This is a genomic window from Domibacillus robiginosus (assembly GCF_000966195.1).
GTDB classification, from domain to species: Bacteria; Bacillota; Bacilli; order Bacillales; family Domibacillaceae; genus Domibacillus; species Domibacillus robiginosus.
Genome location: NZ_LAHL01000009.1, coordinates 57,672 through 172,537, shown reverse-complemented (window position 1 = coordinate 172,537; position 114,866 = coordinate 57,672). Strand labels below are relative to the sequence as shown.

General features: G+C 46.9%; 124 protein-coding genes, 1 other RNA gene and 2 riboswitches (2 of these 127 cut by a window edge). Of the genes, 113 read left to right on the top strand and 12 right to left on the bottom strand.

The window, feature by feature from the left end; translation table 11 throughout:
• The 13 genes from fur to VP97_RS05910 all read left to right on the top strand — a co-directional run.
• A protein-coding gene (gene fur / locus VP97_RS05970) for a ferric iron uptake transcriptional regulator (RefSeq protein ID WP_050180776.1) crosses the window boundary here: on the top strand, positions 1-417 show its 3' portion. It extends 69 nt beyond the left edge of the window; only the last 417 of its 486 coding nucleotides appear in the window; the start codon falls outside the window, past its left edge; its stop codon occupies positions 415-417.
• 51 nt (positions 418-468) lie between these two features.
• Positions 469-1,359: a site-specific tyrosine recombinase XerD gene (gene xerD, locus VP97_RS05965; RefSeq protein WP_050180775.1), complete on the top strand. Its 891-nt coding sequence runs from the start codon at positions 469-471 to the stop codon at positions 1,357-1,359.
• Positions 1,360-1,509: 150 nt separating this feature from the next.
• Positions 1,510-2,691: a phosphopentomutase gene (gene deoB, locus VP97_RS05960; RefSeq protein WP_050180992.1), complete on the top strand. Its 1,182-nt coding sequence runs from the start codon at positions 1,510-1,512 to the stop codon at positions 2,689-2,691.
• Complete coding sequence (locus VP97_RS05955) at positions 2,688-3,503, top strand: purine-nucleoside phosphorylase (RefSeq protein WP_050180774.1); 816 nt, start codon at positions 2,688-2,690, stop codon at positions 3,501-3,503. The genes deoB and VP97_RS05955 overlap by 4 nt, the downstream gene beginning before the upstream one ends.
• A 15-nt stretch (positions 3,504-3,518) precedes the next feature.
• Positions 3,519-4,823, top strand: coding sequence for a pyrimidine-nucleoside phosphorylase (locus VP97_RS05950; protein ID WP_050180773.1), 1,305 nt, complete (start codon positions 3,519-3,521; stop codon positions 4,821-4,823).
• Positions 4,824-5,284: 461 nt separating this feature from the next.
• Positions 5,285-5,647 (top strand): anti-sigma F factor antagonist, encoded by a 363-nt coding sequence (spoIIAA, locus tag VP97_RS05945; RefSeq protein WP_050180772.1) that lies wholly within the window; start codon positions 5,285-5,287, stop codon positions 5,645-5,647.
• Positions 5,632-6,072, top strand: coding sequence for an anti-sigma F factor (gene spoIIAB / locus VP97_RS05940; RefSeq protein WP_050180771.1), 441 nt, complete (start codon positions 5,632-5,634; stop codon positions 6,070-6,072). The genes spoIIAA and spoIIAB overlap by 16 nt, the downstream gene beginning before the upstream one ends.
• An 18-nt stretch (positions 6,073-6,090) precedes the next feature.
• Positions 6,091-6,828 (top strand): RNA polymerase sporulation sigma factor SigF, encoded by a 738-nt coding sequence (gene sigF / locus VP97_RS05935; protein WP_050180770.1) that lies wholly within the window; start codon positions 6,091-6,093, stop codon positions 6,826-6,828.
• Positions 6,829-6,868: 40 nt separating this feature from the next.
• On the top strand, positions 6,869-7,465 hold the full coding sequence (locus tag VP97_RS24700) for a stage V sporulation protein AA (RefSeq protein WP_050180769.1): 597 nt from the start codon (positions 6,869-6,871) through the stop codon (positions 7,463-7,465).
• Entirely contained in the window at positions 7,428-7,883 is a 456-nt protein-coding gene (locus VP97_RS23735; protein WP_245629846.1) for a stage V sporulation protein AB, read from the top strand. The genes VP97_RS24700 and VP97_RS23735 overlap by 38 nt, the downstream gene beginning before the upstream one ends.
• A 15-nt stretch (positions 7,884-7,898) precedes the next feature.
• Positions 7,899-9,320 carry a spore germination protein gene (locus VP97_RS05920; protein ID WP_245629845.1) on the top strand — a complete coding sequence of 474 codons (1,422 nt, stop codon included), beginning with the start codon at positions 7,899-7,901 and terminating at the stop codon, positions 9,318-9,320.
• A gap of 106 nt (positions 9,321-9,426) precedes the next feature.
• Complete coding sequence (gene lysA, locus VP97_RS05915; RefSeq protein ID WP_050180767.1) at positions 9,427-10,746, top strand: diaminopimelate decarboxylase; 1,320 nt, start codon at positions 9,427-9,429, stop codon at positions 10,744-10,746.
• Positions 10,747-10,939: 193 nt separating this feature from the next.
• A complete protein-coding gene (locus VP97_RS05910; RefSeq protein WP_050180766.1) occupies positions 10,940-11,293 on the top strand; it encodes a GNAT family N-acetyltransferase in 354 nt (117 codons plus the stop codon).
• A 7-nt stretch (positions 11,294-11,300) separates the two neighbouring features.
• Here VP97_RS05910 and VP97_RS05905 read toward each other — a convergent pair whose 3' ends face one another.
• Positions 11,301-11,816 (bottom strand): DUF309 domain-containing protein, encoded by a 516-nt coding sequence (locus VP97_RS05905; protein ID WP_050180765.1) that lies wholly within the window; start codon positions 11,814-11,816, stop codon positions 11,301-11,303.
• A 145-nt stretch (positions 11,817-11,961) separates the two neighbouring features.
• On the opposite strand from VP97_RS05905, the gene VP97_RS05900 reads away from it, so the two are divergent.
• The 12 genes from VP97_RS05900 to VP97_RS05840 all read left to right on the top strand — a co-directional run bounded on the left by VP97_RS05900 (position 11,962) and on the right by VP97_RS05840 (position 23,865).
• Complete coding sequence (locus tag VP97_RS05900) at positions 11,962-12,690, top strand: segregation/condensation protein A (protein ID WP_050180764.1); 729 nt, start codon at positions 11,962-11,964, stop codon at positions 12,688-12,690.
• Positions 12,687-13,259, top strand: a complete 573-nt coding sequence (scpB, locus tag VP97_RS05895; RefSeq protein WP_050180763.1) for an SMC-Scp complex subunit ScpB — start codon at positions 12,687-12,689, stop codon at positions 13,257-13,259. The genes VP97_RS05900 and scpB overlap by 4 nt, the downstream gene beginning before the upstream one ends.
• 54 nt (positions 13,260-13,313) lie before the next feature.
• Positions 13,314-14,369 (top strand): D-alanyl-D-alanine carboxypeptidase family protein, encoded by a 1,056-nt coding sequence (locus VP97_RS05890; RefSeq protein ID WP_050180762.1) that lies wholly within the window; start codon positions 13,314-13,316, stop codon positions 14,367-14,369.
• Positions 14,363-14,944, top strand: coding sequence for a nucleoside recognition domain-containing protein (locus VP97_RS05885; RefSeq protein WP_050180761.1), 582 nt, complete (start codon positions 14,363-14,365; stop codon positions 14,942-14,944). The genes VP97_RS05890 and VP97_RS05885 overlap by 7 nt, the downstream gene beginning before the upstream one ends.
• Complete coding sequence (locus VP97_RS05880) at positions 14,944-15,453, top strand: spore maturation protein (RefSeq protein ID WP_050180760.1); 510 nt, start codon at positions 14,944-14,946, stop codon at positions 15,451-15,453. Before VP97_RS05885 ends, VP97_RS05880 begins: the two co-directional genes overlap by 1 nt.
• A 715-nt stretch (positions 15,454-16,168) precedes the next feature.
• Complete coding sequence (locus VP97_RS05870) at positions 16,169-16,900, top strand: pseudouridine synthase (RefSeq protein ID WP_050180758.1); 732 nt, start codon at positions 16,169-16,171, stop codon at positions 16,898-16,900.
• Positions 16,901-17,027: 127 nt separating this feature from the next.
• On the top strand, positions 17,028-17,564 hold the full coding sequence (resA, locus tag VP97_RS05865; RefSeq protein ID WP_050180757.1) for a thiol-disulfide oxidoreductase ResA: 537 nt from the start codon (positions 17,028-17,030) through the stop codon (positions 17,562-17,564).
• A gap of 13 nt (positions 17,565-17,577) precedes the next feature.
• Complete coding sequence (resB, locus tag VP97_RS05860) at positions 17,578-19,194, top strand: cytochrome c biogenesis protein ResB (protein ID WP_050180756.1); 1,617 nt, start codon at positions 17,578-17,580, stop codon at positions 19,192-19,194.
• A 15-nt stretch (positions 19,195-19,209) separates the two neighbouring features.
• Positions 19,210-20,397 carry a c-type cytochrome biogenesis protein CcsB gene (gene ccsB / locus VP97_RS05855; protein ID WP_050180755.1) on the top strand — a complete coding sequence of 396 codons (1,188 nt, stop codon included), beginning with the start codon at positions 19,210-19,212 and terminating at the stop codon, positions 20,395-20,397.
• A gap of 78 nt (positions 20,398-20,475) precedes the next feature.
• Positions 20,476-21,192, top strand: a complete 717-nt coding sequence (locus VP97_RS05850; RefSeq protein WP_050180754.1) for a response regulator transcription factor — start codon at positions 20,476-20,478, stop codon at positions 21,190-21,192.
• Positions 21,189-22,967, top strand: coding sequence for an ATP-binding protein (locus VP97_RS05845; protein WP_050180753.1), 1,779 nt, complete (start codon positions 21,189-21,191; stop codon positions 22,965-22,967). The genes VP97_RS05850 and VP97_RS05845 overlap by 4 nt, the downstream gene beginning before the upstream one ends.
• A 43-nt stretch (positions 22,968-23,010) precedes the next feature.
• Positions 23,011-23,142: riboswitch (FMN riboswitch) on the top strand.
• Positions 23,143-23,292: 150 nt separating this feature from the next.
• Positions 23,293-23,865 (top strand): ECF transporter S component, encoded by a 573-nt coding sequence (locus tag VP97_RS05840; RefSeq protein WP_050180752.1) that lies wholly within the window; start codon positions 23,293-23,295, stop codon positions 23,863-23,865.
• 38 nt (positions 23,866-23,903) lie between these two features.
• Here the strand turns inward: VP97_RS05840 and VP97_RS05835 are convergent, their stop codons facing one another.
• On the bottom strand, positions 23,904-24,152 hold the full coding sequence (locus tag VP97_RS05835) for a ferredoxin (RefSeq protein ID WP_050180751.1): 249 nt from the start codon (positions 24,150-24,152) through the stop codon (positions 23,904-23,906).
• A 204-nt stretch (positions 24,153-24,356) separates the two neighbouring features.
• Between VP97_RS05835 and VP97_RS05830 the strand changes: the two genes are divergently transcribed.
• The 6 genes from VP97_RS05830 to VP97_RS05805 all read left to right on the top strand — a co-directional run bounded on the left by VP97_RS05830 (position 24,357) and on the right by VP97_RS05805 (position 29,994).
• Positions 24,357-25,406: a YpbB family protein gene (locus tag VP97_RS05830; protein ID WP_156153427.1), complete on the top strand. Its 1,050-nt coding sequence runs from the start codon at positions 24,357-24,359 to the stop codon at positions 25,404-25,406.
• Positions 25,403-26,845: a RecQ family ATP-dependent DNA helicase gene (locus VP97_RS05825; RefSeq protein WP_050180749.1), complete on the top strand. Its 1,443-nt coding sequence runs from the start codon at positions 25,403-25,405 to the stop codon at positions 26,843-26,845. Before VP97_RS05830 ends, VP97_RS05825 begins: the two co-directional genes overlap by 4 nt.
• Positions 26,846-26,922: 77 nt before the next feature.
• Complete coding sequence (locus VP97_RS05820) at positions 26,923-27,201, top strand: hypothetical protein (RefSeq protein ID WP_050180748.1); 279 nt, start codon at positions 26,923-26,925, stop codon at positions 27,199-27,201.
• 23 nt (positions 27,202-27,224) lie between these two features.
• Positions 27,225-27,989 (top strand): metallophosphoesterase, encoded by a 765-nt coding sequence (locus tag VP97_RS05815; protein WP_245629844.1) that lies wholly within the window; start codon positions 27,225-27,227, stop codon positions 27,987-27,989.
• Between the two features lie 66 nt (positions 27,990-28,055).
• Positions 28,056-28,943, top strand: coding sequence for a MerR family transcriptional regulator (locus VP97_RS05810; RefSeq protein ID WP_050180747.1), 888 nt, complete (start codon positions 28,056-28,058; stop codon positions 28,941-28,943).
• 73 nt (positions 28,944-29,016) lie between these two features.
• Positions 29,017-29,994 carry a YpdA family putative bacillithiol disulfide reductase gene (locus VP97_RS05805; RefSeq protein WP_050180746.1) on the top strand — a complete coding sequence of 326 codons (978 nt, stop codon included), beginning with the start codon at positions 29,017-29,019 and terminating at the stop codon, positions 29,992-29,994.
• A 14-nt stretch (positions 29,995-30,008) separates the two neighbouring features.
• Here the strand turns inward: VP97_RS05805 and VP97_RS05800 are convergent, their stop codons facing one another.
• On the bottom strand, positions 30,009-30,959 hold the full coding sequence (locus tag VP97_RS05800; protein ID WP_050180745.1) for an asparaginase: 951 nt from the start codon (positions 30,957-30,959) through the stop codon (positions 30,009-30,011).
• 75 nt (positions 30,960-31,034) lie between these two features.
• Between VP97_RS05800 and prsW the strand changes: the two genes are divergently transcribed.
• The 36 genes from prsW to VP97_RS05620 all read left to right on the top strand — a co-directional run bounded on the left by prsW (position 31,035) and on the right by VP97_RS05620 (position 62,200).
• A complete protein-coding gene (gene prsW, locus VP97_RS05795; RefSeq protein WP_050180744.1) occupies positions 31,035-31,703 on the top strand; it encodes a glutamic-type intramembrane protease PrsW in 669 nt (222 codons plus the stop codon).
• A gap of 93 nt (positions 31,704-31,796) precedes the next feature.
• A complete protein-coding gene (gene sleB / locus VP97_RS05790) occupies positions 31,797-32,546 on the top strand; it encodes a spore cortex-lytic enzyme (protein WP_050180743.1) in 750 nt (249 codons plus the stop codon).
• Positions 32,547-32,558: 12 nt separating this feature from the next.
• Positions 32,559-33,896, top strand: coding sequence for a germination protein YpeB (ypeB, locus tag VP97_RS05785; protein WP_050180742.1), 1,338 nt, complete (start codon positions 32,559-32,561; stop codon positions 33,894-33,896).
• Positions 33,897-33,991: 95 nt separating this feature from the next.
• Positions 33,992-34,651, top strand: a complete 660-nt coding sequence (locus VP97_RS05780) for a flagellar brake protein (RefSeq protein ID WP_050180741.1) — start codon at positions 33,992-33,994, stop codon at positions 34,649-34,651.
• 85 nt (positions 34,652-34,736) lie between these two features.
• Positions 34,737-35,408 (top strand): (d)CMP kinase, encoded by a 672-nt coding sequence (cmk, locus tag VP97_RS05775; protein WP_050180740.1) that lies wholly within the window; start codon positions 34,737-34,739, stop codon positions 35,406-35,408.
• A gap of 1 nt (position 35,409) precedes the next feature.
• A complete protein-coding gene (locus VP97_RS05770) occupies positions 35,410-35,997 on the top strand; it encodes a lysophospholipid acyltransferase family protein (RefSeq protein ID WP_050180739.1) in 588 nt (195 codons plus the stop codon).
• Positions 35,998-36,086: 89 nt separating this feature from the next.
• A complete protein-coding gene (gene rpsA / locus VP97_RS05765) occupies positions 36,087-37,226 on the top strand; it encodes a 30S ribosomal protein S1 (RefSeq protein ID WP_050180738.1) in 1,140 nt (379 codons plus the stop codon).
• Between the two features lie 19 nt (positions 37,227-37,245).
• Positions 37,246-38,316 (top strand): type 2 isopentenyl-diphosphate Delta-isomerase, encoded by a 1,071-nt coding sequence (gene fni, locus VP97_RS05760; RefSeq protein ID WP_050180737.1) that lies wholly within the window; start codon positions 37,246-37,248, stop codon positions 38,314-38,316.
• A 120-nt stretch (positions 38,317-38,436) separates the two neighbouring features.
• The gene (gene der / locus VP97_RS05755) at positions 38,437-39,747 is read left to right on the top strand and encodes a ribosome biogenesis GTPase Der (protein WP_050180736.1); all 1,311 of its coding nucleotides are present in this window, start codon (positions 38,437-38,439) and stop codon (positions 39,745-39,747) included.
• 21 nt (positions 39,748-39,768) lie between these two features.
• Complete coding sequence (locus VP97_RS05750) at positions 39,769-40,809, top strand: NAD(P)H-dependent glycerol-3-phosphate dehydrogenase (RefSeq protein WP_050180989.1); 1,041 nt, start codon at positions 39,769-39,771, stop codon at positions 40,807-40,809.
• 18 nt (positions 40,810-40,827) lie between these two features.
• Positions 40,828-41,028: a DUF2768 domain-containing protein gene (locus VP97_RS05745; protein ID WP_050180735.1), complete on the top strand. Its 201-nt coding sequence runs from the start codon at positions 40,828-40,830 to the stop codon at positions 41,026-41,028.
• Positions 41,029-41,050: 22 nt separating this feature from the next.
• A complete protein-coding gene (locus tag VP97_RS05740; protein ID WP_050180734.1) occupies positions 41,051-41,776 on the top strand; it encodes a hypothetical protein in 726 nt (241 codons plus the stop codon).
• 708 nt (positions 41,777-42,484) lie between these two features.
• Positions 42,485-43,960 (top strand): stage IV sporulation protein A, encoded by a 1,476-nt coding sequence (gene spoIVA, locus VP97_RS05735; protein WP_050180733.1) that lies wholly within the window; start codon positions 42,485-42,487, stop codon positions 43,958-43,960.
• Between the two features lie 175 nt (positions 43,961-44,135).
• On the top strand, positions 44,136-44,408 hold the full coding sequence (locus VP97_RS05730) for an HU family DNA-binding protein (protein WP_046173727.1): 273 nt from the start codon (positions 44,136-44,138) through the stop codon (positions 44,406-44,408).
• Positions 44,409-44,564: 156 nt separating this feature from the next.
• Positions 44,565-45,134 carry a GTP cyclohydrolase I FolE gene (gene folE / locus VP97_RS05725; RefSeq protein ID WP_050180732.1) on the top strand — a complete coding sequence of 190 codons (570 nt, stop codon included), beginning with the start codon at positions 44,565-44,567 and terminating at the stop codon, positions 45,132-45,134.
• A gap of 83 nt (positions 45,135-45,217) precedes the next feature.
• Entirely contained in the window at positions 45,218-45,976 is a 759-nt protein-coding gene (locus VP97_RS05720; RefSeq protein WP_050180731.1) for a heptaprenyl diphosphate synthase component 1, read from the top strand.
• A gap of 3 nt (positions 45,977-45,979) precedes the next feature.
• Entirely contained in the window at positions 45,980-46,681 is a 702-nt protein-coding gene (locus VP97_RS05715; protein ID WP_050180730.1) for a demethylmenaquinone methyltransferase, read from the top strand.
• Between the two features lie 27 nt (positions 46,682-46,708).
• On the top strand, positions 46,709-47,671 hold the full coding sequence (hepT, locus tag VP97_RS05710; RefSeq protein WP_050180729.1) for a heptaprenyl diphosphate synthase component II: 963 nt from the start codon (positions 46,709-46,711) through the stop codon (positions 47,669-47,671).
• A gap of 95 nt (positions 47,672-47,766) precedes the next feature.
• Positions 47,767-48,213 (top strand): nucleoside-diphosphate kinase, encoded by a 447-nt coding sequence (gene ndk, locus VP97_RS05705; protein WP_050180728.1) that lies wholly within the window; start codon positions 47,767-47,769, stop codon positions 48,211-48,213.
• A 126-nt stretch (positions 48,214-48,339) separates the two neighbouring features.
• On the top strand, positions 48,340-49,125 hold the full coding sequence (locus VP97_RS05700) for a CheR family methyltransferase (RefSeq protein WP_050180727.1): 786 nt from the start codon (positions 48,340-48,342) through the stop codon (positions 49,123-49,125).
• Positions 49,126-49,140: 15 nt separating this feature from the next.
• Positions 49,141-49,335 (top strand): hypothetical protein, encoded by a 195-nt coding sequence (locus VP97_RS23730; RefSeq protein ID WP_156153426.1) that lies wholly within the window; start codon positions 49,141-49,143, stop codon positions 49,333-49,335.
• Positions 49,336-49,685: 350 nt separating this feature from the next.
• Entirely contained in the window at positions 49,686-50,861 is a 1,176-nt protein-coding gene (gene aroC, locus VP97_RS05690) for a chorismate synthase (protein WP_050180725.1), read from the top strand.
• Positions 50,861-51,958, top strand: coding sequence for a 3-dehydroquinate synthase (gene aroB, locus VP97_RS05685; protein WP_050180724.1), 1,098 nt, complete (start codon positions 50,861-50,863; stop codon positions 51,956-51,958). The genes aroC and aroB overlap by 1 nt, the downstream gene beginning before the upstream one ends.
• The gene (gene aroH / locus VP97_RS05680; protein ID WP_050180723.1) at positions 51,952-52,323 is read left to right on the top strand and encodes a chorismate mutase; all 372 of its coding nucleotides are present in this window, start codon (positions 51,952-51,954) and stop codon (positions 52,321-52,323) included. The genes aroB and aroH overlap by 7 nt, the downstream gene beginning before the upstream one ends.
• A gap of 15 nt (positions 52,324-52,338) precedes the next feature.
• On the top strand, positions 52,339-53,436 hold the full coding sequence (gene hisC, locus VP97_RS05675) for a histidinol-phosphate transaminase (protein WP_050180722.1): 1,098 nt from the start codon (positions 52,339-52,341) through the stop codon (positions 53,434-53,436).
• 14 nt (positions 53,437-53,450) lie between these two features.
• A complete protein-coding gene (locus VP97_RS05670; protein WP_050180721.1) occupies positions 53,451-54,554 on the top strand; it encodes a prephenate dehydrogenase in 1,104 nt (367 codons plus the stop codon).
• Positions 54,555-54,569: 15 nt separating this feature from the next.
• Positions 54,570-55,862, top strand: coding sequence for a 3-phosphoshikimate 1-carboxyvinyltransferase (gene aroA, locus VP97_RS05665; RefSeq protein ID WP_050180720.1), 1,293 nt, complete (start codon positions 54,570-54,572; stop codon positions 55,860-55,862).
• 144 nt (positions 55,863-56,006) lie between these two features.
• Complete coding sequence (locus tag VP97_RS05660; RefSeq protein ID WP_050180719.1) at positions 56,007-57,275, top strand: tetratricopeptide repeat protein; 1,269 nt, start codon at positions 56,007-56,009, stop codon at positions 57,273-57,275.
• Positions 57,276-57,297: 22 nt separating this feature from the next.
• On the top strand, positions 57,298-57,861 hold the full coding sequence (locus VP97_RS05655; RefSeq protein WP_050180718.1) for a ReoY family proteolytic degradation factor: 564 nt from the start codon (positions 57,298-57,300) through the stop codon (positions 57,859-57,861).
• Between the two features lie 72 nt (positions 57,862-57,933).
• Positions 57,934-58,386, top strand: a complete 453-nt coding sequence (locus VP97_RS05650) for a YpiF family protein (protein ID WP_050180717.1) — start codon at positions 57,934-57,936, stop codon at positions 58,384-58,386.
• Positions 58,387-58,538: 152 nt separating this feature from the next.
• Positions 58,539-59,042 (top strand): Rieske (2Fe-2S) protein, encoded by a 504-nt coding sequence (locus VP97_RS05645; protein WP_050180716.1) that lies wholly within the window; start codon positions 58,539-58,541, stop codon positions 59,040-59,042.
• Between the two features lie 14 nt (positions 59,043-59,056).
• Complete coding sequence (qcrB, locus tag VP97_RS05640; protein ID WP_050180715.1) at positions 59,057-59,731, top strand: menaquinol-cytochrome c reductase cytochrome b subunit; 675 nt, start codon at positions 59,057-59,059, stop codon at positions 59,729-59,731.
• Between the two features lie 42 nt (positions 59,732-59,773).
• Positions 59,774-60,541, top strand: a complete 768-nt coding sequence (locus VP97_RS05635; RefSeq protein WP_050180714.1) for a menaquinol-cytochrome c reductase cytochrome b/c subunit — start codon at positions 59,774-59,776, stop codon at positions 60,539-60,541.
• A 48-nt stretch (positions 60,542-60,589) separates the two neighbouring features.
• A complete protein-coding gene (lhaT, locus tag VP97_RS05630; RefSeq protein WP_050180988.1) occupies positions 60,590-61,174 on the top strand; it encodes a lipoprotein heptaprenylglyceryl N-acetyltransferase LhaT in 585 nt (194 codons plus the stop codon).
• A gap of 62 nt (positions 61,175-61,236) precedes the next feature.
• Complete coding sequence (locus VP97_RS05625; RefSeq protein ID WP_050180713.1) at positions 61,237-61,446, top strand: sporulation protein YpjB; 210 nt, start codon at positions 61,237-61,239, stop codon at positions 61,444-61,446.
• 73 nt (positions 61,447-61,519) lie between these two features.
• Positions 61,520-62,200 (top strand): zinc metallopeptidase, encoded by a 681-nt coding sequence (locus VP97_RS05620; protein ID WP_050180712.1) that lies wholly within the window; start codon positions 61,520-61,522, stop codon positions 62,198-62,200.
• 542 nt (positions 62,201-62,742) lie between these two features.
• On the opposite strand, the gene VP97_RS05610 is transcribed toward VP97_RS05620, so the two are convergent.
• Positions 62,743-63,615, bottom strand: coding sequence for a YitT family protein (locus VP97_RS05610; protein ID WP_050180710.1), 873 nt, complete (start codon positions 63,613-63,615; stop codon positions 62,743-62,745).
• A gap of 95 nt (positions 63,616-63,710) precedes the next feature.
• Here VP97_RS05610 and VP97_RS05605 point away from each other — a divergent pair, with 95 nt between their 5' ends.
• The 16 genes from VP97_RS05605 to VP97_RS05535 all read left to right on the top strand — a co-directional run bounded on the left by VP97_RS05605 (position 63,711) and on the right by VP97_RS05535 (position 77,692).
• Positions 63,711-64,043: a nucleotide pyrophosphohydrolase gene (locus tag VP97_RS05605; protein ID WP_050180709.1), complete on the top strand. Its 333-nt coding sequence runs from the start codon at positions 63,711-63,713 to the stop codon at positions 64,041-64,043.
• Positions 64,044-64,841 (top strand): 4-hydroxy-tetrahydrodipicolinate reductase, encoded by a 798-nt coding sequence (gene dapB, locus VP97_RS05600; protein WP_050180708.1) that lies wholly within the window; start codon positions 64,044-64,046, stop codon positions 64,839-64,841.
• Positions 64,842-64,853: 12 nt separating this feature from the next.
• Entirely contained in the window at positions 64,854-65,231 is a 378-nt protein-coding gene (gene mgsA, locus VP97_RS05595) for a methylglyoxal synthase (RefSeq protein ID WP_050180707.1), read from the top strand.
• Positions 65,232-65,248: 17 nt separating this feature from the next.
• A complete protein-coding gene (gene bshA, locus VP97_RS05590) occupies positions 65,249-66,391 on the top strand; it encodes an N-acetyl-alpha-D-glucosaminyl L-malate synthase BshA (RefSeq protein WP_050180706.1) in 1,143 nt (380 codons plus the stop codon).
• On the top strand, positions 66,384-67,580 hold the full coding sequence (locus VP97_RS05585; RefSeq protein WP_050180705.1) for a CCA tRNA nucleotidyltransferase: 1,197 nt from the start codon (positions 66,384-66,386) through the stop codon (positions 67,578-67,580). The genes bshA and VP97_RS05585 overlap by 8 nt, the downstream gene beginning before the upstream one ends.
• Complete coding sequence (locus tag VP97_RS05580; protein ID WP_050180704.1) at positions 67,565-68,539, top strand: biotin--[acetyl-CoA-carboxylase] ligase; 975 nt, start codon at positions 67,565-67,567, stop codon at positions 68,537-68,539. The genes VP97_RS05585 and VP97_RS05580 overlap by 16 nt, the downstream gene beginning before the upstream one ends.
• Before the next feature lie 235 nt (positions 68,540-68,774).
• Positions 68,775-69,614, top strand: a complete 840-nt coding sequence (panB, locus tag VP97_RS05575) for a 3-methyl-2-oxobutanoate hydroxymethyltransferase (RefSeq protein WP_050180703.1) — start codon at positions 68,775-68,777, stop codon at positions 69,612-69,614.
• On the top strand, positions 69,611-70,483 hold the full coding sequence (gene panC, locus VP97_RS05570; RefSeq protein WP_050180702.1) for a pantoate--beta-alanine ligase: 873 nt from the start codon (positions 69,611-69,613) through the stop codon (positions 70,481-70,483). The genes panB and panC overlap by 4 nt, the downstream gene beginning before the upstream one ends.
• Entirely contained in the window at positions 70,468-70,851 is a 384-nt protein-coding gene (gene panD / locus VP97_RS05565; RefSeq protein WP_050180701.1) for an aspartate 1-decarboxylase, read from the top strand. Before panC ends, panD begins: the two co-directional genes overlap by 16 nt.
• Before the next feature lie 182 nt (positions 70,852-71,033).
• Positions 71,034-73,838 carry an ATP-dependent DNA helicase DinG gene (dinG, locus tag VP97_RS05560; protein WP_050180700.1) on the top strand — a complete coding sequence of 935 codons (2,805 nt, stop codon included), beginning with the start codon at positions 71,034-71,036 and terminating at the stop codon, positions 73,836-73,838.
• Between the two features lie 51 nt (positions 73,839-73,889).
• A complete protein-coding gene (locus tag VP97_RS23210; protein ID WP_082091560.1) occupies positions 73,890-74,060 on the top strand; it encodes a YpmA family protein in 171 nt (56 codons plus the stop codon).
• A 16-nt stretch (positions 74,061-74,076) separates the two neighbouring features.
• Positions 74,077-74,565: a cell wall elongation regulator TseB-like domain-containing protein gene (locus VP97_RS05555; protein WP_050180699.1), complete on the top strand. Its 489-nt coding sequence runs from the start codon at positions 74,077-74,079 to the stop codon at positions 74,563-74,565.
• Positions 74,566-74,584: 19 nt separating this feature from the next.
• The gene (locus VP97_RS05550) at positions 74,585-75,778 is read left to right on the top strand and encodes a pyridoxal phosphate-dependent aminotransferase (protein WP_050180698.1); all 1,194 of its coding nucleotides are present in this window, start codon (positions 74,585-74,587) and stop codon (positions 75,776-75,778) included.
• 95 nt (positions 75,779-75,873) lie between these two features.
• Complete coding sequence (locus VP97_RS05545) at positions 75,874-76,560, top strand: DnaD domain-containing protein (protein WP_050180697.1); 687 nt, start codon at positions 75,874-75,876, stop codon at positions 76,558-76,560.
• A gap of 11 nt (positions 76,561-76,571) precedes the next feature.
• Complete coding sequence (nth, locus tag VP97_RS05540) at positions 76,572-77,231, top strand: endonuclease III (protein WP_050180696.1); 660 nt, start codon at positions 76,572-76,574, stop codon at positions 77,229-77,231.
• On the top strand, positions 77,228-77,692 hold the full coding sequence (locus VP97_RS05535) for a YpoC family protein (protein ID WP_050180695.1): 465 nt from the start codon (positions 77,228-77,230) through the stop codon (positions 77,690-77,692). Before nth ends, VP97_RS05535 begins: the two co-directional genes overlap by 4 nt.
• 28 nt (positions 77,693-77,720) lie before the next feature.
• Here the strand turns inward: VP97_RS05535 and VP97_RS05530 are convergent, their stop codons facing one another.
• Together VP97_RS05530 and recU are read right to left on the bottom strand one after the other, a co-directional pair.
• Entirely contained in the window at positions 77,721-80,504 is a 2,784-nt protein-coding gene (locus VP97_RS05530; RefSeq protein WP_082220267.1) for a transglycosylase domain-containing protein, read from the bottom strand.
• Positions 80,505-80,529: 25 nt separating this feature from the next.
• A complete protein-coding gene (recU, locus tag VP97_RS05525) occupies positions 80,530-81,135 on the bottom strand; it encodes a Holliday junction resolvase RecU (protein WP_050180693.1) in 606 nt (201 codons plus the stop codon).
• A 173-nt stretch (positions 81,136-81,308) separates the two neighbouring features.
• Here recU and VP97_RS05520 point away from each other — a divergent pair, with 173 nt between their 5' ends.
• From VP97_RS05520 to VP97_RS05485, 9 genes are all read left to right on the top strand, one after another.
• Entirely contained in the window at positions 81,309-81,788 is a 480-nt protein-coding gene (locus VP97_RS05520) for an STAS domain-containing protein (protein ID WP_050180692.1), read from the top strand.
• A gap of 112 nt (positions 81,789-81,900) precedes the next feature.
• Positions 81,901-82,128, top strand: a complete 228-nt coding sequence (locus tag VP97_RS05515) for a hypothetical protein (RefSeq protein WP_050180691.1) — start codon at positions 81,901-81,903, stop codon at positions 82,126-82,128.
• Positions 82,129-82,145: 17 nt separating this feature from the next.
• Positions 82,146-82,496 (top strand): DUF1798 family protein, encoded by a 351-nt coding sequence (locus VP97_RS05510; protein ID WP_050180690.1) that lies wholly within the window; start codon positions 82,146-82,148, stop codon positions 82,494-82,496.
• Between the two features lie 120 nt (positions 82,497-82,616).
• Entirely contained in the window at positions 82,617-84,854 is a 2,238-nt protein-coding gene (locus VP97_RS05505) for a DEAD/DEAH box helicase (protein ID WP_050180689.1), read from the top strand.
• 12 nt (positions 84,855-84,866) lie between these two features.
• Positions 84,867-86,084, top strand: coding sequence for a ribonuclease H-like domain-containing protein (locus tag VP97_RS05500; protein WP_050180688.1), 1,218 nt, complete (start codon positions 84,867-84,869; stop codon positions 86,082-86,084).
• 298 nt (positions 86,085-86,382) lie between these two features.
• Entirely contained in the window at positions 86,383-86,712 is a 330-nt protein-coding gene (gene gpsB / locus VP97_RS05495) for a cell division regulator GpsB (protein ID WP_050180987.1), read from the top strand.
• Between the two features lie 54 nt (positions 86,713-86,766).
• Positions 86,767-87,157: RNase P RNA component class B (rnpB, locus tag VP97_RS23205), an RNA gene on the top strand.
• A gap of 90 nt (positions 87,158-87,247) precedes the next feature.
• Entirely contained in the window at positions 87,248-88,921 is a 1,674-nt protein-coding gene (locus VP97_RS05490) for a putative bifunctional diguanylate cyclase/phosphodiesterase (RefSeq protein WP_050180687.1), read from the top strand.
• 27 nt (positions 88,922-88,948) lie between these two features.
• A complete protein-coding gene (locus tag VP97_RS05485; protein WP_050180686.1) occupies positions 88,949-90,097 on the top strand; it encodes a THUMP domain-containing class I SAM-dependent RNA methyltransferase in 1,149 nt (382 codons plus the stop codon).
• 280 nt (positions 90,098-90,377) lie between these two features.
• Here the strand turns inward: VP97_RS05485 and VP97_RS05480 are convergent, their stop codons facing one another.
• Both VP97_RS05480 and VP97_RS05475 read right to left on the bottom strand, forming a co-directional pair.
• Positions 90,378-90,593, bottom strand: a complete 216-nt coding sequence (locus tag VP97_RS05480) for a helix-turn-helix domain-containing protein (protein WP_050180685.1) — start codon at positions 90,591-90,593, stop codon at positions 90,378-90,380.
• 10 nt (positions 90,594-90,603) lie between these two features.
• Positions 90,604-91,086, bottom strand: a complete 483-nt coding sequence (locus VP97_RS05475; RefSeq protein WP_050180684.1) for a DUF2975 domain-containing protein — start codon at positions 91,084-91,086, stop codon at positions 90,604-90,606.
• Between the two features lie 424 nt (positions 91,087-91,510).
• Positions 91,511-91,610: riboswitch (purine riboswitch) on the top strand.
• 109 nt (positions 91,611-91,719) lie between these two features.
• On the opposite strand from VP97_RS05475, the gene VP97_RS05470 reads away from it, so the two are divergent.
• The 11 genes from VP97_RS05470 to VP97_RS05410 all read left to right on the top strand — a co-directional run bounded on the left by VP97_RS05470 (position 91,720) and on the right by VP97_RS05410 (position 98,587).
• Positions 91,720-92,304: a xanthine phosphoribosyltransferase gene (locus VP97_RS05470; protein ID WP_050180683.1), complete on the top strand. Its 585-nt coding sequence runs from the start codon at positions 91,720-91,722 to the stop codon at positions 92,302-92,304.
• Positions 92,301-93,605 carry a nucleobase:cation symporter-2 family protein gene (locus VP97_RS05465; RefSeq protein ID WP_050180682.1) on the top strand — a complete coding sequence of 435 codons (1,305 nt, stop codon included), beginning with the start codon at positions 92,301-92,303 and terminating at the stop codon, positions 93,603-93,605. The genes VP97_RS05470 and VP97_RS05465 overlap by 4 nt, the downstream gene beginning before the upstream one ends.
• A gap of 285 nt (positions 93,606-93,890) precedes the next feature.
• A complete protein-coding gene (locus VP97_RS05455) occupies positions 93,891-94,484 on the top strand; it encodes a hypothetical protein (protein ID WP_050180680.1) in 594 nt (197 codons plus the stop codon).
• A gap of 77 nt (positions 94,485-94,561) precedes the next feature.
• On the top strand, positions 94,562-94,786 hold the full coding sequence (locus tag VP97_RS05450; protein WP_050180679.1) for a hypothetical protein: 225 nt from the start codon (positions 94,562-94,564) through the stop codon (positions 94,784-94,786).
• Positions 94,787-94,981: 195 nt separating this feature from the next.
• Positions 94,982-95,164 carry an alpha/beta-type small acid-soluble spore protein gene (locus VP97_RS05445; RefSeq protein WP_050180678.1) on the top strand — a complete coding sequence of 61 codons (183 nt, stop codon included), beginning with the start codon at positions 94,982-94,984 and terminating at the stop codon, positions 95,162-95,164.
• A 230-nt stretch (positions 95,165-95,394) separates the two neighbouring features.
• Positions 95,395-95,805 (top strand): DUF2512 family protein, encoded by a 411-nt coding sequence (locus VP97_RS05440; RefSeq protein ID WP_050180677.1) that lies wholly within the window; start codon positions 95,395-95,397, stop codon positions 95,803-95,805.
• Between the two features lie 285 nt (positions 95,806-96,090).
• A complete protein-coding gene (locus tag VP97_RS05430; RefSeq protein WP_050180675.1) occupies positions 96,091-96,291 on the top strand; it encodes a holin in 201 nt (66 codons plus the stop codon).
• Positions 96,292-96,477: 186 nt separating this feature from the next.
• Positions 96,478-96,888, top strand: coding sequence for a YndM family protein (locus VP97_RS05425; protein WP_050180986.1), 411 nt, complete (start codon positions 96,478-96,480; stop codon positions 96,886-96,888).
• A gap of 393 nt (positions 96,889-97,281) precedes the next feature.
• Positions 97,282-97,878: a hypothetical protein gene (locus VP97_RS05420; RefSeq protein WP_050180674.1), complete on the top strand. Its 597-nt coding sequence runs from the start codon at positions 97,282-97,284 to the stop codon at positions 97,876-97,878.
• Positions 97,879-98,024: 146 nt separating this feature from the next.
• Positions 98,025-98,237 (top strand): KTSC domain-containing protein, encoded by a 213-nt coding sequence (locus VP97_RS05415; RefSeq protein ID WP_050180673.1) that lies wholly within the window; start codon positions 98,025-98,027, stop codon positions 98,235-98,237.
• A gap of 92 nt (positions 98,238-98,329) precedes the next feature.
• On the top strand, positions 98,330-98,587 hold the full coding sequence (locus tag VP97_RS05410) for a DUF2188 domain-containing protein (RefSeq protein ID WP_050180672.1): 258 nt from the start codon (positions 98,330-98,332) through the stop codon (positions 98,585-98,587).
• A 36-nt stretch (positions 98,588-98,623) separates the two neighbouring features.
• Here the strand turns inward: VP97_RS05410 and VP97_RS05405 are convergent, their stop codons facing one another.
• The 3 genes from VP97_RS05405 to VP97_RS05395 are packed head-to-tail and all read right to left on the bottom strand — an operon-like array spanning position 98,624 to position 104,104.
• Positions 98,624-100,957 carry a VWA domain-containing protein gene (locus tag VP97_RS05405; protein ID WP_050180671.1) on the bottom strand — a complete coding sequence of 778 codons (2,334 nt, stop codon included), beginning with the start codon at positions 100,955-100,957 and terminating at the stop codon, positions 98,624-98,626.
• 18 nt (positions 100,958-100,975) lie between these two features.
• Positions 100,976-102,397: an S-layer homology domain-containing protein gene (locus VP97_RS05400; protein ID WP_050180670.1), complete on the bottom strand. Its 1,422-nt coding sequence runs from the start codon at positions 102,395-102,397 to the stop codon at positions 100,976-100,978.
• A gap of 27 nt (positions 102,398-102,424) precedes the next feature.
• Positions 102,425-104,104, bottom strand: a complete 1,680-nt coding sequence (locus VP97_RS05395) for a hypothetical protein (RefSeq protein ID WP_050180669.1) — start codon at positions 104,102-104,104, stop codon at positions 102,425-102,427.
• A 217-nt stretch (positions 104,105-104,321) separates the two neighbouring features.
• Here VP97_RS05395 and VP97_RS05390 point away from each other — a divergent pair, with 217 nt between their 5' ends.
• The 5 genes from VP97_RS05390 to VP97_RS05370 all read left to right on the top strand — a co-directional run bounded on the left by VP97_RS05390 (position 104,322) and on the right by VP97_RS05370 (position 111,512).
• Positions 104,322-104,795: a chemotaxis protein CheX gene (locus VP97_RS05390; protein ID WP_245629843.1), complete on the top strand. Its 474-nt coding sequence runs from the start codon at positions 104,322-104,324 to the stop codon at positions 104,793-104,795.
• Between the two features lie 1,203 nt (positions 104,796-105,998).
• On the top strand, positions 105,999-109,619 hold the full coding sequence (locus VP97_RS05385; RefSeq protein WP_050180984.1) for a dynamin family protein: 3,621 nt from the start codon (positions 105,999-106,001) through the stop codon (positions 109,617-109,619).
• Complete coding sequence (locus VP97_RS05380) at positions 109,606-109,845, top strand: hypothetical protein (protein ID WP_050180668.1); 240 nt, start codon at positions 109,606-109,608, stop codon at positions 109,843-109,845. The genes VP97_RS05385 and VP97_RS05380 overlap by 14 nt, the downstream gene beginning before the upstream one ends.
• Complete coding sequence (locus VP97_RS05375; RefSeq protein ID WP_050180667.1) at positions 109,790-110,620, top strand: sulfurtransferase; 831 nt, start codon at positions 109,790-109,792, stop codon at positions 110,618-110,620. Before VP97_RS05380 ends, VP97_RS05375 begins: the two co-directional genes overlap by 56 nt.
• The gene (locus VP97_RS05370; protein ID WP_050180666.1) at positions 110,610-111,512 is read left to right on the top strand and encodes a 5'-3' exonuclease; all 903 of its coding nucleotides are present in this window, start codon (positions 110,610-110,612) and stop codon (positions 111,510-111,512) included. Before VP97_RS05375 ends, VP97_RS05370 begins: the two co-directional genes overlap by 11 nt.
• Before the next feature lie 64 nt (positions 111,513-111,576).
• On the opposite strand, the gene VP97_RS05365 is transcribed toward VP97_RS05370, so the two are convergent.
• A complete protein-coding gene (locus tag VP97_RS05365) occupies positions 111,577-111,963 on the bottom strand; it encodes a reverse transcriptase-like protein (RefSeq protein ID WP_050180665.1) in 387 nt (128 codons plus the stop codon).
• Between the two features lie 51 nt (positions 111,964-112,014).
• Between VP97_RS05365 and VP97_RS05360 the strand changes: the two genes are divergently transcribed.
• From VP97_RS05360 to VP97_RS05345, 5 genes are all read left to right on the top strand, one after another.
• Entirely contained in the window at positions 112,015-112,671 is a 657-nt protein-coding gene (locus tag VP97_RS05360; RefSeq protein WP_050180664.1) for a reverse transcriptase-like protein, read from the top strand.
• Between the two features lie 22 nt (positions 112,672-112,693).
• Positions 112,694-112,870, top strand: coding sequence for a zinc-finger domain-containing protein (locus VP97_RS23200; RefSeq protein WP_082220243.1), 177 nt, complete (start codon positions 112,694-112,696; stop codon positions 112,868-112,870).
• An 86-nt stretch (positions 112,871-112,956) separates the two neighbouring features.
• Positions 112,957-113,376, top strand: coding sequence for a transcriptional regulator MntR (gene mntR, locus VP97_RS05355; protein ID WP_050180663.1), 420 nt, complete (start codon positions 112,957-112,959; stop codon positions 113,374-113,376).
• A 51-nt stretch (positions 113,377-113,427) separates the two neighbouring features.
• Complete coding sequence (locus VP97_RS05350; protein ID WP_050180662.1) at positions 113,428-114,552, top strand: conserved virulence factor C family protein; 1,125 nt, start codon at positions 113,428-113,430, stop codon at positions 114,550-114,552.
• Positions 114,553-114,564: 12 nt separating this feature from the next.
• Positions 114,565-114,866, top strand: the 5' portion of a protein-coding gene (locus tag VP97_RS05345) for a BrxA/BrxB family bacilliredoxin (protein ID WP_050180661.1). 130 nt of this gene lie beyond the right edge of the window; only the first 302 of its 432 coding nucleotides appear in the window; the start codon lies at positions 114,565-114,567; its stop codon lies off the right edge, out of view.

Here is a 114,866-nt window from a genome sequence, read left to right as displayed (position 1 = left end):
GAAGCTACTGTGCGTGTTCTTCTTGAGCATGAAGAGGATCACTTAAGTGCTGAAGACGTGTACCTCCTCGTTAAAGAAAAAGCTCCTGAAATTGGGTTGGCCACAGTCTACAGAACGCTTGAATTATTAAATGAACTTAAAGTAGTTGATAAAATAAATTTTGGCGATGGTGTCTCCCGCTATGATCTTCGCCAGGAGGGTGCTGCGCATTTTCATCATCACCTTGTTTGCATTGAATGCGGCGCGGTGGATGAAATTCAAGAAGATTTGCTTGATGATGTGGAAGCGATTGTGGAAAGCAGATGGAATTTTAAAATTAAAGACCATCGGCTAACTTTTCATGGGATTTGCAGCAGATGCCACTCGAAACAACCAGAAGATGAACAGGAAGACTTGGAAAAGCAGCATGTAGAATAAAACCTTTCGATTCGGGTCGAAAGGTTTTTTTATCATGAAGGAGGCGGGCGGATGAACGAGCATGTAAATGATTTTCTCCATTTTTCCCTTGTAGAAAAGGGACTTTCTGACAATACGATTTCAGCATACCGGCGTGATCTTCGCCATTACACAGAATACATAGAAAAAGTAGAACAGGTGAACATATCAGATGTCAGCCGTCTGCATATTATGCACTTTTTGGAGCAGCTGCGTAATCAGGGAAAATCATCAAAGACGATTGCCCGGCATATTTCAACAATCCGCTCGTTCCATCATTTTTTAATTCAAGACCGGATTAGTACACATGACCCCACTCATCACATTGAAACACCAAAAGCCGGCCGTACGCTTCCGAAGGTATTAAATATGGATGAAACAGAAGCGCTCCTTGCTGCACCGGATACGAAAACGCCGCTTGGCATGCGGGACAAAGCAATGATTGAGCTGATGTATGCGTCAGGACTCCGGGTGAGTGAGTTAACGGCCCTTAATAAAGAGGACGTCCATTTAACCATGGGATTTGTCCGCTGTACCGGAAAAGGCGGCAAAGAAAGAATTATCCCGGCAGGCAGTCATGCGCTGAATGCCATCGAACGATACTTACAGGATGGACGTCCGAAGCTTGTTTCTGCAAAGCGGCGCGATGAAGCACTGTTTTTAAATCATTACGGGCAGCGGCTGACGCGGCAGGGATTTTGGAAGGTCATTAAAGCGCTGGCGAAAAAAGCGACAATAGAAAAAGAACTAACGCCGCATACGATTCGTCACTCGTTTGCGACGCATCTGCTTGAAAATGGAGCTGATCTTCGGGCCGTGCAGGAAATGCTGGGTCATGCAGACATATCAACCACTCAAATTTATACACATGTCACAAAAACAAGATTAAAAGATGTATACAGTCAATTTCATCCACGCGCCTAAAAAAGTGGGCGCGTTTTGTTTTTTAGGAAGGAATGGATTATACTAGAAATGAGAAGTCAGACTTCTGACAATTAAGAAAGAGGGCATGATTTGTCAGGCAATCTGGGTACAAATAAAACTGAAGGTTATGTAGAAGGGAGAATCGGCCAGATGGACCACCCATTTAAACGGATTCACTTAATTGTTCTCGACTCAGTAGGCATTGGAGAAGCGCCTGATGCTTCTGCTTTCGGAGACGAAGGTGCTGATACACTTGGGCATATTGCCGAAAAAATGAACGGGCTTAACATGCCAAATATGGCTGCGCTTGGCTTATCAAATATAAAAGATATTTTAGGGATTCCGAAAGCGGAAAAACCAGCTGCTTTTTGGACGAAAATGCAGGAAGCATCTAACGGGAAAGATACAATGACAGGTCACTGGGAGATTATGGGTCTTCGTATCGATACTCCTTTCCAGGTGTTTCCGGATGGTTTTCCTGCTTCACTGATTAATGAATTAGAAGAAAAATCAGGGCGCGAAATTATTGGAAACAAGCCGGCCAGCGGTACCGAAATTTTAGATGAGCTTGGAGAAGAGCATATGAAGACCGGAGCTCTGATCGTTTATACATCAGCAGATTCCGTTTTGCAAATTGCTGCTCATGAGGATATCGTACCGCTTGATGAGCTGTATCGTATCTGTGAAACAGCCCGTGAAATGACCAAAACCGGTGATTATATGGTCGGTCGTGTGATTGCCCGCCCATTTGTCGGGGAGCCAGGGCAGTTTAAGCGAACAGCTAACCGGCATGACTACGCGCTAAAACCGTTTGGGCGTACTGTCATGAATGAATTAAAGGATGCAGGATTTGACGTGATCGCGGTAGGGAAAATCTCAGACATTTATGACGGGGAAGGCGTGACCGAAGCGATTCGGACTGCATCGAATATGGATGGAATGGATAAGTTTATCCAAACAGCCGAAAAAGATTTTACCGGGTTATCTTTTTTAAACCTGGTTGACTTTGACGCTCTTTTCGGCCATCGCCGGGATCCGGAGGGCTACGGAAGAGCACTGGAAGAATTTGATGCACGGCTACCAGAGCTTATGGAAAAACTGACTGAACAGGATTTGCTGATCCTAACAGCGGATCACGGTAATGATCCTGCCCATCACGGCACAGACCATACGCGTGAATTCGTGCCGCTTCTCGTTTATTCAAAAGCGTTTGCTGAAGGCAAAGAACTGCCTCTTCGCCAAACGTTTGCAGATGTCGGGGCCTCGGTTGCAGACAACTTTAACGTGAAAGCGCCAGAGCATGGAAATAGTTTTATGGGGGAATTAAAATGAACATTCAACATATTAAAGAAGCGGCACAATTTTTAAAAGAAAAGCTGAACGAAACACCAGAAATCGGACTGATCCTGGGATCGGGCCTTGGTGTATTAGCGGATGAAGTAGAAAATGCTGTTTCAATTCCATACGAAACCATTCCGCACTTTCCCGTTTCTACAGTAGAGGGACATGCCGGGGAGCTTGTTATTGGAACCCTGTCCGGCAAAACAGTCGCCGCGATGAAAGGCCGCTTTCACTATTACGAAGGCTATACATTTCAGGAAGTCACCTTTCCAGTTCGAGTGATGAAAGCACTTGGCATCGAAACAATTATCGTAACAAACGCAGCGGGTGGCGTAAATGAATCGTTCCAGCCTGGTGATTTGATGCTCATTTCGGATCATTTAAACTTAATGGGCGGGAATCCGCTGATCGGTAAAAACGAACCGGATCTTGGCGTGCGTTTTCCTGATATGTCTATTGCTTACAGCCGTGAGCTGCGGGCACTGGCGAAAGAAGCTGCGGAGCGAATCGGCTTGAAAGTACAGGAGGGCGTTTACGCGGCTAATACAGGCCCCGTTTATGAAACGCCGGCAGAAGTGCGCATGGCACGTGTACTTGGCGCCGATGCAGTTGGTATGTCCACTGTGCCAGAGGTGATTGCAGCCCGTCACAGCAGCATGAATGTACTCGGTATTTCTTGTATTTCCAACATGGCAGCCGGTATTTTGGACCAGCCGCTTGCACATGACGAAGTCATTGAAACAACAGAAAAGGTACGGGCGGAATTTCTTGCTTACGTGAAAGAGATTGTTCAATCTTTGTAAAGGTGTGATAGATGAATGAGGATGGTAGACGTAATTCATAAAAAGCGTAACGGCGAGACACTGACAGACGAGGAAATTCAATTTTTTGTTCAAGGCTATACACGAGGTGATATTCCGGATTATCAGGCATCCGCTTTTATGATGGCAATTTATTTTCAAGGTATGACACCTCAGGAAACAGCTGTTTTAACAAAAGCGATGGTCGATTCTGGAGAGACAATCGATTTGTCCGGCATCAAAGGACATAAAGTTGACAAGCATTCAACAGGCGGAGTCGGCGATAAAGTGACGTTTATTGTCGGACCGCTTGTGGCCTCGGCCGGTGTTCCTGTTGCAAAAATGTCCGGCCGCGGTCTCGGTCATACGGGAGGGACGCTTGATAAGCTTGAAGCGATCAAGGGCCTTCAAATTGAAATGTCTAAAGAGCAGTTTATCGACAATGTAAATAAACATAAGCTTGCAGTTGCCGGTCAGACGGGGAATCTCGCTCCAGCTGATAAAAAGCTGTATGCACTGCGTGATGTAACCGCAACGGTTGAAGCGATCCCGCTTATTGCCGGTTCGATTATGAGTAAAAAGCTTGCCTCTGGTGCAGACAGTATTGTATTAGATGTGAAAACGGGCTCCGGCGCATTTATGAAAACGCTTGAAGATTCAGAAGCGCTGGCAAAAGAAATGGTTGCGATCGGCAACAATCTTGGCCGTAAAACGGTGGCGATTATCAGCGATATGAACCAGCCGCTCGGGTTTGAAGTCGGCAATGCTAATGAAATCAAAGAAGCGGCGGCGATTTTGCAGGGAGAAAACGTAGAGGATCTGCGGACTCTCTCGCTTGAGATTGCTGCTCATATGACCGTTCTTGCCGGCGCGTTCAGCCATTATGATGAAGCACGCGCCGCGCTTGAGGCGAACCTCGAAAACGGTAAAGCGTTTGAAGCGTTTCGCCAGTTTGTTATTGCCCAGGGCGGCGATGTGGGGATGATTGATGATCCTGCGACGCTTCCGCAGGCTGCTTTTCACATTGATGTAGAAGCGGATGAGGCAGGCTTCGTAGCTGAAATTGATGCGGAATCAATTGGGGTAGCCGCTATGTATTTAGGGGCAGGCCGTGCAACGAAAGAAGACAAAATCAATCATGCGGTCGGCATTACCTTAAAGAAAAAAATTGGAGATTCGGTTAAAAAAGGAGAAGTGCTTGTTACCCTTCACGCCGATACCGAGTCGCCAAAAGACTCGATAGAAAAAGTAAAGCAGGCATACCATTTCTCAAGTACGCAGGTAGAACGGCCAACGCTTATTCATAAAGTGATCAGGGACTGACAAATGTCAGCTCCCTTCTGTTGAAATATAATGTTGTTCAGCTAAATCATCTTCGAAATCGGACTGTTTATGGACATTTTCGCTCTAGCTTGATCCCTTATGTGTAACCGCTCTTAGCCGAAGCATAGAAAGGGCGGCATTCGCGAGGCTCCGCTTTCTAAGGGGGCAGGCGGTGAGATCGTCTCCGCCTCTGCTGTTAGCGGAGCCGCCAGTCTGCAGCCCACTGACGCTATTTTTCAAAAGGGAAGGCTTTTGGGCAAGCTAAAAAAGAAACAGACCACATAAACTTTTTGAAAACCAAATTTCTTCTTGACTTCTTTGTTTTTCAACACTAGGGACTGACAAATATCAGTCCTTTTTTTTGTCGAAAATCGGGAGCTTTTTTCTAGTTTTGGCAAAGGGGAGGAAAACGGCTCTTCAAGGAAGAATGTAACGTATCAGCATGTAAAGGAGGAATGACAATGGTGACCATGAAAGCAGAAGCGAAAGGAAAGGTTCTCATTATTCGGTTAACAGGAGAACTCGATCACTATTATTCCGAGCAGGTAAAGGAATTTACGGAGCAGCAGATAGACAAGAATCAAACGCAGCATCTGGTCTGGAATTTATCGGGTCTGCCTTTCATGGATAGTTCGGGCCTAGGGGTGATTCTAGGGCGCTATCGTCAGGTAAATGAAATGGGCGGGAGTGTAACGGTTTGTGGATTAAATACACAGGTGAAACGCCTGTTTCAGCTTTCAGGGCTGTTTAAAATTATGTATGTAGATCAAACAGAAGAAGAAGCACTGGAGAGATTGGAGGAATCTTCATGCAAAACACAATGACGATCTCATTTAACGCACTTGGAGAAAATGAAGCATTTTCGCGAGTAGCGGTTGCTTCGTTTGCAGCCAAGCTCAATCCTACCGTAGACGATTTAGCCGAATTAAAAACAGCTGTTTCAGAAGCAGTAACCAATGCCATCATTCACGGATATGACAGTAATCCAGCGGGAATTGTTTATATTAGCGCCACCATTGAGGATGGAGAAATTGACGTGATTATCCGCGACGAAGGGCGTGGGATCGGAAATATCGAAGAAGCGAAAGAGCCTCTTTTCACAACAAAACCGGAAATGGAAAGAGCCGGTATGGGATTTACAATTATGGAGCATTTTACTGACTTTTTGGAGGTTGAGTCCAGCACTTCTGCAGGCACGGTTGTTCGCTTTAAAAAACGGCTGGCGGGAAAGCGTGTTAACTGTGTATAAGGAAAGAGCGGATGTCCAATGAAGCAGGCCGTGCAGTTATCCGATGGCGAAGTTAAAGAGCTGATCCGACAAAGTCAGGCGGGCGATGTAGATGCACGCAATAAACTGGTGGAGTGGAATACACGGCTCGTCTGGTCAGTGGTGCATCGATTTTTAAATCGTGGTCATGAGTCAGAAGATTTATTTCAAATCGGCTGTATTGGTTTAATTAAATGTATTGATAAATTTGACCTTTCTTATAACGTCAAATTTTCCACGTACGCGGTGCCGATGATTATCGGTGAAATCCAGCGGTTTTTGCGTGATGATGGGGAAGTAAAGGTAAGCAGGCGCTTAAAGGAAACGGCAGGAAAAATGAGGCGCGAGCGGGAAACGTTTATTGCAGAAAGCGGCCGCCCTCCGACTGTACAGGAGCTGGCCGGAAAGCTTGGCATATCGATGGAGGAAGCTATGATGGCCCAGGAATCCTCACGGCGTCCGGCGTCTATTCACGAAACCGTTTATGAAAATGAAGGAGAGCCTATTACACTGCTTGATCAGCTTGCGGCACCAGAAGCCAAGTGGTTTGAGTCACTGGTCGTAAAAGAAGCGGTTGAAAAACTGCCAGAGCGCGAACAGCTGATTGTATTTCTCCGGTTTTTCAAAGATTGTACGCAGTCAGAAACGGCAAGCAGGCTTGGAATTTCGCAAGTTCAAGTCTCAAGGCTTGAAAAGCAGATTATTAAAAGCCTGCGGTCAGATATGAATAAAACATAGTCAGCACGGGGAAACTTCGTAAAAAGCGGAGGTGCTTGCTATGAGTCAAATCGTATACATCACCTTAAAGCGCCATGTTCGCCTCGACGAACGGCGCATTTCTTTTTTTGATGTGGCCGAAGCGGAAGTGGACGAGGACGCAAAACCCATCTTAGAGAAGCTCATCGTGAAAACAGCGAAGCCATCTTCAGGCAACGTGGTGATTGTAACGATTTTGGATGTGATTAAAGCGTTAAAAACCGTTTTTCCAGACGCACAAACAGTGATCACCGGTGAAACCGAAACGATTGTCAGTCTTCAGCCGGTCAGTGTACGGGCTCCACTGTGGAAAATAGCTTTTGTGTGGATTGTGCTGTTTACAGGGGCTGCCCTGACGATTATGAATTTTCACGAGGATGTATCCATGCAGAAAGTGCATGCGCTTTTATACGAAAAAATAACAGGTATTAAAAATGAAAACCCGCTTATCCTGCAAATCCCTTATTCGATAGGGCTTGGGCTTGGTATGATTTTATTTTTTAATCGGCTCTGGCAAAAAAGGCTCAATGAAGAGCCGGGACCGCTTGATTTAGAAATGTTCAAGTACGAGGAAGATATCAATGCGTATCTGGCAGCCAACGAAAAGGAAAAGCCTTAGCATGATGACGCTTTTTGTCGTGTTTTTAGGGCTATCAGGCGGATTGGCTACAGGTGCCGGATATGTGGCGTTTATTTCAGTCCTGGGCGTGATCCCTAGACTGATGTCAGCTACGAAAACACAGCCGTATATTCACCTGTATGAGCTTTCGCTAGTGCTTGGTGTACTGACTGGAACACTTCTGCATATTTTTAATACGCATTTTCACTGGCCATCTGTTACAACTGCTTTTATCGGTTTATTCAGCGGCTTGTTTATCGGCATGGGCGCGGCTGCCCTGACAGAAGTACTGAATGTGTTTCCAATACTGGCCAGACGAGTAGGTGTTTTCACAGAGATTAACATGCTGATGATGGCGGTTGCGCTCGGCAAAATAACCGGCTCACTCATTCAATGGATTTTTTTTTCACCGATGTAAAAGGGAGGCAGCAAGATGAACATCATGACGCCAGAAAAATTGGATGCGTATTTAACAAAAGAAGCGGGAATCGGCAAAAGCTTTGACACTGGTGTAAGACGGCTGACAGTTGCCGGAGAGCCGCTTCACATTTACTTTATTAATGGGCTTTGTGAAACCAGATTTATTATTGAAATCATGGAATCCTTTCTTCCGCTTGAAAAGACAGAAGGGAAAACACCTGCCACTCTTGTGAAGGAACACCTTGTTCATCAGGCAGTCGAGGAAGTGGCGGATCCTTCAAAACTGCCGGCCGCTGTGATGTCCGGGCTTATCGTTATTGCTGTACCGGGAACAGCTTTTATTGTCGACGTAAGAAGTTACCCGGGGCGGCAGCCGGCTGAGCCGGATACAGAAAAAGTGGTACGCGGATCCCGCGACGGCTTTGTTGAAAATATTATTGTCAATACAGCTTTAACGCGCAGAAGAATCCGTGACGGACGGCTTCGTTTTGAGATCATGAGAGCAGGCAGTGTTTCGCAAATGGACCTTGCTGTCGGCTATATGGACGGAGTAGCTTCTCAAGAGCTGGTCGAACGAATCAAAAAAGAAATCTCTTCTATTAAAACGGCCGGTCTTCCAATGGCAGATAAAACCGTAGAAGAATTTTTAATTAAACAGCACTACAATCCCTATCCGCTTGTTCGGTACACAGAGCGTGCGGATATTGCCGCTGCCCATTTAATCGAAGGGCATGTTCTTCTTTATACCGATACATCACCAGCAGTCATGATTATGCCGGCTACTTTCCTGCAGCATATGCAGCACGCAGAAGAATACAGACAGCTTCCGGCAGCCGGTACATTTATCCGCCTGCTTCGCTTTGTCGGTTTATGGATGTCCATCTTTTTGCTGCCGCTCTGGTATTTGTTTGCCGCTTATCCTGACATGCTTCCCCAATCACTCGCATTTATCGGTCCCCGTGAAGAAACAGAAATTCCGCTTGCTGTGCAAATTTTCATCGCCGATCTCGGCATCGAGTGGCTGCGCGTCGCGGCTATTCATACACCACAGCCGCTTTCGACCGCTATGGGACTTGTCGCTGCTGTATTAATCGGGCAAATGGCGATTGATACGGGGCTTTTTGTGCCGGAAGTGATTTTATATACTGCTCTTGCTGCGATCGGTACTTTTTCGACGCCAAGTTATGAATTAGGACTCGCCAATAAACTTACACGCCTGTTTATACTGGCGGGAACCGCGCTGTTTGGCCCGGTCGGATTTGTCATATCCATTATGCTTGTATTTTTATATCTCGTTCGTTTAAAGCCATTTGGCGCGCCCTATCTGTGGCCGCTTATTCCCTTTGATGCATCGTCGCTTTGGACCATCTTAATTAGAAGACAGGCGCCTGAGCAAACGGGTATCCCCCAAATCAACCGAACCAAGTCTTCCTGACCGGCAATATTTCGTATATTGAGCAGGGGGTAAATGTATGATATAGTACATTTATTCTCATGCCGGTTAAACGGCATAAAGACAATAGAACGGGGCGATAATACACATGCACACATATGGGACAGCAGCTGTGAACGACCGCGGACATTTAGAGATTGGCGGCGTGGACGTAGTAGAAGCAGCCGCTCAATTTGGCACGCCGCTTTATTTATATGACGTGGCACTTATCCGTGAGCGCGCGAGAGGATTTAAACAAACATTTGATCAATTAGGGGTTACGGCACAAGTAGCGTATGCAAGCAAAGCTTTTGCATCGGTAGCGATGATGCAGCTGGCTGAGCAGGAAGGACTTTCTCTGGATGTTGTATCAGGCGGAGAATTGTATACAGCTCAAAAAGCCGGCTTTCCTGTAGAGCGGATCCATTTTCATGGAAATAACAAAAGCCGTGAAGAAATTGAAATGGCTTTTGAAGCAAAAATTGGCTGTATCGTGGTTGACAACTTCCATGAATTGAAGCTTATCAGTGAGATCAGTGAAGCACGCGGTCAGGTAATGGATATTTTGCTTCGCATTACACCGGGTATTGAAGCTCATACACATGATTACATTTTAACGGGTCAGGAAGATTCGAAATTTGGATTTGATTTAAATAATGGGCAAGCAGAAAGAGCGCTGGAGCAAGCAAGAGAACAAACATTTGTCCGTGTGCTCGGCCTTCATTGTCATATTGGATCGCAGATTTTTGAAACAACCGGCTTTGTTTTAGCTGCTGAGAAAATTATCGGAAAATTGGCTGATTGGCACCATCGCCTAGGCTTTGAAGCAAAAGTGCTGAACCTGGGCGGGGGCTTTGGTATCCGCTATACAGCGGAAGATGATCCGCTTAAGCCTGCCGCTTATGTCGAAGAAATCATCAGCAAAGTACAAAGTGAAACGAAAAAATACGGCATGAGCATGCCTGAAATTTGGATTGAACCGGGACGTTCTCTTGTCGGAGACGCGGGTGTGACCATTTATGAAACAGGTTCCGTGAAGGATGTGCCAAATGTGCGTAAATATTTGGCTGTAGACGGCGGCATGAGTGACAACATCCGTCCTGCTTTGTATGAAGCAAAATACGAAGCGGTGCTCGCAAATCGGGTAAATGACCCAGTTGAAGAAACGGTTTCGATTGCCGGAAAATGCTGTGAATCAGGCGACATGCTCATCTGGGACCTGCCGCTTCCAAAAGCACAGGCAGGAGATTTGCTTGCGATGTTCTGCACAGGGGCATATGGCTATTCTATGGCGAATAACTACAACCGCATTCCGCGCCCGCCCGTTGTTTTTGCGGAAAATGGTGAAGCCAGACTAGTCATACGCCGTGAAACATTTGATGATTTAGTGAAGCTGGACTTGCCGCTCGGGCTGCCGCAGACAAACTGATTGGGCCATCAAAATGAAAAATAATGTTCTTCTGCTTATACTGCTTACTTTATTTGCACTGGTATGGGGACTGTACTACTGGTTTTTCATTGTACAATAACATCGCCTCTTGCGGACGAGCTCTAGATTTAGTAAGATAATGTACGTGGCGATATCAAGCAGGTAAATCCTGCTAATTGAAGAGGGATTTTAAATGCTGATTCGATATAAAAAATCGTTTAAAAAAATTGCAATGGGCTTACTTTCCTATATGCCTCGTGAAAAAGAGCTTCGGACGCTGACTGAAACGATGGAGAGTTATGAAGCAGACGACAACAAACAGTTGTTTCTTTGGAGAGAAGACGAGGACATTGTAGGGGTAATAGGGGTAGCCCTCAGCGATACAAGAGCTGAAATATTGCACATTGCAGTCAATCCATCTTTCCGCGATGAAGGAATTGGAACGGAAATGCTGATTGCTGTAACAAAATTATTTTCGGACCGGACTGTTGCGCCCACTGAAGCAACGAACCGATTTTTTGAAAAGTGTACGAAAGAAAGCCGGTAAAGGACGATTATCTCGTCACCTTACCGGCTTTTTTTAATGCGATGGCCGCCGTGCGGGCTTCTAGTACATCCGTGCGGTCGCGCAATTTGTGTTTGTTGATTAAAAATTGTTCATCGGATTCCGGCTGAAAAGCAGCAGCAAACTGCTCAAATTCATTTTGAAGCTGTGGATCGGCAATCGGGATCTCGATGGGCTCAAAAGGAACACCGGCTTCTACATCATCTGCCGCCTGCTCAATCAGGAGAAGAAAGCGCTCTGCATCAATGCCAAGCTCCCTGAGGGCTTCCTGGCGGCGGATAAAGCAGGTGATTGATTTTTGGGCCATACGGATGGCGCCGCCTTTGTTTCCGCGCCGATAATGATAAAGGAAAACAGCACTCTGGATAAGGCCAACCCAGACGGAATCACGCGCGCCATCTGTTTTTTTCCAGTATTCTTCTAGCAGCTCGTGGCATTCAAAATAATCACGGTCGATATGAAAATGTGCCAAAAAAGCAAGGTAAGGCACTGGATATGAATACATTTGGTTTCCCCCAGTTCAAGTGGTTGAATTGAAGGTAAGCGTATCATGATTTAATTTTTTTCTCAATAGCGGCCGTTTGGATGCCTTGATGACCGGCGACAGGGAACAGAATATGAAAAATGCAAGAAGTACAGGAGAGCAACCAATGGAATATAAAGTGAAAATTGATTCTTTTGAAGGGCCGCTTGATTTACTGCTTCACTTGATTGGGCAGCTTGAAATTGATATATACGACATTCCTGTATCGGAAATCACCAATCAATACCTGCTATACGTGAATACGATGCAGCAGCTCGAGCTTGATGTAGCGAGTGAATATTTGGTGATGGCCGCCACATTAATTGCGATGAAAAGCCGTTCGCTTCTTCCGGATCATTCGGAGGAAGAAGAAGATTTTGTGGAAGAGGAAGATCCAAGAGAGGAATTGGCCCGCCGGTTAATGGAATATAAAAAATATAAAGAAGCGGCCGGCCGGCTGCACGAGCTTGAAGAAGAACGAACCAAGCTTTTTTCAAGGCCTCCTGCTGATCAGCTTTTTGGGTCCAATGAAGAAGGGCCGCTCAATGTATCGCTTTTTGATATGCTCGGCGCTTTTCAAAAAATGACCCGTCGGAAAAAGCTGGCTGTTCCGCCAAGGGCTACCGTTCGGCGGGAAGAGCTTTCCGTAGAAAAAAGAATGAATCTGTTAAAAGAAAAGCTGCGGCTGTCCAAAGAGCCGATTCGGTTTGACGACTTGTTTGATTCTCACGAACGGGACGAGCTTGTGGTGAGTTTTTTAGCCATTTTAGAATTAATGAAGCAAAATGAAATTGTTGTTTCACAAAAAGGAAATTTTGCCGATCTGTATGTAGCGGCTGGAGGAAACCAAACATGAAACATGAAAGCATTATTGAAAGCTTGCTGTTCGCGGCTGGTGATGAAGGGCTCACTGCCGGGCAAATCGCTGAAGTAATGGAACTGACTGTGCAAGAGGTTCAACACATTCTTCAGTCGATGGAAAGAACATTTAAACAGGACGAAATGAGAGGAACGGTCGTTACCTCGTTCGGTGATGAGTACCGCATGATGACAAAAGGGGAAAATGCAGCTTTTATTCAAAGGCTCGCCGAAAAACCATCTCCAAAAACGCTTTCTCAGGCAGCGCTGGAAACACTGGCTATTATTGCTTACAATCAGCCGGTGACACGTATTGAAGTAGAAGAAATTCGAGGGGTTAAAACAGAGCGTCCGATTGCCACTTTGTGCGCACGGGGGCTGATTGAGGAAGCGGGCCGCGCGGATGCCCCCGGCCGGCCTATTTTGTATGCGACGACAAATGAATTTTTAGATGCCTTCCAGCTTAAAAGTATCACCGATTTACCACCGCTTGAAGAAAGCGATGGAGCGATGCAGCAGGAAGCCGACTTGTTTTTCGGCCGATTTGAAGAAGCCCTTGAGGATTAGTCATGCTCGTCTTTCTTTTTTCATATAGTAATGAAAAAAGAAAGGAGCGGACTGATGAAAAAAAAGAGGATGTTTGCTTTCATCCTGCTCCTCGTGCTTTCTATGACACCGAACGCTGTCAGGGCAGAACCGTCTCTTTCCGCTCAAACGGCAGTATTGATGGACATGGAAAGCGGACGAGTTTTGGCTGAAAAAGATGCACACGCCCGCCGGCCGATTGCGAGTATTACAAAAATCATGACTGCGCTGCTCGCTGTTGAATCGGGCCGGCTGAATGAAACAGTCACGATCAGCGACCGTGCCCGTCAAATAGAAGGGTCTAGTCTTTACCTGGAAAAGAAGGACAAGTTGACGCTGGAGGAGCTGGTATACGGCTTAATGCTTCGCTCCGGAAATGATGCGGCGATTGCGATTAGCGAGCATGTTGGCGGGACGCCTGAAAAGTTTGCGGCATTGATGAACAAACGAGCGAAAGAAATTGGCATGCGCAACACGTCTTTTATGAACCCGCATGGGCTTGATGATCCTGCCCACTATTCGACCGCTTACGATATGGCTCTCCTGACGGCTGAGGCGATGAAAAACAGCACGTACCGGAAAATTGTTTCAACTGACTTATTTAAAACGAAAAGCAAGCCTATTCGTGTCTGGGAAAACAAGCATCGGCTCGTTCGAAGCGGCGGCATGATTACAGGCGGAAAAACCGGTTTTACAAAAAAGTCCGGACGTACACTGGTTACGACAGCTGAGAAAGATGGGATGACGCTGGCGGTTGTGACATTAAATGCGCCGGACGACTGGCTCGATCACACGGCTTTGTTTAACTATGGGTTTGACTCTTACAAACCGGTTGTGATTGCCGGTAAAACACCTTTCGCTGTTCCGGGGGAAAAGCAGCTGTTTTATGCAAAGAAGCAAGTGGAGTATCCGATGACGTCGGAGGAGAAAAAATCAGCTTATATTCGGCTGGTGCTCGGTTCCGGGCAAAAAGGAACAGCGGAATTATGGATTGATAAAGAAAAAAAAGCATCCTTCGTCGTTTATAAAACAAAAGAACCACCAGCTGCCTCGCTGTGGGAAAAGCTGAAAAAGGAGCTGATGGCATGGTAAGCGTTGCTTTTGCTTTTTTAATCCTTGCCGGGTTTATTTTTGCGGCCGTGAATGGAACAATGGCCGAGGTAAATGAAGCGCTGTTTCAGTCAATGGGGCAGTCGATTGAGCTTGCCATTTCCCTTGCCGGCATTCTGCTGTTTTGGACGGGTGTGATGAAAACAGCGGAAGCTGCGGGTCTTGTAAAAGGCCTTGCGGATACAGTCCAGCCGCTGTTAGCTCGGCTTTTTCCAGAAGTGCCGGATGGACATGTTGTTTTTGGCTATATTGCCTCGAATATGGCGGCCAATTTTTTCGGGCTGGGCAATGCCGCGACCCCGATCGGATTAAAAGCTATGCGCGAGCTGAAAAAGCTCAACGGTGATCAGGATACGGCAAGCCGTTCCATGATTACGTTTCTGGCTCTTAACACAGCGGCGATCACCCTGATCCCGACAACGGTTATCGCCATCGGCATGAAAAATGGCGCAACGGATCCGACCGATATTATTATCCCGGCCCTGGTTGCGACTATTTTGTCTTTTTTCTTCGCGATTGTGCTTGACCGCTATTACGCTTTTAGAAGGAGACGATAATGGCTGTTTGGCTTGTGCCCGCCATTGTAGCAGCGGTAATCGGAATTGGCCTGTTTAAAAAAGTGAATATTTACGAAACGCTGACCGACGGTGCCAAAGAAGGTATGCAGACATGGATATCGATCGTTCCGCACCTGGTCATTATGATGGCAGCTGTGACGATTTTTCGTGCTTCAGGTGCAGCTGGTGAGCTAGCTTCCTGGCTGGCGCCGCTTCTCTCGCTGGTGGGTATTCCAGCCGATGTGGTGCCCCTTGCGCTCATGCGCCCGATTTCAGGGACCGCGACGCTTGCGATGCTTGACCAAATCATGCAGGAGCATGGAGCGGATTCGTACATTGCAAAGCTTGCGGCTATCATGCAGGGCAGTACAGACACAACTCTGTACGTTCTGGCGGTGTACTTTGGGGCCGTTGGAATCAAGAAAACAGGTGATGCCTTGAAAATTGGCCTCCTTGCAGATGCAGCTGCGTTTTTATTTTCGGTTCTTGCCGCAACCTGGCTCCTGTAGCCAGGTTTTTTAGTATTGAAAAAAAGAGGTCAAGCGGACATTCGTTTTTTCAAAAAGTGTATGTGGCGTGTTTCTTTTTTAGCTTGCCCAAAAGCCTTCCCTTTTTGAAAAACAGCGTCAGTGGGCTGCTGGCTGACGGCTGCGCTAACAGCAGGGGCGAACGCTGAACCAGCCATCGCTTCGCGCTGCCTGTTTCACCTTGTCCGCTCGTCCCACGGGAGTCTGCGCCGCCAGCCCTCCGCCCGTTGTGCTTCTGAAAAACAGGTAGGTTGAAAGAGTTTTTCTGTTCCTTCCAGCAAAGAAAGGGAAGCAGACCGGGTTTCACTGGTCTCTTTTGCTCCCCACTAAGGCGGCAGGCGCGGGGCGTAGACTCCTAAGAGACGAACTCACTGCCTGCCCCTGGAAAGCGGAGCCGCGCGAATGCTGCTTTTTCTATGCTTCGGCTAAGAGCGGTCACTACATATGTAGATTTTGAGGATGATGCAGCTTGACAACATCCTATTTCAACAGAATGCAGCCTGGCTCCTATAGCCAGGCTTTTTTATGTAGGTGGGCGCTCGAATAAAAGCGCCCGGATTGTGGCAGTGTTAAAGGAAGGCAGGTACAAGGGGAGGAAACGGAGACTTATTCTGCGCTTTTTTTGTTTTCTTTTCCTTTTTCAATATTTGTGCCATAATGCTTAATGGATGAAAGAACAATTATAGAGGTGAAATAGATGGAACGATTGCAAAAAGTGATTGCGCAGGCGGGAGTTGCGTCGCGCAGAAAAGCAGAACAGCTTATTCAAGAAGGAAAAGTAACCGTTAACGGAAAAAAAGTAACAGAGCTTGGCACAAAAGTTGGATTGAATGACGATGTCCGGGTAGAGGGCGTACCGCTTGAAAGAGAAAGAAAAGTGTATTATTTATTTTACAAGCCGCGCGGTGTCATTTCAGCGGTAACGGATGATAAAGGAAGAAAAACCGTCGTGGACTTTTTCCCGGAAGTAGAAGAGCGTATTTTTCCAGTCGGACGTCTTGATTATGATACATCCGGGCTTCTGCTTTTAACAAACGACGGTGAATTCGCCAACTTAATGACGCATCCAAGCTATGAAATGGACAAAACGTATATTGCCAAAACAGAAGGCATTGTACAGCGACATTTGTTAAAACGGCTGGCAAGCGGCATCAAGCTGGAAGACGGAATGACAGCGCCTGCCAAAATCAAAGAGCTGTCGATTGACCGCAAGAAAAACCGCTCACTGCTTGAAATTACGATTCATGAAGGACGAAATCGCCAGGTGCGCCGCATGTTTGAAGCGATCGGCCATCCGGTACAAAAGCTTCGCCGTGATCGATTTGCCCACCTGACGCTGCACGGACTGAATGCGGGCGAACACCGTGAGCTGACTGCCCACGAAATCAAACAGCTGCGTACGCTTGCTGAAACGGGCTCTCTCCGTTAAGATCCAGGACATAAAACTGTCACATTTAAACATTGAAGCCGTTTTCATTTACACTAAAAAATAATGATATAATAAATGTAGTTTTTACTCACACCTGAATAGTGTAATGGGGTCTGGAGGCTGTCAGATGGAGAAAAAGAAAAAACGACTGGTTATGCGAACCGCTATTTTAGCGGTTTTAGCCGGCCTTGTAATGTATACGCTTTATACAAATGTCACAAAGGAATCACGTGGCATTCTGGAAGAAGGAGACGAAGCGCCGGATTTTGTCCTGAAGGATGTAAATGGGCAGACACACCAGCTTTCCGACTACAAAGGAAGAGGCGTTTTCCTGAATTTCTGGGGAACGTGGTGCGAGCCGTGCAAAAAAGAAATGCCGCATATGGAAAAGCTGGCAAAAGAATATAAAGGCCAGGTAGAAATTGTAGCGGTGAATGTAGGCGAATCGGATTTTCAAGTTGAAAATTTTGCCAAACAGTACGGACTGACTTTCCCAATGGCCATCGATACGGGAAAAGAAGTGATGGATACGTACGGGGTTGACCCGCTTCCTACAACATTCATGATTAAGCCGGATGGCACGATCGATCAAATTGTCATCGGCGGCCTTGTTCAAGAGGAACAGGTGCGTGCGCTGTTTGAACGGGTAAAACCATCATCGTAAAGGGAGTTTTTGTATGGGGAAAGTGAAATGTGAATGCGGTCGTGTAAACCCGAATGGCACGATTTTATGTGAGTCATGCGGGCGGGCGCTGACGGAAAAAGCGAAGCAGGACAAGCTTGTGGACATGCGTTATGAGGGAAGCGCACGTCGTTCACAAACCTATAACAAAACACTGATTGATAAAGTCTGGAATTTTTTTTCGTCTGTAAAAGTAGGCATTTGGATTATTGTGCTGCTTCTCGTAGCAGCGTCATTTGGCACGATTTTGCCTCAGGAATTTTATATTCCCTCGAATGTTCCGCCTGAAACCTATTACGAGGATGTATATGGCACATTCGGTAAGCTTTATTATCTGATTGGCTTTCATGATTTATACAACTCCCTCTGGTTTAGTGCACTTGTTGCTGCACTCGGTGTATCGCTAGTAATTGCCAGTCTGGACCGGGTGGTGCCTTTGTATCGGGCGCTTAAAAATCAACGTGTTGACCGGCATGAAACATTCATGAAAAAGCAGCGCCTTTTTGCCGAGCGGGAAGGAACCCTGCAGCGGGCGGAATGGCAGCGGGTAAAAGAAGCTCTGGAAAAAAAGAAATATAAAGTCCGCATGGAAAACGGGGCTCTTTTAGCGGAAAAAAACCGCTTTACGAGATGGGGTCCTTATGTGAACCATGTCGGCTTAATCATTTTCCTGCTTGGTGCGCTGCTTCGTTCAGTTCCTGGCATGTACATAGATGAGCTGCTTTGGATTCGGGAAGGGGAGACACTGCAGGTTCCCGGCACAAACGGCGAGTATTACGTGAAAAACAACGGGTTTACGCTTGAAAATTACCAGGCAGGCGAAGATCCTGAAGTGTTTAACGAGGCGATTAACCGCGTCGGGACGGTGGCGAAAAATTATCAGACCGATGCGGTTTTATATAAAAACGAAAACAATGAGCTGCCGGGTGCATCGCCGAAGCTTGAAGAAGTGCAAAGGGACGCGATTCAAGTAAATCAGCCGATGAAGTTTGGTCAGTTTGCGGTGTATCAAACAAGCTTCCGCCAGGATGAAATGAAAGCAATGCATTTTGCTCTTACAAACAAAGAAACAGGTGAAGAATTCGGGGAGATAGTGGTCGACTTGTTTGATCAGCAGGCCTCCTATGATCTTGGCGGCGGGTACAAAGTGGAGCTGCTTGGCTATTATCCGGATTTTGACGGATTTACACAAGAAGGTGAACCGACCTCTAAATCACCGCTGCCAAACAATCCAGCATTTTTATTTAACATGATTACGCCGCAGACACCAGAGGGTGAAGTGAGCTTTGCGCAAATTCGCAATACGATGGAGCCGCTTGGAGAAACAACATTCAAAATGGCTTTTAAAAGTCTGGATACTCGTGATGTATCGGCCCTCACGATTCGAAAAGACTTGACACTCCCCGTTCTAGCAGCAGGCGGTCTTATTTTTATGATCGGCGTAATCCAGGGCTCATATTGGAATCACCGCCGCCTTTGGGTTCGTGAAAAAAATGGACAAGTCTATGCAGCGGGTCATACGAATAAAAACTGGCACGGACTCAAACGCGACATTGAAGCAGTGCTCGAGGGAACAACCATTCCAAGGCCGGAAGACAGACAAAAGGAGTAAGGGGGCACACGTTATATGGCAAATTTAGCGGGTGTAAGCAGTACGCTGCTTGAAGCAGCATTTTTTTTGTACCTGGCTGCGACATTTCTTTTTGGCGGTTCGATTCGCCAAAAAGGGCTTCGTGACGGGGAAGGGCTGAACCGGTGGGGCCGGCTTGGTATCCTGGTCACCATCATTGGATTTGCTGCCCAGCTCGGGTACTTTTTTACGAGGTGGGCGGCGGCGGGTCACGCGCCAGTAAGCAATTTATTTGAGTTCACCACGTTTTTTGGCATGATGATCGTCGGTGCTTTTATTCTGCTTTTCTTTATTTATAAAACAGCTGTGCTTGGTTTGTTTGCCCTGCCTGTTGCACTCATTATCATCGCCTATGCAAGCATGTTTCCGAGTGAAATCAGCCCGCTCATTCCAGCGCTGCAAAGCCACTGGCTGGCCATTCATGTGACGACTGCGGCTGCCGGGCAGGGAATACTGGCGATCAGCTTTATTGCCGGTATGATTTATCTCGTGAAAAATATCGACCAGACGAAGAGCACGAAAAAAACAAGGTGGCTTGAAGCCGTCATGTTTTTTATCGTTTCGGTTGTGGCTTTTATTTTACTGACAACAGGATTTACGCTTTCCGGCTACAAATCGGAATTCGAGTATGTAAACAAAGAGGATCAAGCAGCCAGTCAGGAATTTGGACTGCCGGCTCTTGTCGGACCAAACGAAGGAACACTTCTCACAGAAGGGAAGATGGAGCCTCTTGCCGAAATGCCGGCGTTTATCAATGCAAAAAAGCTGAATACAGTGATCTGGTCGCTTGTCGGCGGCATTGTTTTATATATGCTTATTCGCTTGATTACCCGAAGGAGAGTGGCCGCTCTTTTGCAGCCGCTTGTCCGAAATGTAAGCTCGGATTTACTTGATGAAATTGGCTACCGGTCTGTTTTAATTGGATTTCCGGTTTTTGCACTCGGGGCGCTGATTTTTGCTATGATCTGGGCTCAGATTGCCTGGACACGCTTTTGGGGCTGGGATCCAAAAGAAGTATGGGCATTGATTACGTTTTTGTTTTATGCTGCTTTTTTGCACCTGCGCTTATCAAAAGGCTGGCACGGGGAAAAGTCAGCATGGCTGGCCGTTGTAGGCTTTGGCATTATTATGTTTAACCTTGTAGCTGTAAACCTGGTGATTGCCGGGCTTCATTCCTATGCATAACAAATCGGTCCTCGTCTTTGGCGGGGACCTTTTTTTGTATTATAATAGTAGATAATGTGCGTATGGGAGGGAATGCTTGTGGAAAAAGAACTGAGTATTTTAATCGTAGATGACGAAGAGCGTATTCGCCGGCTGCTGCGAATGTATCTGGAACGGGAACATTATCTTATTGATGAAGCGGAAAATGGAGAGGAAGCGCTCGAAAAAGCACTTGAAAACGATTATGACTGTATTTTGCTTGATTTGATGATGCCAGGCAAAGACGGGATTGAAGTATGCCGCGAGCTGCGGGTTAAAAAAGCAACACCGGTTATCATGCTGACAGCAAAAGGAGAGGAAGCCAACCGCGTTCAAGGCTTTGAAGTAGGGACGGATGATTATATTGTAAAGCCGTTCAGCCCGCGTGAAGTGGTGCTGCGTGTAAAAGCGCTTTTACGCCGTTCGTCTCCAACGACTTATTTACATACGGACACAACGTCAAAAGACTTGATTGTTTATAATCATTTAACAATCGATAATGATGCACACCGGGTCACAGCAGACAATGCAGAAGTGAACTTAACACCGAAGGAATATGAACTTCTTTATTTTCTGGCAAAAGCGCCGGATAAAGTATTTGACCGGGAGCATTTGCTGAAGGAAGTATGGCATTACGAGTTTTTCGGTGATTTAAGAACGGTTGATACCCACGTAAAGCGTCTGCGTGAAAAGCTGAGTAAGGTATCGGAAGAAGCGGCTAAAATGATTGTAACGGTGTGGGGTGTCGGCTACAAATTTGAGGTTGGAAATGAATGAAGATATGGAGAAGTGTTGTCGGGAAGCTGTGGATTACCATCCTGCTTCTCGTTTCCTTTGTACTTGCGTTTTTAACTATCCTGCTGCTGGAATTCTTTGAGACCTACAACATTGCTCAGGTAGAGCAGCAGCTTGAAAATACGGCCGAAAAAATTGCGACAGTGATTCAAAACTACGGCGATGAAGAAACGAAGCTGGAGGTAGCCTGGGAGCTTGTGGATGAACCGGCTCATATTGTGATCGCTGAAAACGAACGAACTTTTCATTTTTCTCCGCTCGAGGACACGAACACACAAATCAGCCGCAATGTGATTACAGACAATCCTGAGCTCGCCGCTGTTTTTACTGACAAGGAAAAAGTAAAAGCGGAAATTAATACACCTGTTGGTACAGCAGGAGACCGCCGGAGTGAAAATTCATTTATTGTGGGTGTGCCGTTTAAGCTTGCAAACGGTCAAACGGGAGCGGTATTTATTTATCAATCTCTGGAAGTTATGAAAGAAACGACCGAGCAGACGACCAAGCTGATCTTGATCGCTGCCGGGATTGCGATTATTTTAACAACTGTATTTGCTTTTTTTCTTTCTACACGTGTGACAGCACCGCTTCGCACGATGCGTACAGCCGCAACAGAGCTGTCACAGGGAAATTTTGATACCAAGGTGCCGATTTTAACAAATGATGAAATTGGAGCACTCGCTACTTCTTTTAACCGGATGGCTTATCAGCTAAAAGGAAACATCCATGCGCTTAACCAGGAAAAAGAACAGCTCTCAAGTATTTTAAGTTCTATGGCAGACGGCGTCATTACGCTGGACCAGGACGGAGCGGTGTTAATTAAAAATCCGCCGGCCCGGCAGTTTTTGCATAACTGGAATTTTGAGAAAAAAGCGCTGGGAACCGAAACGGAGACGCCCACGCTTCTGCAGAATTTGTTTCAAGAAGCCGTTAAAACGGAAACAGAGCAAGAAGGCGAATTGACGATGCAGGGACGTTCTTACGTAATGATCGTCAGCCCGCTTTACAACGGAGATTCGGTACGCGGAGCGGTAACCGTTGTCCGTGATATGACCGAGGAACGGCGGCTAGATAAACTGCGTGAGGACTTTATCGCCAATGTATCCCACGAGCTTCGGACACCTATTTCTATGATGCAGGGCTACAGTGAAGCGATTGTAGATGATATTGCCGCAACCGAAGAGGAAAAACGGGAAATTGCCCAAATTATTCACGAAGAGTCACTGCGGATGGGCCGCCTCGTCAATGAACTGCTTGATCTTGCCAGAATGCAGGCAGGCCACATTACGCTGCACAGAGCCGACACTGTTTTAGAACCGTTTTTACAGCGGGTAACCAATAAATTTCAAGGGCTCGCTAAAGAAAAAAACATTACGCTTACTGCGCAAACTGAGGAAGCAGAAACGATCATATTCATTGATGAAGACCGAATTGAACAGGTGCTAACCAATTTAATTGATAACGCACTTCGTCACACACCGGAGGATGGGCGCGTCACGCTTGTTCATGAGGTAAAAGAAAAAGTCCACCTTATTCAAGTGCAGGATTCGGGTGGTGGTATTCCTGAAGAAGATCTTCCTTTTGTGTTTGAGCGCTTTTACAAAGCAGACAAAGCGAGAACGCGCGGAAGAAGCGGAACGGGGCTCGGGCTATCCATTGCTAAAAACATCGTCCATGCGCATGGCGGTACGATCAAAGTGCAAAGCCGGCTCGGGCACGGTACGGTTTTCTTTTTTACACTGCCGCGGCAGGCTTGACAGAATGATAGAGAATAGAGATAATAAAAGACAAATTTAATCATTTCATCTTCGGGGCGTGGTGAAATTCCCGACCGGCGGTAAAGTGGACATTGTCCCAAAGCCCGCGAGCCGAAAGGCAGGATCCGGTGTGATTCCGGAGCCGACAGTATAGTCTGGATGGGAGAAGATGGAAGTGTGCCGGCGTTCAAAAAGCAATACAAAGGACGTTTATTTGTGTACGACTTTTCTCCCCTTAAGCTGCCGCTTGAGGGGTTTTTGCTTTCAGGACCTTGGCCGCTTTCCTTCTAAAGAAAGATGGATGAAAAAGAAGGAGAACGAGAAAATGAAAAAAAACAATGTACGATTATTCACGGCTGTGGGGTTATTGTCTGCACTTGCTTATTTGTTAATGCTGCTTAATTTTCCTATTCCGCCGTTTCCAGGCTTTTTAATGCTTGATTTTAGTGATATACCTGCTCTGATTGCGGCTGTTGTGTTTGGACCGATTGCCGGCATTACAGTGGAATTTTTGAAAAATGTCATTAATTTTATTATGACAGGCAGTCCAACCGGTGTTCCTGTCGGTCACCTGGCAAACTTTGCGGCAGGTGTATCCTTTATTTTACCGGTTGCGTTTGTTTATCAGCGCTTTCAAACAAAAAAAGCGATGCCGGCTGCTATTTTAACGGGTGTGATCTCAATGGCGGTCCTCATGAGTGTTTTAAATTACTTTGTTATATTGCCTGCTTACACGCTGTTCCTCGGTTCGCCGGCCATGAGCGGTCCGGAAATGCGTCAAATGATTACTTCCGGTATTCTGCCGTTTAACTTTGTGAAAGGCTTGATTGTGGGCGCTGTATTTTATGCTGTCTTCATCCGTTTGCAGGCATGGACGAAAAAAACAGTCGCTGCATAAAAAAGCTGGTTTCCAATTTGGAAACCAGCTTTTTTATTTTATTCGAATTTTAACGCGTCGCCTTCAAACGGCTCGTCGGCAATTTTAATTGAATCAGTCGGGCAGCCTTCGAATGCATCCTGCATATCTTCTTCAAGAACGTCAGGGACAGCAGCCGTTCCTTCGTTATCATCTAAAATAACGAATGCGATGCCTTCATCATCATAATCATAAATATCAGGGGCTGCAGCTCCGCAAGCGCCGCAAGCGATACATGTGTCTTTATCGACAATCGTATACTTCGCCAAGATTTAAACCTCCCATAAAATCAGTCAGTAAGCGTATGTGGAAACACTTCTATTGTTCATTTTAAGTCTGATTAATTTACTTTTCAATAAAAAACTTCCTATCGGTTGAATGAAAGGGGTTTCAATGAAAAGGGAAACAAAAAGAAAGGACAGGAACGCATGTTTTGTGATACACTAGCGCTGTGAAGAAAGGTGGGAGGCAAATTGAGGTGTCTTGAAGCGGTAGTGCTATGCATGCTGAAGGAAGTAGAGGGCGAACGAACGGCTTCATCTGTTTTTCATTTGTTAAAAGGAAAAAAGTCGGCACAAACGATTCAGGATGCTCATTTGTTTAAACTCGATAAATGGTTTCAAACGACGCCATTTTTGACAATGGCCCTGTTTGACCAGCTGATCGAAGGGCTGCAGCAGTCTGGCTGCCTGGAAGGAGACCGGCAGCGCTCCTTTGTAACAGCAAAAGGAAGGGATGAAATAAAAGACGTCTTAGGGCAAATCGGCACATTCCCCCATTTATCAGGGTGGAAGCTGGGCGGTACCGCGCCTCTTTTTTTCAGCCGGCTGCAGCTGGCTGTTCAAGTTGTTTCCCATCTTGCTTATCAAGACCGGACCTATTATCCCATTACACGCGATGAAGGTGTACAGCAATGGGTAAAACAGTTTGTGAAAAAAAACGGATTTGAAAAGGGAAAGCTTGCCGCTTCGTTTCATCGGGAAATTCGTTTTGTGCTGGAGAAACAGCCGGAACACCCCGACTGTCTTCTGCTGCGTTTTTCCGGCCATTCACAAACAGGGAAGACAATTGAGCAGACAGCAGACCTTCTTTGTATGGAACCAACAGAATACTGGTTCCGTTTTTTGCACAGCCTGCATGCTGTCGTGCAGACCGTTATGAATGAAGGAGAAGAACTTCCGCTTTTGAAGCAGCTTTTGAGCGATATTACCGTATCGGTTCCCTTAACCGAATCTGCGCGGAAAACAGCTGCTTATTTACATAAAGGCATGAAAATTGAAGAGGTGGCAGCGGCCAGAAGACTGAAACGGGCAACGATTGAAGATCATATTGTAGAGTTAGCCCTGAATGATCCGTATTTTTCGATCCGGCCGTTTATTGATGAACAAAAAGAAGCCGCTGTTTTAAAAGCGGGCGGCTCTAGCGGGGTACGCCAGCTAAAACCGCTTAAAGATCGGCTGCCGGATCATTCGTATTTTGAGATTCGGCTCGTTTTGGCAAAGGAAAGCAGGGGAACAACATGACTATTGATGAACATTTGTATCAAACATTCGGCTTTTCATCCTTTCGGCCGGGACAGCGGGAAACAATCGAATCGCTGCTTGGCGGCCGCCATACACTCAGTATGCTGCCGACGGGAACAGGCAAGTCACTTTGCTATCAGCTTCCGGCTTATATGTTAAGCGGTTCTGTCGTAGTTGTGTCACCACTTCTTTCTCTTATGCAGGATCAGGTTGAGCAATTAAAAATGAAAGGTGAAAAACGGGTTATCGCCTTGAATTCTTTTTTGCAGTACAAAGAAAAAAATGCTGCCCTTCTTCGGCTTGACCGGTATAAATTTATTTTTTTATCTCCGGAAATGCTGCAGATGCCGAATGTGATGCAGGCGCTGCGTGGGCTTTCCATTGCCCTGTTTGTGGTTGACGAAGCCCATTGTATTTCACAATGGGGGTACGATTTTCGTCCGGATTATAGCTTGCTCGGCAAAGCAAGAACCCAGCTCGGAAGTCCGTTAACCCTTGCCCTAACAGCAACAGCCAATCAAAAAGTTCGCGCAGACATTCGTGAAAAACTCCGGCTTACTGATGTGGAAGAGTGGGTTTTTTCCGTAAACCGTCCGAACATTGCCGTTAATATTGAAATGGTAGAAGAACCGCTGCAAAAACGGGTTCGGCTTTTGGAATGGGTGCAGTTTTTACAGGCACCTGGCATTGTTTACTTTTCAGGAAGAAAATCAGCAGAAGAAGCGGCTGCTTATTTGAAACAGCACGGCATCAATCGATCTGCTTTTTATCACGGAGGTATGGATGCGGGCGATCGTTTGTTGATTCAGCATCAATTTTTAAATGGTGAAATAGATATAGTATGTGCGACCAGTGCATTCGGCATGGGAATTAATAAAGAAAATGTCCGTTTCGTGATTCATTATCATATGCCTGCACAAATCGAAGCGTATTTACAGGAGATTGGACGGGCAGGCCGGGACGGCAAGCCGGCTATTTCGGTTCTTTTGTATGTGCCGGGAGATGAAAAGCTGCATGAATTCATTGCGGAATCTGAATTTCCAGATGAAGGACAGATTCGCCAGGTAACAGAATACGGACTTCACCCGCGTGATGTACAGCCGCCGCTTTCAGAAACGCAGCTGCGTTTTTTGGTTCATTATGCCAAAACGGCTGATGAACAGGGACAGTCAAGAAGCGAATTGATTCGTGATGTTCGAAGGAAGCTTCTTGAAAAAAAAGCGGTGAAGCGGGTGGAAATGAAGCATTGGGTTGAGTCAAAAGACTGCCGCCGAGCCGCTTATATGCAGATGTTCCACGAAAAAGCGTCCGAGCAGCTTCAATGCTGCGATCGCTGCGGATTGGATCCTGTTCTGTACAAAATGAAGGACCGGATGGAAACGGCTGAAAAGGGGATGGATTGGCGGGAACGGCTGAACATTCTTTTACCAGAATTTTAACCTATTACCTTATTGGAGCAGGTCGGGTATAATAATAATAATTTCTTTTACGATGACCAATGGGAGGAACGAAGATCATGAAAGACCCTTATCGTGAAATAGCTGAGCAGCACAAACAGCCGCTTGAAAAAGTAAAAGAATCTGCGTTGATTGAAGGGGAAGCGCTGCAGCGCCCTGTAAAAGAAAAAGGAGAAAAAAGAAGCCGTTTTCCATTGATTACAGCACTGCTCGTCTTTTTTATTGCATCACCTTTTATAGCCGTATACGCTTTTAAAGAAGAAAAGCCAGCTGTGAATCAAATTGTTCATGAACAGCCGGATGATGCGCAGCCGGAAACAGCCCGGAAGGAACAGTAACCAATAGAAGAGGACTGAAAACGATGTGGAAACAAGTAATGGCAGCTGCTTTTCCAGTAGCAGCAGCTGGTTTATATATGTGGAAGGAAGCATTCCGAAATGAGGTAAAAGAAACAGTGATCACTGATGATCGATTTCCGGAAAAAGCGCCCCTTGCGCTTTTTTTTATTTCTGATATTCACCGTAGGCTCGTTCATCAATCCGTGATTGCCGAAGTGTCAGGGCGTGCGGATGCAGTGATTATTGGCGGTGATTTATGTGAAGGAGGCGTCAACAGGAAGCGTATTCGCGAAAACGTGAAGCGTCTGTCTTCTATTGCACCGGTTTATTTTGTGCCTGGCAATAATGACTATGAAGTGAGTCTAGAACAGCTCGCGCTTATTTTTGAAGAGTGGCAGGTAACCGTACTGAAAAATGGCTCGGTTCCCTTGAGTGACGATGTATACCTGCTTGGAACGGATGACCTGAGCAAAGGAAAAAGCGACAAAGCGGCGCTTTTTCATAATGTTCCGCCAGACGCCTTTAAAATCATTGCAAGCCATAATCCGGCTTTTATCCGTACCATTGGGCCGAGAGACAGGGTGGCTGTCGTTTTGAGCGGCCATACCCATGGCGGACAAATTCGTTTAGGACGGTGGGGAATGTATGAAAAAGGCCGGTGGAAAAAGGTGGGTAACACGCATGTGCTCGTTTCAAATGGTTATGGCACAACGGGTGTGCCGCTGCGGCTGGGTGCCAGAGCGGAAACACATTTCATTACCATTTGCCGTCCAGAGCAGACTATTTAAATTTTACGGACTCCAGGCCGGTTCGTATAATGGATGTACTACGTATCCGTGAAAGGGAAGAGCTTTATGAATGAAGGGAAATATAACATCAAAGCGGTATCCACATTAACAGGCATTCAGTCCGGAACTCTCCGCGCATGGGAGCGGCGGTATTCAATTCTGGAGCCAGTTCGCAATGAAGCGGGGCATCGGCTTTACACAGATGAGCACATTCGGAAGCTCAAGTGGCTTTCGGAAAAGGTTCAACAGGGTTTTACGATCAGCCAGGCTGCCTCTCTTCTCGACCAGCATGAAGAAGAAATTCAAGCGCGTCTTTCGCTTGGAGAAACAAGCCAGCAGGATGCGCTGACTGAAGAGCTGCTCCAGGCGCTGCTCCGCTTTGATGAAATGAAATCACAGGAATTAATCAACAAAGCGTTTTCGCTTTATACAATAGATAACGTAACGATTCATATTTTAGCGGTCCTGCTCGTGCGAATCGGAACGCTCTGGGAGAAAGGCGAGATCACAACCGCGCATGAACACTTCGCCACCTCTATTTTGCGTGGACGGATCGGTATGGTGATGCACTCTTTTCCGCATAACGGCGTACTGCCGAAAGTGGTGGCCGTCTGCGGACCGGATGAGTGGCATGAGCTGGGGCTGCTTATTTTCACCCTGTTTGTCCGGCGTCTCGGCTACGAAGTGGTGTACCTTGGAGCAAGTCTTAAAGAAGGCGATATCTTTACCGTTCTTGAAACTGTAAAGCCGAAATTTTTATTTCTTTCCTGCACACTTCAGCAAAATCTTGAGCCAACTTTGCAGCTTGCAGATGAGGTAAAAGAATCATATCCTGATATGCATATTGGGGTAGGAGGATCCGCAACCACTGGTTCGGTTCCTGATCGTGTCCGGCCATACATTGTTGGCTCTACGCAAAGCGAATGGAGCGAGTGGATGAACAGCCGTTTGTAAGCGGCTGGATTGAAATAAGCCGGCTTTTTTTCTACAATAGGAAAGGCAGAGAAAAAGAACGGGAGCGGATGAAATGAAAACCGAAGAATGTATTATAGTAGGCGGAGGGCCATGCGGTCTTGCGGCTGCGATAGCGCTGAAAAAAATAGGCAAAAATCCGCTTGTGATTGAAAAAGGAAATGTTGTGAATGCGATATATGGCTATCCGACGCATCAAACGTTTTTCAGTTCAAGTGAAAAGCTGGCAATTGGGGATGTGCCTTTTATTATTGAAGAGCGCAAGCCTCATCGAAATCAAGCGCTAGTTTATTACCGGGAAGTCGTAAAGATGAAAGGGCTGCGGATTAACCGCTTTGAAAACGTAGAACGGGTTGATAAACAGGAAAGCGGCCTTTTTCATGTATATACGTCTAAAGGATCGTATGAAACACCTTATGTTGTCATCGCGACCGGCTATTATGATCATCCAAACTATATGGATATTCCGGGTGAGGAGCTCGACCACGTTTTTCATTATTTTAAAGAGGCACATCCTTTTTTTGATACAGATGTGGTCGTTATCGGCGGTAAAAATTCATCAGTAGACGCGGCGCTTGAACTTCATAAAGCAAAAGCAAGAGTAACGGTTCTTTACCGTGGAAGCGGCTATTCACCAAGTGTAAAGCCGTGGATTTTACCGGAGTTTGAAGCGCTTGTCCGGCATGGCGAAATTGGGATGATCTTTGATGCAGAAGTAAAAAAAATTGACCAGGAATCACTCACGTATGAAGTGCGTGGAGATGAGCATACCATTAAAAGTGATTTTGTTTTTGCCATGACCGGCTATCATCCGGATCATGCTTTTTTAAAAAAAATGGGTGTGAAAATTGATGAAGAGACCGGCCGTCCCCTTTATCATGAAGAAACAAAAGAAACGAATGTAGAAAACATTTTTATTGCAGGTGTGATTGCAGCCGGCAATAATGCAAATGAAATTTTCATTGAAAACGGCCGTTTTCACGGCGGTGACATTGCAGCGGCTATTCAAAAAAAAGAAGAAGGCGGAGCATAATGCTCCGTCTTCTTTTACAGAAAAAAGCGGTTTAGCTCCCCTTTGTAACCTGCGGACAAGGCGGCGATCAGTTTTAAGCGGGCTTTGGGTCCACTTAAGCCGCGGGCAAAAAGAGCACCGGCTTCTTTTAAAGCAGCGCCTCCTCCTTCATACGCATAAACAGGTTCTACAATGCCGTTTTCACATCTTGATGTGATCACAACGGGAAAACCGGATTGGATCAGTGGCACAAGTGCTTTGGCTGCTTCCGGGGGTATGTTTCCCTGTCCCATCGCTTCGATGACTGCACCGTCACAAGAAGCCAGCTGTGAGATTAAAAAATCATCCATGCCGGCATATGCTTTTAAAACGGGTACACGGTAGTTCAGCTTTGTGATGGCAAATGCCTGTGATTCTGACGGTGTTGAAAAAAAGCGGGGTCCTGTTTTTAAAACAGTGCCAATCGGCCCGCTGTTGCGGCTTTGAAAAGAATCAAGACTGCCGGAATTTGTTTTGGCGACGAACTCGGCGCTGTGAATACTGTTGTTCATGACAACGAGCACCCCTTTGCCCCGGGCATCAGGACTTGCGGCCGTTTTAACAGCGGCGGTCAGGTTGGGAACACCGTCTGCACCCGCTTCATTGCTTGAGCGCATAGCGCCTGTTAAAACAACCGGGCGCGGTGTGTTTAATGTGATATGTAAAAAGAACGCTGTTTCTTCCATCGTATCTGTACCATGTGTAATGACGACACCATCTGCATCGGAGGCTTCAATTTCCTCCCTGAGCACAAGCATTTTCTCCAGCGTCATATGAGGAGAAGGGAGCTGAAACGGTTCCTTTACGGTATAGCGCGCTTCAACACCGGGAATATGAATCACTTCGGCAATCGGGTTAGCGCCATCGGGTGCTACACTGCCAGCCGCGTTTTCTTTCATAGAAATCGTACCGCCGGTGTGCAGCAGTAAAATGTGTTTTTTTGACATGATTCATGCTCCTTATTTTCAATCTTCATGTCTCATGATACGATGGAAAAAACAGAAAGAAAAGAGGGAACATGGATGATCCCGATTCTTTCAGCAGGGATTGCGCCTGGTCTGGCGCTTTTAGTATTTTTTTATTTGCGTGACCGCTATGAAGCAGAACCGGTTTTAACTGTTGCCAAGGCCTTTTTATACGGCATCGTCGTAACGTTTCCGGTTATGTTTTTTCAATATGTACTGGTAGAAGAACAAATTGTTGGTCCGGGATTTGTGCAGGCGTTTTTTTCGACGGCTATACCAGAAGAATTTATGAAGTGGTTTATTTTATACTTTCTTATTTACTCGCATACACATTTTGACGAGCCGTATGACGGAATCGTTTATGCAACGAGCGTATCACTTGGCTTTGCCACAGCAGAAAATGTGCTTTATTTAGTTGCACACGGCGTGGAGTATGCTTTTGTGAGGGCGCTTTTGCCTGTATCGAGCCACGCGTTGTTTGGAGCGATTATGGGGTATTATTTTAGCCGGGCAAAATTCGGAGATCAATATGCAGAAAAAAAAATGCTGGCTTTCGCGTTTTTTGTGCCGTTTTTTCTTCACGGGTTATTCGATTACATTTTAGTGATTGAAAGCACCTGGATCTATTACATGATCCCATTTATGCTGTTTTTATGGTGGTTTGCGATGCAAAAAGTAAAAAAAGCGCACATTTTGACAGAGGCGTATCATAAGCTGAAATTGTAAGAGAGGCTGCTCAAACGGGCGCCTCTTTTTTTCGTATAAAAAAAGAGGAGGATGACAAACTAGTCCTATATTTCGATAGGATGGTGAACGAAATTGACAAAGTGGAAAAAGCAGATTGCCGTTTTTCTGACGCTTGTCCTTCTGCTTGCATCCGGGCATGCAGGGGCATTTTCAGGGCAAGTCATTCAGCGCGGAGCTGAAGGGGAGGATGTTATTGAACTGCAATCAAGGCTTCAATATACCGGCTATTACCGTAATCAAATCGACGGAGTATTCGGGTGGTCAACCTACTGGGCATTAAGAAACTTTCAGGAATCATTTGGACTTCCAGTAGACGGGTTAGCAGGTGAATCCACAAAGCGGAAGCTTGAACAAGTCTCCCAATACGATGAGCAGCATGTGAAAAACCAGATGCACAAAGGAAAAGCATTTACGTACTACGGTGGAACCAAAACGTCGGCCCAATCTGTAAACACGCCGGCCGGGTTTTCTCAAAATGATATTCAGCTGATGGCCAATGCTGTTTATGGAGAAGCGCGAGGAGAGCCTTATGAAGGCCAGGTAGCAGTTGCTGCCGTTATATTAAACCGAATCGCGAGTGAATCGTTTCCGAACACAGCTTCTGGCGTTATTTTTGAGCCGGGCGCGTTTACGGCTGTAGCAGACGGGCAAATCTGGCTTACGCCAAACCCGCAGGCGAAAGAAGCCGTATTAGACGCCATTAATGGATGGGATCCAACGGGAGAAGCGCTTTATTACTTTAATCCAGACACCGCTACAAGCGGCTGGATCTGGTCACGGCCGCAAATCAAGCAAATTGGCCAGCATATTTTTTGCGAATAGGAGACGATCAACATGCGGACATTTATCACAGTAGCACTCGCTGTGCTCTTGGCTGTAACAGCAGTTTGGGGATTTAGGCAGCACCAGGCAAAGCAGCAGCTGATGGTGGAAGCAGAGAATGGGTACCAGCAGGCGTTTCATGAACTTGTTTACCAGGTGGATGTGATTCACGACCGGACAGGAGAAGCGCTGGCCATGAATTCAAAAGCCAATTTAACACCGGCGCTGACGGATGTATGGCGTCTTACATCCGAAGCACACAATGCGATCAGCCGCCTGCCGCTCGGATTTATGCCTTTTTCAAAAACCGAGGAGTTTTTAGGAAAAAGCGGTGACTTCACATACAACACGGCAGTGCGTGATCTTGATACGGAGCCATTAACAGAAAAAGAGTACGAGCAGCTTGAGTCGCTTTACAAGCAGTCGGCTGATATTCAAAATGACCTTCGTGCTGTGCAGATGAATGTACTGGATAAAAACCTGCGCTGGACGGACGTGGCACATGCGGCGGCCAATGGCGATGAGCCAAAAGACAATACAGTGATTGACGGCTTTAATACCATTGAGAAAAAAGCATCTGAATTCTCTGAAGCCGATGTATTCAAAGCAACTCAAGTCGAAAAATCGGTGTCAGACGACGCCCTTAAAAAGCTTAAAGGACCGATGATTAGCAAAAAAGAAGCAGCTCAAACGGCCAAGGACTATTTTCAGTTTGACGCAGAAGTGACGTCAGTAAACAGCAGCTTAAAAGGAGCGTCGGTGCCATTTTACCATGTGTCGGTTACAGGGCAGGACGGTGAAGAGGCGAGTATGGATATCACGAAAAAAGGCGGCTATCCTTTAACCTTTACTGTTAACAGAACGCCAGGCAAAAGCCGAATGAGCTTACATGACGCCTCTCAAAAAGCGGATGCTTTCTTGAAAAAACATGGTTTTGAAGGAATGGTCATGACAAATAGTGCGCAGTACGACCATACAGGCGTTTTTACATTTACTAAAAAAATCAAAGATACGCTTGTTTACCCGGAGTCTGTAACGATCAAAACAGCGCTCGACACAGGTGCCGTTACGGGCCTTGAAGCGCAGAATTACTGGAAAAATAAAAAAGAGTGGAAAATCTCTGAGCCTGCTTTAAGCGAAGAGGAAGCAAAAAAAGAGCTGCATCCAAAATTAACCGTCATGGAAACAAAAAAAGCAATCGTAACAAATGAGGAAATGAAGGATATGATGTGCTACGAATTTTTAGCGGAAAACGGAACAGCGTCTTATCGCATTTTTATCAATGCAGACAATGGAACGGAAGAACGGATTGAAAAACTTCAAGAAGCGGAAGCGGGCTACGCACAGTAAGAGCCTATTGCAATTAGGTCTTACATCCTTTATAATTTTTTTCAATGAGCGTTTTGACCTATAAAACGCAGTCTGGGAAAAAGAGAGTGATGTAAATGCTTCAGCCCGGTGTTGTGATTACATTAGAACCGTTTGAAGAAACGGATAAAAAAGAAGAATACAGATGCAAAGTAGTTGATGTAGAAGACGGAAAGCTGTTTATCGATTATCCGATTAGTGTTCAAACAAATCGAGCTGTTTTTTTAATGGAGGGCATGCGGCTGACTGTCAGCTTTCTTGATCCGGCCGCTTCTTCCGCTGTATACTTGTTTCGCACCGAAGTGATTGGACGTGTGAAAAAGAAAATCCCTATGCTTGTTTTACAGGACCCCGGTGCCAATCAATACGTCCGTATACAGCGGCGGAAATTTGTCCGGATTCAAAAAGCAGTGGATACAGCGATTGAATTCAAAGGAATGCCGCCCTTTTCTTCGCTGACGGAAGATATTAGTGCCGGTGGTGCGGCGGTTGTTCTTCCGGACTCGGTTGAAGTGGGAAAAGGATCGGAAGCAACGGTATACGGCGTACTGCCATCTCAGCAGGCCGAACCCCTTTATTTTGAAGCAAGGGCAGATTTGGTGCGGATTCAGCAGGATGATAAGGGCCGCCGCATTGGGTCTTTTGAGTTCAAAGACCTTCCTCACACAGAACAGCAGATGCTTATGCGCTTTTGCTTTGAACAACAGCTGCGGCTTCGCAGGAAAGGACTGGAATAATCAAGAGCCCAACGTTTGGGTTCTTTTTTTGTGTCCAAACCAATCTATGATAAAATGAATAAGAATTTTTTGATGAGGTGAAAAGATGGAAAAACAACTGCAAATCGCGATTGACGGCCCTGCCGCTGCAGGAAAAAGCACCGCTGCTAAAATTGTGGCGGCACGGCTTTCTTATATTTATATTGATACCGGGGCGATGTATAGAGCGATTACGTATAAAGCGCTCCAGCGCGACATAAATGTAGAAGACGGCAGAGCCCTTGGTCAGCTGCTGGCTGATACGACCATTTCCCTCCGGCAGGGAGAAAAGGGCCAGATGGTTCTGTTGGACGGGGAAGATGTCACTGAAGTGATTCGAACAGATGACGTAACCAATAATGTTTCGGCGGTCGCACGTCATAGCGAGGTTCGCCGAGATATGACACAGCGCCAGCAGGAATTAGCGGCAAGAGGCGGTGTGGTAATGGACGGGCGTGACATTGGGACGAGTGTGCTGCCGGATGCAGATGTGAAAATTTTTCTGCTGGCCGGTGTAGATGAGCGGGCAAAGCGACGTCATGCTGAAAACTTGAAAAAAGGGTTTTCATCAGATTTGGAGAATTTAAAAAAAGAGATTGCCGCACGCGACAAAATGGATACAGAGAGGGAAGAGTCGCCGCTGAAAAAAGCGGAAGGTGCAATTGAAATTGATACGACACATATGTCGATCGATGAGGTAGCTGACGCGATTATGGCGGCAGCAGGAGCGGGGGAGTAAAATGGTCACTTTTTATACATTCGCTAAAACAGTCGTAAAATCTATTTTAACTCCCGCCTACCGAATTCATATTAAGGGCCTTGAACATTTCCCAAAAGAAGGCGGCGTGCTTCTGTGTGCAAACCATATTGATAATCTCGATCCGCCTATTGTCGGCATTACGTCAAAACGGCCTGTCCGCTTTATGGGAAAAGAAGAATTGTTTAAAAAGAAGTGGATGGGGAAGTTAATGAAAGAGCTGAATGTTTTTCCGGTCAAGCGCGGCATGAGTGACCGGGAAGCCATTCGAACTGGTTTGAAAATTTTAAAAGAAGGACAAGTTCTGGGGCTTTTCCCGGAAGGCACACGTTCGAAAACCGGCGAGCTAGGCAAGGGGCTTGCTGGTGCAGGTTTTTTTGCGCTTCGAACCGATGCAGCCGTTGTACCCTGTGCTATCATCGGCCCTTATAAATTAGGGAAGCCGTTGCAGGTTGTGTATGGGCCGCCCGTCGACATGGCTGCACTTCGTGAGCGAAAAGCCTCAGCTGAAGAAGCAACCGAGGCTATTATGGAGGCAATCGGGACTTTAATAAAAGAGCATAACCGATGAGCTTCCGGCTTGACAAATTGGGCGGTTTGTAAGAAGTTAGAAGTAAGAATTTTTAAAATTGACGCAGTTTGTATTGAGGAGGATTACATATGACAGAGGATATGAACCAAGCAGAAGTGAATAACTACTCCGTTGGCGATAAAGTGCGTGCCACGGTCGTGAAAGTCGAAGAAAAGCAAGTCCAGGTGGAAATTCCGGACAGCAAGAAAGACGGTATTATTCCCATCAGTGAACTGTCAAGCCTTCACGTAGAAAAAGCATCAGATGTCGTCCAGGAAGGCGACGAGCTTGAACTGCTTGTCACAAAAGAAGAAGATGATCTATATGTCCTATCGAAGCGCAAAGCCGATGCGGAAACAGCGTGGGATGACATGCAACAACGATTTGAAGAAGGCGCTATTTTTGAAGCGGAGATTAAAGAAGTCGTTAAAGGCGGCCTCGTTGTAGATCTTGGCATTCGTGGTTTTATTCCGGCTTCACTCGTTGAAGATCACTTCGTTGAAGATTTTGAAGATTACAAAGGCCGCGTTATGAAACTTAAAATCGTGGAGCTTGAACAAGATAAAAACCGGTTGATTCTTTCACATCGGGCAGTATTAGACATTGAAAAAGCTGAAAACAAACAGAAAGTACTTGAAGACATCCAGGCGGGAGATGTAATTGACGGAAAAGTACAGCGCCTGACAGATTTTGGCGCATTTGTTGATATCGGCGGTGTGGATGGACTCGTTCACATTTCTCAGCTTTCTCATGAGCATGTAGAAAAACCGTCTGATGTGTTAACAGAAGGCCAGGAAGTAAAAGTGAAAGTACTGTCTATTGACCGTGACAGTGAGCGAATTTCTTTATCTATTAAAGAAACACTGCCTGGGCCGTGGGAAAACATTGCAGATCGTGCGCCGATTGGCTCCGAGCACGAAGGAACGGTTAAGCGCCTTGTTTCATACGGTGCGTTTGTAGAAGTGTTCCCAGGAGTAGAAGGTCTTGTTCATATTTCTCAAATCTCAAACCGCCACATTGGCACTCCTCATGAAGTACTTGAAGAAGGACAGTCTGTTAGAGTAAAAGTGCTGGATGCCAATGAACAGGAACATCGTTTATCCCTCAGCATGAAATCCTTTGAAGAGCATGAAGCAGAAGAAACAGTTGATTCATATGAACTGCCAGAAGAAAGCTCAGGCTTCCAAATTGGTGATATTCTAGGCGATCAGCTAAAAGATTTAAAATAAACAAGACGGTGATGACATTTTGAGCAGAGCGGAACGCAAGATTGATCATATTCATTATGCGCTGTCAACAGGGCAAAGCCGGCGAACAGGATTGGAGCATATTCAATTTGTTCATCAGAGCCTCCCTGGTTCCTCTGTCACAAATATATCGCTATCGACCGAAATCGGCGGACTTCAGTGGAGTTCGCCGATTTTTGTGAATGCGATGACAGGCGGAGGCGGAGAAGCAACAGCACGCATAAACACGCAACTGGCAGAAGTAGCGGCGGCATGCGAGATTCCTATGGCAGTGGGCTCTCAAATGTCAGCGCTTCGCCACCCGGAAGAGCGGGCCACGTTCGAAGCAGCCCGTAAAGCCAACCCGGATGGAATCATGATGGCTAACATCGGATCAGAAGCGACCGTGAAGGAAGCACAGGCAGTGTGCGAGATGATTGATGCAGACTTTTTGCAGATTCATCTGAATGTTGTACAGGAACTGGCGATGCCTGAAGGAGACCGTGATTTCCGCGGTGCTGTCGACCGGATTGCGGCTATTTGTGAGAAAGTTGATATTCCCGTTGTAGTGAAGGAAACCGGTTTCGGCATCAGCAGTGAAACGGCGCAGCTATTGAGCAGCCTTCCACTGGCCGCTATTGATACAGCGGGCTTTGGCGGAACAAATTTCGCAGCGGTTGAAAACGAGCGGGCAACGCGCCCTCTTGCTTTTTTCAACAACTGGGGCATACCTACTGCTGTATCCATCGTTGAAACGGCTTCCGGAGCTCCAGAACATACAGTTATTGCTTCGGGTGGCCTGCAGTATGCGGATGATGTGGTTAAATCACTGGCTCTTGGCGCGTCAGCAGCGGGACTATCCGGATTTTTATTGAATGTGCTGCTGACTGATGGACAGGAAGCGCTCGTAGAGCATATTGAACAGATGAAGGCGGACATGAAAATGATGATGTGCGCATTGGGTGCCCGGTCTATTTCCCACCTTCACAGCGTTCCGCTTATTGTCTCAGGAGAAACGGGCCAATGGCTGCAGGCGCGGGGCTTAAAGCCGGAGCGTTTTGCCCGCCGGACGCCGGTGCCATTTGATTCATAACCAAAATATGATAAAATAAATTGTTGATTGGACCCCTTCTCATGGTAGAAGGGTTTTCTTTTGAACAAAATAAAAAAGTAATGAGAATAAATTGGGTGAACCATTGAAGGGAAAGATGTAATGATGAAACGAACTGTTGCGATCGTTGGAAGGCCGAATGTAGGTAAATCAACGATTTTTAACCGAATTGCCGGTGAACGTATTTCCATTGTCGAAGATGTGCCGGGTGTAACTCGCGACCGTATCTACAGTTCAGGCGAATGGCTGACGCATGAATTTAACCTGATTGATACAGGCGGTATTGACTTAAGTGATGAGCCTTTTCTAGATCAAATTCGCCAGCAGGCTGAAATTGCGATTGATGAGGCGGATGTGATCATTTTTATCGTGAACGGGCGTGAAGGTGTCACATCGGCAGACGAAGAAGTAGCCAAAATTTTATACCGGTCTAAAAAGCCGATTGTACTTGGTGTAAATAAAATTGATAACCCGGATATGCGGGCAGATATTTATGATTTTTATTCACTTGGTTTCGGTGAGATTTTTCCGATTTCCGGTTCACATGGTATCGGCCTTGGAGATTTGCTTGACGAAGTTGTGTCACATTTTCCGACGGGCGAAGACAAGCCGTACGAAGATGATGTCATTAAATTTTCCCTAATTGGCCGTCCGAATGTAGGAAAGTCGTCTCTTACAAATGCGCTGCTCGGCGAAGATCGTGTTATTGTTAGCGATATTGCAGGCACGACGCGTGATGCGGTTGACTCTCCCTACACGTATAATGGCCAGAAGTATGTAATCATTGACACAGCCGGGATGAGAAAACGCGGAAAAGTATATGAGACAACTGAAAAATACAGCGTACTGCGTGCGATGAGAGCGATTGAACGCTCCGACGTTGTGCTGGTCGTTTTAAACGCGGAAGAAGGCATTCGTGAGCAGGATAAGCACATTGCCGGCTACGCGCACGAAGCAGGACGGGCTGTTGTGATTGTGGTAAACAAATGGGATGCTGTTGAAAAGGATGAAAAAACAATGGGTGAATTTGAAGAAAACATCCGCAGTCATTTTCAATTTTTAGACTATGCGCCTATTGTGTTTTTGTCTGCCAAGACGAAAAAGCGGATTCATACACTCATGCCGTATATTGACCGGGCGAGCGAAAGCCACTCGATGCGTGTTCAATCAAGTGTGTTGAATGATGTGATTACCGATGCAGTTGCAATGAACCCGGCGCCGGCAGACAAAGGAAAACGGCTGCGCGTTTATTATGCCACGCAGGTTTCGGTCAAGCCGCCAACGTTTGTTGTATTTGTTAACGAGCCGGAACTCATGCATTTCTCTTATCTCCGCTTTCTTGAAAATCGCATTCGTGATGCGTTCGCATTTGAAGGAACGCCGATTCACATTATTGCGCGCGCAAGAAAATAAGAAGGAAAGGCTGTGCTTCAGATGACAGAAAAAATTGCAGTGCTGGGGGCAGGGAGCTGGGGAACCGCTCTTGCCCTTGTGCTTGCCGACAATGATCTTGATGTGGCCATGTGGGCAAAAAACGAAGATCGGATGGCTGAACTGAATACCCATCACACAAACAGCCGGTATTTGCCGAATATTTTACTGCCAGAGACGATCCGCGGGACTACATCACTTGACGAAGCGCTTGAAGGCGCCGAGACCGTCGTGCTTGCTGTACCAACAAAAGCGATTCGGGAAGTGGCCCAGCAAATTGTGGAAACCGCTAAAGCTCCAGTCACCATTGTACACGTATCAAAAGGAATTGAACCGGATTCACTCCTGCGCATTTCTGAGATGATTGAACAGGAAATGCCGGCAAGCGTACTGAAGAATGTCGTCGTACTGTCAGGCCCCTCTCATGCAGAAGAGGTAAGCCTGCGTCATCCTACGACAGTCGCCGTTTCATCCCGTTCTTTAGAAGCCTCGCAAAAAATTCAGGACTTATTTATGAATCAGCACTTTCGGGTTTACACCAATCCGGACTTGATTGGCGTGGAAATTGGCGGTGCTCTAAAAAATATCATTGCACTGGCCGCCGGCATTTCGGATGGACTTGGCTATGGCGATAACGCGAAGGCCGCCCTTATCACTCGCGGACTGGCAGAAATTGCTCGTCTCGGTACGAAAATGGGCGCTAATCCGCTTACTTTTTCCGGCCTTGCGGGTATTGGAGATTTAATTGTCACTTGTACAAGCGTGCATTCGAGAAACTGGCGAGCTGGACATATGCTCGGTCAGGGGAAAAAGCTCGATGAAGTGCTCGAAAGCATGGGAATGGTAGTAGAAGGAGTTCGTACGACAAAAGCTGGTTATCAGCTTTCTGAAAAATACGACGTTCAAATGCCGATCACCCATGCACTTTATCATATTTTATTCCAGGCCCAGGAACCGAAAAAGGCCGTAGACGATTTGATGGCCCGCGTCAAAAAACATGAGTTAGAAGATTTGATTGATATTTTAGATACAAAGCAGGATTAAGGGAAAGGACGAATGCCCATGTCGCCATCCATGCTGAAAATGTGGATTTCATTTGCCGGAATGGGGCTGATGATTGTATCGATTTTGTCAATTTATTTGAGCCGTTACAAATTTCATAACCGTTTTTTAAAAGGAATAACAGCGCTTTTCGCTTATCTGTGTATGATTGTTGGCGGGCTTATTGTTGCTTATGTGGTGTTAAGCGGTCCGACCCGTTAGTAAAGGGGGTGAATCAGTAAACATGATCAAGAAAAAAAGCCTGCTTCTTTTTTGGGCTGTAGTGCTTTCTTTTGGATTGGGCGGCTGCCTGTACCCCGACGAAAAACGAAGTCAAAATGAACAGCCGTATGAAGATCAACTGCAGGCGGTTCAAAGGGCGGTAGAGCAATTTCAGCAAGAAGAGGGCGGAATTTTGCCGATTAAAACGAAGGAAAATAACCCGGACCTTTATGAAAAGTACCCGGTTGATTTTGCCAAAATATCACCGCGTTTTATGGCTGAGCCACCGGGCAGTGCTTTTGAAAGCGGTGGTATTTATCAGTATGTACTGGTAGATGTGGAAAACGACCCAACGGTCAAGCTTATTGATTTACGGGTGGCGGAGCAGATTCGAAGCGTCAATGTTCGGCTGCTTGCTCACGAATATCCTCCATTTAAGGAAACACTATCAGATAATGTGTATTCGCTCGATTTTAAAGAGCTTGGGTTTGAAAAAGAGCCATACGTTACAAGTCCTTACTCCGGCAGGCAGCTGCCGCTTGTCATCACGGGTGACGGAACCATTTACGTTGATTATGCTGCAGATTTGTATACATCTCTTCAAAAAGTGGACAAGCCGCCGGCACCGGGTCAGGATATTCGGAGCCTGCTGATGCAGTCCTCTCCCTTTGTACCGGCTTTTTCACTTCCCTACACAGTCGATGAACAGGGAGAGCCTGTTTTTATGAATAAAAAGAAAACTATGTAATAGGAAGGCCACCAAAAAAGCAGGTCTTTAGCGGGTATTTTTATCAATATACAGTAAATGAAAGAAGCTGATTACCTTTATATAGTAGGTAATCAGCTTCTTAGTGTTGAAAAACAAAAAGGTTAAGAGGAAATTTGTTTTTTCAAAGGTGTATGGGGCATGTTTTTTAGCTTGCCCGAAAGCCGCCCCTTTTGAAAAACAGCGTCAGTGGGCTGCGGACTGGCGGCTTCGCTAATAGTAGGGGCGAACGATGAACCAGCCATCGCTTTGTGCTATCTGTTTCAGCCTGTCCGCTCGTCCCGCGGAAGGCTGCGCCGGCAGCCCTCCGCCCGTTGTGCTTCTGAAAAGCAGACAGGTTGAAGGGTCTTTTCTGTTTTTTCCAGCAAAGAATGGGAAACACATTGGGTTTCACCGGCTTCCTTTCCTTCCCACAAAGGCGGAGCCCCGCGAATGCCGCTTTTTCTATGCTTCGGCTAAGATCGGTCACTACACGTGTAGATTTTGGGAATGATGTAGTCCGATAACATCATATTTCAGAAGAATGAAGTTGATTATCTGTATATAGCAGATAATCAACTTCATTTTTTAATGGACTTTTTCATCAGCTCCGTAACATGCGTGCTTCTTTTTTTGCATACATTCTAAAAAACGCTCATACACTGTATGGCAGGCGGCGGACGAGCCGTTCGAAACGGGAGGGGGCTGCTGATGGAAAATACAGAAGTCATTAAGGATATTGCCGAACGAACCGAAGGCGATATTTATTTAGGCGTTGTGGGTGCTGTCAGAACAGGGAAATCAACATTTATCAAACGGTTTATGGAGCTGCTGGTGCTGCCGAATATGGACAGTGAATCTGAACGCCGCCGTGCCCAGGATGAACTTCCGCAAAGTGCATCCGGCCGGACGATTATGACAACAGAGCCTAAATTTGTCCCGAGTCGTGCAGCGGCTGTACAGGCAGGTGGTGTTCTCGTTAATATTCGGCTTGTTGATTGTGTGGGCTATGTCGTGCCGGAAGCAAAAGGCTACGAGGACGAGCACGGTCCGCGAATGATTCAAACACCATGGCATGATGAGCCGATTCCATTTGACGAAGCGGCAGATATCGGTACAAGAAAAGTGATTGAAGAGCATTCTACTATTGGAGTGGTTGTAACAACCGACGGATCATTTGGTGAACTGCGCCGAAGCACCTACATTGAGGCAGAGGAGCGGGCAGTTGCAGGGCTGAAAGAAGTGGGCAAGCCGTTTATTTTAATTATTAACTCGGCCCGGCCTGAGCATTTGGAAACATTACAGCTGCAGGAGGAACTGGCCGAGAAGTACGATATTCCTGTCCTCGCTATGTCGGTTGAATCCATGACAGAATCGAACGTGCTTCATGTTCTGCAGGAAGCCTTGTTTGAGTTCCCAGTCCATGAAGTGAACGTTCATCTTCCTTCCTGGATTATGGCGCTTGATGAGTCTCACTGGCTTCGAGATAAATACAATGAAATGGTTAAAGAAACGGTCAAAGACATTAAAAGGCTTCGGGATGTAAAACGGGTTGTCGATCAATTTGGCGGCGGCGAATACATTGAGTCTGCTGTTTTAACCGGAATGGACATGGGACAGGGGATTGCGGAAATCAACGTTCATGCGCCAAACGGCTTATACGAAACGATCGTCAACGAAATTATCGGGGAGCCATTGCGCGGAAAAGAGCATTTGCTGGAAATCATCCAGGATTATGCCCATATAAAAGAAGAATACGGGCAGGTAGAAGAAGCGCTGAGAATGGTTAAGCAGACTGGTTACGGGGTAGCCGTTCCATCGATCAACGAGATGCGGCTTGAGGAACCGAAAATTATCCGCCATGGCTCTCGTTACGGTGTCCGGATGAAAGCGGTAGCGCCGTCTATTCACATGATTCAAGTAGATGTTGAATCGGAATTTTCACCGATTATTGGATCGGAAAAACAAAGTGAAGAGCTTGTTCATCATGTGATGAAGGACTTTGAAGATGATCCATTATCTGTTTGGAACAGTGATATTTTCGGACGCAATTTAAGCTCGATTGTCCGGGATGGCATTCAGTCCAAAGTGTCCTTAATGCCTGATCACGCCCGAAGCAAATTAAAAGATACGCTGGAAAAAATCATCAATGAAGGTTCGGGCGGAATGATTGCCATATTGCTTTAAAACAGGCAAGACTCTCAAAAAGGGAGTCTTTTTTTTGTGAAACCGGGGAAAATGCCCGTTTAAGGTGGATTCTGCTTGATATGACCGAACACATGTGATAATCTTTTAACAGAATTACGGTAAAACATTGATATAACAATGTTTATCGTGTCTCATGCGGGAGGAGGTGAATGGCATGAACAAAACTGATTTGATCAATGAAGTTGCAGAAACAGCAGAACTTTCTAAGAAAGACGCGACAAAAGCGGTAGATGCTCTTTTCGATGCCATCCAGGACACATTGGCAAAAGGCGACAAAGTACAATTGATCGGTTTCGGAAACTTTGAAGTACGCGAGCGTTCAGCACGTAAAGGACGTAACCCGCAAACAGGTGAAGAAATCGAAATCGCTGCGAGCAAAGTTCCGGCATTTAAACCGGGTAAAGCGCTTAAAGACGCGGTTAAATAAGTACATAGCCTAATGCGGCTAAACGCGGGACTGCCCCAATCGGGCAGTCTTTTTTTTGAACACTTCATTTTGCCCAAGAGTCGGCCGATATGCTAAGATGAAGTGCAGTACAAATAATATGACACATGCAATACATGTATACAGGAGTGGATAAAAATGGCTGAAGTGGATCACGCCAAAATTCAGCAGGCCGTACGCCTTATCTTAGAGGCGGTTGGTGAAAATCCGGATCGCGAAGGTCTTCAGGATACGCCAAAACGGGTAGCGAAAATGTACGAAGAAGCTTTTTCAGGTCTTCATATAGACCCGAGATTTTATTTTGAAACGGTATTTGAGGAGCAATATGAAGAGCTTGTTCTCGTCAAAGACATTCCATTTTATTCAATGTGTGAGCATCACCTCGTGCCATTTTTCGGCCATGCTCACGTAGCTTATATGCCAAAGGGCGGTAAAGTAACAGGCTTGAGCAAGCTTGCCCGTGCCGTAGAATCAGTGGCCCGCCGTCCGCAGCTGCAGGAGCGGATTACGAATGAAGTAGCAGATGCCATTATGGATATGCTTCAGCCTCAGGGAGTCATGGTGATTGTGCAGGCGGAGCATATGTGCATGGCCATGCGCGGTGTGAAAAAACCGGGAGCCAAAACGGTTACAACGGCAGCCCGCGGTTTGTACGAAAATGACGCCCAGCTTCGGACTGAGCTTCTTTCGCTCATTCGTTCGTCATGAGAACACGAGTGTGATATACTGAGTGTGGACATTTAACAGGGAACGAACCAATTGAAATGATTTGCGAGTGAGGGGTTTTCACAATGAAGGAGTGGCAGGAGCAACAGAGTGCACTACTTGAAGAGATCAACCGGGCATGCGGGCAGCCTTTTTTGAATAAAGTCATTGGCATGCCGGTTATTAATCCGCTTCGGGCATCTGCTTTAATGCTAGCATTTACGGACCAGGAAAGAAAAAGTGAACAGGTGCAAAAGCAAATGCAGGCAGCTGTTCTCATTGGACTGGCCATGGATGTACATGATGCCATTCCGTCTGTCACGGAAGAAATGACACAAAAAAACCAGCTGATCGTATTAGCAGGAGATTATTTTAGCGGTATGTACTACCGGACACTGGCTGAAGCGGACTGTGTTCACTGGGTAGGAATTCTTGCGGGAGCGGTAAAAAGGGTCAACGAAGCAAAGACCTCCCTTCATCGCCATCAGCTCGGTACAATAGAAGCAATTTTAAACGCTGTTGGAGTCATTGAAGGAGATATTATTGGCGCTGTACACACGGAGAAAAAAACGGATGAAGCGCTGGCTCGTGCCGTTCGGCAGCTTTTAACGGCAGACCGGCTTCTTCGTGAGAAAAAACAGCCCTTTATTCTTTTTAGCGCATTGAAACAACACTATGAAACCGATCAGCAGGTGCTGGATATAATCGATCAGCACCTGGATGATATACAAGCTGACCTGAGGGAATGCATAAAGGGCATAGATTCAAACAGCGCGGCTGTGATTGAAGCGGAACGCGACCGTCTTTTTGAAAGCAGGCCGCTTCGACTTGTGGAAGAAGGGTGAAGAATGCAGCAATCAAAAGAAGAAAAAGTGCATAGTGTATTTGAAAAAATATATGGCAACTACGATAAAATGAATTCTGTTATCAGCTTTCAGCAGCACAAGCGCTGGCGAAATGAAACGATGAAAATCATGAATGTGCCAAAAGGAGCCAGCGCGCTTGACGTATGCTGTGGAACAGCCGATTGGACGATCGCACTGGCAGAGGCAGTGGGGCCGCAGGGAGTTGTAAAAGGGCTTGATTTCAGTGAAAATATGCTCGCAGTTGGCAAACAAAAAGTAGAACAAGCCGGGCTGGAGCAGGTAGAGCTGATCCACGGAAATGCAATGGAGCTGCCGTTTGAAGACGGAACCTTTGATTATGTGACGATCGGCTTTGGCCTTCGCAACGTACCGGATTACATGCAGGTATTAAAAGAAATGCACCGTGTGTTGAAGCCGGATGGCATGGTCGTCTGCTTAGAAACAAGCCAGCCGCAAATGCCTGTTTTTAAAGAAGGGTACGAGCTATACTTCCGTTATGTTATGCCGGCAGTTGGCCGTCTTTTTGCCAAAAGCTATGAGGAATATTCATGGCTACAGGAATCAGCGCGCCATTTTCCAGACATGAGGGAGCTTGCCCGCATGTTTCAGCAGGCCGGTTTTCAAAACGTGCGCTTTAAAGCTCATACCGGCGGAGTAGCCGCCACTCATTACGGAAACAAATAATACTAGATCAAGAGCCGGGTGAAAAAAATGAATATAAAACTAATTTATACGCGGTTAAAAGCGGATATTGACTTGATTGAACAGGAACTAGAACGAGCAGTTGGCTCGTCATCATCTATTTTAGAGGAAGCGTCTGTACATCTTCTTCAAGCAGGCGGAAAACGCATTCGCCCGGTCATGCTGCTGCTTGGTGCGAAGTTTGGCGACTATGACATTCATCGCGTGAAATATGCAGCCGCTTCTCTTGAGCTGATTCACATGGCCTCACTCGTTCATGATGATGTGATTGACGATGCGGTCATACGCCGCGGGCAGCATACAGTAAAAGCAGAATGGGATAACCGAATTGCAATGTATGCTGGTGACTTTATTTTTGCAGCGGCACTCGACTCCATGACGCAAATTGAGGAAGTAGAGGCTCACCGTATTTTATCCCGCACGATGACGGAGCTGTGTATCGGAGAAATTGTGCAAATACAAGACAAATACCGATACGATCAGCATTTGCGCGATTATCTGCGCCGTATCAAGCGCAAAACAGCGATCCTGATTGCAGCCAGCTGCCAGCTGGGCGCGATTGCATCCGGAGCCCCGGCTTCTATTCATCGCAGGCTGTATGAGTTCGGTTATAACGTAGGTATGTCTTTTCAAATTACGGACGATATTCTTGACTTTACGGCAAGTGAAAAAGAGCTTGGAAAACCAGCAGGCGGAGATTTGCTGCAGGGAAACATCACGCTTCCCGTTTTGTATGCCATGCAGGATGAAAGCATGCGAACGCGTATTTCTTCCATTCATGCCCATTCAAGCCGTGATGAAATAAATGATATTATTGTCCGTTTAAAAAGCAGTGACGCCATCGAGCGGTCTCATGCGCTAAGCAGACGGTATTTGGACCGGGCTCTGGCTATTTTAACTGAATTGCCGCCGGGCCGTCACCGGAATTCACTGCGCGATATTGCCCATTTTATTGGAAAAAGAAAATATTAATTATTTCCATGAAAGCGTTGTAAATTTACAAAATAAGTGTTACGATTCATCTTGGCCGCATGTAAGCGGTATACATAGTACAGGAGTGGTGAAAGATGGAGCAAACATACTTAATGGTAAAACCTGATGGAGTACAGCGTGGTTTGATTGGGGAAATTGTGTCGCGTTTTGAGAAAAAAGGCTTCCGCCTTGTGGCAGCAAAGCTGATGCAGATATCACCTGAAACAGCTCAGCAGCACTACGGGGAACATAAAGAACGCCCATTTTTCGGTGAATTAGTAGATTTTATTACGTCTGGACCTGTTTTCGCGATGGTATGGGAAGGTGAAAATGTGATTGCGACTGCCCGCCAAATGATGGGCGCTACAAACCCAAAAGATGCAGCACCAGCGACGATTCGCGGTGACTACGGGGTAATCGTCGGCAAAAATGTCATTCACGGTTCTGACTCTTTAGAAAGCGCGAAACGTGAAATTAGCCTTTTCTTTGGGGAAAATGAGCTGACAACGTACCAAAAGTCAGGGTCCGAATGGGTTTACTAATCACTCCTGGAGTTTTCAGCCGGTCAGGCTGAAAACTCTTTTTTTGTGAATTTTTTCCCACTTATGCTCTGCAGATCAGCTATAATAAAAGAAAAAAGAAGCAGATCGGTAGAAAGGATGAGCACAATGGGGGATTACGAACAATTTGTCGGCTCGATCAAGCGAAAAACAGGCATCGACCTGTCTTTATATAAAGAAGCACAAATGAAAAGAAGATTGACATCTTTATACGAGAAAAAAGGGTATCCATCATTTTCAACTTTTTTTGACGCGTTAAATTCAAATCAAACGATGATGAATGAGTTTTTAGACCGGATGACTATTAATGTGTCGGAATTTTATCGAAATGGGAAACGGTGGGAGATACTGGAGAAAAAAATTCTGCCGCGGCTGCTGAAGGAAAATAATCGCCCAAAAGTATGGAGTGCAGCTTGCTCAACAGGAGAAGAGCCTTACACACTGTCTATGGTTTTATCCAGCCTTATGCCGCTTTCATCAGTATCTGTACAAGCGACCGACCTGGATGTGAATGTGATTCAAAAAGCAAAGCTTGGCCTTTACCCAGAAAGATCGCTTGCTGAAGTGCCAGAAGCAATGAAAAGGAAGTATTTTCAAAAAGAAGGTAATTTTTACAAGATTTCAAATGATGTAAAACGGACCGTGAACTTTAAACGACAAAATCTGTTGTCGGATCGATTTGAAACCGGCTATGATTTAATTGTGTGTCGAAATGTAATGATTTATTTTACAGAAGAAGCGAAGGATGAGCTGTACCGCAAGTTTCATGCAGCACTGCGTCCGGGAGGCGTTTTATTCGTTGGCAGCACAGAACAGATTTTTAATCCAGAGCGGTACGGTTTTGGCGTAGAAGACACATTTTTTTATAAAAAATTGCAGACTGTAGATAAATGATGGATGACCATGCACATGAATGAGATAGATCGGTGGCGTCCGGGCAGCTCCGCTTTCCATGGGGCAGGCGCAGAGCCCGACTGCGCCTGGCGACTCAGCCGGTCTCTGCTGCCCGCTCGTCCCATAGGAGTCTGCGCTGACCCGGATGCCTCCAAGTGGCTTGCACCAAGAGTGTATAGAGCTAAAAAGGTTGTATTTTTTCTTTTTTAAAAAGAGAAAAATGTCTATCCTGTCCTTGGCTGGTTGATCTTCAACACCACTTATCGGCCCTTTTTTAAGAGAGAAAGACTTTGTCTACACACTGACGTTTTTTATAAAAAATTGTAACATTGATTCAATAAATGTTTCTTTTACGCTCAAGTAAAAATGATGAAAAGGGTCAGTTTAAAAGCGCGGCAGCTCAATGTCGCGCTTTTAAGCGTAAATCTTATCGAAATTATCACTACGGACGACGGAATTGTGATAAAATTCTCAAAAACAGTCGTTTCGGCTGTTCCAAAGAATTTTAAATATGATATAGTAGTACATAACCGCTTTAACGTATTGAAGGGAGCAGGAGAATGAGATATTTAACAGCTGGGGAATCACATGGACCACAATTAACAACGATTATTGAAGGGCTTCCGGCCGGCATGGAGCTTCTTGCAGAAGATGTAAACAACGATTTGCTGCGCCGTCAAAAAGGGCACGGCCGCGGCCGCCGTATGCAGATTGAAAAAGATTTAGTAGCGATAAAATCCGGTGTACGCCATGGCTATACCCTCGGATCACCTGTCACATTAGTGGTAGAAAATGACGACTGGAAGCATTGGACAAAAATTATGGGCATTGAAGCGCTTGACAGCGAGGAAGCAGCCGAGGAAATCAAGCGGAAAATCACACGCCCTCGTCCGGGGCATGCCGACTTAAACGGCGGGATCAAATACGGCCATCGTGACATGCGCAATGTATTAGAACGCTCGTCTGCCCGTGAAACGACTGTACGTGTCGCTGCAGGAGCAGCAGCGAAAAAGCTGTTAAAGCTGCTCGGTGTAGAAATTGCCTCACATGTTATTGAAATTGGTGGTATTCGTGCGGAGAATGTTCAGTTTGAAACGATTGGCGAGCTGCAGGAGCGCAGCGAAGCTTCATCAGTCCGCTGCCTGGATGAAGAAGCAGCCGCAAAAATGATCGAAGCGATCGATAATGCGAAAAAAAATGGCGACTCGATTGGCGGTGTCGTAGAAGTAATTGCAGAAGGCATGCCGATTGGCGTAGGAAGCTATGTTCATTATGACCGCAAGCTTGACGCAAAAGTGGCCGCTGCCATTGTGAGCATCAATGCATTTAAAGGTGTAGAAATTGGTATCGGCTTTGAAGCAGCACGTAAATTCGGCAGCGAAGTGCATGATGAAATTGCCTGGAGCGAGCAGCAGGGCTTTTACCGGAAAACAAACCGCCTTGGCGGCTTTGAAGGCGGTATGACAAATGGGATGCCAATTGTGGTTCGTGGTGTCATGAAGCCGATCCCGACGCTTTACAAGCCGCTTGAAAGTGTGGACATTGATACAAAAGAGCCGTTTACAGCAAGCATTGAACGTTCAGATGCCTGCGCCGTTCCAGCAGCAGCCGTCGTAGCAGAAGCAGCGGTGGCCTGGGAGCTGGCTAACGCTGTTTTAGAACAGTTTAATGGAGACCGAATGGATCATTTAATCCGCCAGGTAAAGGAACACGCAGCGTACGCAAGGGAGTTTTAATGATGAACCGTGTCATGGTTGAAACAACTCATAAAACCTATCCTGTACTTATTGGGGAAGGAGCCGTGCAGGAAATTGGCCGTTTTATTCTGGAAATGCCAAAAGTGCCGACCCGCTTGTTTGTGATTGCTGATGAAGCCGTTTATGCGCTTCATGGCGAGGCGCTTCGGAGCGCACTCCCATCTTCGCTCGCAGCAGACTGGCACTTTGTTCCCGCCGGTGAATCAGCCAAGTCGTTTTCAGTGTTCGAGCAATGTTTAACAGCTATGCTTGAAGCGGCGCTTGACCGCCGCTCGCTTGTGATCGCATTTGGCGGGGGAGCCTGCGGAGATCTGGCGGGCTTTTGCGCGGCAAGCTATATGCGCGGCATTCCGTTTATTCAGGTTCCGACGACGATACTGGCGCATGACAGTGCGGTTGGAGGCAAAACAGCCATTAACCATCCGCTCGGCAAAAATATGATTGGCGCCTTTCATCAGCCGGAAGCCGTTCTGTATGACACGTCTTTTTTGGAGTCGCTGTCGGAAAAGGAAACAAGAAGCGGCTTTGCCGAAGTGATTAAGCATGCTCTGATTGCCGATGCAGCGCTGCTTGAAAACATCCAGCAATCAGTTCAAAGTGCAAAAGATATAAAGGGTTCGTTTTTAGCACACTGTTTGCAGCGGGGAATCGAAATTAAAAGCGCGATTGTAAAAGAAGATGAAAAAGAAACGGGTGTCCGGGCTTTTTTAAATTTTGGCCATACATATGGACACGCCGTAGAAGCTTTGTCCGGCTATGGAAAAATAGCGCACGGCGAGGCGGTGGCTTGCGGAATGATTTTTGCGCTTTATGCTTCACAGTTTAAAAATGGTTTGTCCTTTGACATCCGTTCATTCGCCGCCTGGCTGAAGGAAACAGGTTATCCGGTCGAAGCCGGCACAGCTTTTTCCTTTGATGAAATTTATGCAGTGATGGCCCGTGACAAAAAAGCGTATGGCGGGACGGTCCGCTTTGTACTATTGAGTGAAACGGGCAAGCCGTATGTAACGGAAATGACAAAAGAAGAACTTCAGCAAATTGACCAGCATTTCCGAAAGGAGGCCGACCAATGGTAAGAGGAATTCGCGGAGCAATTACGGTAGCATCAAATGATGGAGCGCTAATGACAGAAGCAACAAAACGGCTTATTGAAGAAATGATTAACCAAAACAGCATTGACCCAGAAACAGTCTGCTCGGCCTTTTTATCAGCCACGAATGACCTGGATGCCATGTTTCCAGCAAAAGTTCTCCGTGAGCAGACAGGCTGGGAATACGTGCCGGTTATGTGCATGCAGGAGCTGGCCATTAAAGGCGGACTGGAGCGCTGCATCCGCATCATGATGCATGTAAACACAGATGTTGCACAAAAAGACATTCAGCATGTTTATTTAGAAGGAGCAGCTGTTCTGCGTCCGGACTTGCAGCAATCAACAAACTGAGGGAGCGTAAAAAAGATGAAATGGAAAGAACAAATACTGACATTAAAAGCATATCAGCCTGGCCGAACAACGGATGAAGTAAAAAAAGCGTATGGCTTGCAGGATGTAGTCAAGCTCGCCTCTAATGAAAACCCATTCGGATCATCCGAGCGTGTAAAGGAATACATTCGTGAGTATGCAGAGTCATTTGCGATTTATCCCGACGGTTATACAACAGGACTCCGGACGGAACTCGCTTCTTTCTTAAACGTTTCCGAAAAACAGCTGATTTTCGGTAATGGCTCTGATGAAATCATTATGATGCTGTCACGGGCGATGTTAGAGCCAGGCAAAAATACGGTTATGCCGACACCTTCTTTCCCACAATACCGCCACAATGCCGTTGTAGAAGGAGCGGAAGTTCGCGAGGTGGAGCTTGTCAATGGCGCGCACAACCTGGATAAAATGGCCGAGTCGATTGACGAAAACACAGCGATCGTCTGGCTTTGCAGCCCGAACAACCCAACAGGCATCCATATTACGGACCTGCAGCTTCGCGGCTTTTTGAACCGGGTTCCAGAAGGCGTATTAGTCGTTTTGGATGAAGCGTACTACGAGTATGTGACAGCATCTGATTATTACAATTCACTTGAGATCATTAAAGAATACAAAAATGTGATCGTCTTGCGCACTTTCTCTAAAATCTACGGCCTGGCCGCTTTCCGGGTTGGCTATGGCTTCGCGTCCGAGGAGCTGATTGCACAAATTGATCCGGTTCGGGAACCATTTAACGTGAATTCCTTGGGACAAATGGCAGCGGCAGCGGCTCTTTCGGATCAATCGTTTGTAGAGGAATGCTGTGCGGCGAACAAAGAAGGCCTCGAGCAATTTTATGCGTTTTGTCGTGAAAACAACCTCGATTTTTACCCGTCAGAAGCAAATTTTATTTTGATTGACTTTAACTGCGACAGCAACGAGCTGTTCGAATATTTAATGTCAAAAGGATATATTGTCCGCTCCGGTGCTGCACTCGGAATACCGGGAACGGTTCGGGTGACAGTCGGATCCAAGCAACAAAACGAAGGTGTTATAGAGGCAATGAAAAGCTTCTTAGCTGAAATTGTAAAAAGATAGAAGGTGATTCGCCGATGAGAGGAAATGTCTTTATCGCCGGTCTTGGCTTAATTGGCGGATCGCTGGCAAAAGCGATAAAAAAAGCACACGAGCAGGCGCATATTATCGGATTTGATGTACGCGGATCCGAGCTGGGACTTGCAGAAGCGTTGAACATTATAGATGAAAGAGCCCTTTCGTTTGAAGAAGGCGCACAAAAAGCCGATTTGATTATTTTAGCAGTACCTGTATTAAAAACAGAAGAAATGATCAAAACGCTGGCAGAGCTTCCTTTAAAAGAAGGTGTCCTGATTACGGATACGGGAAGCACAAAGAGCCGTGTTATGAAGCAAGCTGCGCTTTTAGACAGAAAGGGAATAGCTTTTATTGGCGGTCATCCTATGGCCGGCTCCCATAAAAGCGGCGTGGCGGCTTCGAAAGAACTATTGTTTGAAAACGCCTTTTATTTACTGACACCGGGCAGCGCAGCAGGAGAAAAGCATGTAGCCATGCTGAAAAAATGGCTTGAGGGAACGCGGGCAAACATTCTGGTCGTAACCGCAGAAGACCATGATGAAATGACAGGTGTGATCAGCCATTTTCCACATATTATTGCCGCTTCACTCGTTCATCAGGCTCAAAAATACAATGAAGACAATCCGCTGATCGAGCGGCTTGCGGCGGGGGGCTTTCGGGATATTACCCGTATTGCTTCCTCCAGTCCGGAAATGTGGAAAGACATTTCGCTTCACAATAAGGAAATTCTTATCGCTTTGTTAACGAACTGGCGCGATGAAATGAACAGTGTTTTATCTCTTTTGGAAACCGAAAACGAAGAAAAGCTTTACCACTACTTTAACGATGCGAAAAAGTTTCGTGATGGGCTTCCGGCGGACTCTAAAGGTGCCATTCCAGCTTTTTATGAGCTGTACGTAGATGTGCCGGATTATCCTGGTGTTATCTCTGAACTAACAGGCTATCTGGCAGATGAGCGGATCAGCATTACGAACATTCGGATTGTAGAAACGCGCGAGGACGTGTTTGGCGTTTTGGTCATCAGCTTTCAAAGTGAAAAGGACCGTCTTCGTGCCAAACAATGTCTGGAGCAGAAAACAACGTATGATCTATTTTTAGCATAAGAGAGGGTCCAATACATGAAACTGACGTTTACTAATCCGTCTCTTGGCGGGCGTATCGAAGTGCCGGGTGACAAGTCCATTTCTCACCGCTCTATTATGTTCGGAGCACTGGCAGAAGGAACGACAACAGTACGCCACTTTTTAAAAGGGGAAGATTGCTTGAGCACGATCGACTGCTTCCGCAAGCTTGGCGTGCAGATCGATGAAACAGATGAAGAAATCATTGTGTACGGAAAAGGATGGGAAGGGCTGCAGGAGCCATCTGCCATCCTGGATACCGGAAATTCCGGTACGACAACACGCTTAATGCTCGGTATTTTAGCGGGACGACCGTTTCATTCTGTGATGATCGGGGATGAATCAATCGGCAAGCGTCCAATGGACCGGGTAACAGTTCCTCTTGCGGCAATGGGTGCTGATATTGCCGGGCGCGATCGTGGACGGTTTACACCGCTTTCGATTCGCGGGAAAAAACTGGAGACAACTGAGTACCGGCTTCCTGTTGCAAGTGCGCAGGTAAAATCCGCTGTGATTTTTGCGGCGCTGCAGGCAGACGGAGAATCTGTCATTATCGAGCCGGAAGCAACACGTGATCATACGGAAAAAATGATTGAGCAGTTTGGCGGAACCATTCGCCGGGAAGGTGACCGTATTATCGTCACAGGCGGCCAAACCTTTCAGGGCACAGATGTATACGTACCGGGAGACATTTCGTCTGCGGCCTTTTTCATGGTAGCGGCAGCGATTACGCCAAACAGTGAAGTTATTCTTGAAAACACGGGCTTAAATGAAACAAGAACAGGCATTATAGATGTAATGAAGCAGATGGGTGCAGACATCACGGTTGAGAAAACAGTTGATTCAGGCGAAGAGATGGGGACCATTACGGTCAGAACGTCTCAATTAAAAGGAACGGACATCAGCGGCGCGATCATTCCGCGTTTAATTGATGAAATCCCGATTATTGCCCTGCTTGCTACACAGGCAGAAGGTGAAACGGTGATCCGTGATGCAGAAGAATTAAAAGTAAAAGAAACAAACCGGATTGACACGGTTGTTCATGAGCTGAAAAAGCTTGGTGCAGACATTGAAGCAACAGATGACGGAATGATTATCCGCGGTAAATCTCCGCTTCATGGCGGGACCGTTTCGTCACATGGGGATCACCGAATCGGCATGGTCATGGCTATTGCTTCCCTTCTGACAGAAGGCGAAGTCGTGCTTGAAAACCATGAAGCCATTGCGGTTTCCTACCCCGAGTTTTTCGATCATTTGAATCAGCTTTCTGCAGGAGCGTCCTCTTTGTGAGGGCGCTTTTTCTATTCGGGAAAGAAGGAATATAGCCGTCCAGGTAGAATACATGAAGTACAAGCCAAAAAGTTGCCCGATTGACCATCTTTGATTAAAATAAGAAATTAAGAAATGAAGACGGAGAAAGAAGAGGCGGTAAACATGAACGACGCGGAAAATATGATCGCACACCTCGAAAAGGGAGATATGGCAGGCGCATCTGCCTTATATGAAAAGGTGCTCGCCTCTAGTGATGCCCAACAACAATTTGAGCTGGGAGAGCAGCTGCTCCAGCTTGGTTTTTTAGATGAAGCAAGGCAGCTGTTTGAGGAGCTGCTGCGCGCTTTTCCGGGAGAGGGCGAGCTGTCTTTGCTTTTGGCGGAGACGCTCGTAGAACTTGACCGTGAAGAAGAAGCGATGCTTATTTTAGATGAAATCGATCAGGATGACCCGTTTTATGCACGCTCGCTGCTTGTGCTGGCGGACCTTTATCAAATGCAGGGATTGTATGAAGTCAGCGAGCATAAGCTTCTGCAGGCACTGCAGGCAGAGCCGGACGAGCCGGTTATTAAGCTCGCGCTTGGTGAGCTTTACCTGGAAGAAGGAAAGTTTTTAGAAGCGGTTCGTCAGTATAAAGAGCTGGAAGTGGCAGGCATGCAGGATATTGCCGGCATTTCCATTCAAAAGCGACTGGCCGAAGCGTACAGTGCCGGCGGTGCTTTTGAAGAAAGCCTTCCGCACTTTGAGCGGGCTTTGGACGATAAAATCGATATCGATACGTTGTTTATGTATGGATTTACGGCTTTTCAAGCGGGACAGTACAAAACAGCGGCCGCTAAATTATCAGAAGCAGCAGAGCTGGACCCCGATTACCATTCTGTTTATCTGTACCTGGCGCGGGCACATGAGATGGAAGAAGATTTGGAAGCAGCACTTGAAGCAGCTCGTGCAGGGATTGCACGGGATGCATATCAAAAAGAACTATTCCTGCTTGCCGGAAAGCTGGCTCTAAAAAGAGGCCTTGAAGAAGAAGGAGAAGCCCACCTGCGTGAGTCGCTGGCGCTTGACCCGGAATATACAGAAGCAGCTCTTGCGCTGAATGCGCTGCTGATGAAAAAGGAAGAATACGAAGGTGTACTTGAAATTGCTTCGATTTTCCGTGAATCCGGCAGTGGAGAGCCTCTACTGCTGTGGGATGCGGCGCGGGCTGCAGAACGGCTGGAAGAATACAAAGAGGCTGCTGAGCTGTATGAATACTTGTATCCTGTTTTAGGTGAAAATACAGAGTTTCTGGCCGAGTACGGCTATTTCCTTCTCGAGGACGGCCAGCGTGAACAGGCGCTTTCTATCTTCCAAAAATTAGCGAAAGCAGAGCCGCTTCACGAAGAATGGACAGAACTTGTTGAACGTTTAAGCATAAACTCTTATTAAAAAAGGCAGAGGAGTGATGATAATGGCTGCTCCGGTTTCCGTTCACGAGAAAAAGGATTTTATCCGCTGGTTTTTAAATCATTATCAACTGAAGCGCAGAGAATCTGTCTGGATTTTAAATTATTTAATGAGCCATGACCAGCTGATGGAGCATGTGCATTTTGTGGAAGACGCCCAGTATTGTCCTCGAGGCATGATTATGTCCTCTCATTGTGTGGACAGCGCACCCTTCCGTTTTTTCAAAGACAATATTATGACAACCGACGCTGAAAAATCTTTTCATGATATTCGGTTAAACAAAGATGAAGATATCTTTATTGAACTGAAATTTAAAGGCTCCCATCTGTCCCATCAATACGCGGCTGTAAGGGTCGAAAATCCGTTTATGCCAAAGCGGATTCGGCTCACTGAAAAAGAAAAAGAGCTGGCAGAACAATTTTTAAAGTGGAGTGTATACGATTTTCAGCGCGACCGGCTTAAGGAACAAATTGACGCGGCGCTCGACCGGGGAGATAAAGAAGCATTTTTCCGGCTGACCGGCCAGCTCAATGAATTATTAAAACATACAGACGCATCCGACAGTTGATCGGATGCTTTTTTTTACACTCGTATTTACAAAAAGAAGGAAAGACCGATATGATGAAAAGGAGGTGATAAAATGAATTGGAATGGAAAAGATGCTGTCCTTGTTGAGCAGCAGAAACAGTATATCGACACAGTCATCATACCGCTTGTGCCAGTGGACTTTGGCGCAGAATTTAAGCGGTCAGCCGAGCAATATGAATTTGTTGGGCTGCTGGCTGATTTTCTAGAACGGCAGTTTAAAGGAAGAATCGTCGTGACGCCGCCGTACGCTTATGTACCGGAAACGGCAGACAAAGCCCCTCTCTGGTCGGAAAGAGCGCAATTAGCCGGGTTTAAGCATGTGTTTTTTTTAACGTCAGACCCCGCATGGCGCCAGAGCGAAGATGAACTGCAGGGTGCGGTCATTTTTGTCCCTCCTGTTCCGCTTGGTGACATGGAAGAAAGCATAAAGCGTTCATTGATTGCCGATCAAGCAAAGCAGCTTGTCAATAGAGTTGTTGACAAATGGCAGGAGAATTTTGAATAATTCGGAAAATTGTCACAATCGAAAAAGCGTTTTCATTCAGAGGTTATTGACCTGCTATCCGGTATCGATTATCATTAAAATGTCATAGTTTTATATTTTTGCTCATATATGGTTCACAGCGGGCGAGGCAAAGTGTATAAGGGGGGGAAAGTATGGGGAAACAGCCTGTATCAAGACGCCAGTTTTTAAACTACACACTCACTGGTGTAGGCGGTTTCATGGCTGCAGGGATGCTGATGCCGATGGTTCGTTTTGCGGTTGATCCGGTTCTGAAAGGGGAAGCGGCCGGCGAATTTCATCCTACACAGCAAAAAGTAGCAGATTTAACAGATGTACCGGTACGCGTTGACTTTTCGTATGAGCAGACCGACGCATGGTATACATCGGAAGTCACAAGCACGGCCTGGGTATACAAAAACGATCAAGATGAAATTGTCGCCCTGTCACCGATCTGTAAGCATCTGGGCTGCACGGTAAGCTGGGAAGGAAACGATCATAAGGACAGATTTTTCTGCCCATGCCACAATGGCTTGTACGAAAAAAGCGGGAAAAATGTGCCGAATACACCGCCATTAAAACCGCTTGATGTGTATCCTACTGCTGAAAAAGATGGTCTTCTCCAGCTCGGCAAACCAGAAGCAAACAATATCGTGTAAAGGGGGCGTACGGTATGCTCAACAAAATTTATGACTGGGTGGATGAACGTCTCGATATTACGCCGATGTGGCGCGATATTGCGGATCATGAAGTGCCCGAACACGTAAATCCGGCTCATCATTTTTCGGCTTTTGTGTACTGCTTCGGCGGCCTGACTTTTTTTGTGACCGTCATTCAAATCCTATCCGGCATGTTTTTAACGATGTACTATGTGCCAGACATTAAAAATGCATGGGAATCTGTTTATTATCTTCAAAATGAAGTCGCTTTCGGCGTAATTGTGCGCGGTATGCATCACTGGGGTGCAAGTCTTGTTATCGTTATGATGTTTTTACATACACTCCGCGTGTTTTTCCAGGGAGCGTACAAAAAGCCGCGTGAATTAAACTGGGTGGTTGGCGTGTTGATTTTCTTTGTCATGCTCGGCCTCGGTTTTACCGGCTACTTGCTTCCATGGGATATGAAAGCTCTTTTCGCTACAAAGGTAGGAATTGAGATTGCGGCTTCTACGCCGCTGATTGGCCAGGAATTAAAAGTGCTGCTTGCTGGACATCCCGATATTGTCGGTGCGCAGACGCTGACCCGATTTTTTGCCATTCATGTGTTTTTCCTGCCGGCTGCATTGCTTGGCTTAATGGGCGCCCACTTTATTATGATCCGCAAGCAGGGAATTTCCGGCCCATTGTAAAAAGCGGCCCTGCTTCAGTCCAATTCAAAGGAGGGGAACGCAGTGCATCGTGGAAAAGGAATGAAGTTTGTCGGAGACTCGCGTATTCCTGCTGAACGAAAATCGAATATTCCAAAAGATTACTCGGAATACCCGGGTAAAACAGAGGCTTTCTGGCCAAACTTCCTTTTAAAGGAATGGATGGTTGGTTCCGTATTTTTAATCGGCTATCTTTGTTTGACGATCGCGCACCCATCGCCGCTTGAGCGTGTTGCCGATCCGACCGATACAGGATATCTGCCGCTACCGGACTGGTACTTCTTGTTTTTGTATCAGCTTTTAAAGTATTCGTACGCATCCGGTCCTTATAATATTATCGGTGCATTTATTATCCCGGGTCTTGCTTTTGGCGGCCTTATGCTTGCACCGTTTATCGATCGCGGACCAAAGCGCCGGCCGCTTGAGCGTCCGTTTGCCACCGGCTTTATGCTTTTGTCTCTTGCCGCTGTTATTTTCCTTACATGGGAGTCTGTTGACGCAGTCGACTGGGAAGCGAAAGAAGCGATGGGAGCGATTGTAGAAGAAGCAGCCATTGATACAAATTCTGAAGGATTTCAAATTTATCAGGAAAATGGCTGTATCAATTGCCACGGTGATACATTGTCCGGAGGGGCAGCGGCACCGTCTCTTGTCGGCACCGGCTTAACACCGGATGAAATCGCGGAGATCGCGGTCAACGGGAAGGGTTCCATGCCGCCGGATATGTATAAAGGAAATGAAGAAGACTTAAAAAAGCTGTCGGAATTTATTTCTACACTAGAAGCAAAATAATCAATGGGACTGTCCGGGTTGATGGGCAGTCCTTTTTTCCATGGAGGCATACAAATGCTGTTTTATCTTTTATCGAACCGCTCTTTTATGTGGGCACTTTTTTTGATTAATTTACTTGGCACTATCTACGGATACATCTGGTACATGCCTCAGCTGGAGCAAACGGCTGCTATTTTTCTTCCATTCGTGCCGGACAGTCCGACGGCTAGTTTGTTTTTTACCATTGCTCTGTTTGGAATCTTGATCGGCCGGCAATGGGGACTTATACAGGCACTGGCTGTCATGACGCTTTTTAAGTATGGCATTTGGGCCGTTGTTATGAACGGACTGACACTGGCTGTAACAGGCAATCTTTCCTGGCTGGGATGGATGCTGGTCGCTTCACACTTTGGAATGGCCGTGCAGGGACTGCTTTATGCGCCGTTTTTCCGGGTAAAGCCTGTTCATTTGATCGCTGCGGCGGTTTGGACGGTGCATAATGAAATCATCGACTATGTTTTTATGCAGTATCCTGTGTATTCACAGCTTGATTTATACATTCAAGAAATTGGTTATTTTACATTCTGGCTCAGCCTGCTCTCGATTTTGGTTACATGGTGGATGTGTGTCCGCCCAAAACGATTAAAGTGGTGAGAAACGGCATCATTCCTTCCTCTGTGCGCATATACTGAAAGAAGCAGATGGGGGGATGGAGAATGGACAAAGTCATCGCATTTATATGGAGTTTCCTTCTCATATTTGTACCGGTCGGCGGAGCGGAAGAAATGAAGCCCGAGAAAAAAGAGCAGCTTATTCACGTCACGGCGCTTACAGGCGGTGTTGTCCTTGTGTCCCTTTTATATACAGGCAGAAAAAAGTATAAAGGAATGAAAGAAGAAGAAAGGGAAAATAAGCGTAATCTTTGACGCCGGGGGGTATAAATCGGTAAAATAAACATAAGACAAAATACGACACTATTATGGAGGTAGATGAAGGTAAATGATGTGGCTCATTTATTTTGCCCTGCTGATCTTGCTCCCGCTCTGGGCGCAGTTTAAGGTAAAAAGCACGTACAACAAATATTCAAAAGTAGCCGTTTCAACGGGGATTACTGGTGCAGAGGCAGCCCGTCGGATTCTTGATGACAATGGACTCCAGCACGTAAAAGTAGTGGAATCCCGCGGGTTTTTAAGCGACCATTACAATCCGATAACCAAAACAGTCAATCTGTCGTCAAATAACTTCCACGGCCATTCAATTGCTGGTGCGGCTGTGGCAGCCCATGAAGTGGGACACGCTATTCAAGACCAGGTTGGTTATGCGTTTCTTCGGTTCCGTCATGCTCTTGTTCCAGTTGCTAATTTCAGCTCGAACATGTCATGGATTTTTATCATGATCGGTATTTTTGCCAGCGCAACAAATATGCTTCTGCTTGGGATCATCCTTATGGCAGCCGGCGTTCTTTTTCAAGTGATTACGCTTCCGGTTGAGTTTAATGCCTCTAACCGGGCGATGGACCAAATCGTTGCTTCCGGTATTGTCCGTAATAACGAAGAGCGCGAGGCGCGTAAAGTGTTGAACGCAGCAGCGATGACATACGTCGCGGCAGCAGCTGTAGCCGTTCTTGAGCTTGTACGTCTTGTTCTTATGTACACAGGTATGGCGCAAAGCGATGATTAATAAAAAACACCGGGAGAATTCCCGGTGTTTTTTTCATTCTGTGAGAAATAAATTCGTCAAGAAGATATTCCGTTTTCAAAAAGTTTATATGGTGTGTTTCTTTTTTAGCTTGCCTGAAAGCCTCTTCTTTTGAAAAACAGCTTCAGGGACTGCGGGCTGGCGGCTGCGCTAACAGCAGGGGCGAACGCTGAACCAGCCACCGCTTCGCAATGCCTGTTTCACCCTGTCCGCTCGTCCCGCGGGAGTCTATGCCGGCAGCCCTCCACCCATTGTGCTTCTGAAAAACAGAGAGGTTGAAAGGTTTTTTCTGTTTTTCCAGCAAAGAAAGGGAAACAGACCGGGTTTTACTGGCTTCCTTTTCTCCCACAAAAGCGGAGCCCGGCGAATGCCGCTCTTTTTATGCTTCGACTAAGAACGGTCACACAGAAGGGAGCAAGCCAGTCTGAAAATGTCCATAAACAGTCGGGTTCTGAGGGTGATGTAGTTGGACAACATCCTATTTCACAGTTCGAAAAAACACCGGGAGGGTTCCCGGTGTTTTTTTAATGTTCAATCGGCTGCTTGTTTTCGTCGAGCGTAAAGCCTTCTCCTAAAACGTCATGCACCACTGTCACGGATACAAAAGCGTGCGGGTCCACTGCATGAATAATACTTTTTAGCCGGACAATTTCATTGCGGCCTACTACACAGTACAGCACGTCGCGTTCCTGCTTGGTAAAGGAACCATATCCTTTTAAAATCGTCACGCCACGGTCCATTCGCTTGTTAATTTCTTCGGCAATTTCGTTATGAGCAGAAGAAATAATCATGGCGCCTCGTGCCGCGTATGCTCCCTCCTGCATAAAATCAATTACACGTGCCGCCACAAATACGGCAACGAGCGTATACATCGCTTCCCGATAATCGATATAGGTTAAAAAAGAAGCAATGATAACAGCTGCATCAAAAAGAAACATCGTTTTCCCCATGCTGACCTGCCAGTATTTATGTACGAGTCGTGCGATAATATCTACGCCGCCTGTTGTGCCTCCGTACCGAAATGTAATGCCGAGACCCGCACCGATAAATACACCTGCAAACAGGGCAGCGAGAAACAGGTCATCCCGAAGCGGGATGTGAAATTGCCATTTTTGAAAAACCCATAAAAAGAGGGAAACACTGAATGTGCCGATCAGCGTATAATAAAAAGAAACACGGCCAAGCAGCTTCCATCCAATCAGGAAAATAGGGATATTCAATAATAAGTTGGAGTAGGAGGGATCAAATTGGAATAAACTGTATAAGAGCAGGGTGATGCCTGTAAAGCCACCTTCAGCTAAATTATTCTGCATATTAAAGTGGACAAGTCCAAACGAAAAAATCGCTGAACCGATTAAAATAAAAAGTATATTTTTGAGTTTAACGCCACGCTTCATATAGGTTCTCCTTTTTATCGTAATGAATGATAAGAAAAAATTGCACCTCCTCTATATAATATGTAACATATAGAAGAAAGAAAGTGGTGAAAAAAATGGATAAATCGATGCGTGATATGCAAAAGGAAGTAGATGACTACATCGGCCAGTTTAAAGAAGGCTATTTCAGTCCGCTTGCCATGATGGCCCGTCTGACAGAAGAAATGGGCGAGCTGGCGCGTGAAGTCAATCATTATTACGGAGAAAAACCAAAAAAATCATCCGAAGAAGAAAAAACGATCGAGGAAGAGCTCGGAGATGTTTTGTTTGTAGCCATTTGTCTGGCGAATTCGCTGGAGATTGATTTGCAGACGGCACACGACCGGGTAATGAATAAATTCCAGACAAGAGACAAAGACCGCTGGACGAAAATTGAGGAGGACAAGTAAATGAGCAGCATACGTGTTATTATTGCGGGCCCGCGCGGCCGCATGGGAATGGAAGCCGTTAAAATGGTGATGAATACACCGGAATTTGAACTGGTAGCGGCCTTGGACCGGAAGCATGGAGGGGAAACACTTGAGGATATCGGATTTACAGGCTCTAAAGCGCCGATTTATACAGATGTAAAAGATTGTTTCTCAGAACATGCTGCCGATGTATTAATTGATTTAACCACGCCGGAATACGGTTATGTACATACAAAAACAGCGCTTGAGCACGGCATTCGCCCGGTAGTAGGCACAACGGGCTTTACAGATGACCAGCTGGCAGAACTCAAAGAGCTTTCCACGTCCAGGGAGCTTGGCTGCATTATCGCGCCAAACTTTGCGATTGGTGCCGTTTTAATGATGAAGTTTTCGCAAATGGCGGCCAAATATTTTAATGATGTAGAAATTATTGAGCTTCACCACGACAAAAAGCTTGATGCACCGTCTGGAACTGCGGTGAAAACAGCACAAATGATCAGCGAGGTTCGTGAACCGAAGCGCCAGGGGCATCCAGAAGAAAAAGAAACGATTCAAGGTGCTCGCGGGGCTCAGATGGATGGCATGCATATTCACAGTGTCCGCCTGCCTGGTTTGATCGCGCATCAGCAGGTCCTATTTGGTGCGGACGGGGAGTCATTAACGATTCGGCACGATTCTTACAACCGGGCATCCTTTATGTCTGGCGTAAAAGTATGTGTGGAAACGGTAATGAAAACAAAAACGCTTGTTTATGGTCTTGAAAATATCTTAGATTAATGGGGGATTCTAATGAATATTGCCTTGATTGCACATGATAAGAAAAAAGAGGACTTGATCGAGTTTGTTGATCTTCATAAAGAAGTGTTCGGTGCGCATACGCTTTTTGCCACAGGCACAACGGGCACAAAAGTAATGGAAAAAACAGGCCTGGATGTACACCGTTTTCAATCTGGCCCGCTCGGCGGCGATCAGGAAATCGGGGCTCGCATTGCACGCGGTGAAATGGATTTTGTGTTTTTCTTCCGGGACCCGCTTACCGCACAGCCGCACGAGCCCGATGTAACGGCGCTTGTCCGCCTGTGTGACGTGTATTCTGTTCCCCTTGCGACAAATCTGGGAACAGCACGCGTATTGATTGATGGAATTATCGAAGAACAGAGTGAATGATCGGCAGGGGAAAAAATATGGGATTAAACATTGGTATTACATGCTATCCGTCCGTAGGCGGGTCGGGCGTCGTGGCGACGGAGCTTGGCAAGCTTCTGGCGGAGCAGGGGCATACCATTCATTTTATTACATCGGCTGTTCCATTTCGGCTTAACCGGGTATACCCGAATATTTTCTTTCATCAGGTGGAAGTAAACCAGTATTCGGTATTTCAGTATCCGCCTTATGATATTGCCCTGGCCAGCAAAATGGCTGAAATCATAGAACGGGAAGAGCTGGATATTCTGCATGTTCATTATGCAATACCGCATGCCGTATGCGCCATTTTAGGCAAGCAAATGGCCAGGTCGGATGTGAAAATTGTAACGACGCTGCATGGAACAGATATTACGGTGCTGGGCACGGATTCGGCGCTGGCACCGGCTATTAAGTTTGGCATTGAACAGTCGGATGCCGTCACCGCCGTTTCCCACTCGCTTGCCGGGCAGACAAAAGAAATGATCCAGCCGGATAAACACATTGAAACTGTGTACAATTTCATTGATGAACGGGTATATCACCCGGTGGAAGCGGTCCGGGATTTAAGAAAAGAGTTCGGGATCAAGGAAGATGAAAAAGTAGTAATCCATGTCTCGAATTTCCGCGCGGTTAAACGGGTAACCGATGTGATTAAAGTTTTTGCCCATATTGCAGAGCACATGCCTGCAAAGCTTTTGCTTGTGGGAGACGGCCCGGAAATGACGGTAGTCTGCCGGCTGGCAGAGTCGCTCGGACTTGAGGGCCAGATTTTGTATCTTGGAAAGCAGAACAATGTAGCGGAACTGTACACGATCAGTGATATAAAGCTTTTATTATCAGAAAAAGAAAGCTTCGGCCTTGTAGCACTTGAAGCAATGGCCTGCGGGGTACCGTGTATTGGCACAGATGCAGGGGGGATTCCGGAAGTGATTGAAGACGGCGTCAATGGGTTTGTCCGTCCGGTTGGGGATATTCCGGCTATTAGCGAAGCGGCGATTCGACTGCTGTCTGATGAAAGTTTGTATGAGCAGATGCAGAAACAGGCGATTGAAACTGTTCGGGAGCGGTTTCATTCATCCGATATCGTTAAGCAGTATGAACACATTTACCGGGGGCTGCTGGAGGAAAACGCTCATGATTGATCATCCTTTTTTTCGCCAGGCGCTGCCGGTGATTGATCGGCTGGAGGCGGCAGGCTATGAAGCTTTTTTTGTCGGCGGAGCTGTTCGGGATCTTTTTTTAGGCCGTCCGGTTCATGACGTAGATATTGCAACGTCAGCAGTGCCGGCTGAAGTAAAAGCCGTTTTCGGCCATACGGTTGATGTCGGCATTGATCATGGGACGATTCTCGTTTTACATAACGGAGCTGGATTTGAAGTCACCACATTTCGAACCGAATCGGACTATACCGATTTCCGGCGTCCGGACCGGGTCGAATTTGTTCGTTCTCTTTATGAAGATTTAAAGCGCCGTGATTTTACGATGAATGCGATGGCGATGAACAAAAGCGGAGAATGGATTGACCCTTTTGGCGGGAAAGAAGACATTGAGCGGAGAAGCATTCGGACGGTTGGCCAGGCAGCCGAGCGCTTTTCAGAAGACGCGCTCCGGATGATGAGAGCGGCCCGGTTTGTGAGCCAGCTTTGTTTTAACCTTCATCCCCAAACGAAGGAAGCGATGACCGGGCATGCGCCGCTGCTCGGCCACATTGCAGTAGAGCGAAAGCTGAATGAGATGGATAAATTGTTTGGCGGACGCAGTGCAGGCAAGGCGGTATCTATCCTTATTGAAACTGGCCTTTATCAATATCTGCCTGGACTGAGCGGGCAAAAAGCAGCCCTGGACCGCCTGGCAGGCCTGCCGCTTGAAAAACTAACGGCAGAGCAAGTATGGACAGCGGCGGCTTATTTGTGCGCAGAAGCGGACCCTGTGCCCTTTTTAACCGCCTGGCGACTGCCGCAAAAAAGAATAAAGCGCATCAGCCGCAGTGTGGGGACCCTCAACCGGTTTTTCGCTGAAGGAATCACGGACTGGCAGCTGTTTCAAGCCGGCCTCGAGTCAGCCGTGGACGCAGCGGCTGTTGCGTCCTTGCTTCCCGGTGCAAAAGAGATAGATGCCAGGGACGCAGCGAGCGGTTTTGAAGCGCTGCCGATTAAAAGCCGCCATGATCTGGCCATTACAGGCAGTGAGCTGCTCCAGTGGGCGGATAAGCCGCGCGGTCCATGGATAAAAGAAGTACTCGAACGAACGGAGCAGGCAGTGATTGCCGGCGATGTTCAAAACGAGCGAATGGAAATTGAAAGGTGGCTGCGTGCATGCAATCTTCTGTAAAGCATAAGCTGCTTGAAGTGTTTTCAAAAGCAAACGGCGAGTTTGTATCCGGACAGGCACTGGCGGATCACATCGGCTGTTCGAGAACAGCTGTCTGGAAGCATATTGAATCACTGCGGCAGGAGGGCTTCGAACTCGAAGCTGTGCGAAACAAAGGCTACCGCATTACGGGGAAGCCTGATAAAGTAAGTGAAAATGAACTGTTAATCGGTCTTCAAACCGACCAGCTTGGCAAACACATTGTATTTAAAGAAACGGTCGAATCCACCCAGAAAGAAGCACATAAAATCGCGGAGGAATCCGAAGAAGGAACGCTCGTTATTGCAGAAGAGCAAACAGCGGGACGCGGGCGCATGACAAGAGCCTGGCATTCTCCAAAAGGGACAGGCATTTGGATGAGCCTTATTTTAAAACCGGATCTTCCGCCTTTCAAAGCGCCGCAGTTTACCTTAATAGCGGCTGTGGCGGTGGCAGAAGCGATTCAGGACGTAACCGGGCTGACACCGGAAATTAAGTGGCCGAACGATCTTTTACTGAACGGCAGAAAAATAACCGGTATTTTAACGGAGCTTCAAGCAGATGCGGACCGAATTCGCTCGATCATTGTCGGCATCGGCATGAATGTAAACCAGCAGGCGTTTCCCGCTGAACTGGAGGGCATTGCAACCTCGCTTGCCATTGAAAAAGGGGACGCTGTTTCACGTGCTAAACTTGTACAGGCGATCCTAAAAAACATGGAAATCTACTATAGAGAATATGTGGATAACGGATTTGCTGCGATCAAAGCAAAGTGGGAATCGTTTGCTGTGTCCATCGGCCGCCAGATTATCGCTCGGACCGTGAATGGCTCGATTCGAGGAAAAGCACTTGGCATTACCGAGGAAGGCGTGCTGAAGGTACAGGATGAAGAGAGCGTGATTCATTCGATTTACTCGGCAGATATTGAAATTGAACGGTAGTCAAATGGGTGGCTCCCTGTTATAATAATCGTGAACAAGGGCGGTATCAGGCTTGAACTGCACCACGTTTAACGAGCATCACTTATTTTTTATAAGACAAACACTGCCTTGATCCGAATGGACAGGGACAGAGGGTCGAAACATTTATCCGTTTACTACGGGTCCTTCTGCTTCTTTCCGGCAAAAGGACCCTTTTTTATTGTTTCGTCTCCTCTGATCAAAAGGAGGAAGCAATGTGAAACGAACAGCAGATTTTAGTAAAATGAAAGCCAGTCAGGAAAAAATTGCGATGATCACGGCTTATGATTACCCATCAGCCAAGCAGGCCGAAGCCGGTGGTGCGGACATCATTTTGGTTGGTGATTCACTCGGCATGACGGTGCTCGGGTACGACTCTACCGTTTATGTTACAACGGAAGACATGGTTCATCATACAAAAGCGGTCAAGCGGGGCGCCCGTCAGACGTTTGTGGTAACAGATATGCCGTTTATGACGTATCACGTAAATAGGGAACAAACCTTGAACACTGCCCGTGCCATTATGCAAAATGGTGGAGCAGATGCGGTTAAGCTTGAAGGTGCTGGCGAAATCATTGACCGCGTCCGTGAATTAACGGCTGCCGGTGTGCCGGTATGTGCGCATCTCGGGCTGACACCGCAGTCTGTCGGCGTGCTGGGCGGCTACAAAGTGCAGGGAAAAACCGCAGAAGCAGCACAGCAGCTGCTCACTGATGCAAAAGCGATGGAGCAGGCGGGAGCGTTTATGATTGTGCTGGAGTGCGTGCCGCATCAGGTTGCACAGTCTGTTACAAAAGCGCTTCACATTCCGGTTATCGGTATTGGAGCAGGCGCCAAAGTGGACGGACAAGTGCTTGTCTACCACGACATCATGCGTTATGGCGTTGATCGCACGGCCAAATTTGTGAAAAGCTATGCGGATTTTGACCAGGCCGGCACAGAAGCGGTATCTGCCTACACAGCAGATGTAAAAGCAGGGGCATTCCCGGCAAAAGAGCATACATTCACGATGAAAGAGGAAGAGCTTGATCGTTTGTATGGAGGCGTGCATTCATGAAAATCGTCCGAACCATCTCCGCGTTAAAACAAGAAATCCGTGCCGCTCAAACGGCCGGGCAGTCGATCGGCTTTGTGCCAACAATGGGCTTTTTACATGAAGGGCACCTGACACTTGCCCGGCAGGCGCGCCGTGAAAACGACTGTGTGGTTATGTCTATTTTCGTTAATCCGCTTCAGTTCGGACCGAATGAAGATTTTGAGCGCTACCCAAGAGATGAAGAACGAGATACATTGCTTGCCGGAGAAGCAGGCGTAGACCTCCTGTTTTTGCCGTCTGTGGAAGAAATGTACCCGGAGGAGCCGGCTGTGACGCTGACCGTTCAAAAGCGGACAAACGCGCTGTGCGGCCTTTCACGCGAGGGGCATTTTGATGGAGTGGCGACGGTAGTAATGAAGCTGTTTCATTTAACCGAAGCAGACCGGGCCTATTTTGGAAAAAAAGATGCCCAGCAGCTCGCTGTGATTCACGGGCTTGTGGATGCGCTGAATGTACCGATTGAGATTATTGGTGTGAACACCGTTAGAGAGCCGGACGGGCTTGCAAAAAGTTCGCGAAACGTATATTTGCTGCCGGAGGAACGGGAAAAAGCACCGGCAATCTATCAAGCGCTTGGGCTCATTCAGCGGAGCGTTGAAGCAGGAGAAACGAACGTTGCATCCTTAAAAGAAAAAGCACGCCTTGTTCTGGAAGAGCAGGCGGGGGCTTCGATCGACTACCTGGAGATTTTATCGTATCCTGCCCTTGAGCCGGTCGAAGAAGTGGACGCAACAGTTATTGCGGCTGCCGCTGTGCAATACAAGCAGGCGCGGCTGATTGATAATGTGATTTTATCGATGAAAGGAAGTGCCTCATGTACCGCACAATGATGAACGGGAAAATCCACCGTGCAACGGTGACCGAAGCTAATTTAAATTATGTCGGCAGCATTACCATTGATGAAGACCTGCTTGATGCGGCCGGCATCATGGCCAATGAAAAAGTACAGATTGTCAACAACAATAACGGTGCCCGTCTAGAAACGTATACGATTCCAGGCGAGCGCGGCAGCGGTGTTGTCTGTTTGAACGGTGCAGCGGCACGGCTTGTTCAGCCGGGCGACACGGTTATTATTATCTCATACGTATTAGTCGCAGAGGAAAAAGTAAAAGAGCACAAGCCGAAAGTGCTTATTATGGATGCAGAAAACCGCATCGTCGACCGTCTTCACCAGGAGCCGGCTGCTACCATTATGTAAACGCATGACCTTACACCTAAGGGCCGCTGTCCAAACAGCGGTCCTTTTTTATGTGTTGAAGCATCGCAGGCAAAGAAAAAATATTTTGTTCGTGCTTTTCTTTTGATTGACGCCGATAAGCAGGCACCATTTGCCCTTCTTATGGTACACTGATAAAGAATTTACTTAAAGGTGTGTTTGCCGTGATCAAGGATATACGATTTAACGTGGCAGATTTTGAAACAACAGGCCATTCTTACGCGAGCGGCGGCCGCATTATGCAGGCTGCTTTTGTTGCCATTGAAAACGGCCGGATTGAAAGCCAATTTAGTACATATTTAAATCCGGAAATGCCGATTCCTCCTTTTATTCAGGAGCTGACTGCCATCGACGAAGAAACCGTCCGGCAGGCTCCTTTTTTCCGGGAGGAAGCGGAGCGATTCCAGGAATGGCTGTCCGATTCCGTTTTTGTTGCCCATAACGTTTTTTTTGACCTGCCTTTTTTAAACAGCGAACTGGAGGCGGCCGGTTATCCGCCTTTTACCGGTTCTTTTATTGATACAGTAGAGCTTGCTAAAATTGTTCTGCCTGCTTCCGACAGCTACAAGCTCGGTGACTTATCTGATCAATTTCGGCTGAGTCACGGACAAAAGCACAGAGCGGACAGTGATGCCCGTGCGACGGCAGAGTTGTTTATTCAGCTTGTAGACCGGCTGGAGGAAATGCCGCTTGTGACCATTGAGCAGCTGTTAAAGCTGTCAACGGGACTGAAAAGCGATGTGCATTTGCTGCTGTCCCGCATCGCTCTGCAAAAAAAACAGCGTGTAGAAGAGCTGTCAGACGAGTGGACCGTTTACCGGGGGCTGGCACTGCGCACGAAAAAACAACCGGAAAAGCGTAAAGCAGACCCAGCGACCGTGTTTCCAAAAACGGAGGAAGAAAAATGGGAGCTGCTTGCCGGCGCTCCGAATATGCAAAGGCGTCCCGGACAGATGAACATGGTGAATGCTGTTCAGCGCTTTTTTGAAAGCAAAGAGCACACCGTCATTGAAGCAGGGACCGGTACGGGTAAATCACTGGCGTATTTGCTGCCGGCTATTTTTGAAAGCCGGCGGAGCGGCCGGCCGGTTGTGGTGTCTACGTATACGGTTCTCTTGCAGCACCAGCTGCTGGAGCGAGAGCTGGCAAAGCTTGACATTCTGCTGCCTTTTCCAATCAAAGCGGCCGTTTTAAAAGGGAAGCGTCATTATTTGGACTTGTCGCGCTTTGTTCGGTCACTGCGTGAAAAAGAGCGGAATTATGACCGGATCGTGACGAAAATGCAAATGCTTGTCTGGCTGCTTGAAACAGAAACCGGCGACGGAGACGAACTGAATTTATCCTCGGGCGGGGCCCTGTTTTGGAGGGAAGTCTGCCAGGCAGATGATTATATGAATAAAGCAAAGCAGGCGTGGCGTAAGCACGATTTTGCCCGCTATGCAAAAGAAGTAGCAGCCAGTGCGGATATTATTGTGACCAACCATTCTTTTTTAATTGCCGACATGAAAGCGGCAAAGCCTTTGTTGCTGCCGGGAAGCTTTATCCTTATTGATGAGGCCCACCGGTTTGAACGAGCGGCCAGAGAGCGGCTTGGCCAGGAGCTTTCCGTGGCAGAATTAAAATTTGTCATAGGAAAACTTGGCTCAACAGAAGACCGGCGGCTGTTATATCATTTGAACCGGATCGAGTCCAAACGCCTGACGGAGCGTTCGTCTGAAAAAATAATGACGGCTGTGTCTGCCGTTTTAACAGAGGCGGAGGAATGGCTCGGTGTTGTAGGTGCTTTTTTTGAGCGGCAGACATCCCGTATAAACCATGCGAAGCGCCAGTACGCCATCACCGAAGAAAGCCGGCACACGGCCGGCTGGCAGCAAATTGAGTACGGTGCTGAACGCCTGTACAACAAGATATCTCGACTGACAGAAGCAGTGGAAGAAAAGGTGGTTCCGGTTGAAGGGATACGTAAGCAGCTGTCTGCCCGGGACGAATTATATGTAGATGATGCTCTTTTATTTTTAGAGCGGTGCCGAAACTGGAACAGGCAGCTGTTTGAACTGGTGTTTCGCCCGGATGAAGAAGAGGTGCTCTGGATCGAGGGAGATGTACGCTCACTGGCCAATACGCTGACGGTACGGACACAGCCTGTTCAGCCAGGCGCACTGATCAAGTCGTATTTGCTTGAGCGGCATCATGTGCTGTTTACGTCCGCCACGTTAACAGTCGAGCAGTCGTTTCAGTTTTTTGCCCGAGAAATGGGGCTGGAAGGTTTCTTATACCATGAACATGTAATTCCGTCACCGTTTGATTATGCGGGCCACTGCCGGATTGTCATTCCCAATGATGTGCCGGATGTAAAAGAAACCGATCAGGAAACATATGCCCAGGCGGTGGCCGATTATATTATTGCAGCCGCTGAAACAGCCGGGGGGCGCATGCTAGTCCTGTTTACGTCGTTTGATATTTTAAAGAAAACACATGATTTCATTCGGGAAACAGAGCTGCTGGAAGAATACGCCATCCTTGCTCAGGGCATTACAGGCGGCAGTGTGGCCCGCCTGGCGAAAAATTTCCGTCAGTACGACAAAGCCATCCTGCTTGGGACGGGTGCTTTATGGGAAGGCATCGACATTCCAGGCGAAGATTTATCTGTCCTGTTTATTGTCCGCCTTCCGTTTGCTCCGCCGGACGACCCGTTTGTCGCGGCGAAAAATGAGCAGCTGAAGCGGGAAGGGAAAAATGCATTTTCTGCTTATTCACTTCCCCAGGCCATTATTCGCTTTCGCCAGGGCTTTGGAAGGCTGATTCGAACGGAATCAGACCGGGGAGTAGCGGTTCTGTTTGACCGGCGTGTCCTGTCAAGCCGGTACGGCAAAGCGTTTCTCGAATCAATTCCAGATGTCCCGGCAAAGGAGCTTGATATTGCCGGGACAATGGAGCTGATCGAAAAGTGGCTGCCGGAAGGGAAATAGCTGTGTGGCGGCTGGCCATTCCTGCTATAATTTGAGCCAGGAGGGATTGTAATGGAGTCAAAAATCGAAGTGCTTTCCACCGTGAAAGTAGAAAATAACGGTGATTTGTATAAGCTTGTTGATACGTTGAATCGGACGCTGAAGCGGGAAAACTTAATGTTTGGCCTTGCACTGGATGCAGACGATCAAACAAAAGCGGTTTTTACAATTTACCGAACGTAATGAAGATGTGGTGAATATGCGAACAAATTTTAGAAAATGGTTATTAATAATCGGAATTCCTGTGCTGATCGTTGCGATAACGATGATAATACTGTATAATAATGCACAAAAACCGTATGAAAAAGCAAAAGAGACCGCTGTCGGACAGCTTCTGGAAAAAGCGTCTCTTTCGCAAATCGATGATGTGTACGTGTATAACGGCACAAAAGCGTATTATACGGGAACAGGGAAGGATGAAGGTGGAAAGGACGTAGCGGTTTGGCTTGAGCAAAACGGCAAATCCGATCCGATCATCCGGCCGCTCAAAGGCAGCGTAACGGAGGAGGAAGCACGCGCTCTCTTCAGAGAGGAAGCGGGCGATGCCGACATTTTATCATTGACGCTTGGTTTGGAAGGCAAAACCCCTGTGTGGCTGTTTACGTTTGAAAACAAAAATGGCCTGATGAATTATTACTATTTGTCTTTTACAGACGGCACATGGTGGAAAAAGGTTGAAAACATTTAACAGAATGGAGAATTGATTCATGGACGTACAATTAGCAGAACGTGTAAAAGCACTAACCCCATCAACGACTTTGGCCATTACAGCAAAAGCAAAAGAATTGAAGGCACAGGGCAAAGATGTGATCGGCCTTGGAGCAGGGGAGCCGGATTTTAATACACCGGATCATATTATTGAAGCGGCCTATGAATCGTTGAAAGACGGCCAGACAAAGTACACACCGGCTGGCGGTTTAGCGGACCTTAAAAATGCCATAATTGATAAATTCAAGCAGGATCAGGGCATTACATATAAAGCAAACGAAATTATTGTCACAACAGGTGCGAAGCATGCCCTGTACAATTTATTTCAAGTGATTTTAAACGAAGGCGATGAAGTCATCATCCCAACGCCTTACTGGGTAAGCTATCCGGAGCAGGTCAAGCTTGCAGACGGCGTTCCGGTTTATGTAGACGGAAAAGAATCAAACGATTTTAAAATTACGCCGGAGCAGCTTGAGGGCTCTATTACAAGCAAAACAAAAGCGGTGATTATCAACTCTCCGTCTAACCCGACCGGCATGCTGTACTCTGCTGATGAGCTCAAAGCTTTAGGAGAAGTTGCCATTCGCCATAACATCTGGATCGTTTCCGATGAAATCTATGAAAAGCTTGTGTACGGCGACAACAAGCATGTATCCATTGCCGAACTGTCTCCGGAATTAAAAGAGCAGACCATTATCATCAATGGGGTATCCAAGTCTCATTCGATGACAGGCTGGCGCATCGGGTATGCGGCTGGTAATGCACAGGTGATCAAAGCGATGACAGACCTTGCAAGCCATTCAACATCCAACCCGACATCAACGGCTCAATACGGCGCAATTGCTGCTTATACAGGCACACAGGAGCCGGTAGAAGTAATGAAAAAAGCATTTGAAGAACGCTTGAACATTATTCATGCGAAATTAAACGAAATTCCAGGGGTTACCTGCTTGAAGCCACAGGGTGCTTTTTACCTGTATCCGAATGTTACGGAAGCAGCAGCCCTGACTGGACATGCCAATGTAGACGATTTTGTGACGGCGCTCTTGGAAGAAGCAAACGTGGCGGTCGTGCCGGGCAGCGGCTTTGGTACACCGGCCAATATCCGTCTTTCCTACGCGACATCGCTTGAGCTGCTTGAAAAAGCGGTTGGGCGCATTGCCGATTATGTTAAAACAAACCAAAAAGGGTAATATCGATTAGAAAAGCGGTCCATTCGGGCGGCTTTTCTTTTTTTCCGTGTCCTAGTATAATATGAAGCATTGCGAAGGGTCGAGGTGGAATGAACATGAAAGAAAAAGAAATGATGATCCGCTGGATGGAGCAGGGCGCAACAAGTATCCCGAATGTCCTGCTGGAAAACTACAAGCGGCTTTCCTTAAATGAACAGGAAATGATGGTGCTTTTGCACATTTATGCGTATGCACAAAAAGGCATAACATTCCCGAGCTTTGAAGAGCTGTCGAACCGCATGTCGATGTCGTCATCTGACTGTGCAGGCTGTGTGAAAAAGCTGATGCAAAAACAAGTGATTGCGATTGAGCAGGGAAGCCAGACCGGCTACGAGTTTTATTCTTTAGAGCCTTTATGGCAAAAGCTTGCGTCGCTTTTTGAATCAGAGGCAAGAGGCCAGTCCGTGCAGCAGGCGATGGTAGAGGAAAAAGATTTGTATAGTTTGTTTGAAGAAGAATTCGGACGCCCGCTTTCATCGATTGAATGTGAAACACTGGCGCTCTGGATTGACCAGGACGGCCATGAACCACCCCTGATCAAAGCGGCGCTGCGTGAAGCCGTTCTGTCAATGAAATTAAACTTCCGCTATATTGACCGCATTTTATTTGAATGGAAAAAACAGGGCATTAAAACAGTGGAGCAGGCACGGGAACAGGGGAAAAAGTTCCGTAAACCGACTGGAACGGAGCAGGTATCGCGTTCTGAGCATGCCGTCCCATTTTACAACTGGCTGGAGCAGTAAGGAGAAGGTATATGCTGAACAGGACACAAATTCGACGCTGCCTGGATACATTTGCGGAGATGTTTCCGGGGGCACACTGCGAATTAAATCACGACAATCCGTTTGAACTCGTCGTAGCGGTTGCGCTGTCGGCCCAATGCACAGACGCTCTCGTCAACAAAGTGACAAAAGGGCTGTTCGAGAAATATAAAACGCCGGAGGACTATCTGGCGGTGCCACTTGAGGAGCTCGAGCAGGATATCCGCTCGATCGGGCTGTACCGGAACAAAGCGAAAAACATCCAAAAAATGTCGCGGATGCTGCTGGAGGACTTTGCCGGGATCGTCCCTGATACACAAGATGAGCTTGTAAAGCTGCCTGGTGTCGGTCGTAAAACAGCTAACGTCGTCGCTTCGGTTGCTTTTGGTGTTCCGGCTATTGCAGTTGATACACACGTTGAACGGGTATCAAAACGGCTCGGCTTTTGTCGCTGGAAGGACAATGTAACAGAAGTGGAAAATACACTTATGCGCAAAATTCCAATGGAAGAGTGGTCGGATACGCATCACCGGATGATTTTTTTTGGCCGGTATCACTGTAAAGCGCAGGCGCCGCGCTGCCCGGAATGCCCGCTGCTTGATTTATGCCGCGAAGGAAAAAAACGCATGAAACTGGGAGGTGTCCGTGTATGACTGTGCCCATTCCAGCAGAAATGCGGTATTTTTCAAATGATACAGAAGGCGAAATACCGGAATCGGTTTGTGTGTATCCATACTTTAAACATGAACTAAGCGGTGAAAAGCCATGGGAGAGTGAAAAAAGCGGCCTTGGGCTGCTTGAGTCTGATTGGGCAAAGATGGAGCAGGCGCTCGATGAAAAACAGCGTATGCGGAGCAAAGATGTGAAGGAAGAAGTGGATGCGCTGTTAGCCATGTTTTTTATGGCTCTGTTCTGGGTAAACGGACAGCCGTCGTCACCTGTTCTATGGCGGGAAAAACAAGCCGATTTTGCGGTGAAGCCGATCAATTTTGAAGAGCGGTTTTCTTATATCGATAACCGTCCTTATACGTATATGGCTTACCGCCAGCTGATTGAACTGATGACAGAGCTGAAAAAAGCAGCCGCGGTTTATGCAATAAAAAATCCCCGATGAGTACCATACTCATCGGGGATTTTTTGTTTTATTGAGCTTGAACGTCAGGTGCTGGTTCGGCTGAACCGTTGCCCTGTGCTGCGCCGTTTCCGCCCGCATTACCGCTGGCGTTCCCATTTGCATTCCCGTTTCCATTCGCATTACCATTACCATTGTTGCCGTTAGAAGGCGTACTTGGCTGTGGATTAGCTGGTGCCGGATCTGCCGGAGCCGGGTCCGCCGGAGCTGGATCTGCTGGTGCCGGATCTGCTGGTGCCGGGTCCGCCGGAGCTGGATCTGCTGGTGCCGGATCTGCCGGAGCCGGGTCCGCCGGAGCTGGATCCGCCGGTTCAGGATCTGTCGGCTCAGGATCTGTCGGTTCAGGATCTGTTGGCTCAGGCTCAGCTGGTTCACCGCCCGGGATGGTCACAGATGTAGAAGCAGAATCAACACTTTGTCCATCTACAATCGCTGTTACTGTGATCGAATATGTTTGCCCGGCCTGTCCGCCGCCAAAGACGGTTGAGAAGCCGCCGATTGACTGTGTTTCCAGGCCATTTGATACGCTAAAGGATGGACTGCCTTCGCCGCTGTATGACCAGGACACGGACATGTTGCCGCTCGCGTCTGCTGATGCAGACAAGCCAGTGACTTCGCCGCCTGATGTTTCTTCTTCTTGTTGTTCTTGCTCTTCTGTATCTTCTTCCTCTTCTTCTTTTTCTTCTTTCTTCGGAGTCGATCTCTTCGGCTGCTCGCCACGGACGAACAATTCATAGGTTACACCGCTGTCTGAAGCGCCGCTTCCAGCTACAACGGCCGGATTTGAACCTTTCACAATTGGAAGCTCAATAACGCTGTCCGGCTTTTCAAAATCTGGTGTATCGACACCCTCCGATACTTCTGTCATCAATTCTTTAAATAACTGCTTGGCAATCTGCTGGCTTTCTTTGGACAAATACTCGTTACGTTTTTCATAACCTGTCCAAACTGAAGCAGTGTACTTTGTTGTGTAACCAACAAACCATGAATCAGGAGAAGCGCTCGTTGGGATATCGTACTTTTCGCGTTCATCCTGCGTATAGTTGGTTGTTCCGGTTTTACCAGCCATGTGAAGTGAAGGGATATTCGCGGCTGTTCCCGTTCCGTAATCCACAACACTTTTTAACATATCGGTAATCATGTAAGCTGTATAATCGCTCATCGCTGGTTCCGATTGGATGTCATTTTTCACGACTGTGCCGTCTGCCAGTGTAATTTGCTTTACTGTATGAGGCTTGTTATAGATACCGCCGTTACCGAATGCTGCATAGGCACCTGCCATTTGCAGCGGTGAAATGCCTTCTTCACCGTCCATTCCGCCGATGGCATAGGATTCAAACTCGTTTTCTAAGTTAATGCCAAGCTTGCCGGCAAATTCATAAGCATCATCAAAACCGACTTCCTGGAATGTCCGGACTGCCGGCGTGTTTTTAGAGCGGGCCAGTGCATCACGCATCGACATCATGCCGGCATAAGAGCCGCCGGCATTTCCAACGGAGCCGCCGCTTGTATATTGAAGCGGGCTGTCTTCCACCTGCTCATAGGTTGACCATTTTAAATATTCAATCGCTGGTCCATAATCCAACACAGGCTTGATCACAGAGCCTGGCTGTGTCCGGTTGTCTGTTGCGTAATTAAAGCCGCGGGCCACTTCCTGGTTGCGTCCGCCCCCAATGGCCCGAATTTCGCCTGTTTGTGTATCGGCGAGCACAATCCCCGCCTGGAACAATTCGCTTGGATAATCAATGTACTTATCGCTGTTTAACAGCTCATACATGTAATCCTGGGCATCTTTATCAAGTGTAGTTTCAATCGTTAAGCCGTCTGTGTAGGCGTTGTAGCCCATATCTTCTACTTCTTCGATTACCTGGTCCACAAATGCATCATATTCCGGGTCAACACCGGATTTACTTACCGGCTCATCCACAAGAGAATCAGCAATGTTTTGTGACTGGGCTTCTTTCATTTCGGATTCAGTAATTTTATCGTGCTGGTGCATCAAGGAGAGAACGACGTCTTTCCGCTTTTCGCCTCTATCCGGGTGTTCGAAGGCGTTATAGTTATTCGGGCTTTGCGGCATTCCCGCAATATAAGCTGCTTCAGCAAGCGTAAGCTCATCTAATTCTTTGCCAAAGTAGTAGTCTGCTGCTGCTTTAATCCCCATAATGGCGGGAGTTCCGGACATATACACTTTGTTTACATACATTTCGAAAATTTCTTCTTTCGAATATTGCTGCTCTAATTCATAAGCAAGATATGCTTCCTGTGCTTTCCGTTTTAACGTTTTATCCGCTGATAAAAAGGACATCTTCACAACCTGCTGGGTAATGGTACTTGCCCCCTGGGAACCAAAGCCGTCTGTTACGTTTTTCACAGCTGCGCCTGCAAGACGAAGTGGATCAATGCCGTGGTGGTCAAAAAAGCGGCTGTCCTCGGTTGCAATGACAGCATCACGCATCAGGGCAGGAATATCATCGTACTTTACATACTCACGGCGTTCTGCACCGACGTTCGTCAGCACATTGCCGCCATCATCATTAATCTTGGACGAGATCGGATCTTTTAGAAGCGATTCATCAATTTCCGGTGTGTCTTTTACATAATAAGCAAACAGCCCTGCACCGCCGAGGAAAACGAGTAAAGCTGCTACAAGCAAGCCAAGAAAAACTCGTTTGACAATCGAACGCTTTTTACTTCCCGGTGATTTGGCTGGTTTTGCTTTCCTTTGTGCGCGGGCCGGCTTTTTCTTTTGCTGGTTCCGCTTTTCTGTTCTTGATTTGTATTCGCCAGACATGTGTCTTTTTTCCTCACTTTCAAAATTAAAAGTATACATCTTCCACGGCATCCAAAAATGGAATGCGCGGGGAAAAGCCCAGATTCAGCGCCAAGCTGCAGCTGCTGAGCTCTGCTTTTGTAATCGATTTTCGTCCACCGTTATGCATACGTTCCCAGAAAGCATGCAATGCTTGAAACGGCAGGAAAAAAAGCTCGTCCGTTTTAGAAAATCGGATAATCACAAAAGCGATGCCGCCATGCTCGTCCACTTGCTTCATGTGAGCGATTTGGTGGGCGTGAAAGTTTTTGAGCGGAAACGACGTTTGATTGTTCGTTTCTTTTGCCTCAAAATCAATATACTTTCCTTTGTAAACACCATTGTAATCCGTCGTAGATGCCTGCCTGAAATACGCTTCCTTGATTACGGCGGCACTTCTAGCCGGATAGTCGACCCGTACAATTTGAACGGGAACAGGTTTTTTGTGAATGACCGCCATATTGTGGCTTAAATAATACGCATTCGTTTCGTTAATGTCGTCTTCAAGCGTCATACCGCGATTTGAAAAAACAGGATTCTTTTTCGGCTGTTTCGCTTTGGGCGTCTGAGCGGACTGCGTATATTCTTTTCCATTCGGATAGCGGATCGCCATCTCATTCCCTCCTCTTGAATCCAAACAATATCATACCACATGAGCGAACAAATCGCCTGTTTGAAAAGACATATTGCTTTGGGCCTTTTTCAAAAGCCGGAACATTGAAAAAAGACATTAATTCGGCTAGTATATTAAAAAGATAAGATGTTGATAAAAGCAGGTGATGCAAGATGAAAAAAGACTCAGAAGACGTCGAGGCGCTGCGGGAAGAAATTCGCGCTTTAAAGGAAGAGCTGGCCGAATACAAACAGTTAGTGAAGGATGTGTCGGCTCCGATTATTCCGTCTATTATCCCCGAAACAATCCTGGTGCCGCTGACAGGGAAAATGTCACAGGAACGGTTTGAGGGAATTGTTTCAGCGCTCATGGACGCATGTTATAAGAATGGAGTAGAAACGGTTATCATTGACTTTACTGCCATTTCAAGAAATAAAATGGAAGAAACGGAATTGCTTGGACAACTGATCGACCAGCTCGTTGATTCCCTAAACTTAATGGGGGCAGACACGTTTTTTGTTGGCTTTACACCAGAATTTACGCAGGAGCTGATGCGAAGCGGTATACGTATTCGGCCAGATTTAAACACCTTTTTAACGTTCCGGCAGGCTCTTCAGTTTTTAATGAAGAAAAAAGGCATGTCTTTTGCATAAATTGTCGGATCGTCACTTTCTTTGCCAGCTGTTCACTAGTTTTGTCAAGCAGGAAGGATATCTTCTTTCGTCGGCGAATTGTACTAGTCAACAAAGCAAAGGGGTGACGGAAATGACAAAGCAAGAGTGGATGGAACAATTGGCCGAGTTGGAAAAAGATACAATGGAGCTTGAGCAGCGATTGAAAATGAGGGTGGCAGACGAGCGAAGCCGCAAAATTGCCAGCTTTCGTATCCACGCGGAGCGGGTTCATAACCGTCTGCTCCTTGTGGAAGAGGGCGCACGCTTTTTGTGTGATGATGTAGTCGTGCCGCTTAAGCCTGCAGCCGGCTCCATCTAATGAAATGAGGGTAAAATGTGTCATTAAGTGATCAAACAGCAAAGCTGCGTAATTTAATAAAACAGGCGAAAGCGATTTTTGAAGCAGGCCGTGAGTCGGGAGAACGAGCTGATTTTTTCAAAACGGTTAAGCCATTTGCAGACGAGGTAGATGCTGCAGCGGATGCCTGGGAGCAAGCAGCGCTCTTGTACTTAAAAGAGCATCCGCAAAAATATGTGCATGCAGCCCAGATTGAACAGGCGGCTGACAATGCGCGGCGGGTTGGTGCCCACGCCCATTTTTTCGAAACAGGAAGGGCGAAATTTATTCAATCAGCCGATTCAGCTCTGTATGTGCTTGAATCGCTTGAGAATAATATAAAGAGATAGAGGGCGCATTCAAGCGTTCTTTTTTTTTGCTTTTAAAAAGATCGTTTGTTCGATAAGATAGAAGGAAACCACACGATCTTTAGGGTCGAAAGCAGCAGGAAAAGAGGTGCCAGCATTTCAATGTGGAAAAAAACACTTGTAGAGATTATTGAAGAGCTGCGGCAGGATGAAAATGTGATTCACTGGCATGAGCTGGAGCCAGTCGAAGCCAAAACGAGGCCAATGCCGGACTTTCTGGATAAACGACTGCGAGAGGCGCTTGCGGCGCGCCGTGTCCGGGAACTATATACGCATCAATACTCCGCACTTGAAGCTGTACAAAAGGGAGAAAATATTGTGGCCGTAACGCCGACGGCATCGGGTAAAACACTTTGCTACAATTTGCCGGTTCTGCAAAAAATCGCCGAAGACCACACAAGCCGGGCGCTTTATTTGTTTCCAACAAAAGCACTGGCACAGGACCAGAAAAGCGAATTAAATGAAATCATCGCCGAGATGGGCGCTGACATCAAAAGCTTTACGTATGATGGAGATACATCACCGGCAATTCGGCAAAAAGTCCGGCAGGCAGGCCATATTGTCATGACTAATCCGGATATGCTGCATTCTGCTATTTTGCCGAACCATACGAAATGGGTCAGCTTGTTTGAGAACTTACAATATATTGTGATCGACGAGCTGCATACGTACCGGGGCGTATTCGGGAGCCATGTAGCCAATGTGATTCGCCGCCTGCTCCGCATTTGTGCTTTTTATGGAAGCAGCCCGCAATTTATTTGTACATCAGCCACGATCGCCAACCCGAGGGAGCTGGCGGAGGCTTTGACAGGGCGACCGATGCGCCTCATCGATAACAACGGTGCACCGCGAGGACGGAAGCATTTTGTTTTTTATAATCCGCCGGTCGTCAATGAACCGCTAAATATTCGCCGCAGTGCCACGGTTGAAGTAAACCGGCTGGCGCGGGAATTCTTGAAAAACAATATTCAAACAATTGTTTTTGCCAGAAGCCGGGTACGGGTTGAAGTGATCCTTAGCCATATTCAAGAACTCGTTAAACGGGACATTGGCCCGAAAACAATTCGCGGCTACCGGGGCGGTTACCTGCCGAAAGAGCGGCGTGCGATCGAGCAGGGGCTCAGAAACGGTGACATTTTAGGAGTGGTCAGTACAAATGCCCTTGAGCTTGGCGTTGATATCGGCCAGCTGCAGGTATGTGTGATGACCGGCTATCCCGGCAGCGTCGCAAGCACCTGGCAGCAGGCGGGCCGGGCCGGGCGACGCCACGGGGAAGCGGTCATTATTATGGTCGCAGGCTCTACACCGATTGACCAGTATGTTGTACAAAATCCAGACTACTTTTTCCAGCGAAATCCGGAATCAGCCCGTATTAACGCTGAAAACTTAATTATCTTAGTGGATCATTTAAAATGTGCCGCCTACGAGCTGCCATTTCGGGAGGATGAGCTCTTTGGCCCAATGGATGTAGGTGAAATTCTGGAGTACTTGCAGGAAGAGCGTGTTCTTCATTACAATGGCGGCAAATATCACTGGTCACATGAATCATTTCCTGCTTCCAATATCAGCCTTCGCTCGGCCACACAGGAAAATGTCGTCATTGTCGACCAAACAGAAACAGCCAATGTGAAGATTATTGGAGAAATGGACCGTCTGAGTGCCATGACGCTTTTGCATGATGAGGCCATATACTTGCATGAAGGTGTCCAGTTTCAAGTGGAAAAGCTCGATTGGGAGCATAAAAAAGCGTACGTCCGCCAGGTGGATGTTGAATATTATACAGACGCTAATTTGGCGGTTCAGCTAAAGGTGCTGGAAACGGACAGGACAAAGGACCAGCCGCTGTCTGCTGTGCATTACGGAGATGTAACGGTCAATATTTTGCCAACGATCTTTAAAAAAATTAAAATGACGACCTTTGAAAACATTGGCTCCGGGCCGATCACACTGCCGGAAGAAGAAATTCATACGAGCGCGGTCTGGCTGGAATTAAAAATAGAAGAACCGGAAAAGTCGCTGGAGCATCTTTTGATGGGCATCGCGAACGTTCTTCATCATGTTGTGCCGATTCATACGATGTGTGATCGAAGCGACATTCATGTTGTTTCCCAAATAAAAGCAGCGCACACCGGGCTGCCGACTATATTTTTATATGACCATTATCCGGGCGGCATTGGTCTTGCCGAAGATGTATACAAGCGCTTTGACAGCGTAAAGGACGCAGCCGTTGATTTAATCCGCAGATGTCCGTGTGAAAATGGCTGTCCATCCTGTGTCGGCATGGGATTTGATGGAATGAACGTAAAGCAAAAAAGCATCGAATTGCTCGGCCGGTTTTAAGGAGGGCGAAACATGAGTTTAATGAAAAAGCTGCAGCGGCAAAAAAAGCATATTGTGCGCGAGGAAAAGCCGGCTGCAGCAAAAGTGGAGGCGCCAAAGAAGATTCGCCACTGGGAAGCATGGAGGGCAGCAGGGGCGGAACTGTTCGAGTTTGAGGGTGAATACTGCATCACCCGCGAAACCCATTATCCGCTCGATACCTCCCATGGTCTTTACACATTCAGGGAGGCCAGAAAAACGATGCAGCAATGGGCTTTTTTTGATGGACATCATCCATTGTCAGCCAAAGGATTTCAGCCATCTGACTTATACTTTTTTGATATTGAAACGACGGGACTGAGCGGCTCTGGAAGTGTAATTTTTCTGCTTGGAACCGCACGCATTCAAGAGGACGGGGTAACCGTCAAACAGTTTTTTCTACCGTCTCCAGGCAATGAAGCGGCACTGTATGCGAAATTTTTACAGGAGACAGACTACACAACGCTTGTCACGTATAACGGTAAGTCATTTGACTGGCCGCAGGTAAAGTCCCGCCACACCTTTGTGCGCGAGCGGGTGCCGGCACTGCCGGCTTTTGGCCATTTTGATCTGTATCATGCATCCCGCCGGCTTTTTAAGCATACAATGGAATCGGTTAAGCTTGTCAACGTAGAAAAAGAGCACCTTGGACTTCAGCGGATCAATGATGTTCCCGGCCACCTGGCTCCGATTATTTACTTTGATTTTGTGGAACGGGGCGATCCTGAAGGGGTGCTGCAGGTAATGACACACAACGAGCGTGACATATTAAGCTTGATTACTCTATATACGCATATCAGCCGTCTTGTGCTTGATGATAAAGGGGGAAGCGATGACCAGACAACGTTAGAAGTAGGAAAGTGGTTTGAAGCGTCAGGCAACAGAGCTGCAGCCAAAGAATCGTTTCAAGCCGCTTTAGGAAGCAGCAGTGATGAAGTAGCGCTTGATGCGGCATTTCGCCTTGCCATGCAGCTGAAACGGGAGCAGTTCTTTCAAGAGGCGGTGCCCTTATTTGTACGGGTGCGCGAGGGAGAAGGAAAGCATTCTGTCGAAGCGGCGGTTGAACTCGCCAAGCTGTACGAGCATAAGTGGAAGGACATTCCATTGGCGGTAAGGGAAACCGAATGGGCCCTGCAGCATCAAACAAATACGGCAGCAAAAGCCGCTCTGACACACCGCTGGCAGCGGCTTCAAAAAAAATTGTCAAAATAACGCGAAAACAGCTGTCATATAGTTGTAACTTTTTTGAAAACAACGTAAAATGAAAAATGGTTGTTTTAGAGAAACTATAAATATGGGGTGAATGACAGGTTGTATCGTGCGATTTTAGTTTTATTTTTCGTCTTTGTCGGCTTAACTGCATTCGTATTAACAAACTTAAAAGATAGCTTTTACGCGTTGTTATAAAAAACAAAAACCCTGCCCGGTGCCTGCTTCCCAATTGACAAATGACCCTGTTTTTGAAACAATTAATGAAAACAGGGAGGACTTGATGAAGGTGGTGCAAGGCATGTTGTCGGATAAACTTAAACTAACAGGAAAAGATATTCTTGAAAAAGAGTTTAAAACATCTATGCGGGGATATAGCCCGGATGAGGTGGATCAATTTTTAGATCTTGTTATAAAAGACTATGATGTATTTCAACAGGCAATTGAAGAGCTGCAGCAGGAAAACCTGCGCTTGAAAAAAGAAAACAGCACGATTGCAGCCCGGAAGCCCGTTCCGGAAGCGCCGATTCGCCAGCAGCAGCCGGCTCCTGGTTCGACCAATTTCGACATTTTAAAGCGGCTGTCGAATTTGGAGCGCCACGTTTTTGGCGACCGTCTCCATAATGAATAAATTTCCATTGCGAAATCTCGCGGCTTCTTTTATAATAAGTAACGGAATTGAATAACGTTTGGGTAATCGCTGCGAATTTTTTGTTCGCAGAGGAAAGTCCATGCTCACACAGTGCTGTGATGCCTGTAGTGATCACGCCTGGCGAAACCATAAGCCAGGGCAGCAATTTATTGCTGACGGCAGGGAAAACACCTACGTCTTCGGATATGGTGTGAATACCTTGAAAGTGCCACAGTGACGTAGCTTTGCCAGAAATGGCAGAGGTGGAACGAGGTAAACCCCGTGAGTGAGCAACCCAAATTTTGGTAGGGGCACTTTCCGGACGGAAACGAACGAATGGAAAGGTGAAGTATAAAGATACTTCGCAGATAGATGATTGCCACCGGAGTACGAGGCCATACCCTGGCCGTTTGCAGTACAATGGAACAAAACATGGCTTACAGAACGTTATTCAGGGTTCATTAAATGTAATTAACACAGCTCTCCTTTACAGGGGAGCTTTTGTTCTATTTAGCGGGGAGCTGACTCCTTTTTTATGGAAAATAATGTGAAGCAGATTAATGAAGTGATTGTAAATCATATTCGTGAAGGCGTCATGGTCACGGATCAAAGCGGCGTTATTTTTTACGTGAATCCGGCTTTTCAGATGGTTACCGGCTACAGAGCGGTAGATGTAATTGGAAAAAAGCCAAGCTTTTTGCAGTCCGGGCTGCATGATACAGCTTTTTACAAGAAAATGTGGCGTACGATTGAAGAAAAAGGCCAGTGGAGCGGTGAAATATGGAACCGCCGCCAGAATGGGGAGCTGTATCCGGAATGGCTGACCATTTTGTCAGTTTACGGAAGCGGCCAAAAAGTGGAACAATATATTGGGGTTTTTACCGATATATCTGAACAACGGTCGGCGGAAGCGGAAGTAAAAAGACTTGTGCACCACGATTCGTTAACCGGCGTCGCCAATCGGCATGCGTACCAGGCCCGTATGACAGATGTGATTGAAACATCTCTTCAATACGATCAAAGAGCGGCGGTGCTTGTGTTAGACATTGACCGATTCAAGCAAATTAACGACACATTTGGCCATCAAGCAGGTGACAATTTGCTCGTTGAGGTGACCAGGCGGCTGAAGCGGCTTATCGGCAATAAAGATTTGATCTCGCGGCTGGGCGGGGACGAATTTTCCATCACCCTTACTCATATTCGACACCCGCGTGAAGCGTTTCGACTGGCAGAAACGGTTATTTCTGCCCTTGCAGCTCCTTTTTGGGTGGCCGGGCAGGACATTTACATATCAACGAGCATCGGGATCAGCTTTTTGCCGGAAGACGGCGAAGATGCCGAAGCATTGCTGAGCCATGCAGACAAAGCGATGTATCATTCTAAACAAACAGGCCGAAACCGTTTTTCCGTTTACCATGAAGAAATGAGCGTAGAAACAAAAGAAGCGTTTCCCCTGGAAATGGAGCTGCGCCGTGCAATCGAGCGAGGTGAACTGATGGTATACTATCAGCCCCAGGTGGATGCCGCCACGGGGAAGCCGGCTGGTGTAGAAGCACTGCTCCGGTGGCATAATAAGCATTACGGGCACGTATCGCCGAACGTTTTTATTCCGCTTGCAGAAGAAACCGGATTGATTATTCCTATTGGAAATTGGGTATTAAGGCAGGTGTGCCGTGATTTACATACATTGAGCCAGCACGGCTTCACCAATCTTTCTGCCGCTGTTAATATTTCAGCACTGCAGTTTTTACAGGATGGATTTGTCGAAACCGTCCAGGCTGTTTTATATGAAGAAAATATTCCGCCCGGGCGTATTGATCTTGAATTAACGGAAAGTACGGTCATGCCGGATGCCCATGCCTCGATTGAACGGCTGGCAAAACTAAAAGAGCTTGGCTTTACGCTGTCCATTGATGATTTTGGAACAGGATATTCCTCGCTCAGTTACTTGCACCGGTTTCCGATTGACCAGCTGAAGATTGATCGAAGCTTTGTTCAGCAGATGGATAAAGAGGAAGGGGACGCTTCTATCGTAGAAGCCATTATTACGATGGCACACCGCCTTCGCTTAAAGGTCGTAGCGGAAGGAGTCGAGAACGAGTACCAGCTCGGGCTGCTGCGGGAGGAAGCGTGCGACGTGGTGCAGGGCTATTTTTATGCAAAGCCGCTGCCGCTCGCCGAACTGATTTCTTATTTAACAGCCCATTAAAATGAACCAATACGAAAAGAGGATGTTATGTATACATTAATTGCAACCGCTGCAATGGGGTTAGAAGCCATCGTAGCAAAAGAAGTAAAAGACCTCGGATATGAGCCGCGAACAGAAAATGGAAAAGTGTATTTTGAAGGGGATGCGACCGCGATTGCCCGCTGCAATATGTGGCTGCGCACAGCTGATCGTGTCAAAGTGGTAGTAGCTGAATTTTATGCGAAAACGTTTGATGAGCTGTTTGAAAAAACAAAAGCACTTCGCTGGGAGGACTACCTGCCAAAAGACGCGTCTTTCCCCGTCCAGGGTAAATCGGTTAAATCCACCCTGTTCAGCATTTCCGACTGCCAGGCTATTGTAAAAAAAGCCATTGTGGAAAGGTTGAAATCAGCGTATCATGTGGAAACATGGCTGGCTGAAACAGGCGCGCGTTTTCCGCTGGAGGTGGCGCTTTTAAAAGACAAAGTGACGCTGACAATCGATGCAAGCGGAGCCGGACTGCACAAACGCGGCTACCGCACAGGGCAGGGGGAAGCGCCTTTAAAAGAAACGCTGGCTGCGGCTCTTGTCAAATTAACCAACTGGTATCCGGATAAACCGTTTGTCGATCCATTCAGCGGTTCTGGTACGATTCCAATAGAGGCGGCGCTGATCGGTCAAAATATTGCGCCGGGCTTTAACCGTGAATTTATTTCAGAGGGCTGGGACTGGATCGGCGGACAGGTATGGGATGACGTGCGAACAGAAGCGGAGGACAAAGCGAATTACGATCAGCCGCTTGATATTGAAGGGCTGGATGTTGATCCGAAAATGGCAGGAATCGCCCAGGCAAATGCGTTCGAAGCAGGCCTAGGGGATTTAATTCGATTCCGTACAGAGGATTCAACAAAGTTCCAAACCGATAAGGAATATGGTGTAATCGTCGGCAACCCACCATACGGGGAGCGTCTGAGTGACCGTCCGGGCGTGGAAAAGCTGTATGCCGATTTAGGCCATGCCTTTAAGTCGCTTGATACGTGGTCTATTTATCTGTTAACGTCGCATGAAGGCTTTGAAGAAGTATATGGCCGCCCGGCGACGAAAAAACGGAAATTATTTAACGGATTTATCCGCTGTGACTATTATCAGTACTGGGGCAAGCGCCCGCCGCGCCGCGAGAACGGCGAAAATAAATAAGCTCTGACGTCTTTGGCAGTTTCCTGTCAAAGACTTTTTTTGTACCGGGCTGTGTTGATATGTATGTATAAAAACAAGGAACCTCCTGCTTGCGGAAGTTCCTTTTCCGTTTCCGTTAAAGCCTCCGTTGGCACCATAATGCCTCCTGTCGAATAGGACATTTGTTAAATGAACAATCGTGACCACGAAAATACGTGATCTATCCGTCATTTTTCATTTTAGGATTGAATGACAGGACAGCCCCTATAAATAAGAACGTCTCATATTCATTGTTTCTATTTTAATTATCTTCTTCCATTCTGTACTCTAAAATATCCCCGGGCTGGCATTCTAACGCTTTGCAAATGGCCTCTAACGTTGAAAACCGAATGGCTTTTGCTTTTCCATTTTTCAATATCGAAAGGTTAGCCATTGTGATGCCAACCCTCTCTGAAAGTTCTGTTACGCTCATTTTCCTTTTAGCCAGCATCACGTCAATATTAATGATTATTGCCATTGTTTTCACCTCAGATGATGGAGTCATTTTCTGATTTTATATCGATGGCTTCCTGCAAAAGCTTTTGCAGAACAGCCGCAAAGACAGCAATTACCATGGAGGCAAAGATGATGACCAGCCCAATTAAAATGATACCCGGGGCGTCGTCTCTCTCTGCCATAAGATAAAAGAGCGGCATGCCTGCCACATATACGGTACTGATTGCGATTGCACAATATTTGATTTTCTTTAAAGCTTTTACAGACAATTCCGAGAACGCTTTGTTTTTGTCGATGTAGTGCAAAAGCGTAAAAGCCTGGTACAGAGCAAAATAAAAAGGAATTGCCGCTGCATACAAATCGATAAAAACAAGATATTTGATATAGGCCATCTCTGGATACAGTTCTGCTGCAAACTCCGCAATCTCAGGCACCACAAAGATACACAGCGCAAGAATAGGAACGCCCATTAAAATAACAGCGATCTTTAAAAAGAGCGTTGACACTTGTTTCATAAAAGCACCTCACTTATTTATTAGTAATTTGAATTTATCATGTTATTTATCGTTTTTCAATAAAAAATTATTGATTTTTATTATATTATGGTTGCTTTAGGGTATCTTCTTCATTAAAAAAGATAAAAATCATTTCTTGTTACAAAGAAACGCTCTCTAATGTTCCTCATTCAATTTATCACTTGCTGGACGAACCTGCCCGATTATTATCAGTGACTTGTATGGAGAACAGGTCGTTATCATCCGTTGTTCGTCTTTTCATACTGTTCCTAAAATTCGGACTGTTGTTTTGGTTAGGGCGAATACCCATATTATCTTTTTCTAACGCACTGCACAAAAAAATAAAACGAATGATTAAAAAATTAAAAAATAAAATGTTCGTGTTTCGTATTGATTTTTTGGAGCAATATGCTATCATAAGGACTATCAATTAAACATATTCACTCATATAATCGCGGGAATTGGCCTGCAAGTTTCTACCGGACACCGTAAATGATCCGACTATGAGTGAACAAGAGAACGGCTCCGTCTGTTCGCTGCCTGAAGGCAATTGTTCACTCTTTTTTTGAGGAATACGTTGCGCTTCAGGCTTTTTTTGTGCCTGAAGACGAATCAAAGGAGGATACACACACCATGAAGCGTCTGCATGAAAAAATGGAACAGGAAGGACGAGTGCTTTCCGAGCACGTCTTAAAAGTAGATTCGTTTTTGAATCACCAGATTGATCCGCAGTTAATGAAAGATATTGGAGAAGAATTTGCCCGGTTGTTCGAGGGAGCAGGCATTACGAAAATTGTGACACTCGAATCAAGCGGTATTGCTCCTTCTGTTATGACAGGCCTTGTGCTGGGCGTACCTGTTGTATTTGCCCGCAAGCGCCAGTCGCTGACAATGACCGATGATTTGCTGACAGCGGACGTTTATTCGTTTACGAAAGAAACAACAAACCGCATCGCTATTTCCAAGTCATTTTTAACCGAAGAGGATACGGTGTTAATCATTGATGACTTTTTGGCAAATGGCCAGGCGGCTCTTGGCTTAATGGATATTGTCAAGCAGGCAGGAAGCAGGATTGCCGGCATTGGCATCGTGATTGAAAAATCGTTCCAGAACGGACGAGCGCTGCTTGAAAGGGAAGGCGTACGGGTAGAGTCACTTGCCAGAATCCAATCTCTTCAGGATGGGAAAATCCAATTTAAAGTGGAGGTGCACCAATGAAGCCATCGCGTTTAAAAACCGCTTCACTCGGTATTCAGCACGTATTAGCGATGTATGCAGGAGCAGTCATTGTTCCGCTGATTGTGGGCGCAGCAGTCGGCATGACGCCGGCTCAGTTAACGTATCTTGTGTCAATTGATATTTTTATGTGCGGGATTGCGACGCTTCTTCAAGTGTACCGCGGCAAATGGGTCGGCATCGGCCTGCCTATCGTACTCGGCTGTACCTTTACCGCCGTCAGTCCAATGATTGCCATTGGAGCGGCAAATGGCATTTCTGCTATTTACGGCGCGATTATCGCTTCCGGTATTTTTGTTTTTCTCATTGCACCGTTTTTCAGCAGGCTTGTCCGCTTTTTCCCGCCGGTCGTGACCGGTTCTGTTGTAACAATTATCGGTGTAACCCTTATTCCGGTTGCCATGAACAATATGGGTGGCGGACAAGGAAGCCCTGATTTCGGATCTGCCCAGAATGTTACGCTTGCATTCGCGACACTGGCTGTGATTATCGTCATGTATCGCTTTTTCAAAGGCTTTGCTCGTTCAATCTCTGTTTTACTCGGGTTATTGCTTGGGACGATCCTTGCTTTTTTCATGGGGAAAGTTGATTTTTCCGCCGTGGCGGATGCGTCCTGGTTCCATCTCGTTCAGCCGTTTTACTTCGGCACACCAACGTTTGAGTGGACAGGCATTTTAACGATGATTTTAGTGGCAATGGTCAGCCTTGTTGAATCAACAGGCGTATATTTTGCCGTCTCAGATATTTGCGATAAAAAAGTAACTGAAAGAGATCTAGCAAAAGGCTACCGCGCAGAAGGACTGGCAATTGTGCTTGGCGGTATTTTCAATGCGTTTCCTTACACCGCTTTTTCACAAAATGTCGGGCTCATGCAGCTTTCAGGCGTGAAATCACGCAGCGTCATTTTTTATACAGCCGGCTTTTTGATCATTCTTGGGCTTGTGCCGAAAATCGGTGCATTCACAACGATTATTCCATCGAGTGTGTTGGGCGGCGCAATGGTTGCCATGTTCGGAATGGTTGTCGCACAGGGAATTAAAATGCTGGGCCGCGTGGATATGAACGCACAGGAAAACCTGCTGATTATCGCCTGCTCGGTCGGCCTGGGTCTTGGCGTAACCGTTGTACCGGATTTGTTTGCGGGGCTGCCAAGCGGCATTCAAATCTTAACAGGTAACGGCATTGTGGCCGGCAGTGTCACAGCAATTGTGTTAAACATCGTCTTCAACGAATTAGGCCGCAAAAAAGCGTCGGTTTCCGTTGTAGAAAACAAAGTTTCTTAATTAAAAAACGCCGTCTCCATCTCTTTTGATCAAAAAAGATGGGGGCGGCTTTTTTTTGTTTTCAAGAAGAAAAATTTCTAAAGGTGGACGGAAACGTAATGGGGCATGTAAACAGGCTTTAAACTGCTTTTCACGAGCCTGGCAAAACCGTCCTTTAAACAGAAAGGGATCTATATTGTTCACGGCATCTTCACCTCGGGCCTTCATTTCATGTTTGCAAGCAACTCGGCTGAATGAAATACATATGGAGTTGCGCAAATTATAAAGTGAGGGAGAGATTTGAATATGGCGAAAAAATCGTTGAACACGTTGATTAAGGAGCATCGGGCCAAACAAAAAGAGCACCAAGAAGCGGCGGAGGGTTTGGCCGCAAAATACGTTGAACTTGAGGAAGAACTGGGTACGCTGCGTATTGAGCTTGGGGAGCAGCAGGCCTGCGTATCTAATCCTTCTGAGGAATCGCTGGCAAAAGATGCGGCTTTGCGTCGGGAAATTGCTCAAACAGAACTGCTTTTGGAGACAATGGAAGAACGTCAGCATGCATTAACTGCTCCGCCTGCACTGAGAGCGAGCGCAAAAGAAATTTTCGAAAGAGCCAGGACAGAAGCGGTTGCGGATTATGAGGAGAAGCTGCCAGCGGCTCTTGCGGAGATTGAAGCGGCAAAAGCGCATTATCTTTATGCGGTTGCGTCTTACTCAAAGCTGAAAAAAAGTGTGAATCAAAAGATTATGGAAGCCGGACGTGAGGTTGGATACGATTTTGAGACGATGGACCTGCCGAAGCTTCGTGAAATAGCCTGGTTTCACCGCGGCCATGACGAAGCAGACGGCTCGAAATATACAATATTTGAAGACGAAATTAGAAAAGCGGTTCAGTAACGATGTAATATGGTTGAACCGCTACTAGAGGCAGCGAGAAGCTGATGATGCTTTCCAAACAAAAAGGGGATGTATAAATGAAGATGCTGTATACTGGCGAAAAAATGATTATCGATGGTGACGAATCCCTGCTGGCAAAAATCGAAGGTAAAAGCCTGGAGGGAATCGATATAACAGATATCCAAGTGGAGGCGGATGAGCTTGCCAGGCTATTTGACATTGCTTCCGCCACGGAGACGGTAGAGAGTATAGGCCGTTACGCTATGGTAAAAGAGAAATATCTGACGAAGTATAACGCATAAAAAAGCGGCCTTATAGAGGCTGCTTTTTTAAATGTAAGCTTTGTAGTGGTAGTGATTTTCCAATTAAACGAACGGAGCAGGTTAAGGAAAGAAAAACAATATTTATGGCTAGAGACAATTCAGGATGAAGGAAATAGGAGCGACCCATACTGGTAAGGCAAGGCGAATAATAAAAACAAGAGGAGTGATTGAGTTATGTCAAGCAGCAATCGCAATCGGCTGCTGGTCCCGGGAGCCCGGCAGGCTGTCGATCCATTAAAGCAGGAGATCGCTGCTGAATTTGGCGTCCAGCCTGGGGCCGATGCTCCGTCGCGTGTCAATGGTGAAATCACCAAACGCCTCGTGCAAATGGCAAAGCAGCAATTGTCTCGCCATTAGGAAACAAAGTGCAATGAAAAAGGAAAAAGCAGAGGAGTCCAGAACATGGGCCCTCTGCTTTTTTTGTAATGACCAGCATTCATCTTGAATAGAACCCAATTTTAAAAAAAAATTAACAATTCAATGGCAAAATATTTCTTTTTTACAGCTATATTAAAAACAAAGCATAACTGTTTATTTCTTCTATAAAGGGTATTAACTGAACATCGAAGAAAAAGGAGGAAAAGAATGTGGATCATGTGAAAGCAATTGTGATGAAGTTTGTGATGATTACAGTCGTTCTAGGGATCGTCCTTACTGGAATGTACGATGCGGAGTTTAGTGATACACTTCTTATCAGTGGCGTTCTTTCCGTTGTAGCTTACATAATCGGCGATTTGCTTATTTTCAATAAAGAAGGCTACGATTATGAACGCAAGGAAGATCATTTTGAGAGAAATGCCCTTGCGACTGTATCAGATATAGTACTCGCTTTTTTTGTTGTCTCGATTATGGGCAGATCCATGTTTATAAATGGCGGAGATGTTCTAGCAGCTTCTTTTGTCTCAGCAATAATCATTGCAGCGGGTGAATGGTTCTTCCACAAGTATTTGGATCATCATGTATTTGATGACGAGCATCCTCATAACCAGGTGAGATAATCGTTTAAGCAGTTTTATAAACGAACAAGCCCGTCCGATCATTTCGGCGGGCTTTTTTATGTTTAGCAGCTTTTTGTTCAAGGTAGTCAATCATAAATTTCTGCACCTCTCTTGCTTTGTTCATCCTCCCAATGGCGTCACAATAATAATCGGAGTAAAGGAGAAAACAGTCGCATTCCAGGTGACAGACGAATATCGTGTAATGACCGATATGTTCGGTTTAGTCGCAGCGGTGGCCATCAGTGAGACTTATTCGGCTGGAGTTCAGAGAGGGGAGCTAACGCGATGACAAATCGGTTTAAAAATTACGGATTGTGGGTCGCAGTGGCATCGCTTGCCGGCATGGTGCTGCAGGATGTGGGAATGATAACGATGCCGGAAAGGTATGATGCTTATGTGAACACGGGATTGACCATATTGATTGCAGCAGGCATCATCAATAATCCTTCAAATGGGAACGGGTACAAGGACAAAAAGAAAAAATGAGCGGCCCACGCGCGGGCGGCTTTTTTTTGCGTACCATGATTTGCGTTAAGCGTGGGATCAGGTGAGCGACGATGCCACCCTATTTCCAAAAGAATCTTTTTCTATATTTATGAAAACGATTAAATAAGTGTTTATTCTTTTTATTTGGGGTATTACATGAGCATCAAAGAAAAAGGAGGAAGCAATGTGGATCATGTAAAAGCACTTATTATCAAATTTGTTATGGTTGCAGTTGTACTAGGGATTGTCCTTACGGGCATTTACGACGGGGAGTTCAGTGATACACTTCTTATCAGTGCTGTTCTTACAGTAGTTGCTTATGTACTCGGTGATTTACTTGTTTTTCGCAAAGTAGGCGATGATCATGCCCGTCATGCAGATCATACTAAGAGAAACGCCATTGCCACTGTATCAGATGCAGTACTCGCTTTCTTTGTTGTTTGGCTTATGGGAAAATCACTTTTTATCAATGATGGAGATGTTCTCGCAGCTGCTTTTATCTCAGCAATTTTGATTGCCGCTGGTGAATGGTTCTTCCACAAATACCTGGATAACCATGTGTTTGACGAAAAACATGCCCGTAATCATGCAAGATAATCTTTAAAATAAGCTGAGCTCGATGACGGCACGTATGATCATGAGAGATACTCTTCTTTGTTTTAAAGCATGATAAATAAAATAGTAAAAAATAAATGAAATAGCCCGTCCGGCCATAACCGGCGGGCTTTTATTGTTGCAAAAGAAAAAGCTCCCTCTGGTGGGAAGGCGTCTTTTTGATGTATTCATTTCTTATTTTTATACCTGTCGCAGCTTGTTCGCCGAAACTCATTTTCAAGAGTGCGGATGTAAGTGTAAGCTTGACCGCACCTGACCATTTTGACTCCATGTTATTTCAATCGGCTTGTATGAGCCAATAATAAAAAAGTATTCATATATTTGTAAAACCAGGCTATAATTGGGATGCGCGGTGAAAAAGGAGGAGGGAAAACGATGTATAATGTTATGCTGTTTTTTCATGTGCTCGGCACAGTGATCATGTTTGCCGCCGTCGGTGTTACACTGACGGCTATGGTCAATATGCTTTATTGCAGGAGCACGGCTGCTTTACAAAGTTGGTGTGCTGCAGCCGTAAAGATGGACGGGCTCATGCCGATTAGTGTCATTTTTATTTTATTTCCAGGTCTTTATTTAGTTATTTCTTTATGGGGTTGGAGTACGGCATGGATCAATATCTCACTAGCTTTGCTCGTCATGATGACAGTTCTAGGTCCAATCGTTAATCTCCCCCGCTTAAAAGCCATTCTTACAGCAGCGAATGCAGAAACCAAAAGCACGCCTTCTGCTGCTGTCATGGAGAAAGTGCAGGACCGGGTACTGTGGCATTCCGCTGTAATGATGACCATGCTTACAATAGCCATTCTTTTTCTTATGACTGTCAAGCCGGCACTGCCTGGTTCGCTGATTGCTCTGGCTGCAGCAGTCATAGCCAGTGTTGTAGTGACGAACGGAGTGTTAAAAAGGGCTTTATCTTCACCTTCTATCAGTTCGACTGCTTCCTGGCCGGCCAAAGCATCCACCAGAGAGTAACCATAACTGCCCCGGGTTGGCAGCCTCCTTCTTTAGGGATAAAGAAGGGGGCTGCTTTTTCGTTTAAACGAGCGGGTAAAACGGAAAGGTTAATGAAAAAATAAGTTTATGTATAAAAGCGAAGGAGCAAGGGGGAGACAAATCAAATGGACATGGCCGATGTGTTTTCTTCTCATTTAAAAAAAGTGGGCTACAATCCGTTTCATCAAATTCTTCGGATCGAGTTCCAGGACCAGAGCATTTATGATTATGAAGAAGTTCCAGAATATGTTTACAAAGGCTTGATGACTGCTGCTTCTCACGGAAAATATCATGCTGCGTTTATTAAAGACCACTACCGGTACAGACGTGTTTGGTGATCAAGGCGCGGCGCCATTTTGTGTTTTTAAACCTGCTAACCGGGTAAAGGTACCGTGAAACAAACACCCATTTCAAAAAAGGAGGATTCTCCATGGCTGAAAACAATGAGCGCAGTGAATATTTTGAAGACCGGGCTGGTACAGACGAAGCAAGATTTCATGTTGTTCCTCACGGTGATGGTCAGTGGGCTGTTAAAACAGAAGGAGAAGACGAGCCTGATAACACCTTTAGCTCAAAATCCGAAGCGGTGGACGAAGCAAAAAAAATGGCGGAAGAAGCCAGAACAATGGCAATTATTCATAATGACGATGGACAAATTGAAAAGCAGCATAACTATCAAAGTGAATAGCACGAAGAAAAAAGGATGCCTGTGAGAGGCATCCTTTTACTTGATTGTCAGTCTCGGAATTGTCCGGCTCCCGAGTAATATACCATCTTTATCAAAAGCAAGAAAGGTTCCTTCCCGTTCTAACGCTAAAGGGATAATTTCTTCCATGTCTTTTTTCAGGGCAAAATACCTCTGTCCCCGGTAGATCAAATCATAATCAATCGACCCTTCTGACGAGTGGAAGCGAACGATGACTCGTTTTACCTCTCCGCTACAGCCTTCGTCGATAAAGGTGTTCATATAAAATGTATCTTCAGTTTCCCGCAGCGAGGGAGCAGAAAAGACGTTTCCGGATGGTGAGCAGCCAAGAAAAAGCTCGCCACAGGACAATTCCGTTAAAATGGTCTGGTAGGCTGTGCTCAATTGGCTGCTTTTTTCTACATGAAAATAGCGTCCGCCCGTTTCCTGGGCTGCCTGCTGCAGCAGCACTTCATCCAGCTGTTCCTTTGAACCGAGACCGATTGTGAAAATGGTGATGCCGTTTTCACGGGCTTTTTTTACTTTTTCAAGAACCTGGCGCTTATTTGATTTTCCGTCTGTGACAAGAATGGCTATTTTTCTGGTGCCTGCGTCTGGCTGTTGAAATTGTCCAAAAGCCGTTTCCATACCATTCGCAATATTGGTGCCGCCTGATTGAAAAACATTATATAAACTGTCATGTGCGACTGGCAATAATGGGCCTGATCCGTATAAAGGCGTGCCCTGGCTGTTAAAGCGGGTCGTTACATTAAGCTTTGCCTGTAAGGTCAAAAGTAATTTCTGTGATTTAGATACACGCAGCCGTTCCGGGTCACTTCGCGTCATGCTTTGGGATGAATCAATGATAAAGGCGACTTCCAAATCGTCTCTGGCGCAGCCTGCAATCGTTGAAAGACCCGGATCGTATAAAATGGATGTGCTGTGTGTTTCCGACGTAATTTCATTGTTTACCGCCCGGTACCTTGAATCCGTTTGAATCAGTTCGGCGTAAATGGTATCCTCCACCGGTGAAGAAGAAGACAATGACGTGACCTGTGTAGACGCGGTTCCGTTTGAAAGAGTAACGTCGCTCGTTGACAGAAGAGCTCCTTTTGCCGAATAAAACCGCACCCGTCCGTTGTAATCGGAGATGGTCTGACCGCCCGGCTGCACAATTTTAGCGGTTACAACTGCTGTTGAACTGCCGTTTGCTGCCATTTCGGACCGGGTTGATGACACCTGCAGCTCGGCTTTCGGCACGTATGTTATATCAACAGCAGGAGGGGTCCGGTAGCACGCCATTTTGTCGTTTTCAGTCTTTTGCCCCGCATACTGGAATGAAATCGTATCCTTCCTTTCGCTTGTCAGAGCAGGTGCTGTTACTTTGACGGTTACATCAGGTCCGTCTGTTTGGGTATAAGCTGCTGAAGAGGAAACTTCAAACGTTAATTCAACCGGAGATTCCTCTATAGCAGGCTGGCCGTTCGAAACCGTTCCTCCTGATTGAGAAAAAGCCTGGAAAGAAAAAGATTCATCATATGAAATAGGGTTGCCGTAGCAATCCTTTAGAGACAGTGTGATGAAGGTTGAATTGATTCCATTGGCTGTCAGAGTTCTTTTTTCAATGTCGATATCCTCAATGCGTGAATCCCTGGCAGGCAGGCTGCCCGGTGACGGCGTTGTGCCGTCCGGCTCCGGGAACGTAACGGTGCCCTCGGGAAGAAAATCAGCAGGCAGCGGGTATTTACTGTTGTCTTTGCCCGCAGCATCTTGAGTAAGGCCTGTCAGCTGGCATTTGCCCTTTTCGGCGAGGCGGTGCAGGAAAACAGCCGCTTCCGCCCGGTTTAATGACTGGGCCGCTCCGTAATCCGCATAATCCTTCACGCCTGTTTTGCCGCTTGAAAGCTGATTTATATACATGTATTGAACAGCATGATGCTCGTTTAAGTCGAAGCCATGAAAAGCCGCCACGATTCGGGCAACCTGTCCACGGGTAACAGGCTTGTCCCGAAGCGTTGAATCGCTGTAGCCTTTGAGCGGCAGATGCTTGCTTTTTGCATAAGCATACGCTGAAGCAGCCCAGTGGCGGTCACCCGTCTGGCTTTTCGGCTGCGGGTCACCCGAGCAGTCATACCGGGTAAGCATGACGAGAAATTCAGCTTCCGTAAGAGTCCGCTTCGAGCCGAATGTTCCGTTGGCGTAGCCGGATATAAGCTTATTCGTATAAGCCCAATCAATCGATGTGTACGCCCAGTGATTGGGGCTGACATCGGAAAATGGAACGGCTGCTTGTCCGGAGCCAGAGGAGGCGAGCCCGGCCATCATAAAAACCAGCAGGAAAACAAGCCGTTTTGTTTGAGTAAAAACGTTCATAAAAGCCATCCTTTTCGCTTATTGGAAAAATAACATATCGTCCCGGTAGTTTTGCTTTAAGTCTTTTTCCATGAAATGAAGAAACCGGATTGTTAGAGCAGAAGCCTCTGCTCTTGTGAGTGCCTTGGTCGGGTTGAACCGGTTGTTTGCATCACCGTAAACAAGACCAATTTGGGTCGCGACGTACGCACTGTCCCTGGCCCATTTCGGAATAGAGGAATCATCGACGTAGCCGGTATGGTAGCCAGGATCCGGTGCCCGGTATTCAAGACCGAGTGCCCGAACTAAAATGGCTACTGCTTCGGCGCGGGTAAGCGCGCTGTTTGGACTAAACTTTGTGGCGCTGTATCCTTTTGAAATGCCTTTTGCATAAGCACTTTCAATATATAAATAATCTTTTTCCTGCGGATCAAGATCAGAGAAAATAGCTTTTTTCGGTGTTTTTTGCTTTTTCGGCTGCTCCAGCACGCGGATATCCGCTGCTTTCATAACACCCACAATAAAGGGATAGCGGTTCATTCGGGTGCCTGGTGAGAAAAAAGTGCTGGAATCATCAAAAACACCAAGGGCATACAGCTGTTCAATATCTTCCTTTGCCCAGTGTCCATTTAAGTCACGAAACTTTGGCACAATGAGCCTTTCAATAAGCGGAACTCTTTCCTGGCCGACTTGAACGGTTTGTTCAACGCTGCTGCCGGGCTGCGTGTAAACATATTCACCGATCATCGACTGTTCGCTAATACGTGCATAGCCGCCGGTAAAGCTCGACAAGTCAGGCTCATGCGGTTCATATTGCAGAAATTTCGTTTTGCTGTCCGATACTTTGCTTGTGACAGAAAAGGTACCTCCACTGGTTACAACTTCAGAATCGATAATTTGCGTTTCGGTTGCGCCCCAAAAATTTTCATAGCCGACATTTCGGCCGCTGAAATGAATGGTCACAGGTGCGCCACTGCTTTTTTGGATATACGTTTTTCGTCCGGCTGCATTTCCGGAATAGTAGTCTGATGCGGGCCGGTTGTCCGTGACGGTTCCCTGAGAAAGCTGATAATCGTCAAGCGTGTATGTTTCAGTGTCGATGGCGATTTTTTCAGAATAGCTTTTAACGGATGTCTGGGAAGTGGTTTGTCCTTTTTCCGTTTTTTCATCGATATCCGTTACGTAAGAAACACTTCGGGTCAGCTTATCTTTCGTACCAGGACCTGTCAGGGTATAGCGGTATGTTTCTGTTCGCTGTGTGTCCGTTTCGCGCCCAGAAACGGTCACTCTCCCGCTGAATTTCACCGGCTTTCCGGAGACAAATACATATTCTTCATATGTGTATTCATTGTACACGCCGCCATTATAATCAAGCGGCGCGGCCGATGCAGCGCTCGTAAAAAGGAAAGAAGCGCTCAAAGCGAGCAGTAGGGCTGCAGTGTAAGCAAGTAGTTTGTTCATCAAAACATCCTTTCATTGAAACGTTTATTAATTAACAAGAATGATCCGGCCTTTTACAACCGACTCATGGACGATGTACAACCGGTCATGGACGTTCAGCTCTTCTGCGGAAATCACGTGCCCGTCCCGGATGAAGGTTGTTTGCTGAATGTCCATATTTTTAATGTAGCCTGCTTCGTCCCAGGCACCGCCCATAAAGCGGCTTACATTTCGAACATCTATTTTTACAGGTGCCGTTTTCGTAGGGTCATTCTGTAAAGAGCCGTACGTGACTTTTTCTAAACGGCCAACCGAGATGAGCTGTGCCTTCAAACTGGTTTCGCCAATCAGGTGCATGCCGACAATATGGCCGTTTGATACATAAAAATACCCGTAAGAGCCGAGATGCTCTTTTACTTCATCCTGCTGCGGTACGATTGTAAGGACGTTTTCTCTAAAGTCTTCAACGCTTGCTGTATCATTGCTGAATGCCAGAGAAGTATTTGGCAGGGCTGTCCATCTGTTTTCCGTTAGTTTCTGCACATTGGATAGCGACAGCTGATAGCTGCTTGTCCCAGTTAAACGTCCAAAATAAAGCGAGTGATGAACCAGGTTTGGACTGTCGAATCCATCATTTGTAATGTGTATGACGTTGGCATACTCACTTTTCTGCCGTCCATCTGTTACCACAAAAGCAGAGCCTTTAAAAGGAAGGCTGCTGGCATCGACAATGCGCCCATTTCGAATCAGGATGGTTCCTGGGTGGTAAGAAACCGAGCCCGACTTTTGCAGAGTGAGTTTTTTCTGAGCAAGCGAGACAGAAAGCATCGGTTCATAAAATGTCCGCTCGTTGCCCTTTTTAATGACGATTTTTTGGATGACTTCTTTATCAAACTGCCGCACCGTCACAAAATATACTTCGTTGTTTCGGTAATAACGGGCTTTGTCAATCGCGATCGGCTGATTGCCGACGTAAATGGGTGTTTTTGCAGTGTATGTATAGCTGGTTGTCTGGCGGGGAAGTTTGTCGTCCCACTTCCAGTCTTTAAATGTTTTTTCATTTTGAATGGTCAGCTTACGGCGAATCGGATCAATTGTTTGAATTGTTCCCCTTACCAGGCGCTCTATTTTGATTCCCTGCGTATTCACGTCAATGGATTGTATGTAGGGAGTGTTATAAGAAGAAAAGGTAAGCTTCACCCGGTCTCCTTCGTACAGTACACTTAAGTCGACGAGTTTTGTTCCTTTGAATACTTCTGTTCGGTCATTCAGGTAATAAGTTTTCGTCTGGTTATTACCAAGGCGAATGGAAACGAAGCCGCCATTTGGATCGATTCGATTGATCGTTCCCGTTAATACTTTGTCTCTTGTATCTATGGCCCCTGGTATGTTTGATGACTGGCCGGTCATTGCTTTAACGCGGCGCAGGTCAATCGTCGCCTCAATAGGCATTCCCGTTTTAAAAGCTTCAATTGTAACGCCGATACCGTTAATTGATAAAGACGCATTCGTATCGAGGGCAAAGGTTGTCGTTCGCCTCTGCTCATTTTCGATGGTGACACCGGATAACCGTTTTTCTGTCGTTTCATCATCAATTTGTACAGTGGTATAAACGGCTTCCACAAATGTGCCTTTTACACTAGAAGCAGCGGCTGCTGAATCGGCGGTAAGAAGGGCTGCTGTAAAACAAATAAGAAAGCAATAAACGTATACTAAAATCGTGCGCATCCATTTTTCCTCCAGTATAGTAAAATATAAGTATGAAAAATCACATCTGAGTATTATATCGTATCCTTTTTCCAAAAGTTAAGAAGATATGGGTTGTTTTTCATATAAAAATGAAAAATAAACGAAAAACATTGGTAGTTCCAATGACTTGGTAAAAAAGTGCTGACACCCGGTGTCTTTTCTTGTAAAATAGGAAAAAACACACGGGGGTGCTGCAATGGTCCAGATGCAACAAGATCAAAACAACATCATTAAAGAAGTACTCAACTGCTCAGTGGAGGCGTTTAAAGCCATCGTTCCGCTCGAACTGACTGTAGGACAGCCAAAGCTGTTAAATGGATCGTTTCATCACCATGCTATCGGGGTTTTTATCGGTATTACAGGAGATTTGCCCGGCCGGATTATATTAGATGGGCCAGAAGAGGCGTTTGCCCGCCTTGGCGAGAAAATGTTCGGCATGCCGATTGAAGGAGAAATGGTAGAGTCATTTGCAGGAGAGGTTGTAAACATGGTCGCCGGCAATATGGGCATGACCCTGTCTGCAAAAGGGATCAAAATCGATATTACGCCGCCGACAATTATTGTGGGCGATTCGAAAATTTCAGGATTCAAGCAGGCAATCGAACTGCCGCTTTCTTTTCAAGACGCCGGCGATTACCGGCTTGTGCTTAATATTGAAAAAGGTGCTTAATTAAGCATCTTTTTTCATTTTGTTGAAATATAAGGGGGCACTTTCATTCTGGCTTGATCCCCCTGTGTGTGACCGCTTTTAGCCGAAGCATAGAAGAAGCGGCATTCGCGGGGCTCCGCTTTCCAAGGGGCAGGCGGTGAGATCGTTTTCACCGCTTTGCGGTAAAGCCGATCACACCTGTCCCGCTAGGCCCTTAGGAATCTCCGCCCCGCGCCTGCCGCCTTTGTGGGGAGGAAAGGAAGCCAGTGAAACCCAGTGTGTTTCCCTTTCTTTGCTGGAAAGAACAGAAAAAACCTTTCAACTTCTCTGTTTTTCAGAAACACAACGGGCGGAGGGCTGTCGGCGTAGACTCCCGAGGGACGAGCAGACAGGGTAAAAGGGACAGCGCAAAGCGATGGCTGGTTCAGCGTTCGCCTCTGCTGTCAGCACAGCCGCCAGCCTGCAGCCCCGCTGCCACTTTTTTCAAAAGGGAAGGCTTTCGGGTTAGCTAAAAATGAAACATGCCCCATATATTTTTTGGAAAACAAATTCCTCTTGGCCTCTTTGTTTTTCAACACGAAGGAAAAAGGTGCTTAGTCAAGCACCTTTCAGTGTGTAGACAAAGTCTTTCTCTTTCAAAGAAGAGCCGATAAGTGGTGTTGAAGATCAATCAGCCAGGGATTGGATAAACATTTTTCTCTTGTTTAAAAAGAAAAAGAACAACCTTTTTAGCTCTATACACTCTTGGTGCAAGCCACTTGGCGGCGTCCGGCCAGCGCCTGCCCCATGGAAAGCGGAGCTGCCCGGAAGCCGCCGATCTATCCTATTCTTGTGATGGTTATCAATCATTTTTCGACAGTCTGAAAGGTGCTCAATCAAGCATCTTTTTTTTATTGAGTTCTTTTCGAAAAGGTGCTACCATATAAATGAGGATGAAAATTATTATCAATTATCAATTATCAATTATCAATTATCAATTATCAAATATGAAAGTGGGCGTTTGAATGGTCTGGTTATTTGTTACAGCAACGGTTGTTACATATGGCGGTGTGATGAAATACGTGCTTGATCATACTGGAAAAGGAAGCAAAGCGCCTGCCTTAAGAAAATAAAGTGGAACAGGATATAGAAAACCGGCAAAAGCTGGTGCTCTGTATCCTTTTTTATTGGCGCGAAATCGTATACAATAAAAAGAAAACGCTTTGCATCGAAAGGAATGTTCTTATGGCAACGCAAACAGCTGAACGGACACTTGAAGAAATCCGTACACGTACGGCCGGTTTATATGAGCAGTTTTTACATAATGGGGACACAGAGCGCGCGGATAAAGCGGCTTTGTTTTTGCGCAAGCTGCACGAAAAAGAATTGATTGTTGCGTTTTGCGGTCATTTCTCGGCCGGCAAATCAACGATGATTAATGAACTAACAGGAGAAGCCCTTCTGCCTTCGAGCCCGATTCCCACAAGCGCCAATGTAGTAAAAATCAAGCCGGCTGCAGAGGATTTTGCGAAAATTCATTATCATCACGGACGCCCGCTTCTTTTCAAGGCGCCGTACGACATGAATCATGTGAAGAAATTTGCAAAAGATGGCGATGAAGTCGCTTCGATTGAAATTGGCCATGCCGGCTCCAGCCTGCCGCCGGATGTGACTGTAATGGATACGCCGGGAGTGGATTCAACGGATGATGCCCACCGGATTTCTACGGAATCGGCGCTTCATTTAGCGGATATGGTGTTTTACGTAATGGATTACAACCATGTTCAATCTGAGCTGAATTTTATTTATACAAAAGAGCTGCTGTCTCATGGCGTCAAATTGTTCCTAATCATTAACCAGATTGATAAGCATAAAGAAGAAGAATTATCGTTCGATGCGTTTCGCCAGTCCGTCAAGGATTCTTTTGCGACGTGGAACGTAGAACCGGAAGCTTTTTATTTTACGAGTCTGCGTAACCGTTCCCTTCCTTATAATGATTTTGAAAGAGTGCAGGCACTCGTTCAAGACAGCATCCAAAAGCGGGAGCAGCTGTCAGAGCAGTCGGCGCAGACGATGATGAACCGCCTGGTACATGAGCATATGGAGTGGCTCGCGGAGCAGCAAAAGCAAACAGCAGAACCGCTTGAAGCCATTGTAGAAGAAGCAGGCGCCCAATCAATTGAAGAAAGAGAAGCAGCCCTCCGCTCAGAAATGGAAAAGCGGGATGCCTCTCTTTGGCTGAAGCAGTATGAAGCAAGACGCGACGATGTGCTGAAAAATGCGATTTTAATGCCGGCTGCCACACGTGAAAAAGCACGCAGCTATTTGGAATCAACACGGCCGGATTTTAAAGTCGGCCTGCTGTTTGCGAAAAAGAAAACCGAAGAAGAACGAGAGCAGCGGCTCCGGCTGTTTGTAGAGGATATCGGGAAGCAAACGGAAGCGCAGCTGGAGTGGGCGATTCGCCAGACAAGTGCGGCCTGGCTGAAGGAAAGCCGCCTGGACGATCCGGCTCTTGCGCTAAAAGCAGAATCGCTTTCGGTACCGGTCGATGATTCTGTGGCGAAAGAGGCCGTTAAGCCGGGAGCCGGCGTAACCGGGGATGCCGTTTTGAATTATGCCGAGGATGTTGCCTCTCTTGTGAAAAAGCGGGCCCGTGCCGTGTCGGAGGATTGGAAGAACGAAGCCGCGCCTGTTTTAACCGCACAGCTTGATCACGAATACGCTCAATACGAAAAAGAACACAGGGTGTGGGCAAAACGGCTTCAAGCAAAGCAGACGCTTGCGGTGCTTGAAGGAGAACGGACGGAAAGAGAAGCGCTGCTTCGCCGGATCGTGTCCGAGGAAGATCCTGTTTTGCCGCGCATTCTCCATACGCTGCAGGAAAAATGGCAGGCCGAGGATGCAGAAGCCGTTTTATACGATGGTGTAGAGCAGTGGGCAGCAGAAGAAAAAAGCCGTGTTGAAACGGTTGAAGCGCCCGAGCAGTCGCAGGCAGCAGAAGGAGATACGAAAGCCGTGGTAACGAGACTGCGTCAAATGGCCGGCCGCCTTGCGCATATACCTGGATTTGCCCGGTTTGTGGATGGCGCCCTGCAAAAAGCGGCCCGTCTTGAAAATCAAACGTACACGATCGCGCTGTTCGGTGCTTTTTCCGCCGGGAAGTCATCGTTTGCGAATGCATTGCTCGGCGAAAAGGTGCTGCCGGTTTCTCCTAATCCGACGACAGCGGCCGTTAACCGGATTCATCCGGTGGACAGTGAGCATGCGCACCGGACTGCTGATGTTCACTTGAAGCCAGAAGCAGTTATGCTGGCTGATGTAAATGCGTCACTTGGCTTGTTTGGCCGGAGCGCTTCTTCGCTCGAGGAAGCATTCACCATTGTACCGGGCGTACTCGCTGCGAATGAGGGAGAAGGAAAAGAAAAAATTCACCTGTCTTTTTTACGCGCTTTTGCCGCAGGCTTCGATGCGTACCGGGCGCAGCAGGATTTAACGCTGCGCGTCGATCTCCATTTGTTCCGGCAGTACGTGGCGGAAGAACAAAAAAGCTGTTTTGTTGATTCGATCGATTTATATTACGACTGTGATTTTACACGGCTTGGCATCACGCTCGTGGACACACCGGGAGCAGATTCAATCAATGCCCGCCATACCGGTGTTGCGTTTGAATACATTAAAAATGCGGATGCCATCCTGTTCGTTACGTATTACAACCATGCTTTTTCAAAAGCGGACCGTGAATTTTTAATTCAGCTCGGCCGTGTGAAAGATGCATTTGAGCTTGATAAAATGTTTTTTGTGATTAACGCGATCGATTTGGCCGCAAACGAAGAAGAATTAAACGATGTAAAAGACTATGTCCGAGACCAGCTGCTGCAATACGGCATCCGGTTCCCAAGGCTGCATGGCGTCTCCAGCATGCAGGCAGTGGAGGAAGCAATGCGGGGCGAGTGGGATCATCCGCAGTCCGGCATGAAGCCATTTAAAGATTCGTTCCGTTCCTTTTTAACCGGCGATCTTGCCCAGATGGCGGTGCAGTCGGCCGAAGCGGAAGCCGAGCGGGGTGTGAGCCAGCTCGAAAAGCTGATCGCGGCTGCCAAAGAAAGTGTCAATCAGGGTGAACAAAAACGGGAGGAGCTGCGGGCGAAGCAGGGCAAAATGACCGCAGCGATCGAAGCGGAAACAACAGAAGTCGAACAAAAGCGAATGACGCAGGAGCTAGATGAGCTTGTCCACTACGTCAAACAGCGTGTATTTTACCGCTTTTCCGACTTTTTCAAGGAATCATTTAATCCGGCGACCTTAAGCGGCCAGCAGGATACGAAAACGGCTCTTCAGCGGGCGCTTTCAGAGCTGCTTCAGTCAGTCGGCTATGACCTGGCACAGGAAATGCGGGCCACTTCTATCCGTGTGGAAAATCACGGTGCAAAATTAATGCAGGATAAACAATCGCGTCTGGTCAACAAAGCCAGCATGATCGAGCCGGAGCTGCTGCTTTCTGAGGTTCAAACCGGGAAGCTTTTGGTTCCAGAGTTTGAAACGGCTTTTTCAGATCAGCCGATTGAGCCGTTTTCAGGTACACTGTCCCTGTTTAAAAATGCCAAAGCGTTTTTTGAAAGAAATGAAAAGCAGGCGATGATGCAAAAGCTGCAGGAGCAGATCGAAGGGCTTGCTGACGGCTATTTGTTGGAGCAAAAAGGACGGCTTTTGGCCAGTGCCTTCGCTTTTATTGACCATGAAACGGCCGAGCTGAAACGAGCGATGCGCCTTGATGTAGAAGAGCAGTTTGAAGCGTGGCTGCTTGTATTCGAACAAACCGGCAATATCGACGAGTGGGAGCAGGTTCTTCGTGACATTTCGTAAGTCGCGGTTTCACGCCTGTGCCACCTGCCAGCATTTTCGGGCAGTAAGGGAGCCGGGCGGAATGGTGTATACATGCCACCGGCTCGGGTTCCGCACAAAGCCAGATTACCGCTTTGACTGCTGGGACCCGAAGGAGCATGTAAAAACGTTAATGGAAAAGGAGCGGTTGGATGATCGTCACAACGGAATGGCTGAAGGAGAAACAGGATGGGGTCGTGGTGATTGACTGCCGGTTTGATTTAGCTGACCCGGCAAAAGGGGCTGCTTTATACGAGGAGGGGCATATTCCCGGCGCTCATTATGCTCATTTGGATCATCACCTGTCGGGTGAAAAAGGACAGGGCGGCGGGCGTCATCCGCTGCCAGACATGACCGTTTTTGCGGCATTTATGGAAAGCTGCGGTGTGTCGGATGATACCATTGTCGTGGCATATGATGACGGGGTTTCCATGTTTGCCGGCCGTCTCTGGTGGCTGCTGACGTATGCCGGACACAAACATGCCTGCATACTGGATGGCGGTTTTGCCGCGTGGACGAACGAAGGCCTTCCGGTCACAAGAGAGCAGCCAAAGCCGCATCGTCAATCAGGACAGTTTACGGTTCAGCTTCAGCCGGATATGATTGCTTCTATAAAAGAAGTGGCATCAGGCGAAGCGCTGCTGATCGACTCAAGAGCACCGGAGCGCTATTTAGGCGAATCCGAGCCGCTTGACCGAGTGCCTGGTCATATTCCTGGGGCGATCAACCGTTTTTTTGCCGAAGCGATGGAAAACGGCAAATGGAAGCCCGCCGAAGCGCAGCAGGTACGGTTTGCTGGGATAGAAACGGATGAGCCGGTTATTGTGTATTGCGGCTCAGGCGTATCCGCAACACCAAATATTTTAGCCCTGCAGCAGGCGGGCTTCACCAATGTAAAGCTTTACCCGGGCAGCTATAGCGAATGGTCGAGTGACGAATCGCGCCCGATTGAAAGAGAAAGGCAGGATATAAATGACATCTAAGAAATTATTGCTTGTGGACGGAATGGCTCTTCTATTCCGTTCTTTTTTTCAAACCGCCCCGAGTGGCCGGTTTATGTACAATGAAAACGGAATTCCAACCAACGCGGTGCAAGGGCTGATCCGCCATTTGTTTGCAGCCGCTGACCGTATTCAACCGACCCACATTACGGTCTGCTGGGATATGGGCAAAGACACGTTCCGCACCGATATGTTTGATTCTTACAAAGCACACCGCCCGGCTCCGCCAGCAGAGCTGACGCCGCAATTTGATTTGGCGCAGCAGGCCACAAGAGCGTTTTCTCTGCACAACGCAGGGGTAAGAAATTATGAAGCAGATGACTGCATCGGCACCATTTCCAAGTGGACAAAGGAAACGGAAACATACATTTTAACCGGCGACCGGGATCTTTTGCAGCTGTTAAACGGACACAATTATGTGTGGCTGCTGCAAACTGGATACGGCAATTGGAAAACGTATGATGCAGCGCTGTTTCGCGAAGAATACGGCATCCAGCCGGAGCAGTTTCATTATGTAAAAGCGTTGATGGGTGATGCGGCCGACGGTTATCCGGGGGTAAAAGGCATTGGGGAAAAAACGGCACTCAAGCTTATTCGCGAGTTTGGCACAACAGAAGGTGTCCTGGCCGGGATTGACGGCATGACGCCATCGCTTCAAAAAAAATTGCGTGAAGGCGAAGAGATGCTCCGTATGTCAGAACGATTGGCGGAAATTCATTGCGATGTTCCGCTGGATTGGTCATGGGAGCAGGCGGCTTTTACCGGTACAGGTGAAGGAGCAGTTTCCTTTATAGAGGAACATGGCATGAAGGGGCTGTCCCGCCTCGCTCGCCATACAGGCTACACAGAAGTTGACCCATTTGGCTTTGATTGAGGCAGGATGCGTACATAATCATTTCTGATTTTGAAGAAACTGATGGGGAGACAGCCTCAATCCTTTACGGGTTGGCCCGCACCGCATTTTTGGCTTCCTGATCTGCTTTGTTTTGTTTGGATGGAATCCATTTTACGAAAAAAAGCGGGAATTCATCGGCCATCGTTAAAATGGTCTGCAGGAGCGGTTTGTAGGCTGGCTTATGAATGTATTCTTTTTCAATAGCGGCTACGACCGTCTGGGAGTCGCTCCGGAGTGAAATGGTCTGGGCACCCCGTTCCTTGCACAGCTCAAGTGCTTTAATCACGGCCGTAAACTCGGCCGCATGCGTATCCATTTCTCCGAGCGGAATGGAAAATCGTTCGGTTTTACCGTCCCAGCGAATCACAACACCTGCGCCCGCCCGGCCGGGATCGCCGGTTGAGGCTCCGTCTGTATACACTTCAAACATAGTCATTCCCCCGATCTTTTCTTTCTTATTTTAAAGAATGGAGGCAGCGAAATGCAAATGACAATCCGTTTTATATATGATTTTAAAGGCGTGAAAACAACGTTTACGTCGGAACCGGTTGACCGGCACCTCGTACAGAAAACGGCTGACGACCTGCTGAAAACCGGCCGCGTAAAGGAAATAGAGATTGTCGATGAGCTTGGCCAGGAATGGACATTAAAGGAATTTAAAAAGCTAAATGAAAAACTCGACGAAGAGCCGGAGAACATTACCGTGCTGTTTGACGGCGGGTTTGACGTCGAATCGTCTAGCACCGGTGTGGGTACAGCGATTTACTACACAAAAGGCGGCCGGCGTTACCGTCTGCGCGAAAATGCCCGTCTCGACGGGCTTGATTCAAACAATGAAGCCGAGTATGCGGCGCTTTATTTTGCGATGCAAAAGCTTGAGGAGATTGGGGCAAACAGCCAGCCGGTAACGATTACCGGTGATTCACTTACCGTGTTAAACCAGCTGGGCGGGGACTGGCCATGCTATGAGGAAACCCATGCCCGCTTCCTGGCGCGAATTGAAGAAAAAATCGCGTCCATGCGACTCAAGCCACTTTACAAACCGGTGGATAGAAGGCACAATAAAGAAGCTGACCAGCTTGCCAAGCAAGCACTTGAAGGCACATCGATCTCCAGCCATGCGGAGATCGGAAGTTAACGTGAAAGGCAGGTGCCACGTGTTGAGCCGAACAGAACTGCTGCTCGAAGTGGAAGAGCTACTGAATACGTACTGCAAAGACTGCCTCGTGAAAAGCACACTGCGTAAAGAAAGAGGCAAAATTGCAGCACATAAATTTTGCATTTCCGAATGCACCATCGGAGAAAAACTAAAACAGTACGGAGATAAGCTTTCTTGAGCCGGCTCATGCCCGGCTTTTTCCTTGTTTAGAAAGAATAGTTATAGTACACTTTTATTGATGACAATGTCAGGGGGAACGTCCTTATGCCGACACCGAGTATGGAGGATTACATAGAACAGATTTATTTGCTGATTGATACAAAAGGATATGCCCGGGTTTCAGACATCGCCGGTGCCCTGTCGGTTCATCCGTCCAGCGTAACGAAAATGGTTCAAAAGCTTGATAAGGATGAATACCTTGTCTACGAGCGGTACCGGGGCCTTGTGTTAACAGCAAAAGGGCAAAAAATCGGCCAGCGTTTAGTGGAGCGGCACGATTTGCTTGAACGGTTTCTGTCGGTGATCGGAGTGGAAGAAGCACATATTTACGAAGATGTAGAAGGAATTGAACATCACTTGAGTGCCGATTCTATTAACCGGATCGCGGACTTGATCGAATACTTTGAAGAAGATCCGGCGCGTATCGCAGCGCTGAAAAAAGTAAATGACCGAAACAAGGAATAAATCCGTCCCTGAAACAGGACGGATTTTTTTCCAAACGAGGAGGAGTCCTGCATGAAGATTTTAAAAATCGAACCGACGCCGAGTCCAAATACGATGAAAGTGATTTTGGACGAAGAGCTTGCGGCAGGAAAAAGCACAAACTACAAACCGGAAACGGCAGAAGGTGCTCCTGACGTCATTCAAGCCATTTTAAATATTGAAGGTGTGCGCGGTGTGTACCATGTGGCTGACTTTATCGCGCTTGAGCGGAACGGACGCTTCGACTGGCAGGATATTTTGCCGAACGTCCGCGCGGCATTCGGAGAAAGCGGCACAGAAGAAAGGGCAGCAAAGCCGCTTGAGCACTATGGGGAAGTGGAAACCTTTATTCAAGTGTACAAGGGCATTCCGCTGCAGTTAAAGCTTGTTTCAGCCGATGAAGAAAAGCGGCTGGCGCTGCCGGATTACTGCCAGGACGCGTTCAGAAAATTGACCGAAGCAGGCGGCGACAATTACATTTTAGAGCGCAAATGGCAGGAGTTTGGCATTCGCTACGGCGAGCTCGAGGCCATTGCCCCTGAACTGCTTGAAGAAGTCATGGCGGCTTATCCGAAAGAGCGGGTGGAGCGTCTGGTGGAAGCGGCGCAGGCTGGCGGGCCGCTCGTGCAGCATAAAGAGCACGGCACAAAGCCTGATAGGGACGCGTGGCTTGGCGAGGCGGACTGGCGCAAGCGATACCAGCAGCTGGAGCAAATGCCGGACCCGGATCTTGCGGATATGCCGCTGTTAGAAGCGGCACTTCAGGACGAAAAAGCAGCGATCCGTCGTTTGGCGGTCGTGTATGCGGGCATGATTGAAGACAAACGTATTTTGCCTGTTTTAAAGAAAGCGCTCGAAGATCCGGCTGTGACAGTACGGCGTACAGCCGGTGACTGCATGAGTGACCTTGGATTCCCGGAAGCCGCCGATGCCATGACCCGGGCGCTGAAGGACAAAAGCAAAATCGTCCGCTGGCGTGCAGCGATGTTTTTATATGAAGCCGGAGACGAATCCGCGCTTCCGGCTTTGCGCGAGGCAGCAGATGATCCGGAATTCGAAGTGAAAATGCAGATTATGATGGCTATTGAACGAATTGAAGGCGGAGAAGAAGCAAAAGGTTCGGTGTGGAAGCAAATGACAGAAGCCCGGAACCAATAAGGAGGAATAAAGATGAATGCATATGAAGAATACATGAAGCAAATGGTGATCCCGATGCGCGCGGAACTGACAAACGCCGGATTTACCGAGCTGACAACGGAAGAAGAAGTAAACAGCTTTATGGAGTCAGCCGAGGGCACAACACTTGTGGTGATTAACTCTGTGTGCGGCTGTGCGGCAGGGCTTGCCCGCCCGGCAGCGGTTCAGGCATCTATGAATGAGCATGCGCCGGACCGTCTGGTAACCGTTTTTGCCGGCCAGGACCGTGAAGCAACGGCGGCCATGCGTGCGTGGATGCCGGAATTCGAGCCGTC

Coding starts and splice junctions, on each gene's coding strand:
- xerD (WP_050180775.1), top strand. CDS start 469: ATGAACGAGCATGTAAATGATTTTCTCCATTTTTCCCTTGTAGAAAAG.
- deoB (WP_050180992.1), top strand. CDS start 1,510: ATGGACCACCCATTTAAACGGATTCACTTAATTGTTCTCGACTCAGTA.
- VP97_RS05955 (WP_050180774.1), top strand. CDS start 2,688: ATGAACATTCAACATATTAAAGAAGCGGCACAATTTTTAAAAGAAAAG.
- VP97_RS05950 (WP_050180773.1), top strand. CDS start 3,519: ATGAGGATGGTAGACGTAATTCATAAAAAGCGTAACGGCGAGACACTG.
- spoIIAA (WP_050180772.1), top strand. CDS start 5,285: ATGGTGACCATGAAAGCAGAAGCGAAAGGAAAGGTTCTCATTATTCGG.
- spoIIAB (WP_050180771.1), top strand. CDS start 5,632: ATGCAAAACACAATGACGATCTCATTTAACGCACTTGGAGAAAATGAA.
- sigF (WP_050180770.1), top strand. CDS start 6,091: ATGAAGCAGGCCGTGCAGTTATCCGATGGCGAAGTTAAAGAGCTGATC.
- VP97_RS24700 (WP_050180769.1), top strand. CDS start 6,869: ATGAGTCAAATCGTATACATCACCTTAAAGCGCCATGTTCGCCTCGAC.
- VP97_RS23735 (WP_245629846.1), top strand. CDS start 7,428: ATGCGTATCTGGCAGCCAACGAAAAGGAAAAGCCTTAGCATGATGACG.
- VP97_RS05920 (WP_245629845.1), top strand. CDS start 7,899: ATGAACATCATGACGCCAGAAAAATTGGATGCGTATTTAACAAAAGAA.
- lysA (WP_050180767.1), top strand. CDS start 9,427: ATGCACACATATGGGACAGCAGCTGTGAACGACCGCGGACATTTAGAG.
- VP97_RS05910 (WP_050180766.1), top strand. CDS start 10,940: ATGCTGATTCGATATAAAAAATCGTTTAAAAAAATTGCAATGGGCTTA.
- VP97_RS05905 (WP_050180765.1), bottom strand. CDS start 11,816: ATGTATTCATATCCAGTGCCTTACCTTGCTTTTTTGGCACATTTTCAT.
- VP97_RS05900 (WP_050180764.1), top strand. CDS start 11,962: ATGGAATATAAAGTGAAAATTGATTCTTTTGAAGGGCCGCTTGATTTA.
- scpB (WP_050180763.1), top strand. CDS start 12,687: ATGAAACATGAAAGCATTATTGAAAGCTTGCTGTTCGCGGCTGGTGAT.
- VP97_RS05890 (WP_050180762.1), top strand. CDS start 13,314: ATGAAAAAAAAGAGGATGTTTGCTTTCATCCTGCTCCTCGTGCTTTCT.
- VP97_RS05885 (WP_050180761.1), top strand. CDS start 14,363: ATGGTAAGCGTTGCTTTTGCTTTTTTAATCCTTGCCGGGTTTATTTTT.
- VP97_RS05880 (WP_050180760.1), top strand. CDS start 14,944: ATGGCTGTTTGGCTTGTGCCCGCCATTGTAGCAGCGGTAATCGGAATT.
- VP97_RS05870 (WP_050180758.1), top strand. CDS start 16,169: ATGGAACGATTGCAAAAAGTGATTGCGCAGGCGGGAGTTGCGTCGCGC.
- resA (WP_050180757.1), top strand. CDS start 17,028: ATGGAGAAAAAGAAAAAACGACTGGTTATGCGAACCGCTATTTTAGCG.
- resB (WP_050180756.1), top strand. CDS start 17,578: ATGGGGAAAGTGAAATGTGAATGCGGTCGTGTAAACCCGAATGGCACG.
- ccsB (WP_050180755.1), top strand. CDS start 19,210: ATGGCAAATTTAGCGGGTGTAAGCAGTACGCTGCTTGAAGCAGCATTT.
- VP97_RS05845 (WP_050180753.1), top strand. CDS start 21,189: ATGAAGATATGGAGAAGTGTTGTCGGGAAGCTGTGGATTACCATCCTG.
- VP97_RS05840 (WP_050180752.1), top strand. CDS start 23,293: ATGAAAAAAAACAATGTACGATTATTCACGGCTGTGGGGTTATTGTCT.
- VP97_RS05825 (WP_050180749.1), top strand. CDS start 25,403: ATGACTATTGATGAACATTTGTATCAAACATTCGGCTTTTCATCCTTT.
- VP97_RS05820 (WP_050180748.1), top strand. CDS start 26,923: ATGAAAGACCCTTATCGTGAAATAGCTGAGCAGCACAAACAGCCGCTT.
- VP97_RS05815 (WP_245629844.1), top strand. CDS start 27,225: ATGTGGAAACAAGTAATGGCAGCTGCTTTTCCAGTAGCAGCAGCTGGT.
- VP97_RS05810 (WP_050180747.1), top strand. CDS start 28,056: ATGAATGAAGGGAAATATAACATCAAAGCGGTATCCACATTAACAGGC.
- VP97_RS05805 (WP_050180746.1), top strand. CDS start 29,017: ATGAAAACCGAAGAATGTATTATAGTAGGCGGAGGGCCATGCGGTCTT.
- VP97_RS05800 (WP_050180745.1), bottom strand. CDS start 30,959: ATGTCAAAAAAACACATTTTACTGCTGCACACCGGCGGTACGATTTCT.
- prsW (WP_050180744.1), top strand. CDS start 31,035: ATGATCCCGATTCTTTCAGCAGGGATTGCGCCTGGTCTGGCGCTTTTA.
- ypeB (WP_050180742.1), top strand. CDS start 32,559: ATGCGGACATTTATCACAGTAGCACTCGCTGTGCTCTTGGCTGTAACA.
- VP97_RS05780 (WP_050180741.1), top strand. CDS start 33,992: ATGCTTCAGCCCGGTGTTGTGATTACATTAGAACCGTTTGAAGAAACG.
- cmk (WP_050180740.1), top strand. CDS start 34,737: ATGGAAAAACAACTGCAAATCGCGATTGACGGCCCTGCCGCTGCAGGA.
- VP97_RS05770 (WP_050180739.1), top strand. CDS start 35,410: ATGGTCACTTTTTATACATTCGCTAAAACAGTCGTAAAATCTATTTTA.
- rpsA (WP_050180738.1), top strand. CDS start 36,087: ATGACAGAGGATATGAACCAAGCAGAAGTGAATAACTACTCCGTTGGC.
- der (WP_050180736.1), top strand. CDS start 38,437: ATGATGAAACGAACTGTTGCGATCGTTGGAAGGCCGAATGTAGGTAAA.
- VP97_RS05750 (WP_050180989.1), top strand. CDS start 39,769: ATGACAGAAAAAATTGCAGTGCTGGGGGCAGGGAGCTGGGGAACCGCT.
- VP97_RS05745 (WP_050180735.1), top strand. CDS start 40,828: ATGTCGCCATCCATGCTGAAAATGTGGATTTCATTTGCCGGAATGGGG.
- VP97_RS05740 (WP_050180734.1), top strand. CDS start 41,051: ATGATCAAGAAAAAAAGCCTGCTTCTTTTTTGGGCTGTAGTGCTTTCT.
- spoIVA (WP_050180733.1), top strand. CDS start 42,485: ATGGAAAATACAGAAGTCATTAAGGATATTGCCGAACGAACCGAAGGC.
- VP97_RS05730 (WP_046173727.1), top strand. CDS start 44,136: ATGAACAAAACTGATTTGATCAATGAAGTTGCAGAAACAGCAGAACTT.
- folE (WP_050180732.1), top strand. CDS start 44,565: ATGGCTGAAGTGGATCACGCCAAAATTCAGCAGGCCGTACGCCTTATC.
- VP97_RS05720 (WP_050180731.1), top strand. CDS start 45,218: ATGAAGGAGTGGCAGGAGCAACAGAGTGCACTACTTGAAGAGATCAAC.
- VP97_RS05715 (WP_050180730.1), top strand. CDS start 45,980: ATGCAGCAATCAAAAGAAGAAAAAGTGCATAGTGTATTTGAAAAAATA.
- hepT (WP_050180729.1), top strand. CDS start 46,709: ATGAATATAAAACTAATTTATACGCGGTTAAAAGCGGATATTGACTTG.
- ndk (WP_050180728.1), top strand. CDS start 47,767: ATGGAGCAAACATACTTAATGGTAAAACCTGATGGAGTACAGCGTGGT.
- VP97_RS05700 (WP_050180727.1), top strand. CDS start 48,340: ATGGGGGATTACGAACAATTTGTCGGCTCGATCAAGCGAAAAACAGGC.
- VP97_RS23730 (WP_156153426.1), top strand. CDS start 49,141: ATGAATGAGATAGATCGGTGGCGTCCGGGCAGCTCCGCTTTCCATGGG.
- aroC (WP_050180725.1), top strand. CDS start 49,686: ATGAGATATTTAACAGCTGGGGAATCACATGGACCACAATTAACAACG.
- aroB (WP_050180724.1), top strand. CDS start 50,861: ATGATGAACCGTGTCATGGTTGAAACAACTCATAAAACCTATCCTGTA.
- aroH (WP_050180723.1), top strand. CDS start 51,952: ATGGTAAGAGGAATTCGCGGAGCAATTACGGTAGCATCAAATGATGGA.
- hisC (WP_050180722.1), top strand. CDS start 52,339: ATGAAATGGAAAGAACAAATACTGACATTAAAAGCATATCAGCCTGGC.
- VP97_RS05670 (WP_050180721.1), top strand. CDS start 53,451: ATGAGAGGAAATGTCTTTATCGCCGGTCTTGGCTTAATTGGCGGATCG.
- aroA (WP_050180720.1), top strand. CDS start 54,570: ATGAAACTGACGTTTACTAATCCGTCTCTTGGCGGGCGTATCGAAGTG.
- VP97_RS05660 (WP_050180719.1), top strand. CDS start 56,007: ATGAACGACGCGGAAAATATGATCGCACACCTCGAAAAGGGAGATATG.
- VP97_RS05655 (WP_050180718.1), top strand. CDS start 57,298: ATGGCTGCTCCGGTTTCCGTTCACGAGAAAAAGGATTTTATCCGCTGG.
- VP97_RS05650 (WP_050180717.1), top strand. CDS start 57,934: ATGAATTGGAATGGAAAAGATGCTGTCCTTGTTGAGCAGCAGAAACAG.
- VP97_RS05645 (WP_050180716.1), top strand. CDS start 58,539: ATGGGGAAACAGCCTGTATCAAGACGCCAGTTTTTAAACTACACACTC.
- qcrB (WP_050180715.1), top strand. CDS start 59,057: ATGCTCAACAAAATTTATGACTGGGTGGATGAACGTCTCGATATTACG.
- VP97_RS05625 (WP_050180713.1), top strand. CDS start 61,237: ATGGACAAAGTCATCGCATTTATATGGAGTTTCCTTCTCATATTTGTA.
- VP97_RS05620 (WP_050180712.1), top strand. CDS start 61,520: ATGATGTGGCTCATTTATTTTGCCCTGCTGATCTTGCTCCCGCTCTGG.
- VP97_RS05610 (WP_050180710.1), bottom strand. CDS start 63,615: ATGAAGCGTGGCGTTAAACTCAAAAATATACTTTTTATTTTAATCGGT.
- VP97_RS05605 (WP_050180709.1), top strand. CDS start 63,711: ATGGATAAATCGATGCGTGATATGCAAAAGGAAGTAGATGACTACATC.
- dapB (WP_050180708.1), top strand. CDS start 64,044: ATGAGCAGCATACGTGTTATTATTGCGGGCCCGCGCGGCCGCATGGGA.
- mgsA (WP_050180707.1), top strand. CDS start 64,854: ATGAATATTGCCTTGATTGCACATGATAAGAAAAAAGAGGACTTGATC.
- bshA (WP_050180706.1), top strand. CDS start 65,249: ATGGGATTAAACATTGGTATTACATGCTATCCGTCCGTAGGCGGGTCG.
- VP97_RS05585 (WP_050180705.1), top strand. CDS start 66,384: ATGATTGATCATCCTTTTTTTCGCCAGGCGCTGCCGGTGATTGATCGG.
- VP97_RS05580 (WP_050180704.1), top strand. CDS start 67,565: ATGCAATCTTCTGTAAAGCATAAGCTGCTTGAAGTGTTTTCAAAAGCA.
- panC (WP_050180702.1), top strand. CDS start 69,611: ATGAAAATCGTCCGAACCATCTCCGCGTTAAAACAAGAAATCCGTGCC.
- panD (WP_050180701.1), top strand. CDS start 70,468: ATGTACCGCACAATGATGAACGGGAAAATCCACCGTGCAACGGTGACC.
- VP97_RS23210 (WP_082091560.1), top strand. CDS start 73,890: ATGGAGTCAAAAATCGAAGTGCTTTCCACCGTGAAAGTAGAAAATAAC.
- VP97_RS05555 (WP_050180699.1), top strand. CDS start 74,077: ATGCGAACAAATTTTAGAAAATGGTTATTAATAATCGGAATTCCTGTG.
- VP97_RS05550 (WP_050180698.1), top strand. CDS start 74,585: ATGGACGTACAATTAGCAGAACGTGTAAAAGCACTAACCCCATCAACG.
- VP97_RS05545 (WP_050180697.1), top strand. CDS start 75,874: ATGAAAGAAAAAGAAATGATGATCCGCTGGATGGAGCAGGGCGCAACA.
- nth (WP_050180696.1), top strand. CDS start 76,572: ATGCTGAACAGGACACAAATTCGACGCTGCCTGGATACATTTGCGGAG.
- VP97_RS05535 (WP_050180695.1), top strand. CDS start 77,228: ATGACTGTGCCCATTCCAGCAGAAATGCGGTATTTTTCAAATGATACA.
- VP97_RS05530 (WP_082220267.1), bottom strand. CDS start 80,504: ATGTCTGGCGAATACAAATCAAGAACAGAAAAGCGGAACCAGCAAAAG.
- recU (WP_050180693.1), bottom strand. CDS start 81,135: ATGGCGATCCGCTATCCGAATGGAAAAGAATATACGCAGTCCGCTCAG.
- VP97_RS05520 (WP_050180692.1), top strand. CDS start 81,309: ATGAAAAAAGACTCAGAAGACGTCGAGGCGCTGCGGGAAGAAATTCGC.
- VP97_RS05515 (WP_050180691.1), top strand. CDS start 81,901: ATGACAAAGCAAGAGTGGATGGAACAATTGGCCGAGTTGGAAAAAGAT.
- VP97_RS05505 (WP_050180689.1), top strand. CDS start 82,617: ATGTGGAAAAAAACACTTGTAGAGATTATTGAAGAGCTGCGGCAGGAT.
- VP97_RS05500 (WP_050180688.1), top strand. CDS start 84,867: ATGAGTTTAATGAAAAAGCTGCAGCGGCAAAAAAAGCATATTGTGCGC.
- gpsB (WP_050180987.1), top strand. CDS start 86,383: ATGTTGTCGGATAAACTTAAACTAACAGGAAAAGATATTCTTGAAAAA.
- VP97_RS05490 (WP_050180687.1), top strand. CDS start 87,248: ATGGAAAATAATGTGAAGCAGATTAATGAAGTGATTGTAAATCATATT.
- VP97_RS05485 (WP_050180686.1), top strand. CDS start 88,949: ATGTATACATTAATTGCAACCGCTGCAATGGGGTTAGAAGCCATCGTA.
- VP97_RS05480 (WP_050180685.1), bottom strand. CDS start 90,593: ATGGCAATAATCATTAATATTGACGTGATGCTGGCTAAAAGGAAAATG.
- VP97_RS05475 (WP_050180684.1), bottom strand. CDS start 91,086: ATGAAACAAGTGTCAACGCTCTTTTTAAAGATCGCTGTTATTTTAATG.
- VP97_RS05470 (WP_050180683.1), top strand. CDS start 91,720: ATGAAGCGTCTGCATGAAAAAATGGAACAGGAAGGACGAGTGCTTTCC.
- VP97_RS05465 (WP_050180682.1), top strand. CDS start 92,301: ATGAAGCCATCGCGTTTAAAAACCGCTTCACTCGGTATTCAGCACGTA.
- VP97_RS05455 (WP_050180680.1), top strand. CDS start 93,891: ATGGCGAAAAAATCGTTGAACACGTTGATTAAGGAGCATCGGGCCAAA.
- VP97_RS05450 (WP_050180679.1), top strand. CDS start 94,562: ATGAAGATGCTGTATACTGGCGAAAAAATGATTATCGATGGTGACGAA.
- VP97_RS05445 (WP_050180678.1), top strand. CDS start 94,982: ATGTCAAGCAGCAATCGCAATCGGCTGCTGGTCCCGGGAGCCCGGCAG.
- VP97_RS05430 (WP_050180675.1), top strand. CDS start 96,091: ATGACAAATCGGTTTAAAAATTACGGATTGTGGGTCGCAGTGGCATCG.
- VP97_RS05420 (WP_050180674.1), top strand. CDS start 97,282: ATGTATAATGTTATGCTGTTTTTTCATGTGCTCGGCACAGTGATCATG.
- VP97_RS05415 (WP_050180673.1), top strand. CDS start 98,025: ATGGACATGGCCGATGTGTTTTCTTCTCATTTAAAAAAAGTGGGCTAC.
- VP97_RS05410 (WP_050180672.1), top strand. CDS start 98,330: ATGGCTGAAAACAATGAGCGCAGTGAATATTTTGAAGACCGGGCTGGT.
- VP97_RS05405 (WP_050180671.1), bottom strand. CDS start 100,957: ATGAACGTTTTTACTCAAACAAAACGGCTTGTTTTCCTGCTGGTTTTT.
- VP97_RS05400 (WP_050180670.1), bottom strand. CDS start 102,397: ATGAACAAACTACTTGCTTACACTGCAGCCCTACTGCTCGCTTTGAGC.
- VP97_RS05395 (WP_050180669.1), bottom strand. CDS start 104,104: ATGCGCACGATTTTAGTATACGTTTATTGCTTTCTTATTTGTTTTACA.
- VP97_RS05390 (WP_245629843.1), top strand. CDS start 104,322: ATGGTCCAGATGCAACAAGATCAAAACAACATCATTAAAGAAGTACTC.
- VP97_RS05385 (WP_050180984.1), top strand. CDS start 105,999: ATGGCAACGCAAACAGCTGAACGGACACTTGAAGAAATCCGTACACGT.
- VP97_RS05375 (WP_050180667.1), top strand. CDS start 109,790: ATGATCGTCACAACGGAATGGCTGAAGGAGAAACAGGATGGGGTCGTG.
- VP97_RS05370 (WP_050180666.1), top strand. CDS start 110,610: ATGACATCTAAGAAATTATTGCTTGTGGACGGAATGGCTCTTCTATTC.
- VP97_RS05365 (WP_050180665.1), bottom strand. CDS start 111,963: ATGTTTGAAGTGTATACAGACGGAGCCTCAACCGGCGATCCCGGCCGG.
- VP97_RS05360 (WP_050180664.1), top strand. CDS start 112,015: ATGCAAATGACAATCCGTTTTATATATGATTTTAAAGGCGTGAAAACA.
- mntR (WP_050180663.1), top strand. CDS start 112,957: ATGCCGACACCGAGTATGGAGGATTACATAGAACAGATTTATTTGCTG.
- VP97_RS05350 (WP_050180662.1), top strand. CDS start 113,428: ATGAAGATTTTAAAAATCGAACCGACGCCGAGTCCAAATACGATGAAA.